This window comes from Paenibacillus algorifonticola (assembly GCF_050481745.1).
GTDB lineage: Bacteria > Bacillota > Bacilli > Paenibacillales > Paenibacillaceae > Pristimantibacillus > Pristimantibacillus algorifonticola_A.
Genome location: NZ_JBCNGR010000008.1, coordinates 113,999 through 229,341 on the forward strand (window position 1 = coordinate 113,999; position 115,343 = coordinate 229,341).

At 47.9% G+C, this 115,343-nt stretch carries 92 protein-coding genes, 1 tRNA gene, 1 other RNA gene and 1 pseudogene (2 of these 95 running past the window's edge); 18 read left to right on the plus strand and 77 right to left on the minus strand.

Annotation, left to right across the window (positions count from 1 at the left end; all coding sequences use genetic code 11):
• From ABEW34_RS08115 to ABEW34_RS08125, 3 genes are all read right to left on the minus strand, one after another.
• A protein-coding gene (locus tag ABEW34_RS08115; protein WP_430156890.1) for an ABC transporter ATP-binding protein crosses the window boundary here: on the minus strand, positions 1 to 104 show its 5' portion. The gene continues 1,738 nt to the left of window position 1, outside the view; the window shows 104 of its 1,842 coding nt (coding positions 1-104); the start codon lies at positions 102 to 104; its stop codon lies beyond the left edge, outside the window.
• A complete protein-coding gene (locus ABEW34_RS08120) occupies positions 88 to 1,842 on the minus strand; it encodes an ABC transporter ATP-binding protein (protein WP_430156892.1) in 1,755 nt (584 codons plus the stop codon). Before ABEW34_RS08120 ends, ABEW34_RS08115 begins: the two co-directional genes overlap by 17 nt.
• A 61-nt stretch (positions 1,843 to 1,903) precedes the next feature.
• On the minus strand, positions 1,904 to 2,425 hold the full coding sequence (locus tag ABEW34_RS08125; RefSeq protein WP_430156895.1) for a hypothetical protein: 522 nt from the start codon (positions 2,423 to 2,425) through the stop codon (positions 1,904 to 1,906).
• Between the two features lie 183 nt (positions 2,426 to 2,608).
• On the opposite strand from ABEW34_RS08125, the gene ABEW34_RS08130 reads away from it, so the two are divergent.
• Positions 2,609 to 3,226 (plus strand): SDR family NAD(P)-dependent oxidoreductase, encoded by a 618-nt coding sequence (locus ABEW34_RS08130; RefSeq protein ID WP_430156897.1) that lies wholly within the window; start codon positions 2,609 to 2,611, stop codon positions 3,224 to 3,226.
• Between the two features lie 326 nt (positions 3,227 to 3,552).
• Here the strand turns inward: ABEW34_RS08130 and ABEW34_RS08135 are convergent, their stop codons facing one another.
• From ABEW34_RS08135 to ABEW34_RS08145, 3 genes and pseudogenes are all read right to left on the minus strand, one after another.
• Positions 3,553 to 3,795, minus strand: coding sequence for a ferredoxin (locus tag ABEW34_RS08135; protein ID WP_099519796.1), 243 nt, complete (start codon positions 3,793 to 3,795; stop codon positions 3,553 to 3,555).
• Positions 3,796 to 4,071: 276 nt separating this feature from the next.
• Positions 4,072 to 4,263, minus strand: a pseudogene (locus ABEW34_RS08140) (ferredoxin--NADP(+) reductase); the annotation flags it as partial.
• Positions 4,264 to 4,288: 25 nt separating this feature from the next.
• A complete protein-coding gene (locus tag ABEW34_RS08145; RefSeq protein WP_430156899.1) occupies positions 4,289 to 5,503 on the minus strand; it encodes a cytochrome P450 family protein in 1,215 nt (404 codons plus the stop codon).
• A 541-nt stretch (positions 5,504 to 6,044) separates the two neighbouring features.
• Between ABEW34_RS08145 and ABEW34_RS08150 the strand changes: the two genes are divergently transcribed.
• Complete coding sequence (locus tag ABEW34_RS08150; protein WP_430156902.1) at positions 6,045 to 6,416, plus strand: iron chaperone; 372 nt, start codon at positions 6,045 to 6,047, stop codon at positions 6,414 to 6,416.
• A gap of 230 nt (positions 6,417 to 6,646) precedes the next feature.
• Here ABEW34_RS08150 and ABEW34_RS08155 read toward each other — a convergent pair whose 3' ends face one another.
• The 3 genes from ABEW34_RS08155 to ABEW34_RS08165 form a co-directional block, all read right to left on the minus strand.
• Positions 6,647 to 6,850 (minus strand): hypothetical protein, encoded by a 204-nt coding sequence (locus ABEW34_RS08155; protein WP_430156904.1) that lies wholly within the window; start codon positions 6,848 to 6,850, stop codon positions 6,647 to 6,649.
• 372 nt (positions 6,851 to 7,222) lie between these two features.
• Positions 7,223 to 7,912: a DUF4367 domain-containing protein gene (locus ABEW34_RS08160; RefSeq protein ID WP_430156906.1), complete on the minus strand. Its 690-nt coding sequence runs from the start codon at positions 7,910 to 7,912 to the stop codon at positions 7,223 to 7,225.
• Positions 7,893 to 8,456 (minus strand): RNA polymerase sigma factor, encoded by a 564-nt coding sequence (locus ABEW34_RS08165; RefSeq protein ID WP_430156908.1) that lies wholly within the window; start codon positions 8,454 to 8,456, stop codon positions 7,893 to 7,895. Before ABEW34_RS08165 ends, ABEW34_RS08160 begins: the two co-directional genes overlap by 20 nt.
• 616 nt (positions 8,457 to 9,072) lie before the next feature.
• Here ABEW34_RS08165 and ABEW34_RS08170 point away from each other — a divergent pair.
• Positions 9,073 to 11,040 carry a S8 family serine peptidase gene (locus ABEW34_RS08170; RefSeq protein ID WP_430156909.1) on the plus strand — a complete coding sequence of 656 codons (1,968 nt, stop codon included), beginning with the start codon at positions 9,073 to 9,075 and terminating at the stop codon, positions 11,038 to 11,040.
• Between the two features lie 463 nt (positions 11,041 to 11,503).
• On the opposite strand, the gene ABEW34_RS08175 is transcribed toward ABEW34_RS08170, so the two are convergent.
• A tRNA-Ala gene (locus tag ABEW34_RS08175) sits at positions 11,504 to 11,579 on the minus strand.
• A 32-nt stretch (positions 11,580 to 11,611) separates the two neighbouring features.
• Entirely contained in the window at positions 11,612 to 12,802 is a 1,191-nt protein-coding gene (locus ABEW34_RS08180; protein ID WP_430156912.1) for a CynX/NimT family MFS transporter, read from the minus strand.
• A 126-nt stretch (positions 12,803 to 12,928) separates the two neighbouring features.
• On the opposite strand from ABEW34_RS08180, the gene ABEW34_RS08185 reads away from it, so the two are divergent.
• The 3 genes from ABEW34_RS08185 to ABEW34_RS08195 all read left to right on the plus strand — a co-directional run bounded on the left by ABEW34_RS08185 (position 12,929) and on the right by ABEW34_RS08195 (position 17,079).
• The gene (locus ABEW34_RS08185; RefSeq protein WP_430156914.1) at positions 12,929 to 13,834 is read left to right on the plus strand and encodes a LysR family transcriptional regulator; all 906 of its coding nucleotides are present in this window, start codon (positions 12,929 to 12,931) and stop codon (positions 13,832 to 13,834) included.
• Positions 13,835 to 14,042: 208 nt separating this feature from the next.
• Complete coding sequence (locus ABEW34_RS08190) at positions 14,043 to 14,660, plus strand: TetR/AcrR family transcriptional regulator (RefSeq protein ID WP_430156915.1); 618 nt, start codon at positions 14,043 to 14,045, stop codon at positions 14,658 to 14,660.
• A 46-nt stretch (positions 14,661 to 14,706) separates the two neighbouring features.
• Entirely contained in the window at positions 14,707 to 17,079 is a 2,373-nt protein-coding gene (locus tag ABEW34_RS08195) for an MMPL family transporter (protein ID WP_430156917.1), read from the plus strand.
• Between the two features lie 132 nt (positions 17,080 to 17,211).
• Here ABEW34_RS08195 and ABEW34_RS08200 read toward each other — a convergent pair whose 3' ends face one another.
• From ABEW34_RS08200 to ABEW34_RS08250, 11 genes are all read right to left on the minus strand, one after another.
• Positions 17,212 to 19,650 carry a glycosyl hydrolase family 95 catalytic domain-containing protein gene (locus ABEW34_RS08200; protein ID WP_430156920.1) on the minus strand — a complete coding sequence of 813 codons (2,439 nt, stop codon included), beginning with the start codon at positions 19,648 to 19,650 and terminating at the stop codon, positions 17,212 to 17,214.
• A gap of 43 nt (positions 19,651 to 19,693) precedes the next feature.
• Positions 19,694 to 20,845, minus strand: coding sequence for a glycoside hydrolase family 88/105 protein (locus ABEW34_RS08205; protein WP_430156923.1), 1,152 nt, complete (start codon positions 20,843 to 20,845; stop codon positions 19,694 to 19,696).
• A 19-nt stretch (positions 20,846 to 20,864) separates the two neighbouring features.
• Positions 20,865 to 22,007 (minus strand): oligogalacturonate lyase family protein, encoded by a 1,143-nt coding sequence (locus ABEW34_RS08210; protein WP_430156925.1) that lies wholly within the window; start codon positions 22,005 to 22,007, stop codon positions 20,865 to 20,867.
• A 37-nt stretch (positions 22,008 to 22,044) separates the two neighbouring features.
• Positions 22,045 to 24,120 (minus strand): glycoside hydrolase family 65, encoded by a 2,076-nt coding sequence (locus ABEW34_RS08215; RefSeq protein ID WP_430156928.1) that lies wholly within the window; start codon positions 24,118 to 24,120, stop codon positions 22,045 to 22,047.
• 45 nt (positions 24,121 to 24,165) lie between these two features.
• Positions 24,166 to 26,445, minus strand: a complete 2,280-nt coding sequence (locus ABEW34_RS08220) for an AraC family transcriptional regulator (protein ID WP_430156930.1) — start codon at positions 26,443 to 26,445, stop codon at positions 24,166 to 24,168.
• Between the two features lie 98 nt (positions 26,446 to 26,543).
• Entirely contained in the window at positions 26,544 to 28,748 is a 2,205-nt protein-coding gene (locus ABEW34_RS08225) for a glycoside hydrolase family 88/105 protein (RefSeq protein WP_430156932.1), read from the minus strand.
• A complete protein-coding gene (locus ABEW34_RS08230) occupies positions 28,733 to 30,106 on the minus strand; it encodes a Gfo/Idh/MocA family protein (protein ID WP_430156934.1) in 1,374 nt (457 codons plus the stop codon). The genes ABEW34_RS08225 and ABEW34_RS08230 overlap by 16 nt, the downstream gene beginning before the upstream one ends.
• 53 nt (positions 30,107 to 30,159) lie before the next feature.
• Positions 30,160 to 31,704, minus strand: a complete 1,545-nt coding sequence (locus ABEW34_RS08235) for an extracellular solute-binding protein (RefSeq protein WP_430156936.1) — start codon at positions 31,702 to 31,704, stop codon at positions 30,160 to 30,162.
• 93 nt (positions 31,705 to 31,797) lie between these two features.
• Positions 31,798 to 32,667 (minus strand): carbohydrate ABC transporter permease, encoded by an 870-nt coding sequence (locus tag ABEW34_RS08240; RefSeq protein ID WP_430156939.1) that lies wholly within the window; start codon positions 32,665 to 32,667, stop codon positions 31,798 to 31,800.
• Positions 32,667 to 33,569: an ABC transporter permease gene (locus ABEW34_RS08245; protein ID WP_430158510.1), complete on the minus strand. Its 903-nt coding sequence runs from the start codon at positions 33,567 to 33,569 to the stop codon at positions 32,667 to 32,669. Before ABEW34_RS08245 ends, ABEW34_RS08240 begins: the two co-directional genes overlap by 1 nt.
• A gap of 188 nt (positions 33,570 to 33,757) precedes the next feature.
• Positions 33,758 to 33,964 (minus strand): hypothetical protein, encoded by a 207-nt coding sequence (locus ABEW34_RS08250; RefSeq protein ID WP_430156942.1) that lies wholly within the window; start codon positions 33,962 to 33,964, stop codon positions 33,758 to 33,760.
• Between the two features lie 264 nt (positions 33,965 to 34,228).
• Here ABEW34_RS08250 and ABEW34_RS08255 point away from each other — a divergent pair, with 264 nt between their 5' ends.
• Entirely contained in the window at positions 34,229 to 35,713 is a 1,485-nt protein-coding gene (locus ABEW34_RS08255; protein ID WP_430156946.1) for an Lsa family ABC-F type ribosomal protection protein, read from the plus strand.
• A 117-nt stretch (positions 35,714 to 35,830) separates the two neighbouring features.
• Here the strand turns inward: ABEW34_RS08255 and ABEW34_RS08260 are convergent, their stop codons facing one another.
• The 16 genes from ABEW34_RS08260 to ABEW34_RS08335 form a co-directional block, all read right to left on the minus strand.
• Positions 35,831 to 36,352, minus strand: a complete 522-nt coding sequence (locus ABEW34_RS08260) for a MarR family winged helix-turn-helix transcriptional regulator (protein WP_430156949.1) — start codon at positions 36,350 to 36,352, stop codon at positions 35,831 to 35,833.
• Between the two features lie 39 nt (positions 36,353 to 36,391).
• Entirely contained in the window at positions 36,392 to 37,201 is an 810-nt protein-coding gene (locus ABEW34_RS08265; protein ID WP_430156952.1) for a lysophospholipase, read from the minus strand.
• Positions 37,202 to 37,411: 210 nt separating this feature from the next.
• A complete protein-coding gene (locus ABEW34_RS08270) occupies positions 37,412 to 38,143 on the minus strand; it encodes a metallophosphoesterase family protein (RefSeq protein ID WP_430156955.1) in 732 nt (243 codons plus the stop codon).
• Between the two features lie 292 nt (positions 38,144 to 38,435).
• The gene (locus ABEW34_RS08275; RefSeq protein WP_430156958.1) at positions 38,436 to 39,794 is read right to left on the minus strand and encodes an FAD-binding oxidoreductase; all 1,359 of its coding nucleotides are present in this window, start codon (positions 39,792 to 39,794) and stop codon (positions 38,436 to 38,438) included.
• 138 nt (positions 39,795 to 39,932) lie between these two features.
• Positions 39,933 to 41,246 carry a serine hydrolase domain-containing protein gene (locus ABEW34_RS08280; protein WP_430156961.1) on the minus strand — a complete coding sequence of 438 codons (1,314 nt, stop codon included), beginning with the start codon at positions 41,244 to 41,246 and terminating at the stop codon, positions 39,933 to 39,935.
• Between the two features lie 182 nt (positions 41,247 to 41,428).
• A complete protein-coding gene (locus ABEW34_RS08285) occupies positions 41,429 to 42,538 on the minus strand; it encodes a sensor histidine kinase (RefSeq protein WP_430156964.1) in 1,110 nt (369 codons plus the stop codon).
• Positions 42,523 to 43,197, minus strand: coding sequence for a response regulator transcription factor (locus tag ABEW34_RS08290; protein ID WP_430156968.1), 675 nt, complete (start codon positions 43,195 to 43,197; stop codon positions 42,523 to 42,525). The genes ABEW34_RS08285 and ABEW34_RS08290 overlap by 16 nt, the downstream gene beginning before the upstream one ends.
• Before the next feature lie 173 nt (positions 43,198 to 43,370).
• Positions 43,371 to 44,312, minus strand: a complete 942-nt coding sequence (locus ABEW34_RS08295) for a carbohydrate ABC transporter permease (RefSeq protein ID WP_430158511.1) — start codon at positions 44,310 to 44,312, stop codon at positions 43,371 to 43,373.
• A 22-nt stretch (positions 44,313 to 44,334) separates the two neighbouring features.
• The gene (locus ABEW34_RS08300; protein WP_430156971.1) at positions 44,335 to 45,246 is read right to left on the minus strand and encodes a carbohydrate ABC transporter permease; all 912 of its coding nucleotides are present in this window, start codon (positions 45,244 to 45,246) and stop codon (positions 44,335 to 44,337) included.
• Positions 45,243 to 47,795 carry a DUF5696 domain-containing protein gene (locus ABEW34_RS08305; RefSeq protein ID WP_430156974.1) on the minus strand — a complete coding sequence of 851 codons (2,553 nt, stop codon included), beginning with the start codon at positions 47,793 to 47,795 and terminating at the stop codon, positions 45,243 to 45,245. Before ABEW34_RS08305 ends, ABEW34_RS08300 begins: the two co-directional genes overlap by 4 nt.
• 16 nt (positions 47,796 to 47,811) lie before the next feature.
• Positions 47,812 to 48,447: a YIP1 family protein gene (locus ABEW34_RS08310; RefSeq protein ID WP_430156977.1), complete on the minus strand. Its 636-nt coding sequence runs from the start codon at positions 48,445 to 48,447 to the stop codon at positions 47,812 to 47,814.
• Positions 48,428 to 49,891: a hypothetical protein gene (locus ABEW34_RS08315; protein ID WP_430156980.1), complete on the minus strand. Its 1,464-nt coding sequence runs from the start codon at positions 49,889 to 49,891 to the stop codon at positions 48,428 to 48,430. The genes ABEW34_RS08310 and ABEW34_RS08315 overlap by 20 nt, the downstream gene beginning before the upstream one ends.
• A gap of 16 nt (positions 49,892 to 49,907) precedes the next feature.
• Positions 49,908 to 50,777, minus strand: coding sequence for a carbohydrate ABC transporter permease (locus ABEW34_RS08320; RefSeq protein WP_430158514.1), 870 nt, complete (start codon positions 50,775 to 50,777; stop codon positions 49,908 to 49,910).
• Positions 50,778 to 50,785: 8 nt separating this feature from the next.
• Positions 50,786 to 51,745 (minus strand): carbohydrate ABC transporter permease, encoded by a 960-nt coding sequence (locus tag ABEW34_RS08325; protein WP_430156983.1) that lies wholly within the window; start codon positions 51,743 to 51,745, stop codon positions 50,786 to 50,788.
• 16 nt (positions 51,746 to 51,761) lie between these two features.
• A complete protein-coding gene (locus ABEW34_RS08330; RefSeq protein WP_430156986.1) occupies positions 51,762 to 54,545 on the minus strand; it encodes an extracellular solute-binding protein in 2,784 nt (927 codons plus the stop codon).
• A 210-nt stretch (positions 54,546 to 54,755) separates the two neighbouring features.
• Positions 54,756 to 56,186: an extracellular solute-binding protein gene (locus tag ABEW34_RS08335; protein WP_430156989.1), complete on the minus strand. Its 1,431-nt coding sequence runs from the start codon at positions 56,184 to 56,186 to the stop codon at positions 54,756 to 54,758.
• Between the two features lie 283 nt (positions 56,187 to 56,469).
• Here ABEW34_RS08335 and ABEW34_RS08340 point away from each other — a divergent pair, with 283 nt between their 5' ends.
• Positions 56,470 to 57,222 carry a response regulator transcription factor gene (locus ABEW34_RS08340; RefSeq protein WP_430156992.1) on the plus strand — a complete coding sequence of 251 codons (753 nt, stop codon included), beginning with the start codon at positions 56,470 to 56,472 and terminating at the stop codon, positions 57,220 to 57,222.
• A gap of 129 nt (positions 57,223 to 57,351) precedes the next feature.
• Here the strand turns inward: ABEW34_RS08340 and ABEW34_RS08345 are convergent, their stop codons facing one another.
• From ABEW34_RS08345 to ABEW34_RS08375, 7 genes are all read right to left on the minus strand, one after another.
• Positions 57,352 to 58,386 (minus strand): endo-1,4-beta-xylanase, encoded by a 1,035-nt coding sequence (locus ABEW34_RS08345; protein WP_430156996.1) that lies wholly within the window; start codon positions 58,384 to 58,386, stop codon positions 57,352 to 57,354.
• 34 nt (positions 58,387 to 58,420) lie between these two features.
• Positions 58,421 to 61,120, minus strand: a complete 2,700-nt coding sequence (locus ABEW34_RS08350) for an endo-1,4-beta-xylanase (protein WP_430156999.1) — start codon at positions 61,118 to 61,120, stop codon at positions 58,421 to 58,423.
• Between the two features lie 310 nt (positions 61,121 to 61,430).
• A complete protein-coding gene (locus tag ABEW34_RS08355) occupies positions 61,431 to 62,438 on the minus strand; it encodes a glycoside hydrolase family 43 protein (protein ID WP_430157001.1) in 1,008 nt (335 codons plus the stop codon).
• 145 nt (positions 62,439 to 62,583) lie between these two features.
• Complete coding sequence (locus ABEW34_RS08360; RefSeq protein WP_430157004.1) at positions 62,584 to 64,227, minus strand: response regulator transcription factor; 1,644 nt, start codon at positions 64,225 to 64,227, stop codon at positions 62,584 to 62,586.
• Entirely contained in the window at positions 64,220 to 65,962 is a 1,743-nt protein-coding gene (locus tag ABEW34_RS08365; protein ID WP_430157007.1) for a sensor histidine kinase, read from the minus strand. The genes ABEW34_RS08360 and ABEW34_RS08365 overlap by 8 nt, the downstream gene beginning before the upstream one ends.
• An 81-nt stretch (positions 65,963 to 66,043) precedes the next feature.
• Positions 66,044 to 67,717 (minus strand): extracellular solute-binding protein, encoded by a 1,674-nt coding sequence (locus ABEW34_RS08370; protein WP_430157010.1) that lies wholly within the window; start codon positions 67,715 to 67,717, stop codon positions 66,044 to 66,046.
• Positions 67,718 to 67,935: 218 nt separating this feature from the next.
• Complete coding sequence (locus ABEW34_RS08375) at positions 67,936 to 68,370, minus strand: Hsp20/alpha crystallin family protein (RefSeq protein WP_430157013.1); 435 nt, start codon at positions 68,368 to 68,370, stop codon at positions 67,936 to 67,938.
• Positions 68,371 to 68,560: 190 nt separating this feature from the next.
• Between ABEW34_RS08375 and ABEW34_RS08380 the strand changes: the two genes are divergently transcribed.
• The 6 genes from ABEW34_RS08380 to ABEW34_RS08405 all read left to right on the plus strand — a co-directional run bounded on the left by ABEW34_RS08380 (position 68,561) and on the right by ABEW34_RS08405 (position 70,677).
• Positions 68,561 to 68,800 carry a spore germination protein gene (locus tag ABEW34_RS08380; protein WP_046229873.1) on the plus strand — a complete coding sequence of 80 codons (240 nt, stop codon included), beginning with the start codon at positions 68,561 to 68,563 and terminating at the stop codon, positions 68,798 to 68,800.
• Entirely contained in the window at positions 68,797 to 69,000 is a 204-nt protein-coding gene (locus ABEW34_RS08385; RefSeq protein WP_430157016.1) for a spore germination protein GerPB, read from the plus strand. Before ABEW34_RS08380 ends, ABEW34_RS08385 begins: the two co-directional genes overlap by 4 nt.
• Positions 69,001 to 69,014: 14 nt before the next feature.
• Positions 69,015 to 69,677 carry a spore germination protein GerPC gene (gene gerPC / locus ABEW34_RS08390; protein WP_430157019.1) on the plus strand — a complete coding sequence of 221 codons (663 nt, stop codon included), beginning with the start codon at positions 69,015 to 69,017 and terminating at the stop codon, positions 69,675 to 69,677.
• Positions 69,670 to 69,885, plus strand: coding sequence for a hypothetical protein (locus ABEW34_RS08395; RefSeq protein ID WP_056029200.1), 216 nt, complete (start codon positions 69,670 to 69,672; stop codon positions 69,883 to 69,885). The genes gerPC and ABEW34_RS08395 overlap by 8 nt, the downstream gene beginning before the upstream one ends.
• Positions 69,882 to 70,340: a spore germination protein GerPE gene (locus tag ABEW34_RS08400; protein WP_430157022.1), complete on the plus strand. Its 459-nt coding sequence runs from the start codon at positions 69,882 to 69,884 to the stop codon at positions 70,338 to 70,340. Before ABEW34_RS08395 ends, ABEW34_RS08400 begins: the two co-directional genes overlap by 4 nt.
• A gap of 244 nt (positions 70,341 to 70,584) precedes the next feature.
• Entirely contained in the window at positions 70,585 to 70,677 is a 93-nt protein-coding gene (locus tag ABEW34_RS08405) for a dihydroorotate dehydrogenase (protein WP_099521728.1), read from the plus strand.
• 159 nt (positions 70,678 to 70,836) lie between these two features.
• On the opposite strand, the gene ABEW34_RS08410 is transcribed toward ABEW34_RS08405, so the two are convergent.
• The 17 genes from ABEW34_RS08410 to ABEW34_RS08490 all read right to left on the minus strand — a co-directional run bounded on the left by ABEW34_RS08410 (position 70,837) and on the right by ABEW34_RS08490 (position 93,470).
• On the minus strand, positions 70,837 to 72,513 hold the full coding sequence (locus ABEW34_RS08410) for an extracellular solute-binding protein (protein WP_430157024.1): 1,677 nt from the start codon (positions 72,511 to 72,513) through the stop codon (positions 70,837 to 70,839).
• Positions 72,514 to 72,580: 67 nt separating this feature from the next.
• Complete coding sequence (locus ABEW34_RS08415) at positions 72,581 to 73,999, minus strand: response regulator transcription factor (RefSeq protein ID WP_430157027.1); 1,419 nt, start codon at positions 73,997 to 73,999, stop codon at positions 72,581 to 72,583.
• Positions 73,992 to 75,746, minus strand: a complete 1,755-nt coding sequence (locus tag ABEW34_RS08420; RefSeq protein WP_430157031.1) for a sensor histidine kinase — start codon at positions 75,744 to 75,746, stop codon at positions 73,992 to 73,994. The genes ABEW34_RS08415 and ABEW34_RS08420 overlap by 8 nt, the downstream gene beginning before the upstream one ends.
• A gap of 313 nt (positions 75,747 to 76,059) precedes the next feature.
• The gene (locus ABEW34_RS08425; RefSeq protein WP_430157034.1) at positions 76,060 to 77,847 is read right to left on the minus strand and encodes an ABC transporter substrate-binding protein; all 1,788 of its coding nucleotides are present in this window, start codon (positions 77,845 to 77,847) and stop codon (positions 76,060 to 76,062) included.
• Positions 77,848 to 77,961: 114 nt separating this feature from the next.
• Positions 77,962 to 78,861 (minus strand): carbohydrate ABC transporter permease, encoded by a 900-nt coding sequence (locus tag ABEW34_RS08430; RefSeq protein WP_430157036.1) that lies wholly within the window; start codon positions 78,859 to 78,861, stop codon positions 77,962 to 77,964.
• Between the two features lie 27 nt (positions 78,862 to 78,888).
• Entirely contained in the window at positions 78,889 to 79,842 is a 954-nt protein-coding gene (locus tag ABEW34_RS08435) for an ABC transporter permease (protein ID WP_430157039.1), read from the minus strand.
• Positions 79,843 to 80,117: 275 nt separating this feature from the next.
• Positions 80,118 to 80,912 (minus strand): Cof-type HAD-IIB family hydrolase, encoded by a 795-nt coding sequence (locus ABEW34_RS08440; protein WP_430157042.1) that lies wholly within the window; start codon positions 80,910 to 80,912, stop codon positions 80,118 to 80,120.
• A gap of 131 nt (positions 80,913 to 81,043) precedes the next feature.
• Positions 81,044 to 82,234 carry an MFS transporter gene (locus ABEW34_RS08445; protein ID WP_430157045.1) on the minus strand — a complete coding sequence of 397 codons (1,191 nt, stop codon included), beginning with the start codon at positions 82,232 to 82,234 and terminating at the stop codon, positions 81,044 to 81,046.
• 183 nt (positions 82,235 to 82,417) lie between these two features.
• The gene (pyrE, locus tag ABEW34_RS08450; protein ID WP_430157048.1) at positions 82,418 to 83,065 is read right to left on the minus strand and encodes an orotate phosphoribosyltransferase; all 648 of its coding nucleotides are present in this window, start codon (positions 83,063 to 83,065) and stop codon (positions 82,418 to 82,420) included.
• Between the two features lie 28 nt (positions 83,066 to 83,093).
• Positions 83,094 to 84,113 (minus strand): PLP-dependent cysteine synthase family protein, encoded by a 1,020-nt coding sequence (locus tag ABEW34_RS08455; RefSeq protein ID WP_430157051.1) that lies wholly within the window; start codon positions 84,111 to 84,113, stop codon positions 83,094 to 83,096.
• Between the two features lie 4 nt (positions 84,114 to 84,117).
• A complete protein-coding gene (locus tag ABEW34_RS08460; protein WP_430157054.1) occupies positions 84,118 to 85,314 on the minus strand; it encodes a M24 family metallopeptidase in 1,197 nt (398 codons plus the stop codon).
• 15 nt (positions 85,315 to 85,329) lie between these two features.
• Positions 85,330 to 85,710, minus strand: a complete 381-nt coding sequence (locus ABEW34_RS08465) for an NUDIX hydrolase (protein ID WP_430157057.1) — start codon at positions 85,708 to 85,710, stop codon at positions 85,330 to 85,332.
• Positions 85,697 to 87,142, minus strand: a complete 1,446-nt coding sequence (locus tag ABEW34_RS08470) for a 4-hydroxyphenylacetate 3-hydroxylase family protein (protein WP_430157060.1) — start codon at positions 87,140 to 87,142, stop codon at positions 85,697 to 85,699. The genes ABEW34_RS08465 and ABEW34_RS08470 overlap by 14 nt, the downstream gene beginning before the upstream one ends.
• 529 nt (positions 87,143 to 87,671) lie before the next feature.
• Positions 87,672 to 89,651: a glycoside hydrolase family 15 protein gene (locus ABEW34_RS08475; RefSeq protein ID WP_430157063.1), complete on the minus strand. Its 1,980-nt coding sequence runs from the start codon at positions 89,649 to 89,651 to the stop codon at positions 87,672 to 87,674.
• Positions 89,633 to 91,090: a glycogen synthase GlgA gene (gene glgA, locus ABEW34_RS08480; protein WP_430157066.1), complete on the minus strand. Its 1,458-nt coding sequence runs from the start codon at positions 91,088 to 91,090 to the stop codon at positions 89,633 to 89,635. Before glgA ends, ABEW34_RS08475 begins: the two co-directional genes overlap by 19 nt.
• Positions 91,091 to 91,197: 107 nt before the next feature.
• On the minus strand, positions 91,198 to 92,307 hold the full coding sequence (glgD, locus tag ABEW34_RS08485) for a glucose-1-phosphate adenylyltransferase subunit GlgD (protein ID WP_430157069.1): 1,110 nt from the start codon (positions 92,305 to 92,307) through the stop codon (positions 91,198 to 91,200).
• Positions 92,304 to 93,470, minus strand: a complete 1,167-nt coding sequence (locus ABEW34_RS08490; RefSeq protein WP_430158517.1) for a glucose-1-phosphate adenylyltransferase — start codon at positions 93,468 to 93,470, stop codon at positions 92,304 to 92,306. The genes glgD and ABEW34_RS08490 overlap by 4 nt, the downstream gene beginning before the upstream one ends.
• A gap of 1,234 nt (positions 93,471 to 94,704) precedes the next feature.
• On the opposite strand from ABEW34_RS08490, the gene ABEW34_RS08495 reads away from it, so the two are divergent.
• Entirely contained in the window at positions 94,705 to 95,601 is an 897-nt protein-coding gene (locus ABEW34_RS08495; RefSeq protein WP_430157072.1) for a PAS domain-containing protein, read from the plus strand.
• A 40-nt stretch (positions 95,602 to 95,641) separates the two neighbouring features.
• Here the strand turns inward: ABEW34_RS08495 and helD are convergent, their stop codons facing one another.
• Positions 95,642 to 97,978: an RNA polymerase recycling motor HelD gene (gene helD, locus ABEW34_RS08500; protein WP_430158519.1), complete on the minus strand. Its 2,337-nt coding sequence runs from the start codon at positions 97,976 to 97,978 to the stop codon at positions 95,642 to 95,644.
• Between the two features lie 191 nt (positions 97,979 to 98,169).
• Between helD and ABEW34_RS08505 the strand changes: the two genes are divergently transcribed.
• On the plus strand, positions 98,170 to 98,871 hold the full coding sequence (locus tag ABEW34_RS08505) for a queuosine precursor transporter (RefSeq protein ID WP_099519731.1): 702 nt from the start codon (positions 98,170 to 98,172) through the stop codon (positions 98,869 to 98,871).
• Positions 98,872 to 99,072: 201 nt separating this feature from the next.
• On the opposite strand, the gene ABEW34_RS08510 is transcribed toward ABEW34_RS08505, so the two are convergent.
• Both ABEW34_RS08510 and ABEW34_RS08515 read right to left on the minus strand, forming a co-directional pair.
• A complete protein-coding gene (locus ABEW34_RS08510; protein ID WP_430157076.1) occupies positions 99,073 to 101,376 on the minus strand; it encodes a chlorophyllase/cutinase-like alpha/beta fold protein in 2,304 nt (767 codons plus the stop codon).
• Entirely contained in the window at positions 101,373 to 102,161 is a 789-nt protein-coding gene (locus ABEW34_RS08515; protein WP_430157080.1) for an ABC transporter ATP-binding protein, read from the minus strand. Before ABEW34_RS08515 ends, ABEW34_RS08510 begins: the two co-directional genes overlap by 4 nt.
• A 172-nt stretch (positions 102,162 to 102,333) precedes the next feature.
• Here ABEW34_RS08515 and ABEW34_RS08520 point away from each other — a divergent pair, with 172 nt between their 5' ends.
• Positions 102,334 to 102,963, plus strand: coding sequence for a GTP pyrophosphokinase (locus tag ABEW34_RS08520; RefSeq protein WP_341278386.1), 630 nt, complete (start codon positions 102,334 to 102,336; stop codon positions 102,961 to 102,963).
• Between the two features lie 100 nt (positions 102,964 to 103,063).
• Here ABEW34_RS08520 and ABEW34_RS08525 read toward each other — a convergent pair whose 3' ends face one another.
• From ABEW34_RS08525 to ABEW34_RS08535, 3 genes are all read right to left on the minus strand, one after another.
• Positions 103,064 to 103,513, minus strand: coding sequence for a hypothetical protein (locus ABEW34_RS08525; protein WP_430157084.1), 450 nt, complete (start codon positions 103,511 to 103,513; stop codon positions 103,064 to 103,066).
• A 90-nt stretch (positions 103,514 to 103,603) separates the two neighbouring features.
• Positions 103,604 to 103,813, minus strand: coding sequence for a DUF1540 domain-containing protein (locus ABEW34_RS08530; RefSeq protein WP_430157087.1), 210 nt, complete (start codon positions 103,811 to 103,813; stop codon positions 103,604 to 103,606).
• A 54-nt stretch (positions 103,814 to 103,867) separates the two neighbouring features.
• Positions 103,868 to 104,368, minus strand: coding sequence for a YpuI family protein (locus ABEW34_RS08535; RefSeq protein ID WP_338551943.1), 501 nt, complete (start codon positions 104,366 to 104,368; stop codon positions 103,868 to 103,870).
• A gap of 206 nt (positions 104,369 to 104,574) precedes the next feature.
• Here ABEW34_RS08535 and ABEW34_RS08540 point away from each other — a divergent pair, with 206 nt between their 5' ends.
• Entirely contained in the window at positions 104,575 to 106,446 is a 1,872-nt protein-coding gene (locus tag ABEW34_RS08540; RefSeq protein ID WP_430157091.1) for a S8 family peptidase, read from the plus strand.
• Positions 106,447 to 106,840: 394 nt separating this feature from the next.
• Here the strand turns inward: ABEW34_RS08540 and rnpB are convergent.
• From rnpB to glyS, 9 genes are all read right to left on the minus strand, one after another.
• Positions 106,841 to 107,247, minus strand: an RNA gene (gene rnpB, locus ABEW34_RS08545) — RNase P RNA component class A.
• 122 nt (positions 107,248 to 107,369) lie between these two features.
• Positions 107,370 to 108,491: a Nif3-like dinuclear metal center hexameric protein gene (locus ABEW34_RS08550; RefSeq protein WP_430157094.1), complete on the minus strand. Its 1,122-nt coding sequence runs from the start codon at positions 108,489 to 108,491 to the stop codon at positions 107,370 to 107,372.
• Entirely contained in the window at positions 108,458 to 109,246 is a 789-nt protein-coding gene (locus ABEW34_RS08555) for a tRNA (adenine(22)-N(1))-methyltransferase (protein WP_430157098.1), read from the minus strand. Before ABEW34_RS08555 ends, ABEW34_RS08550 begins: the two co-directional genes overlap by 34 nt.
• Positions 109,246 to 110,091, minus strand: a complete 846-nt coding sequence (locus tag ABEW34_RS08560; protein WP_430157101.1) for a hypothetical protein — start codon at positions 110,089 to 110,091, stop codon at positions 109,246 to 109,248. Before ABEW34_RS08560 ends, ABEW34_RS08555 begins: the two co-directional genes overlap by 1 nt.
• Positions 110,092 to 110,241: 150 nt before the next feature.
• The gene (rpoD, locus tag ABEW34_RS08565; RefSeq protein WP_046229898.1) at positions 110,242 to 111,378 is read right to left on the minus strand and encodes an RNA polymerase sigma factor RpoD; all 1,137 of its coding nucleotides are present in this window, start codon (positions 111,376 to 111,378) and stop codon (positions 110,242 to 110,244) included.
• Between the two features lie 34 nt (positions 111,379 to 111,412).
• Positions 111,413 to 113,248 (minus strand): DNA primase, encoded by a 1,836-nt coding sequence (gene dnaG, locus ABEW34_RS08570; protein WP_430157104.1) that lies wholly within the window; start codon positions 113,246 to 113,248, stop codon positions 111,413 to 111,415.
• A gap of 42 nt (positions 113,249 to 113,290) precedes the next feature.
• On the minus strand, positions 113,291 to 113,755 hold the full coding sequence (locus ABEW34_RS08575) for a YaiI/YqxD family protein (protein ID WP_430158520.1): 465 nt from the start codon (positions 113,753 to 113,755) through the stop codon (positions 113,291 to 113,293).
• A gap of 42 nt (positions 113,756 to 113,797) precedes the next feature.
• Entirely contained in the window at positions 113,798 to 114,613 is an 816-nt protein-coding gene (locus ABEW34_RS08580) for a pyruvate, water dikinase regulatory protein (protein ID WP_430157107.1), read from the minus strand.
• A gap of 84 nt (positions 114,614 to 114,697) precedes the next feature.
• Positions 114,698 to 115,343, minus strand: partial view of a glycine--tRNA ligase subunit beta gene (gene glyS, locus ABEW34_RS08585; RefSeq protein ID WP_430157109.1) — the 3' end only. 1,439 nt of this gene lie beyond the right edge of the window; 646 of the gene's 2,085 nt are visible here — the last part of the coding sequence; its start codon lies beyond the right edge, outside the window — the gene reads right to left on this strand; it ends in the stop codon at positions 114,698 to 114,700.

Sequence of the window (115,343 nt, forward strand, 5' to 3'; positions counted from 1 at the left end):
ACATAGGATCTAATAATGCCAAAGGCAGATCGATATTGGGGTTTCGGCTTCTTTCCAAGGTCAATCTTCTGATCCGTCTGCTTATGGTTATTGCCCTGCGGCATGCCTGCTTCCCTCCTCTTGGATGGCATGAAGCTCGGCGTACTGCCCCGGCTGCGCGAGCAGCTCCTCGTGCTTGCCACGCTGAACAATCCTGCCCTCGTCCATGACAATGATTAGATCAGCATGCTTCAAGGCGCTGATTCGGTGCGCGATAATAACAGTCGTCTTATTACGGCGCACTTCCTGGATCGTCTTCACAATCTCGGTTTCGGTTACCGCATCGACAGCACTGACGCTATCATCGAGAATCATTAGCGGAGCCTGTTTCATCAAACTTCGCGCGAGACTCGTTCGCTGGCGCTGCCCTCCAGACAAGGTGATTCCCTTCTCCCCAAGCTTCGTCTCGAAGCCATCGGGGAAATCGATAATATTGTCGTAAATGCGCGCCTGCTTGGCTGCCGTTTCAATCTCGTCCTTCCCCGCTTCGCGTTTGGCAAAGGCGATATTCTCGCCAATCGTCGTGCTGAACAGAAATCCGTCCTGCGGCACATAGGCGATCTGGCCGCGCAAGCTTTCCAGCTTAATGCCGCGAATACTCGTACCGCCGATCTGAATCACCCTCTCCGGCGCTTCATATGTGCGCAGGAGCAGTTTGACAAGAGTTGTTTTGCCGCTGCCTGTTCGCCCTACGATGCCGAGCGTCGTACCGGGTTCGATGACTAGTTCAATTTGCCGTAAAGCAGGCGATGACGCATCTGGATAGGTGAAGGTCAAATCTTGCAAATGTATTGCACTTTGTTCGAGCTCGATCGGCACCGCATTTTCTGCCTCGACGATGTCCGGCTGTATGGCGACCAATTCATTCAGACGCTGCAAGGATGCGCGCGAGCGCTGCAGCGTATTGATCACGTTGCCGATCTGCTGCAAAGGATTCATCAACATTCGGATGTACATAGTGAGCGCGACGAAATCGCCTAATGTGATTTTATCCGTAATGGTCAGGTAACCGCCAAGCGCGAGCGCCATAATCAAGGACATAGAACCGAGGAATGGCACAAGCGCCTGAAAAAGCGAGGATATCCTTACGAGCGACAGCTGATTATCGCGGATGCGATCGACATCCGAACCAAACCGCTCAATCATGATCTGCTCGACTGCAAACTTCTTCGTCACGCGTATACCGCTGATCTGCTCCTCAGCCGATTCTGTCATCGTGCCGAGCGCCTCCTGCACATGCAGAGAACGTTTGCGAATGACCGGGCCAAAACGCATCACGATCCAAGGAATCAAGAACAAAGGCCCGACAGATGCAGCGATGAGATAAAATGGAATATCGCTCAGCATCATTGCGCCAATGCAGGACAATAATAGCATCGAAGCCATCGCGAGCTGGTTAATCCCCATGGAGAGGGATTCCCTTACGCCGGTAACATCATTCATAAAGTAATTCAGCATTTTGCCCACGCCATTTTTAGAATAATAGTGCTCGCTTAGCTCCGAGAAGTGCGTATAAAGCCGACGACGAGTAATGTAGTCAAACAATCGGCCTACATACATGACAAGATATTGACCATACCCTCCGAGAAGCGCATAACCCATACCGATCACCAGCAGGAGCAGGCTGTAACGCACGACATCGTGCTGGACCAAATCCCCTGACTGCAGTCGGTCTGTAAAGTCGCCTAGCAATTTCGGAAAGTAGGCATATATGATGCTGGCGATTGCATGCAGTGCAATAGAAGAAATATACATGCGCCATGTTGCAGCGAAGTAGGGTTTTAATATGCCGTTCGGTTTCAAGTCGAATCACCACCTCCATTTTTATAGTGGCTCCATGGCCCCAAAATTAACTATTTTCGCGTTAGGGATTACTCTGATCGTCCCCAACGTTATCGTTAACGATATTGTCGCCGCTTGATTTCTCTTCAGTAATTGGAGAATCATTGGTTAGGTCATAAAGCTGAAACACATGGATAAACTCTTGGATGATCGTGTCTGTCGCTTTTAACTCGCCGCTAATAACCTGCTTAATCGACTCAAACTCAGGCTCGTCTAATTGCCGCTGCAAAGTTGACCGCTTCACATTAAGCGATTCCAGAAAGGCAAGAGCCCTGCCACGGCGAAACGTCTGCGCTTGCACCCCGTGCTTATGATGATGCCCATGCCCCCGGTGTTCCCCATGTTCTCCATGACCACGTTTGTCTTTATATCTATGCCCATCACGCATTTCAATTTCCCCTTTCGGTTTCTTGTATACAATCGTATACAAAATCGTTATGTATACAAATGTATACGATACCTTATTGTCTGTCAAGACTTGCTTTGGCCTAAAAGATGTAGCTTCCCTTTCTTTACTACGTTTCAGCCTATCGTTTCCAACCATCCAAATTGCCCTCCTATTCCACCATCTGGCTCATCTCGTTAAAATAAAAAAGCCCTTAATTCGCAAATAAGCGAAATTAAGGGCTTGCAGCTTCAATTATAAAGGTGAGGAGGAGTTAGACCTCCATCTCCTTCTTAGCGGGAAGGTGTTTTCATTAAACTATCACCAGAGCTCCAAAAACAAATGATTGGCAACCAGCAATTAATCGCTGACAGTACAACCATTTCGCACTTTCTTAAATCTACGGGTGAAAATGAAATAAATGATTTTCAGCATTTACAGCTAATGAATAAAGAAATGGGAATGATGGCTCATCATACGCCATTACATAACTCATGGACGGCTCAGTCTCATCAAATTTCGATTGTTGAAATGCTTGAAGTTCAATTAATCAACGTAACCGCTCCATTTTTGCTCAATACAAAATTGAAAGAAATGATGTTGAGAAGTCCCCATCAAAATCGTTTTATCGTAAATGTATCTGCTGCAGAAGGCAAATTTAATATGAAAAGAAAAGGCGGTTATCATATCCACACCAACATGGCAAAAGCCTCGCTTAATATGATGACCCTAACAATGTCAAAAGAATATAAAAAACAGCGAATATTCATAACCAGCGTAGATCCTGGATGGGTATCCAATCAGTTCCCAGAGCATGTACAGACCAGTCGAGAGATTATTTTGCCCTTGGACTTTAACGATGCAGCTGCTAGAATTTGCGATCCCATCTATGAAGGATCAGAGGCTGAGCGACCACTCACGGGTGTGTTTTTGAAAGATTATATGCAGGTGGATTGGTGATGGAAATGCCAAATACGAGTCCCTATGAACCCCGTAACCCTATAAATAAAAGGGATCATGCGCCTTCATTGAATGCGCATAATCCCTTTCACTGCAGATGAAGATGCATTGCCCAAAAGCACAACAGCATCCAATATGAATGCGAGCTGCTGCACATATTTATGAGAAATGCCGACCGCGTTCTGACCAAAAGAGATATTTATCAACATATCTAGAAAGCAGGAGAATTATGATAACAACAACCTCAGCGTGTTTATTAACTGGATCCGCGTCATAATCATACCGTGCGAGGCATCGGATATCGCTTTTCAGGAGATGGATTATAATTAGCTCAATGAGAATGGTTTATCCGCAGCTTTGATCGAATCGGTTGGACATCCGTCCTGCGCATCCTGAAAATCATTCATGAGTTCGTCATCTTCAATTGCAGTTACACCGCGATTTCCGTCTCCACCATAGAACACCTCAGCAAGCCCATCTCCGTCATAATCAAAAATATCTGGAGCCGCAGCACCGCAAGCGCCACAAGCTATACATGTCTCTTTATCCACCCATGTGTATATGGCCATGCTCAGTCCTCCTTTCTTCCTATTGGTTGAAGCTAAGATAGCTGTGGGATTTTCATATTGCTGCTATGTCCCAGGGACAACTTAGCATCTGGATCGATATAGGTCATGGCGTTGTTAACAGCCATCGGTGCCTCACCGAATCCGACGGCTTCCACTTCCATTTCCTCTACTATTCCTGAAGCGCAATGCTGAAGCTGTACATGCTCAATATAATCTATACCCTCTAGAGACGCAATTTCCCACGGTGTTCGAATATCGATTGCCGAATTTTTGAGCTTGTGCAGTCACTTTCGGAAAGCCGGCAACATCATAAATATATTTCTCCGGGTATAAGGCTGCAAGCTGCCCTCCCAGTTGTGGCATACTTTCAAGCAGCTTAACACTCGCATGACGCAAACCACCATAGAAGCAAGCAAACATGCCTACCGGACCTCCGCCAATGACGAGAAGATCAGTTATTTCGTCCATCTAAACTCTCCTTTCCATCCATCATCTAAAACACGAGCGGAATTTCTTTCAAGCCGCGAATAATGATGCCATGACGCCAATTCAGTGATTCGCGATTCGTTTTCAATCTAAGTTCAGGCATGCGCCGAAGCAATGTGCTAATGGCAATTTCCCCTTCTAATCTTGCCAAAGGAGCGCCCATGCAGAAATGAATCCCTTTGCCGAAAGCGAGATGGTCGTTCACTTTTCGTGTAATGTCGAACGTATTGGGATCCGTAAAATGATTGTCATCTCGATTCGCCGAAGCTAGCGCAACAAACACCATTTCCCCCTTGCGGATCTGCTTGCCTTGAAGCTCGACGTCTTCTGTCGCCAATCTCATATTGTTGACCTCAACGGGCCCGTCATAGCGCAAAATTTCTTCTATTGCCGAATGGATCAGCTCAGGCTCATTTTTCAGCTGCTCCAGCTGCTCCGGATGCTCCAATAATGACAGCACGCCGTTGCCGATTAAATTCACCGTCGTTTCATGACCCGCAATGATAAGCACGAATATCATCGCATACAGCTCATGCTCGCTAAGCATATCTCCATCTTCCTCGACACGAATGAGGTCGCTGATCAAATCCTGCTTAAGATCGCTTCGTCTTCTGGCAATTAAGTGCTGCAAATAATCGATGAATGCAATCAACGCTTGCTCGCTGCGTTCGGCATGCTTCGGATTATTAAATCCTTCCATGATGGCGCTCGACCAATCACTGAACTTATCCTGATCCTCAATCGGAACCCCTAGCATTTCGCAAATTACTTTGATGGGCAAAGGGAATGCAAAATCCTCAATCAAATTCATTTCTCCCTTTGCCTGAACTTGATCAAGAAGATCATTGGTCAGCTCCTCGATCCGCCCCCTAAGCTGATCCACCATTCTTGGGGTAAAGGCTTTTTGCACCAAACGCCTAAGTCTGCGGTGATCGGTTGCATCCACATTGCTTAGATTTCGGGAAATAATCTCCACATGGGACGGAAGCTCTACTCCTTCCTCTACCGGATGGTTGGTCACAAATCGCGAATCGCTTAATACTGCTGCAACGTCCTCATACGCCGTAACAAGCCACGCATAGTGGCCACTGGGCAAAAGAAAACGGGATACTGATTCTTGCTCGCGTACCTCTGCATAGATGGGATGCGGATTTCGAATAAACGCTTCGTTCAAATAATCGGTTTTCGACTGGGCGGGTTCCGTATGGTGATTTGTTGTCATTGGGAATCTCCTTTGGTATTTAGAATTTATTTACAATTTAATTTTATACTATACGTTCATTTTTTATCAATGATTCGCTAGAACTAATTGAAAAAACCTATTAAAAAGGGGATATTAAACTATACTACTAGTTCATTTTTATGAAGACCTCAAAGAATGATAATGAGAATTGAAAAAAGATGACTCCTGTTCAAAAGTTCAAAACAGGAATCATCACTTATTAACTGGCTAATATTTTAAATCACTTTTCCACAAAATTATTGACGCGGTTTCACTTCCTCCATTACGGACTCTCCTTCAATGTCCAAAGGACGGGTGGCCAGAAAGAATCTTTGGAAAACATTCCCTAATATCGCTACCATTGGCCCCGCCATAACAGGCCCATCTGGAAAAGTAGCATTGATTAGCGTCCTCCGCCTGTAAACCTGCTGCTCTGGAAAGTTGATTCTTTCATTGATATACTTAGTCTAAATTTGTTTAATCCTTTTGTTGTTTGGGAGGAGCTAGAACATTACAGGGGTTTGAGCCCGGAGGTAAAAACATGGAAGTTTTTGCAGATTATTTAGCGAATATAGATAACCCGATGCATCGGGCTAGAACCGAAGAGGTTTTGGCTTGGGTGGCTGCGACATTTCCAAATTTAATGCCAAAAATCGCGTGGAATCAGCCTATGTTTACCGATCACGACACCTATATTATCGGCTTTAGCATAGCTAAAGCGCATTTGGCTATTGCTCCTGAAAAGGTCGGCATTACTCATTTTTCTGATGAAATTGTACAGGCTGGCTATGATCACACCAATCTGTTGATGCGTATCAAATGGGATAGTCCGGTCGATTACTCATTACTTGAGAAAATGATTGAGTTTAATATTTGGGATAAGGCGGATTGTTCAACTTTTTGGCGGAAATGAAAAATAGGGTAACCTCTGATAAAGGTTCGTCTCAGGAACGTTTGCAAGCAAAATAAAACGGCCTCAGTCCCATGCAATTCAGGGCTGAGGCCGCTTAACAACTTTTATTTATTGTTCGGTATACTTGACGGAGTGCAGTTCACATTTCTGTTGTTGGATAGCCCTCTTTGAAAAACATGTATTAAATAAGATCAGATTATTGAAGCAGTCGTTGAACGATTAAGGCAACTTCAGCTCTTGTAATGTCCTGCTTCGGTGCAAGCCTTGCACCTGGGCATTCCAGTAACGATACCAGCCTGCAAGGAGTCTGCAATGCTGTTCAGTGCCCAATCGGAGGCTGCTGCATCTTTGTACGGATGAATGATCTCATTTGTCGACTTGGCAGCAAGTTGGTCTTTTAATTCAGTGATTTTCATCGCCTTGGCTATGGTCACTGGATCAAACCATCTAAGCGTGTTGCTTGGAGACGGCAATGGGGAATTTCAGATAGAAGATCATTCAGTTGATGATAATCGAATTTCCTCACCCAATTCCATCGTTTCAGGTCATTTTAATGATGATGACAAGATCGATCTGGCTATAGCTTTTTTAATGGGACGGCGAAACGCCTTCTGAAGACATTCAACTAACAAAGAGAAACTGCCCAAACCTGGCTGTGGCCGGGTCTGGGCAGTTTCTCTTTGTTATAGTTGAAAACGGCTAATCTCATCTGCACGTCTCCTATGGGGATATTACATTACCCCAATTTATCTAGCATTCGACGGGTGGGGCGTTCCATTCATTCACGATATACACGCATCAACTCATTAAGGCTCCACAGATTCGGCTACCTTCATGGCCTCGTCGCCCGAAATCGGACCGGACACGCCATACTGAATGCCGTCAACCACCCAGAACAGCTCCGTGAACTCGGCTTGCTCGAAAATAAAGCCGTCCGCTCCGCCCACTTTGGTCGGTGTGAACAGGTCTGTCGGGAACGCCGCCGGCATGCGGCTCGCGCTGAACGTCACCGTCTTATCATCCGAGCCGTATGTGAAGTTTAAATCTCTGAGCGGTTGGTCCTTCATTCCCACGCCGACGATCTCAGCCAGCTTGAAGCCTTCCGGGGCGACTTGAGGAACAAGCACACCGGAACCGAAAGCTGCTTTCGCTGCCTCCGTCGTTCCTAACGGAGTTGTCATCAATTGGGACAACTCCGAACCTGTGGCTCCTCCGTTTCCGGGCAGCACGATTCCGGGCGAATCCGTTGGCGTCGGGACTGCGGCGGGCTCTTGCAGCATCGGCAATGCCGTCACTATGACGACTGCCGCGACCAGCGCTGCCGATCCTGCAAGCCAGGCTTTCGGAAGAACGAATCGACGGCGGCTTCTCTGCTCCGCGGCGGCTTGTTTCCTGATCTTCTGTTTAACGCTATCGCTCAATTCCATTCTAGAAAACAACATATCATCCATCTCCTTTTGCAAATCTTGACGTAAATTACGCTCCATGTCCGTCATCGTCTGTCTCCTCCTTGCGCATCTCCCGAGCCAACGCCTCGCGCGCCCGGTGCAGTCTGTTTCTCACGGTACCCTCGGGCGACGACGTCGCTTTCGCAATTTCCCGTGTGTCCAAGTCCAAATAATAATATAAATACAAAGCCTCCTGATACGGCAGAGGCAGACGCAGCATATGCCGCAAAATCTCGCTTTTCTGCAATCTTTTAAGCGCTTCTTCTTCCACGTTGAATATCCGTCCCCGCTCCATCAGGCTCGGATCGGTCGGCTGTTCCGTAAACATCCGCACGCCCATCTTGTCCCGGCAAACGTTGATAGCGATCGTCGTCAACCAGGTTTTAACCGCGCTATCTCCACGAAACGAGTTCCAGTTGCGATAAGCGCGAAGAAATACCTCCTGACTGATATCCTCGGCAAAATGCCGATCGCCGGTATAAAAATAAGCGGTGCGCATGATCGTCGAGCCAAAGCTTTCCATCAGCTGCTCTAGAGCTTGAGTGGGATCTTTCGGGAAATTTTCCTTGTTATTCGAGCCGGCCGGCTTCACTGAATGATCACCTCCACCTATTAGACGGCCTGAGCGCATTTTTCGCTGCACTGCGCTTTAAATCTGACAGTCTAATAAAGATCTCGCGAATTTGAGCTTTAATACCCCATACTCCTTCAGCTTGAATTTCATACGATAAAAGCCACATGAACAGTATGCCTGTTGATGCGGCTTTTCGACTTTATCTTTGGTTTAAAAGATCCCCAATATCCGTTTATACTAACACTATTTTCTCTAGATGACCTCATCGCTGCCAGCGACGCGCTCTACCGGATTAGTCGGTTTCTTTTTGAAAATTAGGAGTTCAGAACCAGTTCATAACAATAAATTACATTAAAAGGGGAATTATTCGACATTATCTCCTACTGAACCTATGGGAAATAGAGTAAATAGAAGTTTTAACCTGATATCTGTATATTACTGTCTTTGTTTACGCTTACCTCAGCTTTGATCCAATATTCGCCTTAACTTATACTGTAAATTGTTAGCCTATTCATCCAGATAGAAACAGAAAAATCAATATATTGGATGGGAGGAAATGATAGACTTGTATTCGCATTTAATCAGAACGTAACCTATCGCACTCGGCTACTCTTTATTACTAGCGTTCAGCTTTTTGATTACTATTGATTTCTATACGGTAGTGCTTGGAACTAAAAAAAGAAACGATTACAAAGGAGAGATTACTATTATACATACTTATTCCCAATTTAAAAAAACGTTGTCCGTCGCTCTAGCCTCGACCTTGCTTTTATCATTAGGTACTTTGTCAAATGGAGCATACGCTTCAGAGAGTGGACAGTCCTTTCCGACGAGTACATCATTCTCAAACACTGCAACTTCAATATTCGAAGAGAAAATAGTTGTCAAACTTAAACAACAAGCCTTCCTTCCAAGTAAAGAAGGAACACTTCAATTGCAACAAGAAGTATCGCCGCTATCAGCTATCCCAGAATTATCGTTTGACCCGCTAATCTCGCAGCAATTCTTACCGTCAGCTAACAAGGGCATTACTGCTAGTCCGTTTGAATCCGTGTTTGATCGCTATTATTATTCCAAAATTCCTGCTGGCGCTGACGTCGAACAGTTGTTACAAAAGTTGCGAAGCTTGTCGCTCGTTGAGGAAGCCTATTTAAGCAAAAAACCAGAATTAGCCAATACACCTTTTCCGAACACAACAACTGTCCTTCCAGATAACGATCCACGCTTCTCATTACAAAGTTATGCGCAAGCTGATCCTCTAGGTATTAACGCTCCGTATGCTTGGCAATTTGAAGGTGGCGATGGAAAAGGCACCCAGTGGGCCGATATCGAGTGGAGTTGGGCATTAAATCATGAAGATCTAGCCGCTCATAACATACAGCTTTTGCCAGGTGGCATTAATGATGGAGATGGTAGTCACGGTACGGCTGTACTCGGGGTTGTATCCGCGGTTGACAATGCTATCGGCAATATCGGGCTAGCTAACAAAGCAACGCCCTTTGTATCCTCTTTAGTTCGTGAAGGTGGCGCAGCAGAAGCCATTTTAGCGGCCACACAAGTATTATCTCCGGGTGACGTTATTCTGCTCGAAATACAGATCGGTTTTGGCGGTCCTTGGTTACCTATCGAAACACAGCCAGCAGAGTTTGATGCCATCCAATATGCAACAAGCTTAGGTATTGTCGTTGTAGAAGCTGGAGCCAACGGTGGTGCTGATCTCGATCAGTACCAGCATTGGGATAATAAATACATCTACAATCGGGATCTTCCAGATTTCAAAGATTCTGGAGCAATACTTGTAGGAGCGGGATCATCAACTGCACCTCACTACAGACTCGACTTTAGTAGCCATGGCAATCGAATCGACGTTTTCGGTATTGGTGAGAACGTTGCTACCTTAAGTGCAACAAGTACTGCTTCGACAACTGGTTATACCGACTATTTCAATGGAACATCTTCCGCTTCACCTGTCGTTGTAGGTGCGATTCTACAACTGCAAGGGATCGCTAAGGCTAATTTCGGCGAGCCGTATTCGCCAGCTGAAATTCGTAGCATACTGAGATGGTTACCGTTCAATACCCCGACTTCCGATATGGCTAATGATAGAATCGGCACCCTACCCAATTTGAAACAAATTATATCAAATTTACCTACGCCAGGTGCCGTACCTAACGACACAGAAGCACCACTAGCACCAACCGATCTAGTTGTTAGTACTATCAGTGATACAGTTACCTTGAATTGGACAGCTTCTACGGACAATATTGGATTGATCGGTTATGACATTTATGTGAATAACGATCCATTTGCTAAAGCAAGAACGACTAGCAACTCCGCTACGATCAGTGGATTAACAAGTGGTTCATATACATTTACTGTCAAAGCTCGGGATGGCTTTAGTAATTTGTCTACGGAAAGTAACTCGGTGACGGTTCAAGTTGACGCTTCCTATACGCCATGGAGCGCTTCCTCCATTTATGATCAAGATGACATTGTTTCTTATAACGGAGTGAAGTATAAAGCCAAATGGTGGACGCAAAATCAACCTCCAGATCTGAATAGTAATCTCTACGATGTTTGGACTGTGCTCGGTCCTTACTAAAAAGATTAAAAACTTGATTAAATAATAGAGAGGTAGGGGCATATCCATTCCCAACCTCTCTATTATTATCTTCGATAACCCCCTACTTCTGCTCTGTAAGTAAACTCCTATTTTTAAAAAATCCGGTTTCACGACTTACGTCATACCTCTGCAACTTTACTTATAATCAAGGTGTTCATTCTAAAACGATTTCAAGCCGACTTGGGCATGCAAATATCCGTACTACAATGAATATTTACGGTCACGCTCTACAATCGATAGATCAGGCGGCTGCCAATACATTCAACACTATATTGTCTCCGAAAGCAGAAATTATCTCAAAAGAAAACGGTACGTAATGGCATACCATTTTTTCGTCCCCAATTCGTCTCCAAGATATATATTTTGATAATATGCCTTTATGGTATATCTCTAAAAAATCAAAAAAACCTTTGATTCCTCAAGGGTTTTGACCTTTATATTATGGTGGAACCTAGGGGGATCGACCCCCTGACCTCATCGCTGCCAGCGATGCGCTCTCCCAGCTGAGTTAAGGCCCCTTGATGAATGTTTATGCTGGTACTCAGTACCTTTATATACTCGCCTCCCCCTCACTCTTCCCCCCAGTAATAACCACCTGCACCCCAATCATCACCACAATAACAGCAACCATCGCAACAAGCGCAGCCATAAAGCTCCCACTACTATCATAAATCCCTCCAATTAATAATGGCCCCATTGCGCCTATGATGTAGCCGCCGCACTGAGACATCGCCGACCATGCTCCTGCTTCCTCCGGCGTGTCCGTCTCGACAATCGGCAGCATAAGCGCCAGTGGAAACAACCCTCCTGCCCCAATGCCTAGCAATATTACAGCAGGCAGCATTGGCAGATGGAAAAGCAGCATAACAATCCCGATTAGCTCAGACACACTGCAAAGGATCAGATAAAATCTCCGTTTCCCAGACCTAGCTACAAGAAAAGGAATCGTTAACGATACCGGAATTTGAATAATCGTAAAAACGGTAAGGAGCATAGCCGCGCTTGCTGCACTATATCCGAAGCTCAGGGCAATCGGTGAAATCCACGCCGTAACCGAATAAAACACACTGGCCATTAATCCGAAAAATAAGGTCAACAGAACCGCTTTTTTATTGCGAATTGGCAGCCTTGAAGGAAGTTTGGAACTAGATCGTACTAAGCTTTCCTTGTTCCCCTCATTCCCCTTACTCCCCCTGTTCCCAAGAAAAGCCGACCAAACGATTAAGGCCACCACGCCGAAAATAGCCCAGCATGACAAAGTCAGCGTTAAGCTGTGATTGCTGCGATTGTATAAAGGTATGGCAAAGGCAGAGGCAATAGCTGCCCCTACGGTCATCGAAGCGGAATAAACACTTACAATCCCGGGCTTTGTGGGGAAATACTTTTTAATAAAGCCAGACAGCAGCGGCCCTGCCAAGCTGATCCCGATTCCGCCAACTAGCGCAGTTATAACCAATATAAAGACAGAGCTCACGATCCCCCGCAAAGCGGTTGCCCCTGTAATGAGAAATAATGCTATAAAAATAGTTCGCTCAAGCCCTATTCGATCACGCAATGCCGTTGCCGCTGGAGCGAAAATCCCCATGCATAAGACAGGCAATGTCGTCAGCAGACTTGCGGTTAGCCCACTCATGGCCAGATCATTTTGCATCGTACGAAGCAAAGGGGCAACCGATGTAATAATCGGTCTTAGATTTAAAGCTGCAATAAATATAGCTAACAGTAAAAAATATTTTTTCATAGGTGCTGCCTCTCTCTATTTAGCTTTGTAACTCTTCATCAAGTATATGGCGCCACGTTTCATTGATCAATTCTATAATTTATATTATTATGATAGTAAAATACTATCATTCGAAGGAGCCTCTGCATGGACAATCGAAATATCCAGTATTTTATGGCCGTATTTGAGCTGCTTCATTTTACGAAGGCTGCCGAAAGGCTTGGCATCTCCCAGCCTACATTAAGCCAGCAAATTCGCATCCTTGAAGCCGAGCTCGGCACGCCGCTTTTTGACCGCATCGGTAAAAAGGTTGTGGCAACGGAAGCCGGCAAGCTCCTATCGCATTACGGAGTGAAGATGATGCAAGCAGAACGGGATGCCAAACTTGCGATAAAGGAGCTGCTATCTGGAGAAGGCGGCACCGTCCGTCTGGCCGTGCTGCCCTCGGATTTGGATTTTCAGCTCGTCCCGCTGTTCGTTGCATTTAAGGCGAAATATCCTCAGATCCAGCTGCAGGTATTTTCGACTATCCATGTACAAGAAGAAGTGCTTAATCATAAGGTCGATATCGGCATTGGCTTGCAAGGTCCATCGGATAAAAGATTAATCCAAGCACCGCTTGGCTCGGAGCCCTATCAGCTCTTCGTTCATGCTGCAAGCGAGCTTGCTAAACGAAAGGAGATTACCCTGCAAGAGCTGAAGCAGCATGCATTAGTGATGTATCCGAAAGGCTTTCTCGGCCGTGATTTAGTGGATGAGGTTTGCATCAAAGAAGGCTTCGAAATAGCTACCGTTATGGAAACCAGTTCGGCACATTCCTTGCTGCAATTAGTTTCTGCTGGGATAGGCGCTACTATCCAGCCGCAAGGCTTGCTGCGTCAATTTCCAGAACGGCTGGACATTGTAGCTATACCCTTTACAGGGCCTACGCCAGTACGCCATATGGAGCTGATATACTGTACAGATCGCTTTATTAGCCGCTCGCATCAACAATTAACGGATGGGCTGATTGATTTTTTTCACGGAAAAAATAATACATTAACCACCTCTTAACGATGCGGTCAGCAGCCTGCCGAGAAACCTGGTCATTTTCATGACCTCGGGTTTCTTTTTTTATTTTCATGCACACTCTGTAATGTAACGTTCACAATTCCGAAAAACTTGCCCATTGTGCATATTTGCATTTTGGGCAATAATATTTATAAGAGTTGTTCAAGATAAATTTTCCCATTTATATGAATTTACGAAGGAGGTATAGTCATTGATTGCTAAACAAACCTTGCGTGACAGGAAAAAAGAAGCTACAGCCTCTGCCCTGGCCGAAGCCGCCTTCGAGCTCGCGCTTGAAAAAGGTTTGGATGGCTTCGTAGTCGACGACATTGTGCAAAAGGCCGGATATTCCAGGCGAACGTTCGCCAACTATTTCTCCTGCAAAGAAGAAGCCGTTGCTGCCGTCGCTGTCCCCATTACGAGTGTAGAGGAATATGAGAATTTACTTGCGGGCTTGCCACCAGCAGCAACACCGCTTGATGTGCTGTACAGTCTGATGCAGATGCAGTTTACCGCTGAGTTTCTGCTTAAAATACGTAAATTCATCTTCCTTTCGAAGCAGTACCCTACACTTGAACCGTATATCCTGGGTATGTTCCGTCGTTTGCAAATGGCAGCTCAGGGAGCATTGGAGCCCTTCATCCTCGGACGTTATAAAGACGGGTATACCCAGCTTCTAGTTGGCGCCGTTTATGGAGCGTTTGTGCCGATACTTGACGGCAGTCTGAATGTCCTGCTTCCGGGGGAGACAGACGCTGAACTGACAGACGCGATTCCCTTCGATCAATATTTGAACGCGATGTTCGAGTATTTGCGAAAAGGCTTCTAGCTCGTTATCCCACCATTCATCATGATATAAAGGAGATTAACATCACATGTCAACCTTTTTGTACAAGTTAGGAAAATCCGCTTACGATAAGCCATGGCAGTTCCTCATCGGCTGGATCGCCATTCTTGGTGTCGTAATCGCTATGCTCGCAGTCAACGGCATCCATTCCAGCTCTGAAATGAAAATTGCCGGCACAGAATCGCAAAAGGTACTCGATCAGCTAACGAAAGAGCTTCCCGAAGCTTCTGGCGGACAAGCCAGCATTGCCTTTACGGTACCTGATGGTGAACGTTTGGATACGCCAGAACGGTTAGCTTTAATCCAGAAGGCTGTCAATGACGTTTATCATGTAGACTATGTCATTAATCCTGCCAAATTGGCTGCGGAAGCTGGCCTTACGGCTGCTGACAGCAGCCAAATGGGCGCCGCGGCTGCAGGGGCGGGCCAAGAAACACAAGCAGCCCAAGGAACACAAACGAATCAGCCAAGCACCGCTGAAATACCTCCTTATGGCCCTTTGATGGTAGATGGCGTTCCGGTTATAGGGGTCATGCTCTCGTCTGACGGCGGTCTCGCCCTGTTCCAGTTCCAATTCACCGAACAGCAGGCTTCACTGCCCAAATCCGTACCAGACGCTGTAATCAACGCCGTCACAGCCGTCGAGCAGAACAATTCCGGCATTACCGCTATCCCTAGCGATTCACTTAAGAGCACGCCGGCCATCGGCTCGACAGAAGCAATCGGGCTTCTCGTTGCAGCCGTTGTACTCATTATTACGCTTGGCTCTATTGTTGCTGCGGGTCTGCCGCTGCTTACCGCTCTTTTTGGCGTAGCGATCAGCATTGGAGGCGCGTTTGCCCTCTCGAAATTTATCGCGATCAATGACATTACGCCTATTTTGGCAATCATGATTGGACTGGCAGTCGGCATCGACTATTCCCTGTTTATTGTAAATCGTCAGCGCCGCATGATTTTAGACCAAGGCTTAAGTGCGCGTGAAGCTGCGAGCAGAGCTGTAGGCACAGCTGGCAGCGCGGTATTTTTTGCAGGGTTAACGGTTATTATTGCTTTGTTCGGCATGCTCGTTATTGGCATTGAGTTCTTGTCTACGATGGCAATGGTCGCTGGAGTGACGGTTTTCGTCACTGTGCTGCTGGCCCTGACTCTACTGCCTGCTCTGCTTGGATTCGTAGGTGAACGTATTTGCTCGCCTAAAGTCCGCATGAAAAACAGCAGCTCTAACCAGAAAGCTAAGCATGGATTCTCGATTCGTTGGGTTAAGGGAACGGTGAAATATCGCTGGCTGATTATTATCGGAGTGATCATCGTTCTAGGCACGGCAGCCATTCCGGTTACGAAAATGGAGCTCGGAATTCCCTCTGGCGCCTCGGCAAACCTGGATACGTCTGCAAGGCAGAGCTATGACGCGATTTCCAAAGGCTTCGGAGAAGGCTTCAACGGTCCCCTGCTTCTGGTGGGCGAGCCGCAAAATGCCTCCGATACATTTACTCCTGAAAAACTCGGCAATCTCGTTCAGGAGCTTCAGAAGCATGACAACGTTTCACTCGTCACACTGATGGGTGTGAACAAAACGGGCAATATGGCGATTATTAGCCTGATTCCCAAAACAGGCCCAACGGACTTGGCAACGAAGGATCTAGTAAACGATCTGCGTGCCCCAGAATCAAGCATTGCGCAAAATACGGATATTAAGCTGGGCGTGACCGGATTCACCGCTATTAATATTGATATGTCGTCAAAGCTGTCGGAGGCGTTCCCTCTGTATGTCGGCATCATTGTCATTCTGTCTATCATTATTCTGCTTCTTGTGTTTCGCTCGATCATCGTTCCCATTAAAGCGACGGTCGGATTTATTCTCAGCATACTTGCGACGTTCGGCCTTACTACAGCCGTTTACCAGTGGGGATGGATGCATTCACTCTTCGGCTTTGACACAGGCGGCCCGCTGCTCAGCTTTATGCCTATTCTTGTCACCGGTATTCTTTATGGATTGGCGATGGATTACCAGGTCTTCCTAGTAAGCTCTATGCGTGAGTCGTACGTGCATGGTCATAGAGGAACTGACAGTGTCGTTCACGGCTATGATTTAGCAAGCCGCATCGTTCTTGCCGCTGCTGTCATTATGGTATCCGTCTTTGCCGGATTCATTTTCGCACCTGATGCCATGATCAAACAGATCGGCTTCGCGCTGGCTATAGGCATCCTAATCGATGCATTCATTGTCCGTATGACGCTGGTTCCAGCCGTCATGGCTGTCTTCGGAGATAAAGCTTGGTGGCTGCCAAAATGGTTAGACCGTTTGCTGCCTAACCTCGATGTCGAGGGCGACAAGCTGATTACCGCACTGAATGCTCAGGGCAGCATCGACAGCAAGACGAAGGCGAATAAGCCCGCTTAACGTTCAACATTTTCACTCTAACTATATTGAAATTTCGTTTAAAAAGGGAGTGTGAAGCTTGCGCCATACCCTCCCCACGGCTTTCCGCCAATAAAGCAAAAGAACCACGTCCTAGGATGTGGTTCTTTTGCTTTATTGATTTGATGATTCGGATTCAATAACAACCGATGGCGCCCCACTCTTCATTCGCAACGTAAAGTACGCGGGACCCAGCGGCGAAGGCTGGACTTCTCCGCCGGTTATGCTGCAGGCTCCCGCCCAGTCCGGCAGCTTGACGATTATGTCGGTATCCCTATCTGCCGTCAACTCTGCTCTGAACGAACCCGTTTCTTGATTCCAAGATAACGCCACTTTGCCCGTGTAGAATCTCCAATCGGCCAGACGCCCCTGCTTCCAACGCTTCGGCAGCGCCGGCAGCAATTTAAGGAAATTTTCAGAAACCTGAAGCAGCTGCTCCTGCACAGCATTCACCCACCCCATATTGGCATCCAATTGCACTGGAGCCGTAGGCATTTGCATCGATACGCCCATTCCCCGCCAGTCGTTATGGAGCGTAAACAGATTAGGCAGCAGACTCGATCTGGAGAGGATATCCAGACAATTCAAGGAGCTGTCCCCATCTCCAAAACGAGCATAAATAGCAGCCATATGAGCTAGCGACCACCCGCTTTGGGCTCCAATCTCGCGCCGCTGCACAGCCTTTTCAAACGCGCCGAACAAGGTAGGGTCACTCTCTTGCGTTAATTCCTGCCCAGGGAAAACGGGGTAAAGATGCGATAAATGACGGTGTGCATACCGATCCTGAAAAGCAGGATGGAGCCACTCTCTGACCGCGCCATCCTTATTCAGCCGATACGCGGGCAATCGCGTCAGCATGCGGCTCCATGCCTTCTCTGCCTCCGGATCGCCGCCCATCTTCCGATTCGCTGCTATTAGGTGCTGCAAAAGCTCTTTCAGAATGGCGACATCCATCGTCGCATTGATCACGGTAGGCATCGGGTGCGCAAGCGGTTTGCCATCAGCCGGCATGAAGTTGAGCGGAGTATTCTCCGGCGATACGGAGGGATATATTTTGTAAAAGCCGTCCTTGTCCGTAACCAAGAAGTCCTCGTAAAAAAGCAACGCCTCAAGCATGAACGGCAGCGCTGTCTCCTGCAGAAATTGAACATCTCCGGTAAAACGGAAATGCTCATAATAGTGCCGGGCCAGCCAACCGGCCGCGCCAATCCAATTCAGAATGACAGGCACTATCTGATTAGGAACGCCAATGCCCGGCGTGGAGCCTGCCGGGATATAAATACCGCGGCAGCCGTACAGCTTGCTTGCATTTTCACGAAAGTCATCCATCAATCCCTCATAGTAACGGAATAAGGAAGGGACCAGTTCGCCCAGACCTCCAACATGCGCATGCCAATACATCATCTGGATGTTCTCGTTCGCCATGTTATGGCACCATACCAGCCTGTAATCGCCTCCCCACAGCCCATACAGGCCGAAAGGCTCCGCCTCTTCCGCAGATGAGGTACCGCTCAAAAACAAATAACGGCCATAGGCCCACATCTTGCGAACAAGTGCCGACGGCGCCTCCCCCTCATACGCATCCAGCAGCAGCCGCTCATTAGATCGCAAATCATCTTCCGCATCATTGAGCTCCAGCGAGGCTGAATGGTATAACGGCCGATGCAGGGCGATATGGCGCTCAAGCAGTATTTCGTAGGAGGAATCGACAACAAGCTCGGCCAGTTCCTGCTTCAGCCGCCCCCAGTCCTTGGAGCGCTCGCCCAGGACGAACAGCTTCACAAGCACCAGCAGCCGCCTCGCTCCCTCGAAGCGGATGACGCTTCCCGTCGCTTCAATGCTGCCGCCCTCCGGTATGACCAACATGACCGCTCCGAAATCTGTTCCATCGTCATTCGTTCCGGCAAACCAGACGTAAGCATCGCCTGCTCCCGTTTCAATCGATTGCTCGAGCTCCTTGAATTCCGGCGTATCCGCCCAGTGATCGCTCGGGTGAAGATCAAGACCGATCTCACCCGATACGCTGGCTTCCTCATAACCCCCAAGCTCATAGACAACCAAATCGTCAGCCCGCGAAACGAACAGCCTCCGACGATACTGGCTCGACCCGTCCGTCCAGCCTACCGTGATTTCTCCGGTGTCCATCTCAAGCATCCTGCTGTACCCGCGAAAGGCATTGCCGCAGGGCATGACAAGCCGGATCGCAGCCAGCGGAAATCTGGAAGCGAGCTTCGTCCCGTAACCGCGCTCCTTTAAAGCATCCGAAAGCTGCCAGCTTGCCTCTGCATATCGCTCTGCATCCATCAGCCTGCGGGTCTGGGCTAGGGTATCGCTTACATCCGGCAGCTCATCCTTGCGCCCCCAATGCCATAGTCGGGCATGGTTAAGCAGCACCGTCTCCTCCTGTACGCCGCCGAATACGGATGCGCCAATGACGCCGTTGCCCGAGGGAAGCGCTTCGCGCCACATATTCCGCCACCATGACGCGGGATAATTCATCAAAAGCTTATCGGCGCTTCGTTTGTCTTTTTGCTGCCGCATCCGCATCCGCATCCGTATCCTTCCTCCTTCGCTTGATCCTCTTCCTGCCATCTCGTTAAATAATGGCAGTATCCGACTGCCTGCGAAGCCGCTCCAGCTCAACGCTTGCCAGCAGAAGCGGGGCAACGCCCATCAGTACATCGCTGACAACCTGCTCGCTCATATAATATTCATAGGAGCCGTCGCGATACTTGCGCCCGCCCAAGCCAGCCCCGTTACAAATGCTGTGGAGATGAACGCCTTGCTCATCCTCGGTTACGAAGCGCTCAAGAATTCCATCATATGCGCGCTCCACTGCCTGCCTGTCAATCTCAGCCAAATAACCGAGCCGAATGCCCTTAGCCAGCGCATACGTCAACATACACGAGCCCGACGACTCCAAATAGTTTCCTTGGCGGCCGTTGCAGTCCAGCAACTGGTACCACACGCCGCTCTCCTGATCCTGCACGCGCAGCAAGGCATTCGCCATCCGCTCAAAAATCCCCATCAGCTGGCCGCGTTTCGGATGATGAACGGGAAAATGCTCAAGCGAGTCTACGAGCGCCATGGCGTACCAGCCCATCCCGCGTCCCCACACATGCCGGGAGCGTCCCGTGGCGGCATCGCACCAGCGCTGTTCCCTGCTCTCGTCCCATGCGTGATGCAGCAATCCCGTTTGGGGGTTGCGCGTGCGCTGTTCGATCAACAGCAGCTGATGCGCCGCTTCATCGAACCAGTCGTTCTCGCCAAAGGTTTTGGCAAATTCGGCCATGAACGGAGAAGACATGTATAGACCATCCAGCCACATTTGGAAGGGATAAATTTTTTTATGCCAAAATCCGCCTTCATCTGTACGGGGCTGCCCAATCAATTGGGTAATGAGAAGCCTCGCCGCCTGCTCATACTTAGAATCTCCTCCCTCTCTCCATAGTCTCAGCAGGTTTTTTCCTTTGTTAATATGGTCGAGATTGTAATCCTCCAGCGTATAGCCGCGAATGGAGCCGTCCTCTTGGATGAAAACATCCATATGACGCTTCACCGTTGCTTGGTATTCGGATTTTCCGGTCCAATCGCCGAGCCTCCCGATCGCCGTCAGCGCCATCCCGGCCACATAGCCCCACTTATTAGCAATATTCGGGTGATAGCCATCGTTGCTTTGGGACAGAATCGTTCTGGCGACCCGAACGGATATACGTTCTGCATTAAGGATTTCAGTTGCAGCGTTCATCAGCTTCTCCTCCTTTTGGTCACGTTGCCAGCAACGGTAAAGAACTAAAATCTTCTGGAATCTCGACTACATACAAATTGCCATATCCGTTCTTATCGCTTGTGAAGAGCAGCCTTTTTCCGTCCGCATTGAAACGCGGGTGGGCATGCACCTTCTGCGAATGAAAGCTGCAGCGCAACTCGCACAGGATTCGCGGGCCTTCGTACGCGCCGTCGATCTTTCGCCATAGGCTAAGCGTCTTGACCGCTCCCTTACCATCAACGATCGCTTGCCCCAATCCGTCCGCGTAGCCATGCCAGGTATCGAAGCCGAACTCCGTCTCTTCCATGCCTGTATTGTCATAACGAATACTGCCAAAAAAATTGGTACCGTCCACTCGGAATCCATGATAGCCAACCGTTACGCCATCCGGATAAAAAAATTCATGCCCAACCTTCTCGCCTTCCTCCAGACGCTCCCTGATCTTCCAAGCATGACCCGAGCGCAGGTCCAGCCCCCAGATACGATGGTCAACCAAATGCCATGGACCTTCGTGGCAAAAGGTCATCAGCCAAGGCTCCTTCGGGGATGTATTGATATGGGTAATGAACCGGTTCGCTTCATATACCTTCTCTCCGCCGCCGATCTGCGCATCAATACGTACGATCATGCTGTGGGGCGCGGCCTCCATCAACTCCCGATGGCCGACATAGCCGTTGCCTAGATCGAGCCGGATGCGAAACGACAGATCCTCCTGTACGCAGGTCATAATGAACCGGCCGTCGGCTGTCGCATTCGCATTGCCCAGCTGATAGCCCTCCGGTGCTTCGTAGATCAGCTTCTCTTCAAGCGATTCCAGATCCAGACGAATAAGGCTTCGGCCCATTTTAACGAACGCCGCGCTTCCGTCAGGCAGCAGGCAAGCATCCAATTGATCCACATCGTTGTAATCCGTCAGCTGGGTTATCAAACCGCTCTCCACATGCAAGCTGTACAGGTTCGCGCAATTTCCCCTATCCGAGATGAACAACAGCCGTTGTTCTCCGTCATACCAACCGTTTTCCGTAAAATATAAATGATAGCTATGCGCCTTATAATTGGTTAATTGCGTTACTTCAAGGCCTGTTAGCCGATCAGTCTCCGTCTTCCGTTCCGAGGGCCACACTGTTCCTTTTGCAGACATGCTCTCGCCTCCTGAATAATAAAAGCTTTAGATGCCTTTACAGCCAGGGCTTCAGCCCTTCCCATTTCACCGACCAGCTTCCATCCTGCGGGAAGCCCGGATTGAGGGCAGCCGGTTTAGCCGCCGATTGTCCGGCTTCATTCTCCTTCCAGCCAGCAGCCATCATGGCAACGGCGGTCAGCAGCCCGCCGTTGCCCGGCAGATAAGCGGATAAGCCAGGGCGCTGATAATTATGACCGTTGGTTAGGTACGTATTTTTGGACGCATCCATTAATAGGAAATCAACGGCGAGATCCGCTTCTCCGAGTCTGGCTGCCGTCATTGCACACATCGGGAAATCCCAGCCCCATGCCGATTCCCAGATCCATACTTCCTTCACCTTCAGCAGTGTATTCAGCATGACCTTGCGGTCGATTAACGCACCCGGCAAAACGCCGAGTGCCCCCAGCATGGACGGATGGTCGCGATTTTTGGTCTGAAATGTTTCAAGGCACTGCTCATGGGCAAGGTATACGCCCTCCGCCTGAGGGGGCTCAGCTAACGCACCGGCAACCTCTGCCCAAAGCGGGTTCACGGGCTGCTGCATGCGTTCCGCCCAACGAATCGCAATTTCCAAGCCATACTTCCAGTATTCCAGCTCGTAAGGCGGATTTTTGCTGTCCTGCATAGAATGGCATTCCTGTGCCGGAATAAGGGGCGGCCCTAGATCATAAACTCGCTTCTCTTCATTCCAGTGAGCGAAGGAAACCATGAAATCAGCCGCTTCGAACACAATGCTGCGGAACCGCTCCAGAGTATCGCTCGACGGATCCGCCTGATAGCAGAGCTCGGCAAGCGTCATTGGATGCGGCTGCTGCCAGATTAGCCCGTTTGCAACCGGCGATGGGCATGGCTTGCCGTCGAAGCCTACCATCTTGGGCCAACGCGCCCCTTCATAGCCTTGAGACTGTGCCAATTCGCGCGCAACCGGTAAGATTTGCTCGTACCAATCCATGCTGTTCAGCAAATAATTTTCTCTGCCCCACAATGGAAAATGAGCCGCATGCCACCAATGCATCTCCAGATGCGACTTGCCAAACCAGCTATTGTACATCAGGCCTGTTTCTTGCGGCGGCAGCGAGCCTCCGCTGTGCAGGGCAAGCAAGAATTGCGACAATACGACGCGTCTCTCCAGCTCATAGGCTCTTGGGTCCGCGCTTCCGGAGAAGTCGATTGCCGCGCCGCTCATCCAGAACGATTCCCAATGACGCGCGCTCGCGGACTTGATCGCTTCGACCTCTGCCGTCTGCGCCGACTCCTGCGCGAAGCCTATGGAGAATTCCAGCGATACTCCGCCCGGGTCCGGCAGCAGCGTAAATTCGTGCACACCGGTCCGCTTCAGGGCCCCGGCGCTCCAAGACCAGTTGACCTCATAGCGGTCCTCGTCCATGCTTCTCACGATATTTGCCCTATTCACGCCTAACTCGCCCAGTTCCGTAAGATGCCTGTCGTCATTGCCCAGATCCGGGAATACGGCCTTGGCCCATGTGGCAGATATCATATCAGGCGCTGGAAAACGGATGAAAACCTGCAGCCTTCCCTGTTCAATTAGCGGCGAATCCACGCTTACCCCAATGGCATCGATAGTAGGATGGCAAGCGGTCATAACATGAACCGGCACGCCGCTCACTGCGAATTCGCTTGTCAAAATGCCTGTCCATAGATTCATTTTTTGGGTCATATTCGTTATATCCTCGGCCTTTGCTTCTTCACCCGCATCTGATAAAAATCGAAACGAAATGCGGCCAAGCTGAAGGCGATGGGGGTTTTGTCGCAGCCAGTGGTACGCCTCTGGCTTGTCGCCCGGTTTCATCGCATACCCAACCGCCCTGTCGTACGTATCGTAGGCCTGGTAAGCGGCATCGCTCTCGGTGAATCGTCCCGGTCCGCCTGTATAATGCCATCCCCAATTGGACTGCGTGCCCAGCGGCACCTCATATTGATTCGGAAAAGTCTGCAGGCCGGTAATGTCGGTGCTGAAGGCAAACTCGCCATTGCCTACGGAAAACGGGGACACCGGGTCCCATTTATTCAACTCCGGTTGATGGCGTTCCACGATCTGTCGTCTGTCCATTGGCTCCTCCTATTTGCTAGAACCCAGAGGCTGCGCAGCCTATTATCATTCGAATGGGAAATCCATCCGGGTTCTCATCATATCCCGGTACTTTCCCGGGGTAATATCCTTGAATTTGCGAAAGCTGCGAATAAAGCTATTCTCATGTTGATAGCCGACCATCAGCCCGATATCCGAAATACGGTCATCCGTTTTCAGCAGCAGCTCACTTGCCCGCTCGATACGAAGACGAGTCAAATAGTTATAGATCGTCTCGCCCGTTTCTTGTTTGAACAGCTGGCTGGCAAGACTGCTGCTAATGCCAATCGCCTCAGCTACCTCCGGTATGCCTATTGGCTCGTTAAGATTCAGCTTCAAGTAGTCGATCATTCGTTGGCATATGATAAAATCCTTGCTCTCGGCCAACCGGCGGAAGCGCTGCGCCAGCACGGCAGCCCTGCTCTCCAGCTTAGCTTTAATATCCTCCAAGCGAAGGGTATCAAAACGAACATACGTTTGGTCATAGGAGCCGTCCGAGGCTGGTCGTATTTGCTCGATCCTCTCGATGGCCGACTGCAGGAAGGATATGGCCACCGATGGGTACCCATATTGACAGCGGATCTGATCGGTCATTCGAACGACTGCTTCCAGAGAACTCGGCTCATCGCCCATTTCTATAGCGCCAATCAATTCATCCAGCGCGCTTTCAAACTGCAGCGGTTCGTTCACTTCATGCCCGGACACCTCTTGGAATGTGATGACCTGGCCATAGCCTTGGTACAGCCGGTATGTAAGCGCATTCTCCGCTTCCAGCATCACTTGCTTTAATTTTGCAATATCCGTCTGCGTGTTGCTGACCCCTGCCGATATGCTGAATTTCAATAAGCGCGACACTACCTCTAGCGATTCAGCCAGCTTGCTCTCACATCGCTGCCCTTCTACACGCGGCTGCAGCAAAATGGCTGTCTTATCCGTTCCGAAATCGGCGCATACGATTCGCCATTGTGGCTCGAACAGTTCAGCCACAATATTGGCCAATGCGAACTTTAACAGGGAATGATCGCCGCCGGTAAATGTGCGAGACCATTCCTCATAACGGTCAATCGACAGAACGGCCACCGTCACCGGCGCATCCGTCCATTCGCCAAAATAACGGTTCCATTTCTCTTCAATGTCCCGCTTCCCGCTAAGATTGCCGGAATAAATATCAGTAAGCAGCTTCGAGGCAGCCTCCGACATCGACTCCCGGACAAGCTGAGCAAGATGCGCGTGATTGGTAAGCAATTCACCAGCAAGCTTCTCTAGATCCATGCCCTCCGATCCGCTCATTTTGCGGTCATACCTGCTGAACAGCTGCTTGAGCCTGCGCACGGGACGGAAAGCCGCCGCATTAATATAGAAAATGGTTACCCCACCAAGCCCGAGAGCCGCAATGGATACCAAAAGAACCACCTTCGCCACCCGCTTGGACTTAGCCAGCAGGCTGTCCTGCTCAACGATCGACACATAGCTCCATCCCGTTACAGGCGATTTGAGCTGATTAATAAGCAATTGGCGATTCTGAATGGTGATATCCCCGCCATCGTCCTCTTTCAGCGTCTCAATCGCATGGTTTACCGACTCTTGATTAAATTCATAGTTCGAAACGGAATAGAGCAGCTCGTCATGCTCGTCGATAATATAGCGCATCCGGTTCAAATTGTTCATGATTGGCGGATTCAGCTTCGCGAATAATTCTTCATTTTTAAGATTGACAGCTACGATTCCTTTGAACTCTCCTTGAAGCATGATCTTGCGGAACAGCGTAACGCTTGAGCCTTTAGCTCCCGCCCCTTCAGGCACCATCCTTTTCTTAATGAGCGTCGTCCTCTCTCCGAATTCAGAAGCTACGCCGGTCCAGTCGGAATCGTCGAATGTCAGCCTATTGGAGCTGAAGCCCTGCGGAATCGCCAGGAAGCTTTCCCGGGCAAGATCATAGACATAAATGCTTTTGATATATTTGGAGTTGCTGATTAATGTCGATAGAAACTGGTAGGCCTCCGTAATATTCGTATATGAGCCCTGTGTTTTGCTGGTCAAAAACTTGTAAACATTATCGTTCAAAGCAACTTGAATCGCGACCTTGTCGCTCTCGCTGACCAACTCGTCGATCACGTTCATATCGAGCTTCAGCATTTGGCGCTGCAATTCGCTGAGCTCTTCCTGCATGACTGACTTAGACGTGTTGTACGAGGTCAAGCTTACAGCCAGAATAATGAGAAAGACGGAAACGGTCAAAATGAGCACGAGCCTAACCTGGGTATGTGCCAGATTATATTTCAACCATTTCTTGATAGACTGCGTCACGATAAATCCCACCTTATGCCGAGGATCCTTCTATTATAACGTGATCCTGCTCTCGCAACATACTCAGCCCGATCTTCTTACTCACACTCCTCAGCCGCTCATGCCTTCTCTATCAACCAATCTTTCATTCGCTGCGTTTCAATGCCGGCAAGCAGTACGATGCCGATGCCATGCGTATCATTCAAATTCCAGCCTAAATCATGCTTATAGTAAGCATGGGAATAGGACCAGCTGGAGCCTTTGCATACCCCGTACAAATTCCCTCGTTTGTCGATGGCCCGCTCGCATAATCCCTGCCAGCCGATCAGCGCCGCCCTGATGTACGGCTCCGGATTCTCGAGCCAGCTATGGCGAATCCCGAGCGCAAAGCCGTAAATGAACATCGAGGTGCACGAGGATTCCTCATATGACTCCGCATCGACCAATACTTGATGCCATAGGCCATGCTTGCCCTGCAGCCTGCGGTATCCTTCGGCCAAATCCCGATAGAAAGCGAGTATGGACGGGTAGCTCCCATGCGTCCTTGGCAATACTTCGAGCAATACGGCCAGCGAGAAAAACACCCAGCCGTTGCCCCTGCCCCAGACCGTCCCAGACGGCTTGCTATTGCGAACATCATACACATGAGACATGACCTGCAAATCCGGCATGTACAAATACTTCTTATAAAGCAGAAGCTGCCCCGCGGCTTCATCCATATAGCTCGCATCGCCGGTAAGCTCGGCATACCTGCATAGGAAAGGAACGCTCATGTACATATCGTCGCACCACATCGTGTTATGCATACTCGGCGAGACGCCGACTTTGCGATATAGCGCTCCGTCTTCCATGCGGTCCTGCACGTTCATCATGTAATGGGCAATATCATCCGCCACCGCACGCGAGCCTTCAATGGAACGGTGTCGTTCTGCCATAATGGCTAGCGCCCCAAAGGAGCCGCAGTCATCAAGACTGTCGATATGCGACAACTGGTTGTTTAAGCCTGCTGCTCCGAAGCGCTCGCGGTCCCACAGCGAGTAGGCATAAGTCGATGTCGCGAACTCGACATGGCCCGCAACGTATTCCGCCAAATCTTCACGCTCAAGCAGCCGGCTTGAACCCAGCAGTCCGGACAGCGTAACGCCAAGCGGATAATTCCAACGGCCGTAAAGCTCATTTTCGAGAAATGGGCGTACATGCGCTCCCGGCTGATCTGTCGTCCAGAAAACGTTCGTGAAGCGGTCGGCCGACACCTTGCCCGGTGCCAGATAATCAGCCGGATCCATATTCGCTTCTGGCGAGAGCGGACCCCGCAGCAGCCATTTGCCTTTATAGCCATGCACGCGCCGCCCGAGAACCATTTCAACGTCAGGCGCTGCAATGTCAATGTCCCCAAGCTGAAAGCCCCATCCTTGCCCATCGCATCGGCAATGGGCGATTAGGTCGCCGCTCCCCGGGTCTGCACCCAATTCGAGGGAGAAGTCTCCCGATGCTTGAACCGCGTATACTTCTTTTCCCTGCCATAAAAACCGCAATGGGCCGTATGCGGTTCCTGAGATCGTGACTAGCTGCTTCGAGGCGGTACGGTTGGCGATCGTCGTCCATGCATAAGCGGAATAGCCAGGCTGCATGCCATATAAAAGATCAAACCGCCCGTTCCCCTCCTCCTCTCGTGCAGGCAGCCATTCCGCTCCAGTAGCTGCTTCCGTCTGATTCGTGCCCGGGATGCGTTTCAGCGGACGGGCCGACGGCGCCGTATAGATCCAGCCTTCCTCCCCGTCCCGCTCATCGGACGGAGCCAGAAAGTGAAAAGGCTTGTTCTTGCGGCTGCCTGTACCGAAGGCTGCTCCGCAGTTTCCTTCCTGTCCCATCCCCAGCTCCAGAACAAAGTGATTCCATCCCCGCAGCAGATTTATCTTTAGCTTTATCGGCAGCACGACTGAATTCGGATCCGCTTTGGATATCTCCTCCTCCGGTGACGAGCCAAAGCGCTGAACCCCATTGTGATGCAGCTTCACTTGCCCGTAGCAGCGAAGATGGAAGATGAACTCCTGCGCCTGATCGATCCAGAGCTTTGCCCAAGCGTAAACCCGCAGGCCTGCTCCCATTTCCTTAAACATGCTTCTCAGCGGAAATTCATATAAGTGGTCCGCTCCCTTGCGGACCGCGCTGGCCCGAGTCACTCGGTACACAGGACCATGAGGCGGATTATCGCCGACATACCGCTGCGCAATAACCTTGAGCACATGCGGGATGCTTCCGCCCTCCGTCTGCGCGGCCATGCTTTCCATCGAATCGACATACCCGCTTAGATTAGCTGCCAATACCCTCCTCCTCTCTGGCCGTTTAGACTCTTTGGACGCTCCTGCAATCCGCTGTCAGGGCTGCCGGTACCGCATTCCAGTACCTCCTCGATCGTAATCAGGCGATGCTCCTTGACCGAGCGCCAGACCGCTTCGCCCGTCGCCACCGAATAAGCGCCGTCAACCGCACCGGATAAGATGCGGAACGGCCGTCTACGGTCCTCGCCCATGAATAAGTCTTCCAGCAGCAGCGGATCGCCCCCGCCATGTCCGCCTTCCCGGTGCACGACATGTATCGTCTCCTTTGAGCCGAACAATGGAAAGTAGTCAATTGTTTGGACAGGCGTAGGGAATGGCGTTCTGCCAGGCATATGATATTCCACCGTCTCGAGCCTTCCTTTCGTCCCGTTAATGGCCAGCCGATAGCCTTCATAAGGCAGCGAGAAGTTGACGGAATAACTGAGCAGCGCGCCGCCGCTGTATTTCACGGTCGCGGCGTACGTATCTTCAATTTCTATTTCTGAATCGAAAATGCAGCGGTCTGGACGGTAATCCGAATAGGGAAACGCCGCTGTCTTCCCTGCATCAAGAGATCCAAGATGATCATCCGGCACTTTAAGACTCCGGCTGCGGGCATTCCACCGCGAGTAATACGAGCAGTCCTCGGTATGAGAGCAGGTGCTGCAAAATCTGCCGTCCTCCTTCCTTGGATTCGCCTCGCCTTCGGCGCCATAATAATTCAAAGCGCCGAAGGCGAACACTTCTACCGGCTTCTGATCAATCCACCAGTTGACCAAATCGAAATGATGCGTGCTCTTGTGCACGGACAAACCGCCCGACAGCTTGCGTTCCCGGTTCCACCTTTTGAAGTAGCTCGAGCCGTGATACGTATCCAAGTACCAGTTCAAGTCAATCGATGTTATTCTGCCAAGCTTCCCTTCCTGCACAATCTCCTTAATCTTCGTATGAATCGGGGCATAGCGGTAATTAAAGGTCACGATAACCGAGCCCTTGCTCGCCTTCTCTGCTTCGATAACGCGCCTGCTGTCTTCTCCCGTCGTCACCATTGGTTTCTCTGTAATGGCATCCAGATCATGCTTTAGAGCGGCAATCAGGTACTGCGCATGCGTGTCGTCGCGGCCAGCGACGATAATCACGTCAGGCTTCGTTTCAGCGACCATTCGATCAAACTCGTTCTCGGCGTAGGTTCTTATGCCGGCATGCTCCGGATATCTCGAACGGTACAGCTCAAAGCGCTTGGGATCTCGGTCAAGCAGGCCGACAAGCTCGCAGCCTCCAGCGAAAGTGGTCAGGATAGGCTTGGCGAACATGCCCAGCGCACGTCCGCTCACGCCGCAAATGGCGTATCGTTTTCTCATCTTATCCAGTCCTTTCTTGCATTTACGCAATCATGAAGAGTTCCGCATACCGCTTATTCCTTCACTTTGGCATACCATTCTTGGACGCGCTTGGTGACCGCCTCGCCTCCGGCTTTATTCCAACGCTCCACGAACTCTTCAAATTTTTCTATTGGCCATTCGCCAATGACGATTTTCGTCAGATATTCTTGAAAAAGCTTATGAGACTGGATATCCGGGAAGCCTTCGTACACCGTATTCGGCAATCCGTCGCCAGCGATTCGACGCGCATCGGACGTGCTGACCGCGAAGACATCCTGCACCATCTTCTGCATGTCTTCCGGTATCGTCTCCTTGATCCTTACATCCATGTCTTCCTTGGTCGTCAGATTGCGCATCCCAAGCGCGATAGGGCGGCTGTCCTCTGGCGGCAATATGACCTTCTTGCCGTTTACGACTTCATGCTGCTGGCCCTCGATGCCAAAGCGAATAAATTCATCGTTGCTTTGGTCATAGAAAAAATCGAGCAGCTTAAGAGAATATTCGGCTTTATCCTTTGCGGCAGTCGGAATCATCCACTCCGGCTCGCCCATGCTCTTCTGCGTCACAAAGCCTTCAAAACCTTCGGCCTTAGGTACCGGCATGCTGACTACGTAAGCATCCGGCGCTCCTTTGAGCATCGCCGTATAGCGTTCGCGGAGGTTGGCTGGAAGGTGATACCAGCTGCCGACCAGATTATTGTTGATTTTGGCCTGCCAAACATCGCCTTTGTTCAGAAACGTCTCATTGTCCAACAGCTTCTCTTCATATAACTCACGTATATATGCGATAGCAGCCTTCATATTTTTCGTAACGCCAGCGTATTGAATCTTTCCTTCATAGATATCCCATTCCGGTACGCCTTCCCACATCGCGACACCATACATGCCGAACAGGTGGTCCATCCACTTGCCAAACTCGCGTCCCGACGTAGGCAGCTCATCCGCTTTGCCATTGCCGTTCGGGTCCTTGTCCCGGAATGCCCGCAGAACCTCTTTATACTCCTCTGTTGTTTTCGGCAAAGACAATCCTACCTTGTCAAGCCAGTCCTGACGGATCATCGGCGCCCGCTCGGGTACCAGAAACACCTTAGGCACATAATAAATATGGCCGTCTGGGGAAGCTGATCGTACGATATCCCATGCTTCTTCCGGAATGTTCTTCCATACATTAGGTGCATACTTCGGCAGCAAATCATCGAGCGCTAGAGCGCCGCCCTGCTTGATTAACGTCTGCTCGATGCCCCCAATAGGACGGAGAATGTCCGGCAGATCATCGGATGCAATCATCAAATTCAGAAATTCCGTTGGCTCCGAGCCCGGTGCCGTCGTCAGCAGTTCGTATACAACCCCCGTCTTCTCCTCCACATATTTCACATGCTCATTATCTTTGCCTGGAATGGTTCCTACGCCCATATGGCTTTTGAATACTTTCACCGTAACGGACATATTCTTCTCCGCATCATTCACGGAAGCTGCAGGCTTCTCTCCATTATTGGAACAGCCCGAGAGAATCGAAACGACCAGCAGCATTGCCAAAGCGGATACTCTGGCCGACTTTCCAAAAACAGGTTTCATCATGTGTTCAGTTCCCCTTTTAATGAGATTAAAACTATATATCAAGCCAGAAATCCGGCTTCATACCTCATTTTCTTCCGTCCTAAAACCCATCCATTATTCTTTCAAGGAGCCCAGCATTGAGCCTTTCACAAAATATTTTTGCAAATAAGGATATACGAGCACAATCGGGATGGTAGCGAATAAAATTGTAGCCGCTTTCAATGTTGTCGTATTAAAATCGTAGTCACCCAAAACCAGATTGACTGCGGCAAGCTCCTCCGGAGAGGTCAAATAAGCGCGAAGCTTCGTTTGCAGCGGCCATTTCTCCGGATCGCGGATGAACAGCACCGCCCGCTGGAAGGTATTCCAATAGCCTACCGCATAAAACAGGCTTACGGTGGCAATCACCGGCTTCGAGAGCGGCAAATAAATTCGGAATAAGATGCCGGCCTCATTGCAGCCGTCGATCCGTGCGGAATCATCAAGCTCTTTCGGAATACCTGTAAAGAAGGTACGGATAATAATCATATTGAACGTACCGATCACCCCTGGTAAAATGAGCGACCATAGCGAGTTCATCATACCCAGCTCACGCACCGTTAGAAAGAACGGGATCATCGGCGCATTGAAGATCATGGTAATGATAATACCGAGCATGATCGGCTTGCGGATAAGAAATTGCTTGTGCGATAACGGGTAAGCCGTCAGCACCGAGAACAGCATGCTCAGCAAAGTTCCGGCCACCGTTATATAAACGGTGATACCGAACGACCTCCACAGTCCAGTGTTCTGCAAAATATGAGTCCAGGATGCCGTCGTGAATTCAACGGGGAACAGAAACACCTGCTTGGAATCCGCCGCGATCGGCGAGCTGAAGGAGACGGCCAGCAGTTGAAGGAGCGGAAGCAGCATCGTAGCAGCCGCAGCGATTAGAAACGCGTAATTGAAAAACTGGAATAGTTGATCTCCTGTAGTCTTTCTCATCACCACAACCCCTGTTCTGTTTTTCGAGCCATACGGTTAAATATCCACAATAGCATGAATCCGATGACCGACTGGAATAATCCGATCGCTGTCGTGACGCTGTACTGCCCTTGCAGCACGCCTGCCCGGTATACGTACGTCTCGATGATATCACCGACCGAATACGTCATCGGCGTCAGTAAATTATAAATCTGATCAAAGCCAAGCTCCAAAAAATTTCCAATATTCAATAGGAACAGTACCAGTATCGTCGGGAACATGGTAGGCAGCGTAATATGGATCGTCTGCTTCCATCGGTTTGCGCCGTCCATCACGGCCGCTTCATATAAGCTTGGATTAATGCCTGCGATCGCGGCCAAGTAGATAATCGTTCCCCAGCCCACATCCTTCCAAATGCCGGAGATAACGACGATAGCTCGAAAATATCGCTGCTCCTGCATGAACAGAATCGTTTCCTGCCCGAACCATCCGCGCAGCATATTGAAGACGCCCTGGCTTGACAGCAATTCGAATACGATGCCCCCAACGACGACCCAGGATAGAAAGTGCGGGAGATAAAATAAACTTTGCATGACCCGCTTGGCAAGCATCAGCCTGACTTCATTAAAGAGAAGAGCTAAAATAATCGGTGCCGGGAATCCAAAAACAAGTTGGTAAAGGGCGATTGTCGCCGTATTCCTTAATACTAAATAGAAGTCCTCATACGTGAAAATAAATTTGAAATTGTCGAGCCCTACCCACGAGCTGGACAGGATGCCTTTGAAAATCTGATAGTCTTGAAACGCGATCACGCTGCCGGCCAGCGGTAAATATTTAAATACGAGATAATAGATGATGCCAGGCAGTATCATGACGTAAAGCATCCAATACTTTCGCATATTAACGAGATAACGATTCCCCATCAAGTTGAATTTCCCAGTCGATACGCGAGTGGAGCCGGGCTCCAAATGATCCTGCGTATTTGCCATCGTGAACCTCCTTCGCTTCTTGTAACGCCATCTTACCTGTTCAAGTGCAGGATAAACAATTGATCAATTCAACAGGGCACACACAAATCCGCGATCTCGCCTAAACTGGACGAATAGCGCACTCAGACCGCGATAGGTTGATGAACAAGTGCGGCTGCCGCACCGTTCGGATGCATTTCTCTCGGCATGAAAAAAAGCCGCAGCAGCAAGGCTTCAGCGGATTTGTTGATGCTGTGGCGGATTGGTTTGTTGACGCCTTGCGGCATATCCTCATCGTCCCGATCGGCAAAGCGGTTACTCTTGGAGTTACCGCCAAGCTCCCGCCGCAAGGTTGCAACCCTACAAAGGGTATGTTAAAATTCACTAAACTTAACGATAGGAGTTGAAGAGGATAATGTAGACTTTTCTTGCTGAACGTTTGAAGAATGAAACATCGTGTTTTGTTCTTTGCGTGCAAGAAAGTTACTTATTCTTTTCACTCAAATATATAGGCTTTTTTGGCCCGCATTGGGCTGAATTTGCTGTATTTTTTGAGCTACAAGAAGGGTAACTTTCTTGTAGCTCTTTTTATTTTTTCTAAAGGGGGAATTTTCATGTCCTTAATTAAAGTGACGAACCTTACATTTGCCTATGAAGGCAGCTACGACAACATTTTTGATCAGGTTAGCTTTCAAATCGATACCGACTGGAAACTGGGCTTTACGGGAAGGAATGGCCGGGGAAAAACGACCTTTCTTAACCTCCTGCTCGGCAACTATGAATATAGTGGCACCATTTCCGCTGATGTCAGCTTTGAATATTTTCCATTCCCTATCGAAAATAAGGAACACAATACGCTGGATATCATCGATCACATATGCCCGGACTATCAGCATTGGGAGCTCCTGCGCGAGCTTTCCCTGTTAAAGGTGTCGGAGGACGTTTTATACAGGCCCTTCAATACTTTATCGAACGGTGAACAAACGAAAGTGCAGCTTGCTGCCTTGTTTCTTAAGGAAAACAGCTTTCTGCTCATCGATGAGCCGACGAACCATCTGGACATCCATGCCAGAAAGCTGGTCAGCGATTATTTGAAAGCCAAGAACGGCTTTATTCTCGTATCCCATGACCGGGCATTTCTAGACAACTGCGTGGACCATATTCTGTCGATCAACAAAACCAGCATTGAAATTCAGAGAGGTCATTTTTCCGATTGGTGGGAAGACAAACAACGTCAGGACCACTTTGAGATGGCCGAGAACGAGAAGCTGCGCAAGGACGTCAAGCGGCTGAACGAAGCGGCAAAACGAACGAGCGGCTGGTCGCATGAGGTGGAGAAAACGAAAAATGGCACCCGTAATTCGGGCTCCAAGGTCGACAAAGGGTACATCGGGCACAAGGCTGCGAAAATGATGAAGCGTTCCAAGTCGCTTGAGCACAGGCAGCAGTCGGCGATCGACGAAAAATCCCAGCTTCTGAAAAATGTTGAAAGCTCGGAAAGCCTCAAAATTTCGCAATTGGCTTATCATAAGACCCAGCTGGCAGAGCTGGATCACATCTCGATTCAGTACGGTGAGCAGTCCGTTTGCCGCGACGTCAGCTTCACAATCGAGCAAGGCGATCGCATTGCTCTTGCTGGCCCGAATGGCTCTGGAAAATCAAGTCTCCTTAAGCTGATTTATGGCGAGGAAATCCCTTTCTCCGGGACGTTCCGCAAAGGAAGCCAACTGAAAATTTCCTATGTATCGCAGGACACTGCGCATTTGCGAGGCCATTTGTCAGCTTACGCTGCAGAGAATGGAATCGACGAAAGCTTGTTCAAAGCGATTTTAAGGAAGCTTGATTTTTCTCGTGTCCAATTCGATAAGGACATAACCTCCTTCAGCGGCGGCCAGAAAAAGAAGGTATTGATCGCAAAAAGCCTTTGCGAGCCCGCCCACCTGCACATTTGGGATGAACCGCTCAATTTTATCGACGTCATTTCCCGGATGCAAATCGAAGAACTGCTGCTGGAGCATTCACCGACCATTCTCTTTGTGGAGCATGACAGCGAGTTTTGCAAGCATGTTGCGACAAAGGTTGTGGAATTGAAGGGCTAGAAATTTAGCTTCAATAAATATAAAAAAGGAATTCCCCTTCAAGCCATTTTGCAGCCTGAGGGGAAATTCCTTTTAAATAGGGGATGAGTCACGCCACTTTCACTGATAGTAGCGGATTTACTCATTTACAGCATCAATTTTTATTAGCTTGCGCGGCTCTTGTTCTTTTTCACCATACCATAGCAGCACATCAGCAAATAAATCTAAAATACGAATGAAGTTTTCCTTGTCCGCCTCTGACACTTGGTCAGCATACTGAAAAATATCATCAAAGCAAATTTGGCGGACAAATGCCGTGTATTTTGCATACACCTCGCGTCCTTCGGCAGAAGGTTTTACATATATATCCTTGCGGTTGCCGCTTAAATGATATTTCTCCAATAAGCCTTTTTCCTCTAAATTTTTAACGTTTTTGGAAAAGGTGCTGCGACTAACGCCAAGTCGTGCGGCCATTTCCGACATCTTCTCATCCTTGTCCTCCGCTTCCAGAATATATTCCAGCGTCTGAATTTGCGAGGCAGAGAACATCACATCTGTTCCATAGCTTCGCTGCAGCTTATAGGTGTTTGAGTAAGCATTCCCGTACTTAATGATCTTCTCAATAAGTGCTCGATGGTTGCCCATCCATTCTAATTTCATTGGGATCCCTTTCATCTTAAAATTCATCTTTTATAGAAATCAGATTCGTTGTTCCATCCAAGCAACGGCTTCTTCAATGACCTCGTCGCGACTTGGTTCGTTAAATATTTCATGCATGAGATGCGCATAAATTTTCAACGTTTTATCAGTAGAAGCAATATCTCCGTAAAAATCACGAGAGTCCTGTTCACTAACAAGCCCGTCATTAGCTCCATGTAGAACTAAAACCGGATCAACAAATTTCTTCGCGTGTTGTTTTAGCCACTCTACTCCATACCCCAGGCTATTGAATAGATCTACAGAAATTTGCTTTTCTACTAGCGGATCATTTGCGTAAGCGGATACAACCTCTGGATCACTGCATACTCCGCTGCCAAGCTCATTTGGAAAATACGTGCCCGATGGAAGCGCTAGCGGCAGTTCTCCGGCGACCTTCGTATGATAACGGGTTAGCGCTCCTGATAAAACAATCCCTTTTACTTTGCCTGGGTATTTGGTTCCAAAAGAAGAGGATGCAAAGCCTCCCATACTATGTCCGATCACAAAAAGAGGGGTATCGCCGCTCTCTTGTAATGCCGCCTCAACAATGACATTTACATCTTCAATCATTTGATGAAAATCGTTGTAGAAGGTACGCGGACCTTCTGACCTGGCATGGCCACGATGGTCAAAACGATATACATTAAAACCACGCCTATTTAATTTTTCCGTTAAATAATCGTAGCGTCCAGTATGCTCGCATAAACCATGAACGACTACAACTGCGGCCTTGGCATCACTGACCACATTTTTACTGAAATAAAGCTTTGTACCGTCAAAGGATGCGATAGTAGTTTCTATAATACTCATAATAACTCCCATTCCTTTCGCTACGCTCATGCACAAACAGATTGAAATCCACCAGCCCTGAGCGTTTTTAGTATGCTTAATGGTTGGCTGCCCAAAAATTTATATTCTTTTAAAATAATATTGTTTCTTGTAGAAACAATATTATCACCATCACAACCTTTTGTCCACGCAAAATTAAAGCGTTTTCAATATTCTGTTTCACAATTTTTCTTAAGCTTCCGTACATTTTGAATGGTTTACGTAAAATCGACCGACTTTGCCATGAACCAGCTCTAGGCAATTGAGCTGTCCTCCAAAGGAACAACCACCGTCAATACCTATCTTGTCTCCGCCCAGCCAGATCTCACACGAACCGTGAATATCCTTAGTAACCGTATGGCCAAAGACAACAACCTTTTCCATACGGGTTTTGTTCCTGTAAAACTCTTCCTTGATATAAAGCAAGTCATGAACATTCTGCTCAGATAATTGGGATACTAAAGGATTTAAACCTGCATGCACATAGATGTAATCGTTATCCTCGTAATAGCAAGGAAGATTTTTCAGAAAGTCCATATGAGAAGAAAGCTCCCCCATAATCACATCTCGTACTTCCTTCAAATGATCTAAACCATTGCTTTTGGTGGTCTTACAGTAACTTTGTAAAGTTTCGCTGCCGCCTTTTTCAAAAAATGTAATGATTTCTTTTTCACTCGCCCGATTCTCTACCACCCTAACAAAACGATGGTCATGGTTGCCTTGTAATGCAATTGCCCCCTGCTCTTGGACTAAATGCATGACTAGGTCAACAACCTCTTTACTTTCCGGCCCTCTACTTACATAATCCCCCAGAAGAATCAATCTATCTCTTACTGAACGATAATCGACTTTTTCCAAGAGTTCTATAAACTCCCGGTAACAACCATGGATATCGCTAATTACCAATGTTCGTTCCACATTCATACGTTTTCTCCCTTGCTATGAAAGGTTAGATTTCACCAAAGCGATCCATTTATATTTGAATATATTATCCTTTATAGGATACCACGCAAAACCTTTCTCAAAAACATCACTAAATATAGGGTTTACTTTGAAAATTGGAGAATTTATTAGGACACTGGCTGGCTCCCACAAGAGCTTGTGGGAGCCAGCCAGTGCACCCCTATATTTATTCTCCTTCGTTGTCTGCATGCCTACAACGAAGGAGTTTTTAACCATATAGAAAAATCACTGAACCAGCTAGCCGGAAAAATAGTTACTTAACCGTTGATCTACGAGCCGGAGTAATACTTTGGGGGTTTCTAAACACATTTTTAGGGTCATATTTAGCTTTTATTCTCCGCAGTCTAGGATAGTTCGCTCCATAGTATACCGGCCCGGAATTTTTTATTCCTTGGTCAGGAACGTTTATATAGGACCCCACGATATAAGGCTGCAGCTTCCGGCGTGTCCTGCGAACGATGGCGATATTTTTGGCAGCTTCCGATTGCTTGATCCATGAACTGTTCCACTCGACATAGAACTTCGCTTTACGCCAGTAGAATGCCGTTGATCGAGGCGCTTTACGGCTTACAGCCCCGCCCCAGTTGAGGAAAAAGAATCCCGCGAACTCCCCCTCTACGTTTTCCAAAAATTTACGCATGGACTTTATCGCCTTATCGGGGAACGGCTTTCTTCCGAAACCGGAGGAGAACTGGTTACTGAATCTTTGCGTCAGCACCGGATCGGGAGGCAATAGAAATTTCACGGCTTCCGTGTACGGCAACAACCGGATGATGGTGCTCGTTGGCGTTCCGACGCTCGTAACGGGCTTTAATAGGCGAATCGCCTCCGTTTTTGATCCGAGGAATAGCCCTTCCATGGACACATTGCCGCCCTTCTTCGGGCCGATCGATAATTCGCTGCCTAGCTTGTTATTGACGAAAGGCGCCCATTTTTGCCAGGCTTTGAGTACCGCTTCGAATTGATGCCATGGCCAGGTGATGCGATATACGGTCGCCTTGGCTGGCGCGCGATGTACTTTAAATTTATATTTGGTGTATACGCCAAAGTTGCCGCCCCCACCGCCGCGGGAAGCCCATAGCAGATCAGAATTGCACTTTTTGTTGGCACGAATAATTCTGCCCTTCGCGTCAACCATTTCGAGTTCGAGAAGATTGTCGCTGATGAGGCCAATCGACCGTTGGAGCGGCCCGATCCCTCCACCGAGGGTAATTCCGCCGATGCCAACAGAAGGGCTGTCGCCAAAAGGAGCTATAAAGCCTTGCCGTGCAAGCGTGTTTGCGATTCTCCCCACTCTATTGCCCGTCTGGACAACAGCTGTTCCGCATTTTTTATTTAATTTAATTTTCTTCATGTCACTTACATCAATGACAATTCCTCCGTTGACCTGTGAAAGGTTAACTTCGAGAGAATGTCTTCCGCTTCTTGGTCGAATCGGTACCTTATGGTCACGGGCCCATTTTATCGCGTTGGCCACATCTCGTGTTCTTTGGGCAAAAACAAACACTTTAGGAAATTTGTCCGTATGGGGATCCCAATTTTTACGTGCCGTTTCATAACCCGTATCGCCTTTAAAAATAACGCGCCCGGTAAGCTTCGTTGATGATCTCAATAACCGCATCTCCCTTTGAGTAGATGATTAACACTGTTATCCAACATAAGGCACCATATATCGTATGAAGGACATTCGCGTAGGGAATGGGCTAATGTAATGAAATAATTTCAATCTATAGGTGGCCTGCAATACCCCCTATCTAGTTCGGAAAAACAATCGGTAACGGCATACCAGATTCGTTATATTTACTAGCGATAATACAGCAAGCCATATGATTAGAGATGACATGGTGGTCCATAATCCAATCCAAGGCAGCACACGCCCCGCACCAATAAATGCGGCTAGCTGGGGCAGGGATAGAAGAATCAAGGCAGGCAGCAGCCTCCCGACCGATGAAATAATCAATTTCCCAGCTGTTATGCTCTTCTTGCTCCTATACATTCGGATGATTGCAATGCCTCCCCAAAGGACCGTTCCAATTACCAGCACTACCATAACCGTCTCCATGCTTCTGCTGTTAAAAACAGAAGTTTCAGCTTTCTCTCCCTTTAAAATCCGTGCAATCCCGTCGACAAAAGCGGAGTAGTTAACAAAAGCATTTAAACCCGAATCAAACATGATCGCGACGCCAAGCTGCTGATCCAAATCTATCGTTTCTTCCGCTTTATACGTCCAAAAAATTCCGCTATGGGAAATCGTTCGGCCCCCTTGCTCATCTTCTTCTGCAAGCCACCCCATTCCATAAGGACCCCTCTGCCCAGCTGTATGGAATTGCTCCATAAGCTCCGGTGCAAGAAGACGGGAATGATATTGAGCAAGCATCCATTTTGCCATGTCTTCTGCAGTTGAAACAATACCGGCAGGACCGTCAATAAACCAAGAGGGCTCAGCCTTGCTTACTGGATAGCCAAACCATAGATAATGCCCCCGCGGTATGGCAGGATTCTCAATGATTTGCTGTGTGCTGCTGACGTTGAAGGTATGTTTCATCCCCAAGGGGTCAAACACATTTTTTTTCAAATAAACAGAGAAGCTTTGTCCGCTTACTTTCTCCACAAGCAGAGCCAAATACTGATAATTAGGATTGTGGTAGCTATAGGCTTTTCCTGGATCGTTGGCAAGCTTAACCGCGATCAATGATCTATTCATCTCTTCCAACGACTGATATTGGGGGGAACGGGTCATGTCGGGCTCTACTTTGTCAGTAAGACCGCTTGTCTGATTTAGCAAATGCCGGATCGTAATGTCCCGGACACGCTCATCCTCTGGCAATAGGTCTGGAAAGTAGGATGCATATGGCGCGTCAAGCTCGACGAGGCCTTGTTCCACCAGCTGCAGAACGGCCAGCGCCGTAAAAGACTTGCTTAATGAGGCGATGGGAAAGGGGGTACTGCCGGTTATCGTCCGACCATCGGAAAATACACCATAACCTCGTGTATAAAACACATTTTCGTTAAGGGTTATGGCAAGCGATGCACCCGAAATATGATTGACTTTCATGTTATTCATAACATAGTCATCCATTTTCCGGAGTATTTCTTCCTTATTTCGGACTTCGAAAGCGGAAGCTGGTACAGCAAAGCTTGACAAGATCATTAGCAAGCAGCTCAAGCATAATAATAATTTTTTTCGCAAGACTATCATTTCAGCACTCCTTATTCCTTTGATAAGGTAATGCTAATGCATCATTTTCAACTATTTATCAACTCTGCAAAGAAACTTGCCGTTACTTTTCCGCCACCGTCTGATCCGTTTTCTACCTGCAGACCTCCCTCATGCTTCTCACACAATACTTTACAAATATATAGTCCCAATCCATGATGCGCATGAGCCTCCCCTACCTCTCCGCGATAAAAAGGAAGCTTGGCCTTCTGAAGTGCCTCATCGGAAAAGCCAGTGCCGTCATCCGTAACGGTGAACGTAAAAAAGCCTTTGCAGAAGCGATAATGCACATTTACACGGCTGGAAGCATAGCGCGCTCCATTAGCCAGCAAATTCTCAAAAACCTGCATGACCAAATGGCTATCGACAGCTATTTTGTTCGAATCCGCAGCGATGGACGAGTCGAACGACTTAGCATATTGTCCGGCAATTTGTCTGGCGCTCTCATTCAGCAAGGAGGTTAGATGATGCATATCTGTCTCACGGCCTAACACCTGCATATCCTCCAACTTCTGAATCGAATTCATCACTTCCGTGTAGTTTTCGAGACGCACAATATGAACCTTCATCGTTTGAACCATATCCAGAAGCTTTTCCTCGGATATCTTTTTTGCGGGCAAATAGGTGGTCAGAAAATCAGAATAGCCTTTTAGGACAGAAAGCGGTGTTCTCAGGTCATGGGCAAAAATAGCGTTGAGTTGTTGGCGTTCCTCTGCCGATCGCCAAAGAGCTTTATAATTTTTTTCCAATTGGCCGCGCATGTTTTCAAATACTCGACAGAGCTCGCCCATCTCATCCTTGCTATCATAAGAAAGATGAAACCCCAAATCGTTTGCCGAAATTTTCTCCGATGCCTTCATCAATATTCCAAGCGGCTCTTTCAGTTTCCATCTATAGAAGAGGAGAGCCATCAACACTATTCCGACGGCAACCGTTAGCAGGACCATCGTAACGAGTGAAGGCATCACCCAGCCGATTACAGAGGAATCGTCAGCATACCGCTGCCGGATTCTTTCCGCCCATTCAAACTCAAGGGTGATGACGGCCATCACCATGATTAACGTAAGGCAGCACAAAAAGATGAAGGACTGCAGCAAGGTCATATTTTTCAGCTGCAGCCAGCCTATGATTTTTGCCATTTGTAACCTACTCCCCAGACGGTAGCTATCGTGTTTTCACTGCCATGCTCTTTTAATTTGAAACGAATTCGCCGGATATGTTCTGCTATCACGCTGCTGTTGCCTTCATTGCCAAATCCCCATATTTTTTCAAAAATACGCTCTTTATCAAATACCATGCCGGGATTCATCGTTAAAAGCTCTATAATATCAAACTCTTTTTTGGCCAGGGAAATTTGTACCCCATGACAATAAAGCGCACGAGCCGAATAATCAATGACCAAATTTTCACTTAGCATAATCGATGTTTTATTTTGGTTTCGCATTTCCCTGCGTAGATGCGCCTCTACCCTTGCACCCAATTCATGGATGCTGAACGGCTTGACAATATAATCGTCTCCCCCGGCCTGGAAACCTGCTATTTTATCGGCCTCCTCGACGCGAGCGGTTAAAAATAAAATGGGACAGGACACAAAACTTCGGATTTTTCTGCATAATTCAAAACCATTCAGCTCAGGCATATTGATATCCAGCAAAACAAGGTCCGGTTGGCTTTCCATTCGCCGCAACGCCGCGGAGCCGTTCTCCGCAGTCATAACGAAATATCCATTCATTTCAAAATAATCCGTCAGCAGTTTTCGAAGATCGGCTTCATCATCGATTAACAGTATTTTTTTCATTGGTTTTCCCTACTTCCTCATTTCAAATCAGCTATATTGAGCATAGCAAAAAACGCTTGGAATCCCAAGCGTGATGAATGCACTATTGATCAATAGAGTAGAATAGCACCTAGCAGAATATCCAGCAATGAGCTGCTCTCACTAGGTGCTTGCCTGTCATTTGGATGTATCCCTTATCCAACAAGTCCTGTCCGCTCGATACTTTCGACAAAGTAGCGCTGCACAAACAAATAAAGAATAATTAGCGGCAAAATCGCGAGCAGTATTCCCGTATCCTGTACCATGCTCATGTAAAACGGGTCTGCTTTGGAGGATGCGCCGTCTTGGAGAAAGATAGATAAATTATAGGGCAAAGAGGCCAATTGGGTAGACATCACTTTGCTCGACGTCAGGTAGGTTGTCGTAAAGAAGCTGTCGTTCCACTGCCATACGAACGAGAACAGCAACACGGTAACGATTGCCGGCATCGCATTTGGCAGCATAATGCGTAGAAACGTCTGCCCGACACCCGCACCGTCCATATAAGCAGCCTCCTCGACCTCCTTGGGCACACCTCTAAAAAATTGGCGAAAAATAAAAATATACAGCCCTGCTCTCAAGGAATTGGCAGTTATGGACGTTAAAATAAACGGCCAATACGTGTTCAGCAAATTGATAGATTTCCCCGTCAATAAAGGAATCAAGCCCATCAGGGTAAAGTCCTTCAGGTTTAAATACACGGGAATAAGGATGGTCGTAGGCGGAACCATGATCGTTAGAATGACGCCGCCAAAAAGCAGCTTGCTCCCTTTAAACTTAAGTCTTGCAAAAGCATAGCCCGCAAGCGCACAGGAGGCAGCCGTCAGCAGGGTCGTTGTCGACGACAGCGCAAACGTGTTCAGCAGCGTCTGCCAATAATCCATAATGGCTATTGCCTGTTTCATATTATCCAGCGAATAATGTTGTGGAATCCATATTACAATCGGTGAGTATAAATCGGTCTTGGACTTTATCGCTGTAGAAATCTTTTGCAAAATGGGATAAAGGATTACGAAGGATAATCCTGCGATTAAAGTTAAGCGAACGAATGACCACAGCCACCGCTTCCAGCTTTCTAGTGATAATAATCGGTCCATTATCAAGGTATTCACGCTCCTTTTAGTCTTGGTAGAACACCCTTTTAGATACAAAATACGAGCTGATCAGCAAAATAATCATGATTGCCAGAAAATAGAGCCAGGCCATCGCTGAGCTGAGGCCAAAGTTAAAGGTGGTAAAGCCCGTCTCCCGAATCAATTCCGTCATATTATTCCTTGAGAACGAATCGATAATCGTATAGATCATATTGACGAGAATGAGCGGGCTGACCATCGGGAACGTAATTTTCCAAAATGCTTCATAGCCGGTAGCTCCCTCCATCTTGGACGCCTCATAGAGCTGCGGAGATATCGTCTGGATGCCCGCAAGGAAGATCAAAAGCTGTACGCCCGACTGACTAACAATTTGATAAATACGGTCGACTGCCCCCGTAAGATACATGACAATGTCTTCATTAACTCCCGCATCAAGCATTAAGCCGGCCAGCTCATAAGCGCCAAAAGCATTGATGATGCTGGAGCCCGCATTTTGATCATTGACAGCCTGGATCAAGCTTGTGCTCTCAAGCGTCATAATAATCCCCGAGGCCAAAATGACAGGCAGAAAAAAGATCGACCTTGCAATCGCTCTGCCGAAAAATTTCTGATTCAGCAGCACAGCTAAAAACAAACTGAATATAACGATCAACGGTACGTTTACGACCATGTCCACAATTGCTTCTGTCAATATGCGATTAAAGCTCGTATTGATCGTCAAAGCCTGCACAAAGTTTGAAAATCCGATAAATTGGATGCTCAAGCCCTCCGAGTTAGCTGATATAGAACTAAAGCTGTAGCGTAAGGAGGAGACCATCGGAATAAAGAAGAAAAAAACAAAGCCAAGCAGCCAGGGCAGTACAAAAATAAAACCTAAAAAAGCCTTCTGCTGCACATAGGTCCGCTGCTTCAACCCGAGCTTCATTATAAGCTTCAAGAGCGTTCACCACCCGTAATATAGCTCTCGGCTTCTACCGTCCTGCCTTCAACCGTCACTTGAGTCTGGTTATAGTTTACAATCACGTATATGCCATTCCCATAGACCGTCTTAAATACGCCTTCATCCAGCTTTTCATGCGCGGTAATCTGCTCGTTACGAACGCTCCTCAGAACGGCGTTCACTTCTTGATAAATCTCCGAGGCTTTATCGAGCCATAGCTTGTAATTCACAGCATAGAGATGATTGTATTCACTATCCTTGACCTTATAGTTCGGCTCGTAAATCCATTCGAAGTAAACGCCCGCTCCATATTCCAAGTTTTTCAGCACATATTGCTTTTCATTCGTATAAGTAGAAAGATTATATGGTGCCCCCGCGTATTCGATAAATCCACGAATGACCATCTGATAGAAAGGAATTTCTTCATCCTCAAGCTTAAATCCGCTGCCGGACAACGGTGCATTCGTAAGGTCGGACAAATACGGCAGCGCATAGGCATTTCCGCCGTTAGCCATTATCTTCAACTTTTCATCCCGAATTTTGTCCAATGCTTCGCCCGATATGGCTTCAGACATCGTTCGATCCATTTGCTTGTTTTTACGGAAATCGCTATTCAATTGATCAGCCAAATCCAGCAGTGAAAGGCCTCCAGGCTGGAAATCACGAATGCCATTGAGCATGGAATCCGTATAATCCACTACGAGCCGCGGGGATATGACATAGGACGGCGATTTGGTTATATCACGTCGATTGAGTGCCAGATCAAGCGGATAAAGCATGGCAGGAACCTCTCTTAGCGTTCTTGAAGCATCATCGGACTTATCGAAGCCTTCTCCTGTAAGCGCAGTTAAAATGGCAACCTCCGGGAACAGAGAAATCCCTTTGCTCTGGGCAAACGCAATAAATTCCTGCAATCCCTTGCTCCCCCCGATTGCCTTATCGACCTTAACATGGTTCGGGACTTTATGATCGAGACCTTCATTGAACCAGCCAGAATACTTGAGCTTAATATCTGTTATCTCACGCTGCTGCAGCTGCTCGACAATGGTCTGCGCTTGCTCGAATGTCGTAAGCGGTTCAAGTGCCTGATAGGGAATGCCCACGAAGTGCTTCTGTTTGGATATGCTTCCAACCAACTGCAAATAAAAGGGAGTATCCACTTTCGTATCGTCTGCTTCGTGCTTCAGCAATCCGTTATTTTTCTCCAAATATTGCTGATAATATCGAGCCATTCCTTGGTAAGAGGCTTGCTTGCCGCTTAGAAAAGCATAACGGATCGTATAGTCGCTTTTCATCGGGTTTTCTTGAAATCTGGGGAGTGAACGCTGCTGCCCATTCCCATCCAGGTATACAGTTCCCTTATTGATCACATAAAAATTCGGATAAACATAGTTGTAGCTGTTCAACCTGCCTCCGATGTCTGCATGGATGGTAGCAACAGATGCGCCCTCCTCAATGATTCCGAGAAAAGCTCCGCCCTCCCGAATGATTCCAAACACGGGGAGTCTCACCTTCTGTTCTCTAGCTGCATTCTCGGTTCTGTCTATCGTCTGATCCGCCCCGTAGACAAGCTGCTGATAGGCCGGATATTTGGTTTTTCCGTTGTTAAAATGGATCAGCGCGCCTGATCCGTCCGGAACGAACATCGAACCGTCCTCATCCGCCCCTCCGGCACCAAAAAAGCTGAGGAGTGAAATCGTGTTAACGGGATATTCATCGGGATAGCGGATGCTGGAAACGGGAATTTTGGCGACTAGGCTATCCGCATCCAGCGTATATTCAATCGATGCTTGAAAAATGCGCGCAGCGGGCTTCTCCTGCGTAAACCCAAGCTCGGCCATGTCCTCCTGCAGCTCCACTTCTGTATAACCCGATGCCTCCAACGCAGCGAGCGCCCGCTCCAATTGAAGCCCGTTCAATGCGCTGTCATTTCTTCTATATACCGCTTTTTCCGCATCCTCTTTATAAGCGATGAGTAATGCTCGTTTTCCTGATTTGTCCAGCTTGCCCGACAGCTCCTCGAAACGGGCCTTGCTTAGCATTTGGGGTAAATCTTCTGCTGTTTTTTCGCTCGTACCAAATTGATAAGACACGCTGATTCCACTCGGAATTTCTGTGACATTGATTTGTTTATGGGCCACACTGTCTGTGTATGAATTAATTGAGTTGAGCTGCCCAAAGCTGTTATAAAAATCAATCTTTATTTGAGAGGACAATAAATCCTTGTTTACTCCCGCAGCAAGCGAATCCGAGCCTCGATCAAGCGGGTTGCTGTTCCATATTTCACCCGTTTGTTTGATAAGAACGGCTATTGCCCCAGTCTGATCATCTACGAATAGCCGCAGTTGGTCGTTTTCAGCTGCTCCCTTCATACCGGCGACACGAGAATCCGTGAAGGCAGCGCTCAAGGCCTTCCCCTGCGCAACTACCGGCAAAGCCTGATCATCGTCCTCCCCATGATTGCCAGATGGCGTATCGGAGCAGCCTGCAATGATAATCCCGACTAGGAAGCATACGACCAACAGGGCATTTTTGGCTATATTCATCTCTATGCCTCCTCCCTTAGCTTCTCAAAACCAATTCTTGATAAATAACCGATATAAAAGCCAGCATTTGCTGAATTAAACTAAAGAACAATAAGCTTAAGAAGGCCATGAAACCCATTGCTGCAATCGTCAATATAATGGTCCCGATCGTTTTGGACGGGGTATATTGATGAACCGTCATATTACCGACAAAGAGCAGAAACACGCACCATATCATGGCAATGCTGCTGGAAAAATGATAAAAAGCCGTCTCCTGAAGCGAAATGAAATTACTCAACAAGATCCAAGGCAGCTGAATAATAACGAGCGGGATTAAGGCAAAGCATGTTGAAGTAAAAATGTCGACAAACTTCCCTTCCCCATCCATTAAGGTTGTCAGCGACCAATTAGCTACGCACCAAAACAATACGGGAACCACGACATACAAAATCTCCATAATGCTGTTCATTCCATTTGGATTAACGAGATTGACCACAAACCCGCTGTACTGGCTCTGCATAATATTGGTCACGGCCAGCAAAAACAGAATTACAAAAGAAATGACGATGCTCACCTTTTGATTGCGGTCATATTTCAGCTCCCAATAGCCATTAAAGGGATGCATAATGAGATAGAAAGGGTATTTATACAGCTCACTGTTCAATGGAGGCAACCTGACGTCCCCCTTTCTTTTTCCGATACTTTGTAATAAACAAGGCAACGATTACAAGTCCAAGCATACCCGTCATAATCGCAGTAAAATGTTCCCGCAGCACCTGCTTGCGATAAAGCAGGAACGCCTTCGAATAGCCTTTCTGATCCATGCTTTGTTTAAAATATTTCATCGCCTCGCCATAATCTCCCTGCCGAATTAGCGCTTTGCCAATGCCCGCGTAGGCGAATTCCAGATTTGCATTCATGTTGATCGTCTGTTGAAACAATAGGTTGGCCTGCTCTTCATCGCCTTTATAATAGCTCCTGACCGCTTCATTCAAGGTGCGGCCGTATTCCGTCGATTGAAATACCGTGATTTCGCCAAGCCGCTTATCCAAGATGAGGTAATCATCACCAATGCGCTCAATTGCCACTGGTGTATGGAATTCACCCAATTGATTGCCTATCCCACCGAAAACATACATGAAGTGTCCGTCACCATTGTAAGTGAAGATTCGGCCTTTATTGGCATCCAATATGGCGTATATCTCACTGTCCGTGACATCGATATCGACCAATCGGGTTGGACCATCAGCCGTCATGAAACGAATATCTCCTTCTGGAGGAAAATAACCTTCCTCCCTTAAAATATCGCCCCCCCGTGCATTCAATTTTCTGACGTTGTTTTGCATTTGACTATTTGTTGCGTAAAGGAAGCCTTCATCGTTAATATCCAAATTTGAAAATTCCGTCGGCGTGAACATGACCATCTGGCTCCGCTGCGCTTGGGTGGACAGCATTTTCCAGAAATGCTCGACTGGGCTGAAAAACACACGGTTGGCGCCGATAAACGAGGTGAATTCGCCATTCGCATTAAATTCCATAAATCCGTCAAAAACACCAGCTGCCATCACATAGATTCGCTGCGCCTTATCCACGACAAGTCTTATCGGCTCAAATTTAAAGGGGTCCTGCAGCAGCTCGGACTCGGGCGACTCGATAACCTTCACCAGCTTGTCGTCCTGATCGAGATGAACCACTCTTTGATTTCCTGTATCAGCAACGAACAGCTGCTTCTCATCCGTGACGAATAAACCTTGAGGGTTCTGGAACGTTTCCTCTTTGCCCTCATGGACGTATGAAGTAATCATTCGCACCAGCTCAAATTTCTGATTCAAAATGACGACACGATTGTTGCCTGTGTCAAGCAAATAAATCTGCTTATCAGCCGTAACGTGCAAATCGCTCGGTTCCTTTAAGGGCCCAATTCCCATGCTCTCGCCGTTCCATAAGCTTGTTGCTTTGTAAGCTGCAGGAGCGGCTACCGTGTTCCCCCAAAATGAATAATTATAAGAACCCGCATCGTCCGCCGCCTTGGCAATCGTTCCTCCGATGCCCATGCTTATCAGGCAACAAAGCGCAATGACAAGGTATACCTTTGCCTGTAATCTGCCTATCAACATCCTGCACGACTCCCTTCTACTCTTTCATTCCGGAAGTTGCCATCGTCTGAATGACGCTGCTCTGGGAAATGATAAAGAGTGTGATCGGAACCACCATCAAGATTAGCGCGACTGCCGCACCGACTCCTGCTCTGGCAATTCCCCCTTGCGTAATTTGACCCAAAGCATAATGCAGCGTCTTTAAATTCTCACTGTAGATAAAGCTGCCCCCATCGGTCCCCCATAACATCGGAAACTGTAAAATCATGAGCGTTAACCATGCAGGCTTCACATTCGGCATGACAATGCTCCAAAAAATCCGGTATTCATTAGCACCATCAATTTTTGCCGCCTCCAGCAAGGCATCCGGTATTTGCTCCATGAATTGCTTCATGAGAAACAGGCCTAACGGAAAGGCAAGGGACGGTACAATAATCGACGCATGCGTGTTAATCCATCCCAGCCAGGACATCACCATATAGTTGGGAATTGCCGTCACATGTCCAGAGAACATCAAGGACAGCACGACAATGGAGAAAAGCGTTTTGGATCCCAAAAATCGGTATTTGGCTAGCGGATATGCCGCGGCCGAGGCAAGCAAAATATGTCCGGCCGTACCGATAATGGTAATGATCACCGTATTTGCAATATAGCGCGTGAGCGGTACCCACGAATTGCCCATTATCGCCACCAGGTCAAAAAAGTTATCCAGCGTCGGGTTGTGCACAAATAGGCGTGGCGGGAAAATAAACAGCTCATCAAGCGGCTTAAAGGCATTGTTCACTGCATAAATCAAGGGCATTGCCATAAACGCGCCGAATAAGGCCAGGAACGCGAATAGCAAAAAGCTGACTAGAAAGGAACGATTGAGCCTTTTGGGCGTCCGAAGGACCGCGAGCATTTTCATGGCCAACGTCACTCACCGACCTTTCGCAGCATTTTCTGTGTCAGCATATTCGTTCCAATCATAATGACAAAAAGAACCGTCGCAATAGCCGACGCGTAGCCCATCTCAAAGCGAATCGAGCCATAGTCCATCAGGTGCGTAACTACCGTATGCGCAGCATAGTTGACACTTGGAAAGCCAGCCAGCGCAATGGAGATGTCCGCAACCGCAAATGCTCCCGTAATTTGCAGGACGGCCCCGAATAACAGCTGCGGCCTCATGGAAGGCAGCGTAATGAACCACAATTCCTGCCAGCGATTGTTAATGCCATCAACAGCGCCCGCTTCAATCAACGTCTGATCAATCGTTTGCAGGCCCGCGATAAAGGCGAGAAAGCTCGTGCCCAGGCTAAGCCATAGCTGGACGAGAATGACGATCGGCAAAATATATTTCTCATTGGTCAGCCATAAAATCGGTTCCAGCATAAATCCATATTTGATGAGAAATCCATTTAAATAGCCGTAGCTATCTCCGGAAAATACGATCAGCCAAATAAAAAACACATTTCCAGAAATCGATGGCGCATAAAAAATCAAGGTCATGACCGCACGAATCTTCGGTGACAGCTCATTGATGATCCATGCAAATAGAAAACAAGCGATATAGCTGATCGGGCCGGTAATGACCGCGAACATAAAAGTATTTTTCAAGGCAATCATGAATACATCGTCGTTAAGAAACAGTCTTGAATAGTTTTGCCAGCCAACAAAACGCGGAAATTCGAGCATATTAAAATAAAAGAAGCTCAGTCCTAAAGAGAATACGACTGGAATGACCGTAAATGAAAAGAAAATAAGCATATACGGACTCATCAAAATATAGTGATGCTTGTTTCTTTTCAACTCCTTTATCGTATGTGCCCATTTGGATGTTTTCGTTGGCTGGATGAGCTTAGGAATGGTTTTACCTGTTGCTGTTTTAGCCTGCATCGGCTTTCACCCCAATCTAGTACGGTAAGTTGAATTCCTTTCGTTTGATCGCAATTTCATCGTTAATGTACAAAAGATAATCGGATAATGCCTCACGAGGATTCTCATTTCCATTGACGACTTTTCGGAAGGCATTATCCAGATGCCTGCCCGTAAAATAGCCGCCTGGAACCTGCGGGATTCCTCGCACCCACTGCCACTGGCTTTCTAAATTTTGATAGTCCTTGATCGGCCAAGGCAATTGCCCAAGCGCCTCCATATTAGCTGTCGGATAACGTGCGGCTTCACCCATTAGCCCTTCCATCTCGCGGCCGTATGCCACTTGGGTTTCCTTGTCCGTCCACCATTTCATAAATTCCCATGCCGAGGCCTTGTCTTTCGCATTCTCAAGCATCATCACTGCGGTTGTATGGCTGGCAACCTCATGATTGATCGAGCCGTTCTGCTGCTCTATGCCGGGTACGATTGTAAAGTCCCAAAGACCTTTTATTTCTGGTGCCATGACCGTAAGTGCATTGTAGGTCGTATAATCCGCAATGCCCACTGGCATTTCACCTGTCCGAAAGCGATTAGGGAAATCCGCCTGCAGCGGAAACTTGTAGTTCGTATAGAACTGCGACCATGTCTTGAAGGCTTCCATCGATATCTCGGAATCCAAAGCGCTTTTTTTGTCCTCATCCCGATAGAACGCTCCGCCATTTTGGTACAGCAGCATTGCGAATGTCGCATTCGGAACGAGGTTCGCATTATTGGTTGCCGCCTCAATAGGCAAATAAAACTCCATATTATGCTTTTGAAGAACGGAAATCATGTTGTATACTTCTTGCCAGGTTTTAGGAGGCGTCAATTCCAGCTCCTCCAAAATATCCTTGCGATAAAACAGCATCGGGAATGTCTGCTGCTCCGGAAGGGCATATACCCCGTTGCTGTACGCATACGGTGCCAGTGCGCTGTCGCGGAATCGGGACGCTACCTCCTTGAAATCAGCAAAGCTCGATAGGTCAGCCGCGGCGTTTCGCATCGCATAGTTGACGGGTACCTCTTCGCCAATCTGCATAGCAACGTCCGGTCCCTCTTCGGCTAAAGTAGCCGGCAGAAGGATGTTGCCAGGGACGAGCCTAAGCTTCACCGAAATATTCGATGCCGATGTAAACGAATCGTCAATCAAGCTTTTCAACACTTGCGCTTGATCCCGACCTGTCGTTATCCAGACGGTTATCGAACGCTGATTTTCTCCTGTATTGCCAATGCTGTCATAGTCTTCGGTATAAGAAGCTATATAACCGCCAAGCTCGTGCTTGATCCGACCCAATGCCGTTGCCTCCGCCTGAGGGAGCTCCCGATCCGGCGAGGAGACAACCAAATAATCGAGTGTAAGCGGTTGTTCACGTACGGTCAGAATCCATGTTCCAAGACCGCCGACATTGATTTTGAATGCATTCAAGCGCCTTGCGACGGTTTCCGGTTTATCCACCATTTCTTCTAATTGACGAACCATCGTATGCAGAACAGCTACTTTGTCGCTGCGCTCCCCCGTCGCTTGCTCCAAATAGTCGGCCACACGTTGGATCGTTGCCGCTTGCTCCTTGAACACCTTCGTCATCTCCGGTATCCGCTTCTCCAATTGATAATCGCGATAGGGGTCCGGCGTATTCGAGGTTATGATCAATATTTTCCTGAACATTTCATTAAGCTGCAGCACGCTGGACTCAACTGTTCGCAGCAGCGGCGCAATTTCGCCAAGAGATACCGCCATCCGAATCCGATGTGTGCCTTTCGTCAGATGGAATAAATACGGCTGTGCTCCTCCGAGTACATTCATCTGCCAGTTCATATCGAATTTAAACGGGATTCTCTTCATTTCTGCAAACGGGTACTGCCCGTCAATCATCAGACTGCGCGTGCTGTAAACGCCTCGGAGCTGATCCTGCTTGCGCTTCAAGGCAATTTGATACAGGCCGTCCTCCTTCACCTCTACTTCCCACTCTATCCACTGCCCGGGCAGCTTCCAATTCAGTCCGCCAATCGTATTGATTCTGAGCTTGGAAACATCGTACGGAACAACCGACGGACTTGATCTGTCGATAAGCGGGCTTAAGGTTGGAGATGACTTCAGCACGGCCTCTTCCGCCTGAATCGTCACGTATTGATCTTTAACAGGTACTAAACCTGCGGCTTCGTATTCTTTTTGGATTTCCGCATAAGATTTTGCGGCTTTCTCCTGATACAGCTCGATATAATCGATAGCCATTGGCTCCCGTGATGACGTCAGCGACAAGGTTTGCTGCCCTTGGTCAAAATAGAATAAATACGGCTCGTCATAATAACCGCCGCTATCCGTTAAAGTCTTGAGCTGCCATGACGGCTTCTCAACCTGTCTCGGGCGCAGATCGTTTCCTCTATCGTCGCTTCGTATAGCATCCTCCAGATTACCCCACAGTCGGTTGAACAACAGCATTTCCGCACCCTTGAAGGGCACTTTCCCATTAATAGCAAGCTGCCTTTCGATCGCAGAGCTTTTTCCCTCTATTGGGTAATAATGAATTCTGACGTTGTAAAGCCCCGCTTCTTCCATCTCCATCTGCCAGCGAATGGTTCCAGCCTCCGGCGTAATCACCGCTTTTCCATCCAAGCCTTCAAACCGATCCGCTATTTCAAAGCCGTCTCCAACCGTTTTTGAAAAGCTTTCCCCTTCGATTCGGATCACCCCAGCCGGACGCTCGGCAGTCGAATAGCTGTTCAAATAGTCGTCATAGCCGCCCTTGGCATAGGAATGCTCGCCCATCTCAAAAGCACTCATGGCTTGAACTTTCCCCCTATCAGAGGGTGTCGGAGGGTTATAGCTCCAAATGGACAAAAAAAATAAAACTAAAGCAAGTATGGCGATAGCATATTTCTTCGCTTTGCTGTTCAATTCTTCTCCCCTCCTGCTGCTAGAGATAAAATATTCCGAACAGCCCCTATTAATTGAATGGCTCAATAGGGACTGTTCGAGATGCGAAAGTAATCGCTATTTTTTATACACTTCGTCAATGGCAGCTTGAACATTCGCTTTAAATTTGTTGATAACGGTAGAGACTGAGTTTCCAGAAGTAAGCTCGCCAATGATATCGTAATAAGGCAATTTCGGGAATGTATTGTGATCGAGGACGAGCATGCCTTTTCCGGAAATGATTGCGTTCTCAATATCATCCTCATTCGTAAAGTTGCTCTCCAGCGTAGCTTGGTCTGGATAATCATAAATCGAATCGACATCGTTTATTTTTTCCCAAATGTACATGAGCTGCTCTGGATTCTCGACTTTTTTTGGAATCGCCAGGGACTGGAAGAGAGCTTCGCCTGCATGATAGGCGGAAGCACTCGGGCCTTTAGGGAAGGGAACGAAGCCGATGTCAAAATCCTTCATATCCGTCTTGAGTCCTCCGATCTCCCAAATGGCGCCTGCATACATCAGGGTGTTGCCTTGACGGAAAAATTGGCCAGGCTCTGTCCAATCTCCGCCTTCCGTAGCTCTTGCCACCTTCTCGGTTGCCACACGGGAAATGAAATGAAAGGCTTCTACCGTTTTTGGATCTTCTAAATTTTGCTTATCTCCTAGAGTAAGACTTGCTTCATTGGAGTACAGCGCCTGATCCATCAGCGAGCCTTGTGAAAGCCCCCATCTATCCAGCTTTCCATCGTTATTCGTATCCTTGTTGGCCTCTTTGGCAACTTGAATGAACGTGTCCCAATTCCAATTATCTTCATCTACATATTCCTGAAGCGACTTAAGTCCTAGCTGATTCAGAAGCGTACGATTATAGAAAACGCCACCCATAAAATCAGACTGATTATCCGTAAAACCATAGCCTCTGCCCTCATACTGCATAAACTCATTTGTAACCTTCTGGTTGAATACCTTCGTATTTTTCGTATACTCATCAATCGGCCAAATTAAATCTTGCTTTACCAATGACGGGATCATATAGGCTTTACCCAGTCTGACGATATCGCCGAGCGGCTCGCCTGCCACCAGAGATGCGACAACCTTCTGCTGATACTCACCGTAGTCAACAGCGACGTATTCCACTTTAAAATTATGCTTCTTCATTAGATCATCCAGGTTTTTCTTGCGCTGAATATTGTCTGGATTGTCCTCGGGTATCGTCATATCCCACCATGATACGATTTTGATCACCCGTCCGCCCATGTCAAAATCCATCTCTGGCGTCGACTGTTCATCCCCAGCTGCCTCACCAGCATTATTAGCCTCAGCAGGATCAGTCGTTTCCGAGCCTTCGTTAACGCTTCCCTCTACCGGTTCCTTATTGCTGTTACCATTACTGCTTCCACTAGCATTACTGCTTCCACTGGCATTACTGCCTGCATTACCGCTGCATGCTGCTAATGTAAATATCAACATTAAACTTAATAAAAAGACTCCCAGTTTTCTCACTCTCATATGGATCCCCCCTGAAAATGGATTACATAAAAAGTGTAGCGCTTACATTTCTGAGTAACAACCTGCCTGTATTTAGATGAATCACCCTATAAGTTATAGATTTCAATGAAATCGCTTTCTTGCTGTGCTAGTCCCGTTTACAAATGGTAAACAAATGGTTGAGGGATAAAGAAATGCACGTTGTGGAGAAGGCGTACGTTGAACATAATGGAAACATAATTACTTCATTCGTACGGAAATTCTTCCGAAGCTTATTATTGAAAATGAAAGTGAGGTTATAACCGTGTATAAGGTATTGCTTGTTGATCCAATGATTCATTCGAGGGAAAAGACGCAGAACATGCTTGACTGGACACATTTAGGTTTTATCATACAAGCGTATGCGGACAATTCCTCGGAGGCTCTGTCTTTAATGGATCGGGAGCCCTTTTCCCTTGTTCTCATTAATATTAAAAACGCTCAAGCAGATGGCATGCTGCTTTGCGAGCATATCCGCCAGCAAAGCCGCGTTCCGATTATCCTCTTGGAAGGGGACGATGATTTCCAGTTGGCTAGGAAAGCTTTGTCCTTTCAAGTAAGCGATTACATTACGCAGCCTGTTCAAGCTAGCGATTTAACGGCAAGCTTGCTTGCTGTAAAAAAAGAACTGGCATCCATGGTTGATGATCAACAACTGTTACATGCATCGCCTGTCCCCTTTAAGCGGAGCGAGCAAGGCAACTCGATTATTGATATCGTAAAAAAATACGTGGAGGAAGAATTGCACCTTAACATTACGCTAAAAAAAATATCCACCTTATTGCATTTCAACTGCGCTTATCTGGGTCAAAAATTCAAGGACCACGAAAACATGTCGTTTAATGAATACCTCCTTCAGCAACGGATGGAAAAAGCAAAGCTGCTGCTCGAAAAAACGGATATGCGCATCTATGAAATTGCTAATGAGGTTGGTTACACGGAAATCGATTGGTTCTACAAAAAATTTAAAGCGTATACAGGAGCCAGTGCGAACGAATATCGAAAGCAAATCTCTTAAATTCATAGCTGTCATTGCGAGCACAAACGTACAGGCCAGCTTCCCTTGGATGAGGAAGCTGGCCTGCTGCATGCCTGTTAACCTTAAAGATTCATTGCCTGTAAAATGTACTGATGCCGCTCTACTGTTCTACTGCTCTGTTGCACTACTCGCAGACAAATGGACAACCTCGTAATAGGCACCTTTCGGCTGCTGCTCCGAATCAAACAATAACGGCCAATTTTTGCGGCCTCTTACCGGAAAATAATCCAGCCAAGTATAGTCGTCTGCCGCTCCCCAAAACGTAACACCTGTCAGCACATCCTTATATTCACGAAACAGCTCAAAAAACTGCTTGTAACGTTGTTCCTGCTGACGCAGCATTTCAGCTGTCGGTACTGCTATATCCGTACGTCGGTCTTCAAAGGCGAAGACTGACACATCCATCTCCGTAATTTGCAGCTTCAAGCCAAGCGATGCATAACGCTCGATTGCCGCGCGGATGTCATCCAGAGATGGATCTATTAAATTCCAGTGTGCCTGCAGCCCAATGCCGTGTACTGGAGCCCCCTGTTCAAGAAGCGACTTGACGAGCCGATAAATTTTCTCACGCTTCCCCGGATTGCATTCATTGTAGTCGTTGTAGAACAACAGTGCCGCCGGATCAGCTTCATGGGCCAATCGGAAGGCTTGCACCATATAGTCGTCACCAATGCCCTCCAGCCACCTTGAGGGTCGCAGCAACTCTTCCCCTTCGTCGGTGACCGCTTCGTTGACGACATCCCAGCAATAAATGGTATCGCGGTATCGCTGCATAACCGCCATGATGTGAGCCTTCATCCGGGCTAGCAGCGTTTCCCGAGCTGCTGTACCGCCGTTTCCATCGTCAAATACCCAATCTGGTGTCTGATTATGCCACACGAGCGTATGTCCGCGCAGCTTCATGCCATGCTCTCTGGCAAACTGGGCAATCTGATCAGCAGCCTCGAATGTATACGTATCCTCTGCCGGGTGAATGCACTCAAACTTCATTTCGTTTTCCGCGGTCAAGCTGTTGTAGTGCTTGATCAGCAATTCACGTTGGCTTACAATCGTGTGACTATTTACCGCAGCGCCGATCAGAAAATCATTTTTGAAGCTTCCCGCCAGACTATCCGCTGAATTCAAATGCTTCTTCTCTGTCATTTTTCTGCCGCCTTTCGCTTTTTCTATGACGATGCTACTTTCCCTTCGCGCCCGTCAGCTGCAATACCCCAAAGCCGAATGCGTTTTGGTACGACTGTCCTGACCGATCATTCCACATGGCCACACTATCGCGGCTTCCGTCGCCATCCTCGTCATTATTGATTTGTACGTCAAATCCGATCAGATCCCCGGCTTTTGGCGCCTTGCCAATCCATGCGATAGATGCTTCCACTACATAACCATTCGCCGTCCGCTTCGTAGCCGAGATTAGATTTTTGCTTAACGAAGCCGGGCTGACACTTTGTTCATTCTCGAAGTTGATCCGATACTGTCCGTCATCGGAGTCATAGCTGCTGCTCGCCGCATTATTCTGGTCGATGAAAATCTCCACCGAATCCTGCTCCCACACATTCGCACTCTGTTTCGACAGCAGCGAGTCAGTCACCTCGGCCAGCACATACAAACGGCGACCGTCCCATAACGTTCTGACCTTGGCCTTCGATCCGCTTGACCCATTGACCCAGCGGTCGGTCATGATTGATTTTGCATTTGCCCATACCGCATCAATGCTGCCATCAATGACTGGCGTACCTTTTACAGCTTTAGCATATTGAGGCCCTTCAACGAGCTTTAAAACACCGAATTTGGACGTATCCGTATCCTGTGAATTCGTCTTGTCATTCCAGGATGTCTTCGTCACTGTGCTGCCAGACTTATCCACCATTCCCACATCGAACCCAAGCTCTTTTCCTAGCAGCCCTTTCATAGGAACCGCAGCTTCAATGCGGTAGCCGCCTTCTGTCTTGACCGCTTTGTAATTCACGGTTTTATCCTTATTCGCTCCACTGCGCTGGAATGTATATTTTTTATCGTCCGCCTCGTAAGACGTTGTCTTGCCATTGTTGCCGTCTATATAAAGCTCGACCGCATCGCTGCCATTCGCCGTCTTATCCAGCACATCAACCGTTACATAAAGATGCTTCTTATCCCAAAGCGTCTTCACCTTGGCAATTGCACTGCCATCCTTCGAGATGGATACGAGCGGTGCTCTATTCCAAGCCTCCTCCAGCTTGCCGTCGATCTTCGCACTTCCCTCCGCTGCCGTTGCTTGCATCGTTTCGACTGGCACCTTGCTCGGATCGACGAGCGCCCAATACGCGAATTTCGCCTGAAGCCGCTCATCGAACAATAGCGGCCAATTATTGCGCGTGACAGGGAAAGTACGGAGCCATGTATTAAGGTCGTCCTTGCCCCAGAAGATTACTGCAGTGAGCTGATCCTTATGCTTTTTAAACACATCGAAAACTTCCTTGTACCGATTTGCCTGCTTAATTTGCAGCTCAAGCGGAAACGCATCATAGGAATCAGCGTCATTCGTATAGGCACTCATATCAAGCTCCGTGATTTGCTGCTCAATGCCAAGATCCCGGAAAGCCTGAAGCATATCATCAAGTGACTGAACGGACGGGGACGCAATGCCAATATGTGTCTGATGGCCGACGCCGTCCACAGGGATACCCTTGCCTTGTAGGCGCTTGATTAAATCATGCAAATCTTGTCGTTTTTGAGGAATATCCGTGTTGTAGTCGTTAATAAACAGCTTGGCCTGTGGATCTGCAGCATGTGCATATTCGAACGCCTTCTCGATAAATTCCTCGCCTGCGATTTGGTACCACAGGCTGTTGCGCAAACCATTCGGCTTCTGGTCACCGGAATCAAGAACCTCATTCACAACGTCCCAAGCATAGATTTTGCCCTTGTATCGGCCGACTACCGTCTCAATATGCCGCTTCATTCTTGCATACAGCAATTCCTTGCTGGCAAGATTGCCTTTCTCATCGTAGAACACCCAATTTGGCGTTTGGGAATGCCAGATTAGCGTATGGCCGCGAACAGCAATGTCATTGTTTACAGCAAAATCAACGATTTTATCCGAGCGTGTAAAATCAAATTGACCCTCCTTCGGCTCGGTAGCATCCCACTTCAGCTCATTGCCTGCGGTCAGACTGTTGAAATGCTTCTGTAGCAGCTGCGCATCCGGCCCGGTAGCATCTTCAATTTCATTCACGAGCAAGGAGGATCCAAGTAAAAAATCATCAGCAAATACATCTTTTAGAGAAGGAATATCCTTTTGAATTTCAATAGGTACCAAATCTGGCGTGCGCGCAATAACAACATCGTCCACATTGAATGCCAGTTTCGCATGATCTATGGATTCAAAGTAAACACCTAGAGTCTCAAACGGATGGAGCAAGCTGTAAGTTCCAGTTAGCTTCACCCAGCCGCTTTCCGTTACTGTTTTGGCAGCAACTGACTCATAAAACATGTCCCCATTCGTTTTCCGCTCGATCAGCATGGAGACGGACGAATCAGGCGTTCCCGCAGGCAGGCGAACCCAAGCTGAGAGCTCATAGGAATTGCCGACCTCCATAAACGAGGCTAGATTGAGCATGGGGCCGTTCCAGCCCTCCGTTCTTCCTGTAACCTGAAGACCAAATTTCCCCGAATGGGCAGCCGAAGCAGCAGCCGTCAGGCTTTCGTTGCCGCCGCGTCCATACCACCCTTGTGTAGTACCGTCCTCGAAATCCGTCGTGATTTGTTCAGCTTCGCTTGGCGGCTCTGTGCTGGCTTCCGCATGCGTCTGCTTTGGCAGCACGCTAAGCGATAAGGACGTTACCATCAAAATAGCAACCAGCAACAACGAAATAGAGCGTTTCAGTCGATTCTTCTTCATTTAATACACCTTGCCTTTCAACTTATATTCCATAAAGCTCCCTTTTGGGGCGTGTCATGGCAGCATTTTCTTTCTACCAAAATGAACCATAGATCATTCCCTCACTTAAAAGTGTAGCGGTTACATTTTTGAACAACAACCTGTCTATCTTGTGTTCAATTACCTGTCATATTATAGGTTTATGGATGTCCATCTGCTTCGAAAGCAGCTGTCTAATAACAAAAAGACCGCAATTCCCAACCAAATGGCAGGACCAAATGGCAGGGGTTGCGATCTTTGTGCTTTATCATACATATTTACGATTTGTTATTTAATCATTGCGCTCTAGCCTGCTCTCCATCGCATAAGGATCGATTGTTTGAATCGTTCCATCATCATTGTAGTGCAATTCCGTGAATTTAACACAGCGCTTGTGATTGACGCCTTCGGAGAGTGAGCTGTCGTGATAGAACAAATACCATTTGTCCTCAAACTGAACGATAGAATGATGGGTCGTCCAGCCAATTACCGGTGTAAGAATGGTGCCTTTGAACGTATAGGGACCCATTGGGCTGCGGCTAACCGCGTAAACCAGCTTGTGCGTAGTCCCTGTTGAATACGACAAATAGTACCAGCCGTTATATTTATGCACCCAAGGCCCCTCGAAATATCGTCGATCCTCATCACCAGCTAGAATCGGGCTTCCGTTTTCGTCGTGAATCGAAATCTCCTGTTGCTCACCTTGAAAAGACAGCATATTCTCGCTCAGCAATGCGGCCCGCGGCCCCAGCGCTGCCTCCTCCGCCTTCGGACCTGCTGCGTCCGGCTCAAAGACGCCGTTCTGCCATTTTTCCAGTTGTCCTCCCCAAAGACCTCCGAAGTAGATGTACGACTGATCGTCGTCATCCACGAATACAGCCGGATCAATACTGAAGCTGCCCGCCATGTAGTCAGGCTCTGCAGTAAAGGCACCCGCTGGTGACTTGCTTGTGGCTACGCCAATCCGAAATATTCCTTCATGATCCCGAGCAGGAAAAAACAAATAATACGTATGGTTCTTATAGGCGGCATCCGGCGCCCATAGCTGCTTGGAAGCCCAAGGAACATCCTTTAGATGCAATACCTCGCCATGGTCTACGACAGCCGCTTCAAAACTGTCTAGAGACAGTACATGATAATCCTCCATCGCGTATTGATCCCCATTATCGTTGTCAGGACCATCATGGTCGAGATCATGGGACGGGTAAATATAGATTTTCCCTTCAAATACGTGTGCAGAAGGATCTGCCGTAAAAATATGGGTAACAAGCGGTTGATTAGGTACTGGTGCATTAGACATATGAATTCTCCTCCAATTCAGGGTCATTTAAAGCTTCATGCAACCGGAAAATGGCATGATGGTTGCTTCCTTCAATACCGTCCCGCTTGCATGGTTGGCAATGTAATGGGACTTCGAATGCGGCGAAGGAGCGCATGCATCAAGTTCACCGGTTTCCTCCGTTTACAAGAAAACGGTCTCGATATTCTTGCGGCGTTATTCCCGTCGCCTTCTTGAAAAAGCGTGTAAATGAATGTGCCGCTTCGTAGCCGACGGCGGAGGATACTTCTCGAATTTTAAGCTCCCCGTTTCTTAGCAGCTCTCTGGCTTTTTTCAAGCGGCAGCTATCTATATATTCGGATAAATTCACCCCTTGCTCCTGCTTAAAAAACCGGGATAAGTACGATGGATTAAAATAATTGATTTCCGCCAGCCGCACTAAGGATAAGTCCTCGCTTAAATGTTCTTCAATATATCGGCATATACGGTCGATTACACTGGTCGTCCGCTCTAGCTCGCCGTTATGCTTAACTTTGAACAGGCGGTCGGCAATGACATGCAAATAGGCAATCCCCTCCTTCATGGATGAATGCTCATCAAGACGCATCAGTTTTCCATAATCACCAATCTGGTGGTAAAGCCCCCAGCGATTAATGGAAGAAAGCAGCACAAGCGCGATAGAATAATAGCTCTCTATCGCTCGGTGAACATTGCCCGTTGGATGCAGCATGCCCGTCGTCATTTCCTCCACTACCTCATAAAACTTCTCCCTTTTCCCAGCCTCAAGATAGGCTTGCATTAATTCCGTTCTTTGAGCAATCATACTGTCTTCTTTCCTGTTTGAAGGCTCAAGCTGCTCCGTGCGATCCGTTAAAATAATGGATAACCCGTCAGCAATGGTCATTTGATGCAGCTGACGCAGTCTTTCATATTGCTGCGATACCGCTGCCCATTCACAAGAGGCGCCACTTATAGTAAAGGCAATCGTTAAGCCTAGCGATTCCAAACATGTCTCCTGAATGAGCTCAAGCGTTCCTTCCAAATAGCGAATTAAATGACTATAAAACCTTTCCTCGACATGTTCAGATGGCTGAAGCAGCCATAACAAATTGCCGTGCGTATCAACAATTCCAATATGCCGCGTCTGCTCTGACAAATAGGAATGCCCGATCATTCTGGCGGAATTAATCATCTCGCTTCTATCGGAGTAAGGGGTCTCAGCTGGATAGGACAAATGACCAACTACCATTACAACCGGAATCAAAGGACTCAGATCGATGTTCAGTTTGCCAAATTCCTTGACCAACACCTCTTGATCCTGGCAAAGAAGATGGCTTTTTTGCAAAAGATGTCTAATATACTCTCCTTGTGCCATAAATTCTAGCATATACATCTGTTCACGGGATCGCTCGACTAATGCGCTCAATTGATTGTTTTGATGGATCTCTTGCATCACTTCTTGTACAACTTCCGTTATTTTTGCATAGCCTTCCGTCTTCAATAAATACCGGACATCCGACATTTGAATCGCCTTATAGGCATACTGAAACTCGCTATAGCCCGTTAGGAAAATGATTTTGCACCGTGGCCAATACATCTGGATTTCATCAGACAATTCCAAGCCGCTCATGCCTGGCATGCTAATGTCAGTGATAACGATATCAATTCGGGTACGTTGCAGCCAATTGAGCGCTTCTTTACCAGAGTATGCTTTACAGACATCCAGCTTGTCTGGCATCCAGCGCTGAAATACTTCATATAACCCATCCGTAATGATGTCTTCATCATCCACGACTAACAGTCTAAGCAATCTCATTCTCCTCCTTCAGCTTAATGCGAATGACGACCTTGAGACTATTCAGCTCGCCTCTAGACAGAAGCAAACCGCTATTTCTTCCATACGTTAAAATAATGCGCCTGTGAATGTTCATCATGCCCGTCATTTCATAAGACTCTGTAGTACTGTCCAGGCGTTTCTGCAAGGCTTCAATCTCGGTATCGCTCAGTCGATTCCCATTATTCACCACTATAATTCGAGCCTCAGTCTGATCCAGCTCAAAAGCAACGCGAAGCAGTCCATCTTCCGTCATTTTCTCCAGACTATGCTCGTATGCGTTTTCGATAATAGGCTGAATGATCAGCCTGGGCACACGGATATTCTCCATTTCCTTTGGCAAGTCATCAAATTCCACGCGAATCCGTCTTGAAAACCGGAGCTTCTGAATTTCGGTATACATGCGAGAGTGCCTCGTTTCCTCAGCCAGCAGCACATTATCCTCCCCATTACGGGTAATGAACCTAAAATATTCTCCCAGCATATTCGTAAATTCTTCAATGCGCTCCGTATCTCCGGTTCTGGCCAATGAATTAAGGATGAAAAAGCTGTTATAAAGAAAATGGGGATTTATTTGAGATTGAAGCTGCTTGAGCTCCGCCCGCTGCATCATCAGCTTTTGCTTAAAATCCTGATCAATAAGTGCCTGCAATTTATTCAGCATTTGGTTGAACCGATTATACAGATAGCCGAATTCATCCTTCTCCTCGTGCTCAATATGAATATCCAATGCACCTCCTTCCATTCTCCTAAAGCTCTGAACGAGAAGCAGCAAAGGTTTATGAACGAATTTATAAGTTGAATAAGAATAGATAGCGATGGCAATGAAGGTCATGATTGCGAATAGCCATGCCCAGATTACGAACTTGCCCAGCGGTTTGCGTACCGTTTCCTCAGGCAAATACGAAGCAACGGTAACACCCAATTTCTCGGAATGCGCTTTGTCAATGTGATATTTTTTGTCATCAATAATCAGCTTGGTCGTACTGGCCGCCTCTACTTCTCTTATATCGCCTTGAAGCCTTCCACTTAGCTCCTCGTCGCTCATCAATACAAATCCCGTCGTATCCGAAATCAGAAAAGATCCGCTTTCTGGATAAATATTGACTTGGTCCAGCGCATATCTCAGCTTTTCCCTATCCAACTCGATTTGTATGACGAATAGCGGCTCTTCTCCCTTCTTGCCGCTATACTTGGAGGTGCTAAGATGAAGGGTGTTCTCCCACTTTACAAGTCGCTGCTCGCTCCTTCCAATACTGAAGCGAAAGTAATTGTACTTATCCACGTCAAGATCAGTGATCGCATTGCTGAACGAGATTGTTTTGTTAACAGGACGGATATGCACATAAACATCCTTAATATATACACTGCTATTCTTAAAGGAAGTTAAGCGACGGATCAAGTAATTTAAGCTCGCTCTTTTTTCAACATTGTCCATCATCTCCCAAGTGACAACGAGCCTATTCAATTCAGTATCCTCCAACAAGTCGAACTCCTGCAGCTCCATCCATTCGATTTCCCGATTAAGGGCTTCCAAATAATTGGTCAATTGCGCTTCAGAAGTTCTCGACAGGCCTTCGCTGGCATTTTTATAGCTCCAATTATACAAATATACGCCTAGCAGGATAATAGGCAGAATCACGATGAGATAAATAATGACCTGTCGCATGAATATCGTGTTACGCCAAGAATGCGCGGGAAATTTAAGCAAACAAAATCCTCCGATGCTGCTTTTATAAGTCGTGAGCAAGTATTGTGTCTTCCAGCAGACAAAAGTCGAAGAAACCTCTCCCTACTTCAGATTACCGCCTCTTGCTGCATACCACTGATTTACCTCCGCTGTTGTGCTGCTCCCGCCGAGCCTATTCCAATCGTCTACAAATCGGTCGAATTCGTCGATGGAACTGCCAAGTATAATATTAACGAAGGTGTCGATTTGAAGATTATACAAAATCGCTTGCTTCACAAGCATCGTTTCCGTTGGTGGTCCTACAAAGCTTTCGTATAGCAGCTGGTCATTCTTCATATATTGGTCAAGGACGGAAAAAGCACCAGATGGCCCATAGGTTCGCTCCCAGCCCCAGCCTGACTCTTTATTCGCATTTCCGGAACGGGAGATTTCGATATTTTTATAGATGAAACTGGCTTCATCCTTTAAGACCGAATGATCGTCATTTCCGCCAGCCTCTGCTATTTGGCGATACGCCTCCAGATTCTTCATTGCCGGGAACGGCGTCACCGGAGAAAGCTTCCAGACCGGAAACGGAGAGCTGTAATAGGTTTCATATTCCGCTGTCCCACCCCAGTTCTTCTCCAGATGCAAATTAAAAAGCTTAACGATGGCTTCAGGATGCGGATACCCTTTTCTGACGGCAAAAAAATGGCTGGTGTTAAACCGCAGCGGTACCTTTGGCGCTTCTCCTGACACAGAAACGATCGGAAATGCCTGCCACTCCGCATTTGGATCAGCAGCACGGCTTGATTGAACTGTAAAGGACCCCCATTGCTCGCCATAAAGCATGCCAACTTTCCCCTCAGCAATTAGCTTTTCTTCTTTCAAGCCATCCTTAAGAGCAAATTCGCTATCAATTTGACCATCCCGATACATATTTTGCAGAACCTTTAGCGCGTCTTTCACTTCTGGTTGAATCCCGCCATATAAGAGCTTTCCCGACGCGTCCTTCATCCATATATTAGGATAAGCCTTGTAGCCAGCCATAAAGCCCGTCAATCCCATAACGGGATCAAATAAATACTGCGTCACTGCTAGGCCAAACGTATCATGAATGCCATTTTGGTCAGGGTCATTTTCTGTAAACGCTTTCGAAATAGCTAATACGTCGTCCATGGTTTTCGGCGGCTCTAATCCTATTTTGTATAACCAATCTGTACGCAGCCATATGAACATCGCCCCTTCAATAGAAGAGCTGGTCTCTGGTATGCCCATCAGCTTCCCTTCAACCGTTGCTGCTTCAAAAGGCCCCGTCCCCTCTTGGCTTAAAATTTTCTTCGTAAACGATGAGCCATATTGCTCATAAGCTTCAGACAGATCCTGAATCAGTCCGGCATTGCTGAGCATCCTCAGCTGCTGCGCATTGACTTTGACGACATCGGGAATATTTCCTGAAGCAAAGGCCCCGCTCAGCTTTTGATGATAAAGGTCACCTTTGGCAATCCATTCATATTTGATTTTTATGCCAAGCACCTGTTCATATAGACGAATCCACCTATTATTCTCGAATGTTTCTCCTGGCAGTTGGCTGATTAAATTCTCTAAGCTATCGTCGCTTTCTCTTGCAAAGGTTAATTCAATAGCTGGATTATATGGGCTTAGCGCAGGCTCTTGATAGATAGTCCCTCCTTCAAGCCTGTTCGAGCTTTCTTTATTAGTGCCGCTGCTATAATCGCATGACGTTAGGAGTTGAACAGACAATAATGCAGCAAGCAAAAGCTTGACCTTGTTCATTATTGGTATCCTCAACAGGTGTGCCCCATTTCACATTAGAAAATATCGACCCAGTCTATTACTCTAATTATCCAAATTATGAGAAGAAACACAATACACATCTCTTTATTTTGTTACCCGTCCTTTACTATTGCCCGCATTCCTTCGCTTCTTGAGCTTCAGGATAGCCACAAGGAAGCAATAGCAAGAAGTAAACAGGCTCTCCTTATTCTTTTTCATTATTCCCGCCATCGAATATCCGCCTCATAATACTTCCGGCTCACCGGCCGCTTGCGCAGCTTCACTCTAAGCTCGCCATCCTTCACCATCGCCCTGCACACACGGGGGCGCACACCAACAGGCAGCTTTATCATTTCCTTCCGATTGCCGGGCAGCCCTTCCACTCGCAGGCGGTCTTCCTTTACCCATAAACGAAGCTCTTCCGAGCGCACATGTGCGGGAAGCGGATATTTAACGATGATAAATTGCTCGCTCTGGGAAAAAGAGTACGGCGAAGCTTGCTCCGCAATTGCTCCGGCAGCTTCAGGCAGCGCTTTGGTCATCATTTTTCGCACAAATTGCTCCACCCAGTCCGGCTCGCGCAGCACATCAAACCCTTTAGGCAGCTTCTGCCCTTCAACCCAGCGTTCCAGCTCATCCCATTTGGATTCCATCGTTTACCTCCCACCTCCCGGCCTATCTTCACTATATGCGCCGCCGAGTTGGGCGGTGCGGCTGCAATAGGATCGCTGCCTATATGAAAAGCAAGGCAGCGGCCAGCCTGCTGCTCAAAGCAGGGAACCTCTGGGCGAATGCCGCATACGATATTACAACCATACGCTTAGCAGCAAGGAGGTCTTTGCTATGCCCGCTATAGTCGGCTTCGTAAAAATCGTAAGCGTCGGCTCCAGCTCCATCGTCCAGTTTGGCGACGCCGTGCAAATGTCGCCCTCTAGCACTTCCAAAACCTACGCTGGCTCAGGCTCCTTCCTTACCGGCAGCCTGACGAATTCCAACAACGCCGTAAGCGCCACGAATACGCTGGATCCAGACGTGCAGGACGGTACGCAAAATGAAGTAGCAAACGGGGTCAATATCGTATGAATTGGACCGTTCATCAGACGATTACGATACATCAGCTCCGCGTGGACAACGTCTCGAACAGCTCTGTCCTGCAAATTGGCAGCGCAGGCTCCATTCGCTCCTTGTCCCAGCTGTATAATACGGGCGGCTTCACGGGACCAGCCGCTCAGCTGGGGGGCGAAAATCCGCTCTCCTTCGTTCCGCTGCCCAATCCGACCTAAGACAGGAGGTTTCAATGATGCAGCAGCAGCCGAATCAGCTGTCGCCATGGCAGGCCTGGTCGCTTGACGTCGCAAAGCAGCTCCAATGCCAGCAGGAAAGCATCACTGCGTTGGAGCAGCAGCTTGCGGCCATCTGCGAGCAGCTCAAAAGGCTTGAAGCGAAACCTACTTATAATGTGGAAAATTTGCAGTACCATTTTGACCAATTGAAGGTAGAAAAGCTTGAAGGTACGCTCAATATCGGCATGACTCCACAGGGATCTCCGGATATGAAAGGCGATATTGAGCAGATGGCCATATCCAAGCCGCTCGTCTATCCCGCTCCGCCTAATGGTGCCGCTCAGCCATCGGATCCCTATGCCCCGATTCAAAATGATTTGAACCAGTATATCGACAATGAAGGCGCACAGAAGCTGATGCAGATGGAAAAGCAATTTTGCATGCCGCTCGATCCCCATCACCGCAGACTCATTTTGTCCGATATCCGCAGCCAAATGCCTGCGCGCATCCAATATTACGCAAGGTCAGTGCCCCGCCAGGATGGGGTTAGCGAGGAAACCGCGGCCCAGCAAAACCGAGCCGAGGTGTTCGCCAAAACGGCTCGCGATGCCGACGCAGCAATGCTTCAATATATGCAGCAATTACAGAATGGAGGCGTAAGGGAAGCCCATGATTAAATTTGTCGTACACAATGATTGCCTAAGCGTTGGTAAAGTTGACATTCTCGGTATATCCAGCGCATCGCATTTTCAGATCGGAGACAGCGACTATGTTACGCTTTATTCGATTTTTGATACACCGCCCGAATCCGTAATCGTTGGCCCACTCGCACCTTTTCCAGAGCCAGGTGGCGCCAGCAGCGCAGAAGGGGAGGGCTCGGAATGAGCTTTCCTCTCGACTACCCGATTCGTACGGCTGAGGTTGGCGTTTTGACGATTATCAGCGCATCAGGTTCGGCCATCGTACAGCTCGGAGATCGCGGGCTATCGACGCCAAAGCTTCGCGCGCTTGCCCTCCAGCGGGAAATAAGCCATGACCAGGCAGGCGATGTTTATTTTGAATCGTATGATCTATTCACCCAGTCGTTTCCGAGCTTTGATGATTTTGATGGCCCGGCTAAAGACATGGTCCATATTAAGCGCACCAATCATTGTCCACGCATCGTAGTTGGCTGCGTTTATATTATTGCAATGGGCTCATCCTCGAGCGTACAAGCGGGAAATGCGATGGAAACGATCGCCGAATCGCGGATTAAGCATATTCGCCAGTTCAAGCGTCCTATTCCAGTACCCGGCATCGGCTGCCCGCTTCCCTCGGTCAAGCCTGCTCTGTATAGGTGAATGTCATTATAGATAACCGATATACTGTACGAATAACCCGCAGGGCAACAGGCCCTTGCCAAGCTTCCGCTTTTTCAACTAGGCATTAGCTGAAATGCGGATGTGACGGTACAAACGTCCAATTTTTTCATACGCCTCCGGCATACATTAACCATGTGAACAAAAGCTTCACACTTACAAATCATTCAGGAGGTTGTTAATCGTGGGATACCCTGTAGGAGGCGCTAACGTAGGTTGTGGTCCAATCGCGGGTGCCAACAGTTGTTGGACAAATACGGGCACAATTCTCGTTCTCTTTATTTTGCTAGTTATCATCTTGCGTACCTTCTGCTTCTAAGCTTATTCACACCATTGCATGTAGCGCATAGGGATACGGCTTGCTCTAAAGCCAGCTTCATCTAAGCAGCATTTGCAGTAAAGGGGTAGACGGATACTGACACAGCAATAACCGGCAGAGGGAAGGGCTCCCTGCCGGTTATTGCCTGAGCCAGCCTAGCTATTGCCCGGAAGCACGCTCCGCTATCTCCTTCGTAATCTCATCCCCGCCCTGAAGGCGCCACTGCTTGACGAATTCATCAAAGCTGTCCAAGCTTTGGTCGCCAACGATGATTTTCAAATAAGTCTCGTTCTCCAGCTGCTCCAGCGCGTCCCATTTTGTGCCCATCGCTGGGGTAGCACCGTAGAAAACACTATTTACTTTAATCATGGGTGATTTTCGAATGGCACCGACGCCATATTCGTAAGCTGCTGCGGGCTTCCACGCATCCAAATTTTTCTTCGGGTTCTGATGCTCGGTCTCCGTCATTTCATACAGCAGGTAAGAGTCAGGATCAAGCGTCGATGGGTCAAGCTTGCCTTCCAGCACGCCTTGCAAATTATCATAACGATTGTCTACCGCATCCGAATAATCAAGCAGCAGGTCGAACGGATAATAATGGCGCAGCTGCACGCCGGACTGGGATGCATATTCATCCAGCCATTGGGTTTCCTGAATGTTCGGGTCCAGCCGCCGCTCCAGGCGGGTAAATACATTGAGCAGCTTAACGACCGCCTCAGGATGCTCATAGCCTTTACGCACAACGAGATAACGATCCGTTACTGGTGCGGTATGTGTCACATACTCCCCGTTCGCATCAACCGGAGCCGCATAAGCGCGCCACTCTGCTTTCGTATCCTGAGCTACTGCTTCTGATAGCGGCCAATAAGGCATCCACCACGGCCCAAAAAACATCCCGGCTCTGCCTTCCACAATCGGCTCCTCCGACTCCCGATACAGTACAAACTGTTTGTCGATCAGCCCCTCCTTGTACCAGTCGGCCAGCTGGCCGAGCGCAGCTTTGCTCTCCGGAGTAATCGAGCCGTATACGACATTGCCATCTGTATCCCTTATCCAATTTTTCGGAAACGCATGGAACGAATGAAAAATCGAATCAAATCCGCTTGGATTCGGCTTCTGTCCGAATACAACAATTTTATCACCAGCGATACCAACGGTATTCGCCTTGCCGTCGCCATCAGGGTCACGCTGTACGAAGGCTCGGGCGATCTCCTCAATATCACGTAGCGTCTTCGGCGGCTCCAGCCCCAAACGATCCAGCCAATCCTGGCGCACCCATAGCAGGGTGACCGCATCCATCTCAATGGCCACATTAGGCAGACCGTAAAGCTTGCCATCACGCGAAGCCTCCTCCAGCGCCTTCCCGCTTGATGAAGCATAAATATCTCGTACCAGCTTGGAGCTGTATGCCGCATACGTACCCGTTAAATCCTGAATCATATCATTGTCGATAAGCTTCCTCAGCTGGGCGCGGTCAACAACCATTGCATCAGGCATATCGTTGCTCGCAATGGCAAAGCTGATTTTTTGCTCAAAGGCATCGTCGCCCTTCGCTTCCCAGGCATGAACCACCTTTATATTGGTCAATTGATCCAAGTAGCGGGAAATGGGGTTGTTATCATTGGTGTCGCTGCCGGATAAGCGGGATTCGGGAATTTTGAACCCTACCCGAACGCTGACCCGCTCTGGCATGCTTCCATAAGCGAGTGGCTCCGCGCTGCTATCTGCCCGTTCATCCCCTTGCAAGCCGCTCGTCTGCGCTGGGCTATTATTGCCTGTACAAGCGCTGGTCAGCAGCAGCACAGCCATTATAAGCAAAGCTAATCTCGCTTTCATTGCTCCCCCTCCATTTCCCCTTGGATTGTCACCATCCCAACCGCCGCTTCCTCTTTTTACGCCAATTCTAATAACCGCCTATACGCACTCGCTCGGCACGGAACTCGCTAGGCAGGCTGCCTACCAGCTCACGGAACAGCTTGCTGAAATATTTATCATCCTCAAAGCCTACAGAACAAGCAATTTCGTAGACGGGCATTTCTGTCGTGAGCAGCAGTTCTTTCGCACGCTCCATTCTTATGCCGCGAAGCATTACGCCAAAGGGCATCCCGGCAAAACGGGCGAAGCAGCCGCTAAAATAGCTCCGGCTCATTTTCACATAATCCGCCACATCAACCTGATTAAGCTTGCCGGCCGCTTCACGGCGAATATAGACCGTAGCCCGCAGCATGCAATGAAACACCTCTTTGGAAAGCGACAGCGCAAGCATTCTGCGCTGGGCATAATCCGAGAAGCGGCGCAGCCAGCTTTTATAGTCCTGCCAGCAGCGCGAACGAATGAGCTCTGCGCGAAGCCCTTCCGCCTCACTTGGCTGCATCAGCAGTGCAGACCAGCTCTGTAATAAGTTTTGGCCAAATAGCATGAGCTGCTCCTTGCTCGCCCGAAGCTGCTCCAAACGGCATATGAGTGTTTCCCAAGCAGCTGGGTAAAGCGCCCAGCGCAAATCAGCCATATCAGCGTCAAGCAGCAGAAGCTGCCCCTCCTGATCAGTGGATGCCGTAAGCTGCTGAAGCTCGCCAAAGCTCATTTGTATGCTGTCATGCTGGCCGGAAGACTTATAAAACATCACGGTAGCAAAGCGCTCCTCCAGCAAACGCTTCACATCAGCCAGCTCCTTCTCTTGCAGCCCCGTAACGATAGCATAATGAAAACGGCCCTTTAACAGCTGAGCCAGCTCCCGCTGCCATTCGGACTCTGGGGTAAGATGCGGCAGCGGGATCAGCCATAGCCCTTTCAGCTCTAGCAGCGTAAAATTTTTCAAGACCGGCAGCCGGCACAGCTCGTCTTTCCCTGCCCCTTCCTCTAGCGGGTAACACACCAGCGCGGCATCCGCCTTCATCCGCTCCGCTGCGGCGCTCAGCTCCGCCCCCGCGCGAAAGCTGTTTTCCCACCGAAAGCGCTGAACGATTCTTTGCATCACTTCATCCGCTTTATCGGGCTCAAGCAGCGTCTTCACAATATAATCAATCGCTCCTAGCCGCAGCGCCTCCTGGACATAATCAAACTCATGATGACAGGTCAGCACGACGCTGCGAATAGTGGGAAAGCGCTGCTTAATTTGCTCGATTAGCTCAAAGCCGGATAACTGCGGCATCGTAATATCGGTGAATACGAGATCCACCTCCGTATGCGTGAGTAGCTCAAGCGCTGCTTTTCCATCCCCCGCCTCGCCAACGATCGAAATGCCGAACATCGACCAGTCGAACAACGAAATAAAGCCTTTGCGCACCAGCCGCTCATCATCGACTACAATCGCTTTAATCATCGAACTCCTCCTTCGCTTTACGTGGAATCACGATGGTCACTACCGTTCCCTGCCCCAGCTCGCTCTCAATGCGAAACTGCATCTGCCCATTGTAAAATTGCCGCAGCATCCGGTTCACATAGGACAGCCCAATCCCAAGTCCGCGCTTCGCCTTGCTGTCGTCACCGGACAGCAGCTTTGCAATCGTCTCCGGCTCAATGCCGGAGCCATTGTCCTCTACCCGCAGCAGCATCTCCGCGAGGCCAACAGGCTCAATCGTAATCACGATGCGCCCTGTACGGTCACTCATCCCGTGGTAAATAGCATTTTCGACGAGCGGCTGCAGCAGAAAACGCGGAACCGCAACCTGCAGCACCTCACCTGCAACATTGAGCTGAAATTCGAATTCATAATCATAACGAATGCGCTGCAGCTCCATATAATTCGTCATTGCTTCAATCTCTTCTTCAACGGTTACGATTAAGCTTTGCTTGCCCAAATTATAATGCAGCACCTTGACGAGCAGCGTGACCAGCTTATCAATTTCCTTCTGCCCGTTCATCCGAGCCAGCCACTGCACCGAATTGAGCGTATTATGCAAAAAATGCGGATTAATTTGGCTCAGCAGCTTTTCAATTTCAAATTGGCCTTTTTGCTTTTCCTTGTTGGCAACCTCAGCAATCAAATCATTAATCGTCGTTTTCATATTTTGAAAATTATTAAGCACAAAGTCGAACTCCTCGACATTGGTAAAAGAAACCGGGCTTGTGCGATTTTCCGCCATGCGCACAATTTCTACATTGACCTTGCGCAGCGGCCGATAAATTTGCTTCCAAATGAACAGCGCCAGCAGCAGCGCAAAGACGAGCGTGGAGCAAGCCAGCACGAGCATTTTGCTCAGCCAGGCATACATTTCACTATTAAAGGCCGATTTGCTGACGACGGCTATAAGCTGCCAGCCTTGGGCGCTCGGATAGCGGAACAAATGATAATCCGCCACCTCCTTATGCAGCTCGGGAAAACCAGCATCTACCGCCTCCCGCACCTGCATCGGCATGCTCTCGTCCTCCATATACGTCATGCTGCCCTGCTCATTGACTAGCACATGAGTAACCTTCATGCCATAGGTCTGCTGCTGCAAAATGCTGCGAAATAAATTGTAATTCGTTTCCAAATAAATATACAGCTTATGCTCGCTTCCTACCCGAACGATGCGCTGCTCGGAGAATACCATATTGCTGCTGGAGCTGTACTGCGTTGGATGAGGCCCATAATAATCCGCGCCATTATAATGAATAAACAAGGGTAGCGCTTTGCTGTCAAAGTTCGGGTTCATTGCCAAATTGGAAAACAGCACCGGGTTTTCTTCATCTGGCATAATGTAAGCGGTCAACCCCAAATAAGGATTCGTGAAATTAACGAGATTGATTTTCTGATCAATGGCGGTCATCATTTGAGATTTGCGCGAAATTTGCCGCTCCTGCAAAAATTCAGAAACCTCGTCTACGATTTGGCCATCGAGCGCAAATTGCTTGGAGGCAAAATCAAGATTGTTGATAGCGTTTTCAAGATTTACCGCCTCTTGGCCCAGGCTGGCGCTAATTCCGCTTTGAATTTTGTTGGAGAAGATCGCATAGATGGAGGAATACGTCAGAAAGCCGACCAGAACGAGCGGCAGCAGGCAGCCCAGCATCACATAAAAAATTAATGTGCGCCGCAAGGAACGGGCCGCAAAGCGGTTGTGATACACCGGCTGTTGTGCTGACATCGCTGGCTGATCCCTCTCTTTCGGACATGTCGCTGACAGAGCTATATTATTTACGTTCATTTACTAGAGTTAGAAAATCTTGTTATTATCTTACGATTGGCCTGCCATTTATGCAAGGGGGGAATGGACGCTTTTCGCGATTTTCTTTGCCTCCGGATGTAGTCATAGTCTCATTCGATCATGGAGCGTCCAAGCCCGCGTTTGCCGCAGGACGTAATTAGCCCCGCCAGTTGGCGGGGCTATTAATTATTTACTGTCTAGATCCTATGCCCCTATTGCCTTCTGCCACTGCCTATTGCCTTCTGCTCTCTGCCTATTGCTTGCGATAGCCGAATACTTTCTTATTTTGCTCGACATTCCACGCGAGCACCTCATCATACCCAAGCCCCTTCGCCTTTTCAAGCATTTCCTGGCGCAGCTTATCGAACTCGGCTTCATTTTTCGCATAAACCATTTTCCACGAAAACTGCTTGATTACCTGTGCCACTTGGCCGCGCTTCTGCTCCAGCTCATCGCTGATGACAGAAGGTGGCGTGCCTGTGAACAGCGGACGCATAATAGCCAGCTGATTATTTTTCTCCAAATAATCCTTAGCCGTCAGTGCGCCGCCCATCGCTGCTCGCCAGTCTTGATCAAGCTTCGATGGCGATTTTTCAAGCGTCGACTGCCATAGATTATAATCGTACGGCTCGCCGTTGTCGGGGTTAATATTCGTGTTTTTGAAGGTAGAATTGTTCAGCTGACTCATGCCGTCCTTCCACGTGCCGCCACCAAACTCCTCCGGCACCGCTGTATCATTTGCTGGAAGCGCCTGCTCGCCAAATGCAGTCAATACCGGCTTGCCATCCTTCAGCTCCCAGTTAAGACCTTCCGGCCCATTGGAAGAAATCATATTGCCTTCTGGGCTGTACAGCCAATCAATGAGCTCCAGCACGCGATCGGGGTGCTTCGTTTTTGAACCAATGGCCCAAACGCGGTTGCCTCCGTAAGGATCATAGCCATAAGAGAATGTCCGCTCTTCCTTGAACGGAACGAGTGCAAAGCCTTTTCCTTCTGCCATATGCTCAGCCGTATTGTACGTATCATCGAGCCACGGGAAGAACGTGAACAGCAGCTGGCCGTCCTTCATTTTATTTACAACATCCTCAAACTTTTGCGTCATGGAATCTGGATCGACAAGTCCCATTTGATTCGCGTCAAAATAAAGCTTCAGTCCGCGCATATAATAGCCGTCTTCGTCCAGCACGCCTTGGTATTCGTCCTTGTCGGCCGAAACGAGTGAGAAGCCGCCAGGGTTAAAGCCGTCGCCTTCGTCAAAGCCGTGAATGCCTGCCCATGCTTTCGTCAGCACCATCATATTGCCATCCCAGTCCGCCCACATTGAGAATGCATAGGTCGGACGACCAGATTCGCTTTTCGGCTCCAGCTCCTGCATTTGCTTGAGCACCGGCAAATAATCCTCCATCGTGTTGATTTCCGGTCTGCCCAACTTCTCATACAAGTCCCAGCGCAAATTCGGGTTGTAGGTCAAGTCCTTCGCTTCGGACGCACCTGGCTTGTCGTCGCCAACATCGAAGCCGATGCCGTAGACGCTTGAACCGCCGCCAAAGTTTGCTTTATTTTTCTCGATCGCCTTCGATGCATATTTCAACATATTTTGACCTTTGCTGTCCAGCAGGCCGTCCTTCGTCCAGTCCACAAGCATGCCTGCTTTTATCGAATCCAAATACTTCTGGCCGTCATCGCCGAAAATAACTAAATCGCCGAGGTTGCCTGCTGCCATCATCGTAGCAAATTTGACGTCGCCGCCGCCTTCGAGGTTCGAAGCAATAATATTCAAATTAATATTGAATTTATCTTTAATGACTTTGGCAAACCAGCCTGTCTGCTCGCCCGAGAAATTGGACAGCATCGAGAACACATCCAGTGTGATTTCTTCTCGCTGGCCGCTGCCTGCCGTCTCGGTTGCTCCACCCGCAGATGGAGCTGTGCTGGCCGTATTGCCCGGCCCGTTGTTTGTGTTCGATGTACAGGCTGCTGTCGATACGATCAGCATCGCCGCCATTAACAGCAAGGAAAATGTTTTACGAAATGATTTCAATGCAGTTGCCTCCCTTTTTTTATTATGCTTATGCTCGACCTCCGACTTCGGCAGGCCACCCCCTTTCAATGCAATCACATAACGGATGACTGATAGCTAAGAGCCATCTCGCCCTTACCCTTTAACAGCGCCAATCATAATGCCTTTGACAAAATAGCGCTGGAAAAACGGATAAACGAACAAAATCGGAAGGATGACAATCATTGAAACCGTCGTTCTTATGGAGGTAGCCGTCTGCTTGTTCGTCAGGTCGATATTGCCTACCGCGCCTTGGGAATTGCGAATAATTGCAGCGAGCGATGTCGACTCATTCAAATACTTGTAGAGCACAAATTGCAGCGTAAACAGCTTGCTGTTCGTCATCAGGAACACGGTATCGATAAAGGAGTTCCACTGGCTGACTGCCGAAAAAATCGCAATCGTCGCCGCAATTGGCGTAATGAGCGGCATAATGATTTTGCTGAAAATAACGATGTAGCCCGCCCCGTCCATTTCCGCCGACTCCTCCAGCACATCCGGTATTGATTCCACGAACGTTTTGACGAGAATGACATAAAACGGCGAGACGACTGCTGGCAAAATATACGCCCAAAAGTTGTTCGTCATATTCAGCTTCATCATAATGATGTACCACGGAATGATGCCCGCATTAAAATACATCGTGATGATGACAAAACGGTACCAGAAGCTTCTGGCCCACATTTTGCGCTTCGTAAATAAATAACCGAGAAAGGCCGATGCCGCGACGGTGAGCAGCGTGCCAATAATCGTTCTGCCGCCCGAGACAAGCGCCGCTTGCGCCAGTCCCTTTAATTGCAGCACCTGAATGTAGTTGTCAAAATGAATCATTTTCGGGTACAAGGTAACGAGTCCTCTGGCGCTGAGATCATTGCTGCTGATCGTATTAATAAACAGATAATAAAAGGGAAACAGGCAAAGCAGCGTAAACAAGGTGAAAAATCCATAGTTGCAAATATGGAACAGCCAGTCCCCAAGCCGGCGTTGCGTGTGCATGCGCCTCCTCCTTTCCTCTCGCTTAAGTTAGATGATCGATTCCCCGCGGACGATCTTGGACAGCTGATTCGCGAAAAATAACAATACAATGCTTATAATCGATTTGAGCATGCTGATCGCCGTTGCAAACGAGAAGTTGAAGCCAAGCATTCCCGTGTTGTACACATACAGGTCAAGCACCTCGATATGATCTTTGTTAATCGCATTTTGGAAGACGAAAAATTGCTCCATGCCATTGTTAATGAAATTAGCGATGGAAAGCAGCAGCAGGACAAAATACGTCGGCATCAGCCCCGGAACGGTAATATGCCAGATCATCCGGAAACGGCCCGCGCCATCTACCTTGGCCGCATCGTATTGCTCCTGGTCAATGGAGGAAATCGCCGCGATATACATAATGGCGCCCCAGCCAAGCCCCTTCCACAAGCCCCACAGCGTCATCGCCAGCCAAGTATGGTTGTCCTGAGCCAAATAGTTTACGCCCATCTCCTGAAATCCAAGGGCAATCATCCATTTATTGACGACGCCGCTATCTACCGAAAACATCATGAAGGCTATCGAATAAACAAGCACCCAGCTGATGAAATTGGGCAGCGTCGTGAGCACCTGTACCGTTTTCTTATACCAGGTCGTGCGAATTTCAGTAAGCATAATGGCAAAAATAACGGGGAACACCGACGTTAAAATACCGAGCGAGCTCATCGCAAGCGTATTGCGCATCACCCGCATGACCTCTTGCGTCTGAGTCGGATTGGAGAAAATCGCCTTAAACCACTGCAAACCGACGAATGGCGTCTCCGATAGCGGAAACCCTGGCCGATAATTGTAGAAGGAATATAACCAGCCGTACAGCGGAAAGTAGCTAAACAATAAAATCAGCACAAGGAACGGAGAAGCAAATAAAAACAAACGGAATTTGTCTGGTATTAAGCTGCCGCTGCGCCGAGACATCGAGCTTTGCGGACGGATAGCCGCCTTCATGTAATCCCTCCTGTAAAGATGTCGCAACCGCCTGCCAGGCTTTTCGTTTTCAGTAAGCGCTTACTAAAAATGAGCTCACCAGCACCCAGCGGTTGATCTTGCCTTTAGTTTAGCCTGAATAGCCCTTCAGCAGAGAGTGACAGCTGTTTCAGCTCGAAAGAATGTCGTTTGGGATATGTGAACCAAATTCTACCTGCAGTGAACCAAATTCCTACCTTGCCTATAGACAAAATAAAAACCACATGGCGATTACACCCCCATGTGGCTTGGATAATTTAAAAACAATATTTTTGCAAGGCGTGGTACACACCATCCTCATTATTTGACAACGTAATATCGTCTGCCAAACGCTTTAACTCCTCCGGAGAATTATCCATCGCGATGCCAAGACCGGCAGACTCCAGCATCGTTATATCATTATAGTAGTTGCCAATTGCTAATATTTCCGCTTTCTTTACCCCTCTCTGCTCAGCTAGGTTTTTCAAGGCATTTCCCTTATCAGCTTGAATATTCAAAACATCAATAAAGGTATCCGCCGATCTTGTAATATTCAGCTCCTGGCTCAAGAGGCTCAAATCGATTTGCAATTGATTTAATTGTTCACTTGTACCAATACAGGTAAATTTTATTAACGGATCTTCTAAACGATTAAATTGCGGGAGCGATTTGGGATGAATATAAAAACTGGCGTATATATCGCCTATTTCTTTACTCATCTGCTCCACCTTATCCACATAAAGATCAAACGGCGTGTTAATATCAAAATGAATCTGGTGTTTTCGGCAATAGCTCATAAAGCTTTCAAGTTGAGGGGCATTTATCGCATATTGGTTCATAATCTGGTTATTTTCAAAATCAATCGTAATCGCTCCATTGAACGTAATGCCCACACCATTTATGCCAATGATATCCGTATAAAATTTGGTGCTTGTCGGCCCTCTGCCGGTACATAATACGACTTCTGAGCCTGACGAGGAAAGCTCCTTAATGATGTTTATACTTTTTTCAGAAATAATATGATGATCATTTAATAAGGTGCCGTCCATATCAATTGCGATTAACTTATACATGCTGAAAAATTCCCTCCAGTTAGTCCTTATTTCTAGTATGTGCATGTTCGGCTTCCAAAAGTGGCCGCAAATTTCCATTTATGCTTGAACCATTATATATAAAAGTTTCATAAATTTCCACTATTATTAAATCAGCCCGCATATTTCTTCTTCCCCTCTACTTCTGAGTTTACGGCAGCCGAAGCCGCTTGTTTTCTTAAAGCGATAAATCCAACCAAAGCGATAAACACGGACCATGCGGCAAACACATACATATAACTTCCGCCATAATTTTGCTGAACCGCGCCGCCTATCGATCCTCCCAAAATGCCCGATACACCTAAAAATATCATAGCCAGCAGCGATTGGGATGTGGTTCTAAACTGCTTTGGCACCACTATTACCATATAATTTACAGCTGATGCCCAAAACAGGCTGTAGGTTATCGCTTGAAACAACTGTAAAACTAATAGGATATAAGGCTCGGCCGTATACACATAACAAACCCATCGAATGATATAAAACAAAGTCGCCGCAATAATCAGCTTTAAGGGGTGAAAGCCTTTCAATAATTTAGCCGACATATAAAAACCAATAATCTCACTCAAGCCAATGATGGCCCATGCCCATGAAATCATAGAATCGTTTGCGCCCAGTTCTTTAAAATATATGGAGAATAAAGCATCATTCATGCGATGGGGAACCGCTAAAAATAATAAAAAAATCAAAAAGATAAATATTCGTTTATCTCCTATTAACTGCACAAGGTCTCGCCAATTAAAGCGACTGCTTTCTTTGCTCGTAAATTCCTTTAGATTAAATAAGATCAATAACGCGGCAAGCCAAATGGGAAAATAGATTTTTATTAAAGCATCCAATCCTCCGATACGTTCGAAATAAGCGCCTAGAAAGACAGCGACTATACAGAAGCCAATGGAGCCCCACAATCGGATTGTACTGTATGTACTTTTAAAATTTTCGGCCATTTTTACAGTCAGCGTGTCTACCAATGGAATGGCAGAAAGGAAAAACATAAACAAAGAAACGACAAAAATAACCGAGAAGAGCTTGCTGTTTATATAAAACAAGCCAACTGCACTCAATCCTGTCAAGCACCACAAAAGCAATAAAATCCGCTTTACTGCATGCCATTTATCGCTAATGAAGCCTACAATTGGCTGGAGAAAAATCGCAAAGAAGGGACCTACCATCAGCAGTAGCCCAATTTGAGCTATGCTGAAGCCTCTCTCCGCAAGCAGTAACGGAAGGTAGGGAAGCAGAATGGCAAATGTCGAAAATACTAAAAAGTTTAAAGCTTTGATTTGAATCATTACTTTACTCATGGCCATCCTCTATCCTATGCTAGTTTGTCGAACGGCACACACGTAAACGGCTTTGCCGTCCTCTGGCGGCAAAGCTTTCGTTTCGAGTGTGAAATATAGAGAAAGGATAACGAAATGATATACTTTCCTATATTAAAAAAAGAGCCAATCTTATGCTGAAATGACTTCTTTTCATTTGATTCCTTATTTCCCATACACCTTTAGGTATTCCTTGATTTTTTCCACATTTTGCTCTTTATCGGCAGTATCGGACATATAGGCTGCAACATCGGTTATACGAGCCACGACATATATTTTCACATCGTAGGCTTTGCTCGCCTCCTCTAGGGCGGATAATGCCGTTTCAGAGCCTTTTTCTTCTCTATCTAATGCCACTAGAAATGCAGTTAATATGCCGCCCTCATTTTCCACTAACTGCTTCGTCTCTTTAATAGTTCTGCCTGATGTAAGCACATCATCTACCGCAAGAATCTTTTTACCCGCAAGCGAAGCCCCGATTATATTTCCGCCCTCTCCATATTGCTTCTGATGCTTGCGGTTGAAGGCAAAACCAACATTGCCCATATCGTTGTTATGCAGGGCTAGTGCCGTAGTTAACGCTATCGGTATCCCTTTATAGGCAGGCCCAAAAATGATATCGAATTCAATCTTTTCCTTCACAATCGTGTCTGCATAAAAGCTTCCCAGACGCGCTAACATCGCAGAGTCATTGAAGGAGCCAAAATTAAAAAAATAGGGACTTACTCTTCCTGATTTCAATGTGAATTCACCAAATTTAATGATGCCATCATCAACTATAAATTTTGCAAAGTCTTCACTAATATTTCGCATCTCATTCACCTTCCATTTCTATAAACGTTTAGGATAAAACATTCGATTTCATCAGTAATGAATCAAACGCTCTATTTTGAATCGTGTTTTGCAGCTCGGAACGGTCAAGCAGGGTTATATTTTTTTCAATAAGCCATTTGTCATCGTAAAACTGATCCAAATAATTGATCCCTGTATCCGGTATAATTGCAACAGCCGATTTTGAATCACTATGATTCAGCCAAGCTAGAGCCGCTACTACCGTCAAGCCACCAGATCCCCCCATTAAAATGCCATGATGTCGGGCTAATAAACGACACATCGAAATCGCTTCCTGGTCACTTGCAATGCACACCTGATCCAGTACTGAAATATCTGTATTATCGCTTCTCCAGCTTAGCCCTACACCATTAATCAAATAAGGAGAAAATTTTTCTCGAAACACAGCCGAACCCGCTACATCGCAAGCAACGATTTTCACATCCGGCCTTTGCGCCTTCACATATTTCCCAATTCCACAAAGATGCCCGCCTGTGCTGACTGCGCCAATAATAGAATCTACTGGCAAGTCTACGATTTCCAATGCTGTTGTTTGCGAATGGTATTGCGGATTTTGTGGATTATCATATTGATTGGTCCAGTAAGCATTGGGAAACTTTTGGAGCAGCTCCTGAACGCGGTTTAGCCGGGCCCGTTGAAAGCCTCCGTCCGCTGCTGGTGAAGTCACCATGCTGATTTCTGCCCCATAAGCCTGATACCACTTCAGCAAGCTTTCGCTTACTTTGGGATCAACCACAATAATGACACGAAACCCATAAACGGCGCCTAGCATAGCGAGGGATTTCCCAAGATTGCCCGAGGTTGATTCTACCAATATACTGTCATGATTTAATTGCCCTGAAGCAAGTGCCGCTTTTACTAAACCAAGAGCCGTTCGATCCTTGATGCTAAAGTTAGGATTAAAGTAATCCAGCTTTAAATATAGGCTTTTGCCCCTAGGAACTAAATCGTCATTTAGAGCTAAAACCGGCGTATTTCCAATACATTCCGTAATATTGTTGTATATCATTGCCTCACCCCACAATTTTAATTAAGCTATCTCCCGTGGTCAGTACTTTATTGCCGCTCTGCAAAACGACGATAGGATCTTCTACATGCAAGGCTCCAAGACCAAATTCATAATAAGGGGTCTCTATGGAAAGGATCATTCCTTCTTCAATCACATCTTCACTCGCTGGAGATAAAATAGGCAGTTCATAAGGCTCTAAACCAATGCCATGTCCAACATGATGCCTTCTATAATTTTCAAAGCCTGCTTCATGAACCGCATTCATCGTCAGATGGAACACATCCTTGCCCTTCATACCCGGCTTAACCCTTTTTATCGCCTCTTGTTGGCCTTTATGCAGCGCATTGTATTTCAAGTATTCGGCTTTAAGCTCCTTATAGGCGAAAACTCTGGCAATATCCGCCCAATAACCATCACATACAATGTCGCAATCAAACCAGAGAATATCCCCTGGCATTAAACGGTTGTCAGCACTAGGCTTTCTTTGCCCGCCAACTGCATGCCTGCCCACTTTAATCATCGGCAACGTGGGTATAGCACCTTGCTCGGCAATGGAACAAGCGAAAATTTTGACAATTTCCTGTTCGTTTATGCCCTCATATAGCTGATCTATAACGGTTTTTATCGCATTCTCGATACAAATGGAGGAATGAGCAAGCGCATCGATTTCAAAGCTTGTTTTGACCGCTCTAACACTGCGGATAACCGCCGAACTTTCAACAAACTCAACATGCGGGAGCTTGCTTTTAATCATCGATAAGCGGCTCCCTCTCATACCATCCTCATCCATTCCCACTCGCTCATTAGTGAGATTAAGCTTATTTAATAACGCCACAAGACCTTCCTCGGCATTTGAATTTCCATTATCATTATTAGATAAATCGTTCAAACGCTGCTCTTCTTCCGTTAAGGGGGCGTTCGCTGCATATTCCCGATAAAAGGTTCCATAGGTTACGACATGTCCAATTGGCGAGCGGGCATCCAAAATCTGATCAATTTCTCCTACGGAATGCACAACATGAACCTTATCGGGAGAACAGCTTGTGACGACTGCAAAGCATTGTCCAAAATAAGGATTCAACGTTTTGACTACAGGCTCAAATCCGGTAAAATATTTTATATTTTCTTTCGTAGCCGCAACGATGGCCGACAGATTATGTTCTTTCATTTTTGCTATTAAGCGCTTCGTATTAAACAGCATCATTCACCTCTTGTTTTATTCGAACTCCAATTGCTCAACTAGCTTGATAACAGCAGGGGCGAGCAAGCTGTAATGACTTGAATCCACCCAATCCACTTCGCTAATTTCGGAACATGGCACTATATCTCCGGCCCAGTCTGCCGTATAACAGATTAATTCAACATTGGCATTCTCTTTATAGGCAGGCCCGATTACCGTTCGCAAATGTTGAATGCTATCCCTCTGAACGTCTATGTTCAGCTCTTCTTTCAATTCCCTGACTAAAGCTTCTTGCGGGTCTTCGCCTGGCTCTATCTTCCCCCCTGGCAAATACCAAAGCTCATTATCCCTAACCCTTACCAGAAGCAGCTTTTTGTTGTCCTGTTTCACAAGGCAGGCACAGCTAATCGTTGTCATGTAACAACACCCTATCTACCATATTTATCATATTGCGCTTGTCATAATTCAAAAAATGTCCAGCGGCAATTCTCATTGGGTCTCCGGCATGAAAAAATTCATAGACTAACTGTCTTTGGCCAAAGCCATCGCCCGATGCATCCCAAGCGAGATTTAATAATTTTGTGCGGGATAAAGCGTCCGTTTCACCTGTAGAAAGAGAACTCGCCAAGTCGCTTAAATCCGAATGAAGAAAATCCTGATAATGCGGGGTAGACAGCATGGAACCCGCCGCAAGCGATTGTAATGTCTTAACCATCGTTTCATACATTTTCGGAAAATGATATCGAATCGCTTGAATAGCGCTGATGCTTGGGGTTATGACCCCTTCTTCGCTTAGCGTTGCATCTGCCTCACTCCATGCAATACTTGCTTTTACTAGCTCGACATAGGAGGTCAGCTCTCCTAATTTTTCCTGGATATTTATAAACCCGTCGAGCTTCAGCATTTTCGCCAGTTGAATGGAAATGCCTGTGAGGAGCTCCGCTTTAGATAATCCTCTTACAATGCCCTGATGCCCCGTGTGATTCCGAGCAAAGGTTTTATCGTAGAACAAATTCGATTTCGCAACATCTCTGAATACGAATACCTTTTCCCAAGGAATAATCACTTCATTTAAAATCAAATAGGCATCGATTTCATCAAAAGCATTAGCCAGTGGATGATCAAATGAATGATAGGCTGGCTTCACCATCGGTTTTCTGCATATTATTTTCACGCCTGGATAATCGACAGGCAAAGCAAAAGAAACCGCGTAATCCTCGTCACCCGGCTTTAACCCTGGCATATTAAATATGAGCAATTCATCTGCAATGGGTGCCAATGTTACAATCATTTTGGCCCCTGTAACGACAATTCCTTTTTGATCATGGCTTACGACTCTCACAGCTGCATATTCATTAACTTGGGAGCCTAGAGGCAAAGACCGGTCAATTTGCGGATTAATCGCTCCGTGGCCTACAAATAAGTTATTCTCTTTCACATAGTTATAATAAGCTTTCATATTCTCAGAGAAATCAGCATAGAGATGGCTGCCGAGCTGCTTGGAATGAGCATATAACGTAGCTAAAGCGGCATTAATAAAATCTGGCGTTCTGCCCAGCATGCCGAAAGAAATATCCGCTACAGCTTTATAGGATTCTCTTTTCCGCCGCAAATCCTCGACTGTTGAAGGGACTAGCAGACTCATTGCGGTATTTTGATTGCCATCTTTAAAACAATGAATATCTGATTGTGCTTCCTGCAAATCATAGTATTTTTCAATACATTCAATTGCTCCTGAAAATGCCGGGCTAGTCGCTACGTCAACTTGAACTCCGTTTAAATAAACAGAATTTCTGCCTTTCATTCTTTTCAAATAGGCACTTTTAGCTGAAAATTCATAGGTTTGCACGTTGTTCAACACCTCTTACATTATTTTTTACCATAAAATCCCTGATAACCAAATTATAAGACATTTAAATCAAACGAAATAAAATATAGATAAATTTTAGTAAATTACATATGTAATGGTAAAATACTTCTATTAAAAAGTCTGTCGAAATTAGCTGTCGAATATAAACTTTTTTTGTCGGAAATAGCATTTAAATCGTTTCAATATCATAAAAAGCAGCAGTTCCCTCCTTGGAAACTGCTGCTTTTTAGCTAATTACCGCGAAAACGAAAGCCAAAAAAATTTATGTAAGCGTTTTATTTTTTTGTAAATATACGACATTTTTAATTATGATACAGACTAATTCTCCTGTATATAACAGCAGCGTATTCCGCCTGCTTTTTTCGTAATCACCTTCCCCTTTTGGAAGCTATTTTTGGCAGAGCATGCTGCGATTAACGCAAAAAAACAGCAGGAAAAAGAACGCTTGCTGCGTTCTTTTTCCTGCTGGAGCTTCTTTATGAATGATACTTCATACTGCCTTTTTCATTCAAATAAATGATAAATTTAGCCCCTTTAGCTGCTTATACTTCTCCGCGTATTTGCTCACGCTCTGAATAAATGTCGCATGCGACCAAGTGAGCGGTGCGACCGAGAGCGGGCTGCCGTCGAACGGATTGAGCTGCTCCGCCAGCAATCCGCTGGATAAAGCATGATCCACGACCCATTGCAGCGTCTGCTTCGGCCCTTCCAGATCGTCCAGCTTCTGTGCAGAAGCAATTTGGTAATTGGCGACCCATAGCGTACAAATAATCCATGGATTGCCCGGAATTTTATCAATATCGCCGGTTTGCTGGAAATAATAATCGTTCATATACCGGGCATGTCCGCCGACATCTGTCTGGATTTTCAGCCCATCTCTGATCGCATTCATCGTCCGAATGACTTTATCATCATCGACTGGCAGCACGCCAAATTCCCAAATGCCGAATACGCTGCTCTCCATCGTCATATCCTTCACCCAGCCATTGTCCTTCTGAATGAGACCGCGCGCGAATCGTCCACTCTCCTCATCCCACAGCTGCGTCAGCATGCCGTGCTTGATTGTCTGGGCTGTATTACGGTAATGGTCGCTGCGCTCATAATCGCCGAACAGCTCGGTGAAGAAGGCTGCCGCCATTAAGCCTCCATAGACAGAAGCGACGGTATAGGTCCAGATGCCATAACGCTCTTCCCACAGGTCATAGCTCGGTTTAGGCAGCGACAGCTCAGGCTCTATATAGCTGCTGAGGAACGTAGCTGCCTTGCGGATCAAGTTGCTGTACAAGGACTGAGGCAGCTCAATGACTTGATTGCGCAAATAATCCTGCCATAATGCGAACAGGACGAGCGCCGTCTCGTCTTCCTGAATTGGAAGGCGCTGGCTGCCCTGTACGATATACGGATGCCAGCTGGAGCCAACCGTTCCGTCCGGATTGTATTTGTGGTATAAATAGCCGTCTGGTGAAAGCGCTGCTGCGCAAAAATTGAAAAATGGCGCAATAACGCTCTGGTAGCCGGCAAGCGACATCGATTCGGCAATCAAGGCGCCGTCACGCGGCCACATGTAGCTGTAATGGTCACGATTGTATTGCAATATATCCGTATCATTCGCCGCCAAAATCGCACCGCGTTCATCCACCTGCGTGCGCACGATGAGCAGGCTGTGACGGAACATGCGGCTGATGCTCTCATTCAAATCGCCCAAATCGCTCTCTGCTCTTCTCAGCCAATGATTCCAATAGATGACGACGCGGCTAAGCAGCTTTTCCGGGCTATTATCAAGGACGTATTGATTAAGCTCCTTGACCTCCTCCAGGTTTTTGCCAATCGACATCCAATAATAAAAGGTTTTTTCGCCGCCCCCCGGCACATTGGCACTCAGGCCAATCGTACTGTCTACGGAGCCTTGGGCAATTGTATTTCCCATTAGCACGCCATCCTCTGCATCACGCCATGTGCCTTCCGCGGAGTGGAATCGCTTAATACCCGTCGAATATTGCATCAAGCCGCCTTCATCGCTTGAGCCGCTGAACATAAAATAATTCGAGCGCTTGTAATGAAACAGCGTATTATTTTCCGGGTAATACGCAGCTGTATCGCCTACCTCCGAGCCGTCAATCATCAAATCCTGATGAAAAAACAGCCTTGCCTCGCGGCCATCATTGCGTAAATTTCGTACGACGACCCGCTTAATATAAATGCATTCACGCTGATGAATGCCGTCATTCATTTGCAGCTCAACACCAAGACCAGCGTGTCTGGCTACGATGTTCGTAACGAGCGAATCGTCAATATACCCAAGCTCAATGTTCCACTCGGGTTCATCCAGCCAGGAGAAGATGCCGCCAATCCAAAAGCCGAAGCGGCAAAAGTGGCCGCCCACATGATTGAGCTGTCCCACATAAGGATAATAAATATCGCGGATGTAACAGGTTTGATCCAAATTCACTAACAGCTTGCCATTGCCAATTACAAGGTGACGGGGCATGGTTTGTTCTCCTCTCGCTGTAACAAAAGTTGATGATATACGGCTACGTAGGCTTTGGCCGAGCGATTCCAGCTATAGTTCTCCTTGGAGACATTGTCTATAATTTGCTTCCAGGCCTCTGGATTGCGGTATACGCGCAGTGCTCTGCTAACCGTACTCCAATATTCATCGGCATCATAGCCCACAAAGCTGAAGCCATTTCCTTCACCAGTATATTCATCAAAAGACTGGACGGTATCCTTTAATCCCCCGGTCTCCCTAACGATCGGGACAGCACGGTAGCGCAGCGCAAGGAGCTGGCTGATTCCGCAAGGCTCGAAGCGTGAAGGCAGCAAATATAAATCAGCTCCTGCGTAGATGCGGCGAGCAAGCCTCTCGTTATAGCCAAGCTTTACCGCAATTTTGTCAGGATAACGCAGCGCGAACTGCTGCAGCAGCTGCTCATAATGCCGCTCGCCCGAACCAAGAATGACGAGCTGGATATCCTCCTGCAGCAGCAGCTCAAGCCTTGCTGTGATGAGGTCCAGCCCTTTCTGCTCTACAAGTCGGTTGACCATGCCAATGAGCGGAATTTCCTCCGATTCCGGCAGCCTTAGCTCCTGCTGCAAATCGAGCTTGTTTTTCCGTTTTCGGCTAATGGAATTACGGTATGGCGTATGCAGCGAAGAATCCTTCATCGGATCATAGGACTCATCATCAATGCCGTTTACAATGCCCAGAAGATCGCCTTCGCGATGCCGCAGCAGCTCCTCCAGACGCTCGCCATATTCATGTCCCTTGATTTCTTCCGCATAAGTATGGCTGACTGTCGTCAGCTTGTCTGCATACACGAGGCCGCCCTTCAAACAGCTGGCTGCACCATGAAACTCCAGCCCGTCCGGGCCAAAAGCCTCATCCCCCGCCCCCGTTAAATCCTGAAGCTGCTTGATGCCTAGTACGCCCTGATATTTCAGGTTATGGATAGTGAACACGGTGCGGATATCCACCCATTGTGCCGCATATTGCGTCTTGAGCAGAAACGGAATGAGCGCGGTTTGCCAATCATGGCAATGGATGACATCTGGAAGCACATCAATAAAGCTTAGCGCCTCCAGCACAGCAAAGCTAAAAAACACAAAGCGCTCAGGATCGTCTCCATATCCATATAACCCTCTACGCTTAAAATAAAACTCATTGTCGATCAAATAATAGCATACGCCTTCGATTTCTCCACGGAATAGCCCGCAATATTGATTGCGCCAGCTAAAGGAAACGTTGAAGGAAGCGATTTGTTCGAAATATTCCAAATATTCTGCTGGAATATCCTCATATTTTGGCAAAATTACGCTTGTGCCGATTTGACGTTTAACCAATGCTTTGGGAAGAGCGCCTGCAACGTCGCCCAAGCCGCCGGTTTTTGCGAGTGGCGCGGCCTCCGAAGTTGCAAACAAAATATTCATTTTTTCTCCTCCTGTTTCGCTCAAAAATGTAGCTTGCAGAGGCTGCGACAAGCTGTAGAATAGTCCCAGCTTAGCACCCAGCCTCATGCCTGCCTATTTCCTTTAAGTTAGATCGTCTTCCGCTTGCCTGCCAGGAAGGGCAGCTTCTCCGCTCCTCTTATATCCCGGTTGCAATCGACTCGTACATCCTTATCCAAAATGCTATGCTGAATCAGGCTATTTTCGCCAATGATGCCATTTTGCATAATGATGCTATTGCGAATGACTGCCCCTTTGCCAATATGGACACCCCGGAACAAAATGCTGTTCTCCACAGTCCCTTCAATACGGCAGCCATTGGCGATTAATGAGTTATTCACTTTGGAAGATTCCAAATAACGTGCCGGCGGCTCATCCTTAACCTTCGTAAAGATCGTGCCCGGCTGAAAAAACAGCTCCTTCCACACTTCAGGACAAAGCAGATTCATGCTATTGGTAAAATAGCTTTCAAGCGTATTGACTACGCCCAAATATCCATCGTATAAATGTCCATAAACCCGCAGCTTGTTCAAGCGGGAAAATATCGCATGGCGTACGAGATGATCCTGCCCTTGGGCGAGCGAGGTTTCTACGATTTCCATAAGCAAATCCTTCCTCATCACATACATTTCCATAGAGGAAATATCGCTCAGCATGCGCCCATAGTTTTCCTGAATCGATGTAATTCGGCCATCGCTGCTCATCTTGACTTTGCGCGCCTTGCCGACCAAATCATGCTGCTTCTTGCACACGATTGTAATATCCGCCCCACGTGCCTCATGCTCATCAATAATCGGATTGAAATCAATATTGCAAACCATATGGCTGCGCGTAATGACAACATACTCCGTCGTTGAGCGGTTGAAATAGTCGCGATTTTGATAAAAATGGTATAAATCGCCGCGGCTGATTTCCTGCAAATCATCCGTAGCCGGCGGCAAAATAAACAACCCGCTCTGACGATTGTTTAAATCCCAGTACTTACCTGATCCCAGATGATCCATCAGCGAGCGATATTTCGTATGCGCAAACACTGCTACCTTGCTAATGCCAGAGTTCACCATGCTGGACAAAATAAAATCAATGAGCCTGTAGCGTGCTCCAAACGGCACGGTCGCAAGGCAGCGGCTTTGCGTTAAATGCTCCAACTCGTCCGACTCGTGGATTAAATTGATAACGCCCATTATCCGGTTGCTCATGATGGCTCCACCTCCAGCAATACGTGATCATTCGCAACAAACTGTCCGACAGCTACGACGGTAATCGCATCATCCTCCGGATCGCCAATCTGCACGCCGTCTTCGATTACAGCGCCTTCGCCGATGATTGCCCTGTAAACGCGCGCCCCTTCGCCAATCCGCACATTTGGCATAATGACGGACTCGCTAACCTCACTGCCCTTCTCCATCTGGACGCCATAGAAGAGAACCGAGCGATCTACCCGCCCTTCCACAACGCAGCCCTCCGTCACCATAGATGATATCACCTCGGCGCCCGCCGCTACGTATTGCGCCGGCCGATTGGGATTGACAGAATAGATGCGCCAATCTTGATCCGATAGATCTAGCGAAGGCTCCTCTGCGAGCAAATCCATATTCGCCTCCCATAGGCTTTCAATCGTGCCGACATCCTTCCAGTAGCCGCGGAATGAATAAGCGCTGACGATGAGGCCATCCCGCAACATAGCCGGAATAACGTCTTTGCCAAAATCATTGCTGGACTGGCGGTTCGCCTCGTCATAAATCAAATATTTTTGCAATACCGACCATGTAAAAATGTAGACGCCCATCGAGGCGATATTGCTGGTAGGCTTCGCAGGCTTTTCCTCAAATGCAGTTATACGGTCTTCATCATCGACATGCATGACACCGAAGCGGCTGGCTTCCTTCCAATCTACTTCTATACCTGCTATCGTTACATCCGCCCCGCACCGCTTATGATGCTGAAGCATCAGATCATAGTCCATCGTATAAATATGATCGCCGGAAATGACCAAGACATAGCTTGGATTATATCGCTCAATAAACTCCATATTCTGATAGATTGCGTTGGCCGTGCCCTTGTACCAGACGCCGCCCTTCTGTTTCACATGCGGGGGAAGTATAGCCATGCCGCCATCGCTGCGATCCAGACCCCAAGGCGTTCCAATGCCCAAATAACGATTGAGCTCAAACGGCTGATACTGCGTCAATACACCTACTGTATCGATACCTGAATGCGTGCAATTGCTTAATGTAAAATCAATAATCCGATATTTCCCGCCGAAATAAACGGCAGGCTTGGCCAAATCCTTCGTCAGTACTCCAAGACGTTTTCCTTCACCCCCTGCAAGCAGCATTGCCAACATTTCTTTACGAGCCATGGACACCAACTCCTTATTCATGAGTGTCCCCCAGAACCTGGATGAGAGAGCAAGTCATAGCGGGGGAAAATGTGATGAGATGCAACATTTGCAGCCGTGCCCAGCCATTGTATCGCTGACGAAATAAGGCTTTCCCTTATCCCCGAGTCCCGGGCTTAAATGACTTGCCGTCTATGAAAGAGCGGTTGCAACCCGGCTCTGGCACTCCGATTTGATAGTTGGAGCAGCATTTTGGAGTAGTTGGCTTTAACAACAAACCCTTGCCACATCATAATCATGATATGACAGATTGTCCGGCAATATGAATATATGCCAGAATAGAACTGAAAAAGAGCTTCCGTCCATAAGCAGACAAACTATGGAGTTTAAGTGAATAGGGGCATCGTGCAGCTTAGCTGTGATAAATTCGTATGCAAGAGTTCTAAATTTGCGGTGGCCTTGCCATTGAGTGTAAAAAGCTGTAGTGGGGATAATCATCCTGTTATTTGGAAAGCTGCGATTGACAAGGTCTGCTCCTTCCTTTTAAATTGGACAAAAGCGACGGTTGCCTGATTATTTGCGAGGTAAATGGGGCCAAGGGCCCCATCTTGCAGCTAGTTATATTATACATCTTTCATAACCAATTGAAACCTTAAATTGCTGATTTACTGGCTGATAGAAGATGAATATGTATTATTTTATACTGTACGGGTTACGCGATGAATGTAATAATGTTTAGAGCAGTATCCCTTCGTACTCGCGCTTTTGTTACAGTTAATCCATTTACAATTCGTTACAATTTTCGTTCTGCGAGGCCGGATCGTGAGAGGGTCGCCATGACGCATAAGACGCTGATGGTGCATGGAGCATAATTCCCTGGCTTTGACGGGTTTGGTGCAATTCTCAATGATGCATTCATAATTCATGATGTATCTCCTCCGGAATCAAGCCTTTTAAATTATTTCCCTATTTATTGATTATTTTAACAAGGAAAGCGACAAGTTATAAAGCGCGCTGAGCGCCCAATAAGCTGCAATAATCGGACAGATATCCTTCTATCCGCTAGCTATATGCCTGCCAGGCTTGCGAGTTTAATTAATTAAACACTAAATCAAGGTGAAACGGTTGTCGCTGTCATCTGGCGGCAAAGCTACCGTTTCGCGATGTAATATAATTAGTGTGAACTTATAAATTGTTATATTTTAAAAATACCTTACATAAATGCCGAACTGCTGGCTCAAAGGAGCGAAAACGATTGACGGTTTTTGAAAGAGTGTTTCAAATGATGGACAGTCCTGCCGCTATTATCCGATCTGTAAAGCATTATGGCTTCATCATGGATGCCAATGAAGCTTTCATTCGCCTAACAGGTCTGGAATATGAATCATTGATTGACAAGCCGGTAGGCGAGCTGGTAGAGAACTGGTCGCTCAAGCATTTCAAGACCAGCACAAAACGGGAAGGACTGCTCCACACCTGCAAGCCGGGAGGAACGCCTGTCATGGTCGAGCATAACAACCTGAATATGCTTAACAAAGAACGCCAGGCATTATCACTCATTATACTGACTGATTTGAGCTCCCATCATTGGATTGAACGTCAATTCGAGACGAATACGGTGCTGTTTAGCGGCATTCTCGACGCGAACTATCAGGTACAATTTTTGAAAGACCCCTTCCCCGCCTATTTGATAGCCGACGGCCATTTGAATGGAGAATCTTTTCTGGAAATTGTGGCCGAAAGCGAGCATCTGCGCCTGCTGCATATTTTGGAGGAAACGCGGAAATTCAAAAAAACAAACCATATTACTGTAAAAACAACCAAAGTCAATGGCGTAGAGCTTGAAGTAAAAATTACATTCACACCCATCTTTGATGGGTTTGGACGAATTAAGGAATACGCCTTTATTGTGCTTGATTTGCAGCCTATTAACACGCATGAGTATATTGATTCCAGCATGCGGCTGAAAATTTGGATGGCAAAACGCGACATAAGCGCAGGCCAGCTCGCAGCTGCCACCGGTATTTCCATCCAGACGATTTCCAAGCTGCGCAATGGAAAAATAAAGATGCCCCAGCGGCTTACGGCTGAATTGATTGCCTCCGAGCTGAAGGTGGACTGTTTAGAGATTTGGCAAAAAATACGCAAATAAGGGATGATCTCCTTCAGGACCATCCCTTATTTGTACACTATTAGTTTTTAAGCGGCTCGGCTAGCTGCGCTTTATCCAGAAAGGCGGTCGGCTCGCCCATATAATACAGGTGCAGCTCATGCATCGCTCGCGTACAAGCCGTATAAAACAGCTTGCGCTCGTCTTCCCGTCCATAGACCAAGCTTGAAGCATTATACAAAATTACAGCATCAAACTCCACGCCTTTAGCCAAATAGGAAGGAATAACGACTATTCCCTGCTCGAACGTCGACGTTTCTTTGGCGATTAAATTGATATCTGGCACGATGGCGGACAACGCTTCAAAAGCAAGCCTGCTTTCCTCCGCAGTCTTGCCAATAACGGCAATCGAGCTGTTGCCTTGTTTCTTGAGCGCTTCGATCCGCTGGGCAATTTGCCTTGTCAGCTCTTCCTCGCCAGCAATAGCGGTAATCGTTGGCCATGGACCGCTGCGATTGAACGGAATAATCCGCTCCCCGCCCGCAATAAAGCTGCTAGTAAACTCAGAAATTTGGCGGGTGGAGCGATAGCTCCTCTCCAATACGACGCGCTCGGTTTCCTGCTCCTCATACATGCCTGACAAGGCATGGAAGCTGTCGCCGACAACAGCATGGGCGAAAATCGACTGGTTCAAATCGCCCAGCGCCGTGATTTTGCTGCTCGGGAATATTTTCTTTAAATAATGAAATTGGAAAGGCGAATAGTCCTGCGCTTCATCGACGAACAAATGCTTAACCGACGTATTCGTCTGGAAGCCCTCAAGCAGCTCCTTCAAATATAAATAAGGCGTGGCATCCTCATAAAATAACTCCTTACGCGCCAGCTTCTCCGCCGTGCCTTCGCAGATTGCAGCCCAAAGCTGCGGATATTCGCCCTCATGATCGTTTGTTTCATGAAACAGCTGGCGATACACCTTCGGCATATCCAGAAACTTAAGCCGTTTAACCCTGCTGCGCAGGCGCTTAAAGCGCTCCTGTACAATGATCGCCGCCAGACGGTCGCTCTCCCGCTTATGATCATCGAAGGAATTTTGCGTAAACCCTTCCTTATCCAGAAGCTCGCTGTAAACCGTATTATACGTCTCGTTATCGAGCAGCTCCATCTCTTCTTCTACCCAGCGCTTACCCCGCTCCTCGCGCCCGAGACGGGTCAGCTCCTTGAGCAGCCACTCGGCTGTCATGCGCAGACGGTTCGGAATCGGATGAGAACGATTTTGGCTGTAAAAATGCTCATGTATGGCCTCGGCTGTAATTAAGGTGCGGCCGCGGAACTTCATCGCCCGAAAGAGCAATCCCTTCTCGCCAAGTGAAGCGGCATAACGGTCAATCAGCCCAATAAACGAGAGGCTTGATTTGTAGCGAATCCCTTCAACGCGTGCATCATATTCGCTGCCATGAGCGGCAGAGAGCGTATACTCCAATTGGGAGAAGGGGTCCTCCAGATCAAAGGTTTGAACAAGACGATGCTCCAAATACTGCTGATACGTCGTCTGCTGCATATTTTGCTCGCCCAGCTCCGGCAGTACGGTTGCGACGTAGCTGTTAAACATTGGATTTGGCGAAAAAAGGACGATTTGATCGGCATTCAATGTACCGCGATAGCGATAGAGCAAATACGCCACCCGCTGCAGGGCAGCTGAAGTTTTACCACTTCCCGCCGCACCCTGGACGAGCAGCAGGCGAGCCCGCTCATTGCGGATAATTTGATTTTGCTCGCGCTGAATCGTCGCCACAATGCTTTTCATTTGCGAATCCGACTGTTTGCCTAGCACCGCTTGCAATATTTCATCGCCAATCGTTACGCCCGTGTCGAACATGCCTTCAATTTCGCCCTGACGAATAATATACTGGCGCTTTAGCGTCATTTCTCCGGAAATTTGCCCACCTGGCGTCTCATATTTTGCAGGTCCCGGCGAATAATCGTAATAGAGGCCGGATATAGGCGCACGCCAGTCATAAATTAAGTAGTTGGCTCCGCTTTCGTCGAGCAGGGAACCCACTCCTAAATAAATCGGTTCCATTGCCTCACGGCTCTCGCCATCCTCTACAAAATCAATACGACCGAAATACGGCGACTGTGCCAGCTTCTTCAGCAGTCCCAGTTGTTCCATCGCCACGCGGCGAGTCCGTTCCCGTTCCGACAGCAATTCCGCCTGCTGCTTCAAGCTGGCGTGCGTCTCCGCAGATTCTGCGGAATCCTCAAAGTTGACCGTTACGTCATCCCAGAAATTTTTACGAATATCTACAATATCCTCGCGCAGGTCTCCAGCCTGATCCTGCAAGCCGTCGATTTGCTCCTTGACCCACTTCGTTACCCGATTGACTCGCAGCTGTTCCTGTTCAAGCTCATAATTCGGCATCATAGGTCACGCTCCTTTATATATAAAAGTAGTACTTCCGCATTTGTATAAATAAGAAATAAACATTGCCTGCCCTAAAACAAGCGATTATAATGGCAAAGGCAGAAATATAATCATACATGCTGCATCGCAGCAAAGCAAGCCGCGGTTCGTAAACTCCCGCGTTATCAAAACTAGGAGGTTTTTTTCACATGTTCAACTTGTGGTTCGGCGTTCTTTTTATGCTCGCCCATTTCACGCTTTTTCTCATTTCCTACCGATTATTCGGCAAAGTCGGCATCTTTGCCTGGATTGGCATGGCGACCGTTGTCGCCAATATTCAAGTCGTCAAAACCGTTGATTTGCAATTCGGTACGCTGGCCATCGTCATTACGCTCGGCAATACGATGTATGGCACCATCTATTTGGCATCTGACCTGCTCAACGAGAAATATGGCGAAGCCGATGCCAAAAAAGCGGTCTGGTTCGGATTCTTCACCTTAATCGCCTCAACCATTATTATGCAGATGGCGCTGCTGTTTAATCCAGCCGAGCCCGGTGTGGAAGCGCAAGCAGCGCTTCAGACCATATTCGGCATGCTGCCGCAAATTGCCCTTGGCAGCCTATGCGCCTATTTTGTCAGCCAATTCCTTGATGTGAAAATTTATTCGCTGCTCAAGCGGCTGTTCCCAGCTCGCAATCAGCTGTGGATACGCAATAACGGCAGTACGATTATTAGCCAATTCGTCGATTCGCTCATCTTTTGTACGATTGCCTTTGCAACTGAATATGAATTCGATGTATGGATGTCGATCTTCCTGTCCACCTATGTCATTAAGTTTCTGGTGTCCGTCTGCTCGACGCCGTTTCTATATGCAGCGCGAAGCTTCACGTTCAAGAAAGAATCGATTTAAGTCCATAGTTGCAAGGTGAAACGGCTGTCGCCGTCCTCTGGTGGCGCGGCGCGTTTCATTCCGAGAAATATAGAGAAAGGATCGCGCTAGGATTTCCTTTCCTATATTTCAAGGTGAAACGGCTGTCGCCGTCCTCTGGTGGCGCGGCTATAGACAAATAACCTCCCTTCTGCCGGGAGGTTATTTGTCTATAGCCGCATTTCACCTATAAAAGCCGATGTCATCCAGCATCACCCGACCAGGCGCACCAGAAAAATAAAACGTTATCCGCTTAACTTCCGTCCCGTATGGCCAGCCGCCTGCTTCGGCAAACCGTGCCACCGGCAAGCTGTAGGTTTGAAACACTGATTCCATGCTCGATTTATATTTCCCCTCTTTCATTCGCTTCTCCAGCCAAGGGTTAATTGTAAACTGCGTTTCAAAGGGCTGCGCAATATCGTTAAAGCTGGATAGTGGCAAGCGCACCGCCTGCCCAAGAGCAGGCACAAGCTCCAGCTCGATTTGAGGTACAGCTGCTGCATCACCCGCATTTTCCAAGCCCATATTTTCCATTGAAAAGCTGAACGTATCCAGCCCTTTGGAAACGACAGCCTCGCTATACGTCGCTGCAAGCTCCAACGTATAAGTGGCAGCTGCGTTCCATTCCAGCACAGCGCCGCGCGAGCCCTTGTTGCGGTTGTCGCGGTCCTTCGCTTCCGACTCCTCCCATACGTTGAAGCCTTCGGCGCTCAGCTTGCCTCCGCTCGGGAGCGTCAGCTTGTCCACATCCTCTTCATAACGCGCTGCCGCGAGGAAGGAAGCATCCTCGTATCTGCTCACATAGTCGCTGGAGGAAGGGAGCCAGTCCCGCGCCGCTTTGTTATTTTCGAACAATGGCTTATAAGCCACGTTGCCGTGCAGCGTCGCTTCCAGAAAAGCCGCGACATACACTTTAGCTGCCTGCTGCTGCTCCGCCTGCGTCATCATGTTGTGCTGATTGAGAAACAGGCCGCCGGGAACCCGCTCATCCATCATGCCCCAATCGGAATTAAAGCGGCTGTGGTTCGCCTCGGACATATACAGCGACGCTTTAAAATATGGCGAGCCCAGCGTAAAGCTGGTGCGAATATACTGCCTGTCCCCGTAAAAGCTGTTGACGTCGCCGTCCCTTGCGCCTTGCAGCGTCAAATAGCTGACATCTTTAAGCCGCGCCGATGCCTTGTCTACCTCCTTATCCGTCGGGGCCAAAGCGACAACCGAAGCAAAATTGACCTGGGCAATGCTTGCAAGCCCTTCATCCTTGGCAAACCATCGCTTGTAATCCACTGCCATCGCTACCGCTTGGCCGCCGCGTGAATGCCCAATGAAAGAGACCTTGGAAAAATCCACTTTGCTATAAAAGGGATTATCCGTCAGCGTGCTGAACGACTGAATTTGCTGAATATGCTTGAGCATAATCCATGCCCGCATTTTCATATCCTGCTCGGGGATGCCCGACCAGACCGAATAATTAAGAAAGTTTTCATCTACCGATATCGCGATAAAGCCCCGGCTCGCAAGCAGCTCGCCCAAATAGGCATAGCCTGCATCCGAAAACTCCTCCATTAAATGGTTGCCATGCACCATGAGCACAAGCGGGAATGCTCCATCCCCTTCCGGCATCCACACTCTCGCATTTAAAGGAAGCCCCCTTTGGTCAAAGCCCCAAAACTGCTGCTTGAGCCACGTCCACTTTTTAATGTAAGCCGATGCATCGACGGAAGTCGTTACCAGCTCCGTCAGCGCGCCATACTCGCTGCGCTGCTTGTCGCTTCCGCTGCCGTAGGTAAAGGTGCGATAGCTGAAATCGCCTGGCAATGCCGGATTTTCCGCGTCAATGAATGCAACCGGTGGCTCGTCTTCCAGGCTCATATCCATGGCCCCATCCGCAGATGAATCATATGCCCCCATGTCTGCGGCAGGCTCTGCATCATCAGAAGCTCCACGTAATTGATTCGCTGCCATATTTACAAATAGTGCTCCCGCTACAACAATGCCTGCAATGGCGAGCCCTCTGCCGCGCAGCTTGAGTATTTGCCCGAGCAGCATGCCTGCAAGCGCGCCACAAATGGCATACGCTGCTGCAAACCATACTGACATGAGCAAGCCAAATTCAGAATAATAAAAAATGAAATAAGCTTCTAACCCTACATATAAGAAATACCCGGCAAACAAGCGAGGAACTGGTATAAAAACAAGCGTTAGCAGTACCGAGCATAGCTGCGCAGCCGCATACAAGGCCACCGTATTGATCAACACAAAACCGCCGATATCCACAAGCGCCCCAAATCCCGTCGGCATGCCCAGCGCAACCAGCACCATCGCAAGCGTTCCGAATATCACCAGACCCGCCGAGCCATGGTAGAACAGCGGAATGTCATAGGCGAGCCGCTGCTGCATTCGCGCCTTTAACCACTGGGCTAACCGCTCCCGTCTCGGAAGCTTCGGTGGCGGCACAATGCCTAACGGCCCCAATGCCGTATTCACTTGAGATCAGCTGCCTTTATAAAAAGCCAATTGCGGTTTTCGCGCTGTTCAATCTCTACAGGCACACCAAAAAAGTCGCTCATGCGAGCCGATGAAAGCACCTTGCTCGTATCCCCAGCTTCAAAAACCCGTCCGTCCTTGATCAGCAGCGTCTGATTGAAGCAAGGCAAAATCTCCTCCACATGATGCGTCACATAAATAATAGTCGGCGCGTCCGGCTGCTGTGCCACCTGATTGATCATCTCCAGCAGCTGTTCTCTCGCAAACACATCAAGCCCGGTACATGGCTCGTCCAAAATAAGCAGCTTAGGCGCAGCCATCAGCGCCCTTGCAATGAGCACTCGCTGGCGCTCGCCCTGCGAGAGCGTGCTGTATGTGCGATTCATCAAAACTTCACAGCCGAGATTGCGCATCAGGGAAATCGCCTGCTTTTCATCCTCCTGCAGCGCTTGATCATACAGCCCAATCGTCGCAAATTTTCCGCTTAAGACGATTTTGAAGGCGGTATCCTGACCATACAGCTTTTGCTGAAGCGATGTGCTGACCCAGCCTATGCTTTTGCGCAGCTCACGCAAATCGTATTCGCCAAATTTATGCCCCAGTACTGCTACAGAACCTGTCGTTGGCCAAATATAGCCGTTAATCATATTTAAAAGCGTCGTCTTCCCAGAGCCGTTAAGCCCTAGCAAACACCAGTGCTGACCCGCTTCAACCTGCCAATCCATTCCCTGAAGGACGACTTTTTCTTCCCGTTCCCAGGTTACATTATGAATGTCTATGATCAATGTTCTCATCCTCCCATGTAGTCTAAATTATATGTAAATTGGCTCTAACATTCAATCCTTTCCCATTACCCGCCTGCTGGGATGTCCTTCTGCCTCCCCCCGAAATGAGCAATGTGGACGGGAACATGGTACAATAATAGCAGCAAGAATGATATTAGGAGTGATGGATCGCATGCAGCGAGATATGATGAAGCAATGGGCGCACTTTTTTTTAACGTATAAATTCGCCTTGGATGAAGTAGAGACGAAGCTGAATATTTTAAACGAGGAATTTCAATTTATTCATGACTACAATCCGATTGAGCATGTCAAAACACGGATTAAAAATCCCGAAAGCGTCATGGACAAGCTCCGCCGCAAAAATATGGATATTAATTTGGAAAATGCGAAAGAGCACATTCGCGATATTGCCGGCGTGCGGGTCATCTGTTCTTTCTCCACTGACATTTATCAAATATTGGAAATGATCAGCCAGCAAACCGACGTTAAAGTAATTGAAGTGAAAGATTATGTGCTCAATCCGAAGCCAAATGGCTATAAGAGCCTGCATCTTATTGTAGAAATCCCCGTCTTCCTGACGAACCGCATTGAAAATGTACTTGTAGAAATTCAAATCCGCACGAGCGCGATGGATTTCTGGGCCAGTCTGGAGCACAAAATTTATTACAAATATAATGAAGGCATCCCACCAGAAATTCAACAGCAGCTGAAAGAATCTGCCGACATGATCAATTTACTCGATAAACGCATGCTCGCTCTGAATCAAGAGGTACTTAAGCACCGCGAATTTGCGATAGAATAGTCGCAAAAAAAGCCTCCGGCACCGCTGTATAAGCGGAAAGCCGGAGGCTTTTTTTTCAAGAAGATACGGTTGGTGAATCATTCGGTTGAATCATTTAAGGTCAGGTTACGGCCCGGTACAATGGAATAATAACAACAGCGAGCACAAAGGCGATTAAGCCAATTGTGACTGCCCATGAGCCAAGTCCCTTCGCCCCTTGACGGTACGCGAAAAAGCCGAGTACTGCTGCGGCTGCACCCATAAGCGCAGGCCATAAAAACCAGGAAGCGATCGCAAACACCAATCCGACCCAGCCCAGTGCAGTGCCTCCGGCACTGTCCCTCACCGAATCCTCGCCTTCACTTTTGTTTTCGCTGCGTGGGACATAAGATACGGGAACGGGTACTCCAGCGGCAAATTCTCCCGCCATTTCTTCATTAATATTACGGCTTTCATGGTTTATTTCTTCATCGGATAACAATGCTCTATGATGACGCTCTTCCAACGCTGCTTCGTGGTTTTGCTCCTTCTCCCCATGACTGCTGCTTTCCGTTTCATCCCAGCGTTCCATTTGGGATCACCTCCACTTTTTAAGCTTTGTCTTTCGCTTCAGACCAATTTCAGCCCAGCCTTTTGTAGCTGACAGCCATCCTCCTGCTGCTTAGCGCGCTTTAAAGGTATGGCAGCATGTTGCAGACGACTGCGCCGCCTGATCCTGATGCTGCAAGCCAAGCTCTTCAGCGGCAAATTCAGATCCATAATCGCTACTTGCATGCTGGTCAATATCAATCGCAATGGAATCGGCGGCACAGTTATTTCCTTCTGACCAAAATGTGCAATTCGATACGCTGCATGATACGCCCTTTGGCATAAAAAAATCACCTCCGCTATCAAGTTTCCCTGAACGGAGGTGATTCATTCTGCCTTATTTTTGCCCCTGCATTCGGCGCTGGGTCATGTAGTCTGTTTCGTAGTAGGCAAGCTCATCACGCAGCTCTTCGTAAATTTTGGATAAAGACAATACGATGTCGCGTGCTTCACGAACTGGCTTGAACAAGAAGCGAATCGCGTCTTGCCCTGTGTACGCGTAGCGGCCATCTTCGGAATAACATTCATTTTTAGGATAGAAGAAGGCATTTACACATTGATGGTACACTTCGTACAAGGCGCGTTCTGCAAAATCGTTATCAAAATTGGGGCGTCTGAGCAATACTCCCAGCTTTTCAACCGAGACTTCAGAAAACACCAACAAATGTCTCAAATCGGATAGCAGGCCTTTGTAAAAATTTTGCGCCTCGTCACTGCTTTGCTCCCCATTCAATTGTACGAGCGAATAGTGATTCAAAAATGGCTCCAATTGATTCACGGCTTCTTTTAGTTTAATACGGGTTGTCTCACTAAGTGGTTTGACATTAGTCGCTGGCATAGGTAGTTCCCCTTTCTTCAATCCAAACAAGCTTAAACGTTGCATGATCATAAAACTCTAGGCATCAACATAGTACCACAAATTACTTGCAGATGGTACTGGAGAAACGCCGATAATGCCGCATATTTTCTGGATTTTAAAGCGAACCTATACATCAAACAGGCTCATGCTGTTATTCCAGCTTTATTTAATGGAGGTTAGCGCAAATGAAAAAGAAATGGATCGGCGTCTTTACCGTGCTTGTAGCGGCGACGCTGCTCATTCCAACTGCACCTTTGTTTCTACCCCAAGGCAAGAAACCCGCTGCACCGGTCAAGAGCTTGTCTGCCGATCAGGAAAAGCAGCATAAGCTGCGCACGCTCAATCGGGATATGGAGGCCACTTCTTTTCTGTGCGTCTCTGAATGCACCAAAGAATTTTATAAGCTAATGGACACGAGCCATGCCGGCCAAACCGGAAAAAACGTGTCAACCAAGCACGTCACCAGCATGATGGACATGCATAAGCATATGTCCTACATCCGCTTAATGAACGGCGACCGGAGCGTGCAGCGCGGCGCCATTCCATCAGATTCCGGCAAAAACGAAGTTGAAGCGGCCACGGCCGCTGTCAAGCAGGGCAAATCCTACGAATCCAAGCCGTTTGTCAATAAAAGCGGCAGCCGCTTCATCGTGCTCGGCGTTCCCCATAAGAAATACCGCGGTATGGGTGTCGTCGGCGTCATCAAACAGGATATTGTCACCCAGGTGGAGCGCCATCAGAAGCGCAATTTGCGGCTCGTCCCTTATCCAAACGAAGGCAATTACCGCATTGAGTCGGTTATTCCGAACACAAACCGTGATACAACGGTACGAACCGGGGAAGACAATGGCAATGCCAGCCATTACCATGTGAAGGATGTTGTGGTCCATTTTGCCGAGAAGGTAACCGAGGAGCAGCTTGAAAAAATGAAGCAATCCGTTAACGCGGTGTCCGTCAACCAAATTAATCAGATTGATAATACCTATGTGTTCCGTTCCAAAAATATGGAAGCAAAGCAAATGAAGGAATATTTCAGCCGCTCCTGGAAAACGGAATATGTGGAGCCCCACTATTTATATATGACGAATGAAACAAATAATGACGGCGACAGCGGGGACGTCATTCCCAATGATGCGCTGTATGCCAAATACCAATGGAATTTGCCCTCCATCGAAACGGAGAAAGGCTGGAAGCTGTCCAAGGGTAATGATCAAGTCATTGTTGCGGTGCTGGACACCGGCGTTCAATTGGATCATCCCGATTTGCAGGGCAAGCTGCTTGACGGCACTAACATTGTCGACAGCGAGGCTGCACCAGATGATGATGTCGGTCACGGTACGCATGTAGCTGGCATCATCAGTGCGTCCGTCAACAATGGCGAGGGTGTAGCTGGCTTATCCTGGTACAACAAGGTGATGCCGGTTAAGGTGCTTGACAGCAGCGGCGCTGGCTCGACCTACTCAGTCGCTCAAGGACTGATCTGGGCAACTGACCATGGCGCCAAGGTCATTAATATGAGCCTTGGCAACTATGCGCAGGCTGATTTTCTGCATGATGCGATTAAATATGCGTACGATCATGACGTTGTGCTGATTGCAGCCAGCGGCAATGACAATACCGATCGACCGGGCTATCCGGCTGCTTACCCGGAAGTATTCGCTGTTGCAGCAACGGATTCCGCACAGAAAAAAGCTTCTTTCTCCAACTATGGCGATTATATTGATGTAGCTGCGCCAGGAGACAGCATTGCCAGCACTTATCCTGGCGGCCAATATGCGGCACTCTCCGGCACCTCGATGGCAAGTCCGCACGTAGCGGCACTAGCCGGGCTCATTCGCTCCGTCAATCCGGATTTGACGAATGAGGAAGTAATGGAAATTATGCGCAAATCGGCCGTTGATTTAGGCGACCCTGGAAAGGATGTTTATTTTGGCTACGGGGAAATTGACATTGACCGTGCGCTCAAAGCCGCAATGAACTTTAATACTGCGCTTCAGACGTACCCGGACAAGACAAAAAACCGTCTGAATTCCATTATGCGCAAGTATGAGAAATAAGCTGCCGGGAGGCTGAGTCGGCATGGGCATGGCAATGCCGCATTGGCTGCTTGTCTGCGGGCCGGCATAAAAGATTAAAAGCATGGCATTGAAGCAGCTCGTCCGCTTCCAGCCATGCTTTTTTTATCGTATTCCTATGCGTAACGTTTGGTGCTAACTTGGCGAAGCGCCTCCAGTTTCCGATCAAGTTTCAGCTCCGCTGCAAAACGCTCTTCTTGCGGAATTTATTTTTTTCAAGCCATTTAAATTGCTCGTATACAACTTGCCTGAAGGCAGCATGTGAATCAACATCCTATGAAAATGCAAAAAAGAGATGCAGGGCGGTTAGCTCCCGAAGGAACGTCCACTGACATCTCTATAATCGCAAATGATGATTTGTTCATTTAAGTTCGTTGCGGAAAGTTTGCCGTAAGCCGGGTTCTGTACTTTCAGTGGTCCAAACGGTGACGACCCTCCCACTAAGAAAGCGACAATCATCTATCTACGCCGCCTATTGCTAAGCGGCTCCAGCAACCAACCCGGACGTGCCTCAGGCTAAGGCCGCAGCTCGAAGCTGCAACGTCCTCTCGGTCTTGCTCCAGATGGGGTTTACCAGGAATACAGTCACCTGTACTCCTCGTGGTCTCTTACACCACGGTTCCACCCTTGCCTGTGCTGGCACGAAGCCAGCCATCGGCGGTCCATTTCTGTGGCACTATCCTTCAGCTCGCGCTGACTGGACGTTATCCAGCATCCTGCCTTGTGGAGCCCGGACTTTCCTCTCGCGGCAACAAGGCCGCCAGCGATTGTCTGTCAAACTTTCCGGTGCATCAATCAGTATACAAGGTATTGGCGCAAAGCTCAAGCTTGAATTGCTTATTAATAAATGGAACGCTGTATATATACTGGAGCTTTGCTGCAAAAAAAAGCAATTTTACTCCCTTTTAAACAAATTGGAAGGGCTCGGTATCGATTACAGAGGCGAGCGCCTTCGTGTCCGATTTGCGCGACTGCAGCTGCACATTCAGCCAATCGGCTGTGCGTTGCTTCATAATTTTTTCTACATTATGGCCGGGGTCAATAATAGCGATGCCCGCAGCAAGTGCATCATGAGCGGTATGATAGTCAATATCGCCTGTAATAAGTACATCGGCACCGGCAAAAATCGCATGGCGTACGTAGCGCGCACCTGATCCACCCAGCACAGCCACCTTGCGCACTTCACGGTCTGCATCCCCTACTACGCGAACAAAGGGCACCTCGAATGCCTGCTTCACGCGCTCTGTAAGCTCTGCCAGCGTTACAGGCTCGCTCAGCTTGCCTGCTCTGCCAAGCCCAACTGAACGCCCGGTTAAGTCGATTTCGTGCAAATCATAAGCTACCTCATCGTAAGGATGGGCTTTCAGCATCGCCTGTACAGCCTTGCGCTTCAGGCTGTCTGGGACAACGACCTCAAGACGGACCTCTGCTGTTTTTTCCAGCTTGCCAAGAGTCCCAATATACGGCGTCGTTCCTTCCCCAGGCAAAAACGTTCCCGTCCCTTCAATCATAAAGCTGCAGCGGCTGTAATCGCCAATCTGGCCGCCTCCGGCGCTCCAGATCGCTTCCAGCACCTTTTCCTCATGTCCTTTAGGCACAAACACAACGAGCTTGTTCCATTGGTCTGTATGCACTTCCTCCAGGCATATGCGCCCTTCCGGCTTAATGCCGACCAAATCAGCCATCCAATCGTTAATGCCGCCATCTGTTACGTCCAGATTGGTGTGTGAAATGTAGACGGCAATATCATTTTTGATCAGCTTCTCATACAGCTTTCCTGCTGGCGTAGACGTGTCAAGCTTGGATAGCGGGCGAAAAATAATCGCATGATGGGCAATAATCAGCTCTGCCCCCGCAGCAATCGCTTCGTCCACGACCTCATCCGTCACGTCAAGAGCAACGAGAATATGGCTAATGGGCTTAGCCAGCGTTCCTAGCTGCAGCCCGATTTTATCATTTTCTACCGCATAATGCTTTGGAGCCAGCTGCTCCATTATTTGCACGACGGTGTGTCCATTGGCAAGCATGCGAGCACCTCCTTCATAGTCTTCATTTCATAGCGCAGCTGCGCCAGCTTTCCGGCTGCTTCCGGCTGCTCAGAAAGGGAAAGGCTTTGGCAGACGCGGTCCAGCTTTTCAAGCTCCGCCTGCCATTTTTGATGAAAAACAGGAATCGGCTTGCGCAGCAAAAAAGGCCCCAGCTTCACAAGCAGAGCAAAACGAATCTCCTCAGGCAAGGAGTCTGGCAATAAGGAGATATCATAAATGTCAGCGTTATGCTCCTTGCTCTCCAAAACGCTTTGCTTCTGCGCATGGAGAACCTCGTAAATCTTTCCGTCTTCCTCCATAATCGTTTCGGCAAGCAGCGACCAGCCATGCTCAAGCAGCCAGCCTCTGACCCGGTCCTCGCCCACATTAGGCTGCAGCACCAGTTCTTTTACGCCTTCGAGCTTGCCGGCCTGATAGCCAGCCTCCAAAATATCACTCATTAAGGCGCCGCCCATGCCCGCAATCGTAACTGTGTCAACTTCCAGCGGCTCGATTACGGACAAGCCGTCACCTTGGCGTACATCGAGCTTGTGAAGCAGCCCAACAGCTGCTCCCTGCCTGCGAGCCGCATCAAATGGTCCTTTATTCAGCTCTCCGGCAATCGCCGAAGGCACAATTCCTGCTTGCAGCAAATAAACCGGCAGCTGCGCATGATCTGACCCTATATCAGCTAAACGCGAGCCCACTGTTACATAACCCGCAATCGTTTGTAATCGGTTAGAAAGTTTCAACATTAAGCAACCCACACTATCCATTTTTTTCTCATCGCGAACAATAATACGCCGCCTAAGGCGATTTTAATAAGCAGCTGCAATTGAAGCCAATCCGTTTCCATCGTAAACAGCATCGCATACAACTCCGGCATAAACCATACCAAAGCGCATGTTACGAACAATACAGCCGACACCGGCTTCGACCATTGATGCACAAACCAGCTGGCCCAGCCGAACAAGCCTGACAGCGGCAGCCAATAAAGCTGAATGCCATACCATGCCGGAGAGTCAGTCAAACGTGACAGCAGCCATGCATATACGAGCAGGGAAGCAACCCAGCCGCATAAATGCAAAATATGAATGCGAGCGCTGATGCCATAGATGATCCAGAATACAGCACAGAAGCCAAGCAGGCTAGCCTGCCAGTACCAGTCCTCGATGCCATGGAATTTTAGTATGTACATTCCTGCTCCAAGCATAAGCAGCATGCCTAAACCGCCAATTACAAGGCCAGTAGCTTCATTTCGTTTGCGTACCCGCTGCGAAACAATGAGAGAAATAACGACCGCCGCAGCGACGACCCCTATTTGCAATAGAGGATGAAAAGCGTTAAAATAAAGCACAACCAAGGAAATTAAGGTAAAAAACCCAAAAGTAAGGAGCCATTGTTTCCCTGATGCCTGCGAAGCGGCCATGACCGCCTTACCTATTCCCCGTGAAGAAGCTTGCCTTTTTTTAGGATCTTCCTCTTGATCGGGATCCACATATAAATTAAGCAGGAAATCACAATACTGCTGCGGCAGAAGCTTGCTTCTGCTCCAATAATCGATCTCTTTAACAATGGTCTGCCGACGCTCTTCATTCATCCCGGGCTTATTCCTTTCAAGGGAACTTTATACCAATTTGTATTTTGAAAAAAAAGACCTCGCTGCTCGTTCATGCAGAAAGGTCCGATCTGGTAAAACATTATAGCTTGAATCGTATTGTCAAACCTGCTTACCGTTCCAGGACACGATTTATTCGAGAAAATCCTTTAAGCGTTTGCTGCGGCTCGGATGACGCAATTTACGAAGAGCCTTCGCCTCAATTTGCCGTATCCGCTCGCGAGTTACGCCAAACACTTTGCCCACTTCTTCCAGCGTTCTTGTACGTCCGTCATCAAGACCGAAACGCAGACGCAATACGTTCTCTTCACGCTCGGTAAGCGTATCGAGCACATCCTCAAGCTGTTCCTTCAGCAGCTCATAAGCAGCTGCATCCGCAGGAGCAAGCGCCTCCTGATCTTCAATGAAATCACCAAGATGCGAATCGTCCTCTTCGCCAATCGGCGTCTCAAGCGATACAGGCTCCTGTGCGATCTTCATAATTTCCCGAACTTTTTCCGTGCTCAGCTCCATCTCGGCAGCAATTTCTTCCGGTGATGGCTCGCGGCCCAGCTCTTGCAGCAATTGACGCGATACACGGATCAACTTATTGATGGTTTCCACCATATGGACTGGAATCCGAATCGTCCGCGCCTGATCGGCAATCGCCCGTGTAATCGCTTGGCGAATCCACCATGTCGCATACGTACTGAATTTAAAGCCCTTCAAGTGGTCAAACTTCTCAACCGCTTTAATCAGACCCATATTGCCCTCTTGAATCAAATCAAGGAACAGCATGCCGCGCCCAACATAGCGCTTGGCAATACTGACCACGAGACGAAGATTCGCTTCAGCCAGTCTGCGCTTAGCTTCTTCGTCGCCGTTCTCGATTCTGCGTGCGAGTTCAATTTCATCATCAGCAGAAAGCAGCGGCACGCGTCCGATTTCTTTTAAGTACATGCGGACAGGGTCATTAATCTTGATGCCCGGCGGAAGCGCCAAATCATCATCAAAATTAAAGTCGTCCTGTTCTCTTTCCTGCTCTTCCCCACGATTATCAAGCGGATTATGACGCTCCTCATCATTTTCGTTGAGAACCTCAATCCCCTGATCATCCAGCTGCTCGAAAAACTCGTCTATCTGCTCCGGATCCTGGTCGAAAGGCGATAATTTCTCCATAATCTCTTTATAAGTTAGGGAGGATCTCTTCTTACCCTGTTCAATCAGCTGGTCTTTGACCTGATCCAGCTTTTGTTCAGCTTCCAATCCAGTATGCTGATCATTCGCCATATTCCGACTCCCTCCTCCCTAGAAACCCAGGCCTCTATCGTCCTTTAAGCTGTCTCTCTAGGGCATTAATCTCAGTGTGCATTTGCGCGGCTAACATATAATCCCCGGCACGTTCTGCCTGTACCGCTTCTTCTTTCTTAAGCTCAAGTTCCCTGAATGCGGGCACCTTGCTAATATCCTCGATATCAGCGGCTAATATGTCCTCGTCAAAAGGAATATCTTCCATCATTGAGATGGCTGCCGCTGCTCTCTCCAGGCGTTCATCCTGAAGCGAACCAATAAAGCGTCCGACATCTGGATCATGATCCTGCGCATAAAATGCGTACAAATAAGCAGCAAGCGCTGCATGATCCTCCACATTGAACGCTTCGCCAAGCCTGTCGTGCACCGCAAGCGCCGCTTCCCGGTCACGCATCATGACATGGAGCAGACGCCGTTCCGCCTTGATGTATGCGGGCAGCAAGGATGGAGGGCCCGAACTACGGCGATTTTCATTCCTACCATTATTCCACGAATTATCGTTATTATCCCCTTGCGGCTTCTTTTTTTGCAGCTCCAGCACTTTAGCTTGGCAGTCCTGCTTCAAAACGTCAAGTGGGAAATTAAACTCGCGAGATAACTCCTGTAAGTAAACTTCGCGTTCAATAGCGGAATCAAGATCTGCAACAATGCCAGCCGCTTCGAGCAAATAGTTTTTCCGGCCCTCTTCTGTTAGCAGTATATGGTTTTTCCTTGAATATATAAGCTTAAATTTTGTGGTGGTTGCCGCTCCGTCGATTGCTTCCCTAAGGAATGTATCAGGGCCGTATTCCTCAATATACTCATCGGGATCCTTGCCCTTCGGCAGGATGGACACTTTGACTCTAAGCTTGGCCTTCTCGAGCATCGGAATGGATTTCAAAGCAGCTGCTTGTCCGGCATCATCGCCGTCATAGCACAGGATAATCTCCTCCGCCTGCCGTCCGAGTATGGCACAATGCTCCTCAGTCAATGCGGTACCCATCGTGGCAACACCATTATTTACGCCTGCACTCCAGGATTTTATAACATCCATATACCCTTCAAACAGAACAACCTGTTTGCTCTTGCGAATAGCTGGCCTTGCATGGTGCAGATTGTAAAAAATCCGGCTCTTCGTGAACAGCATCGTCTCCGGGGAATTCAAATACTTAGGCTGACCGTCACCGATTATCCTTCCGCCGAAAGCGATCACCTTGCCATCACGATCCCATATCGGGAACATGATTCGGCTCCTGAAACGGTCGACATGACCGCTGCCGTCATTTTTAGCCGATAACAAACCGCCCTTTTCCATTAAAACTGGGTCAAAATTTCTTGCGGTTAAAAATCGGTTAAGCGTGTCCCATTGGTCCGGCGCATACCCTATCATAAAGTGGTCGATCTGCTTTTCCCTGAGACCTCTATCAAGCAAATAGTCTTTAGCGATTTTGCCATGCTGTGTGTTATTCAATAGATAGTTATACAATTTCGCTGTCAACTGATGAGCTTCTATAATGGCTAAGCGGTCTAAGTCAACTTCTTCGCGCTGACTGCCCTCGGTGCCCGTCCAGGTTACAGGCATTCCTGCTTCCTCGGCAAGCACTCTGACCGCCTCTGGAAAAGAGTAGCCTTCGATCTCTTCCACGAATCGTATGACATGTCCGGTCTTACCGCAACCGTAACAATGGAAAATTTGCAGCTCTGGCGTGACCGTAAACGATGGGGTCTTCTCAGAGTGGAAAGGGCATAACCCTTTCATATATTTGCCGTGCTTCGTGAGATGAACATACTTCCCGACTGTCTCTACGATGTCATAATGACGGCGTACCGCATCTATGACCTCCTCCGGTATTTTATTACCGTATGTCATCGTTCATCACCTTCATCCTAAGTAACACGTAAATAATATTCGCTAAATGTCATGTTTCTCCTGCTCGCTTTGCAAAACTTTTGTCATCTTTTGTTGAAATCGATCTCGATCTTCCGTTGTCATCGCTTTCGGGCCCTTGGATTTACCTCCGCTGCGCCTGCGTTTAGCTTGTTCATGACGGCGCTCCATCAAATAATCGATGTTATCATCCGTGTATTGCTCGCCGCGCGGCGAAAGGACAAGAGCCCCCTTGCCAAGCGCAATGCAAGCCAGACCGAAATCCTGTGTAACAACGACATCGCCTTTCAGCAAATGATTGACGATATACATGTCTACGGAATCTTTCCCCGCCTCCACCTGTATAACCGAAACGCCTTCTTCGGCATCAAGGTGGTGATCATAGGAGGAGACCATCAGCACAGGCAGCGAAAAGCTTCGGGCAATTTGCTTAATTTCCGCTTTGACCGGACAAGCATCGCCATCAACGATAATGGTAGGCTTTGTTATAGGAATAACGAATCACCACTCGTTTCTTCTCTAGAATAGCGCTTAGGTGAAGCGAATATGCTCCATAATCAAGCTTGCTGTTTCTTCGACCGCACGATGGGATACATCAATAATGACACAGCCCAGCTGCTTCATGATGGATTCCGCATAAAGCAGCTCCTTCTCGATGCGATCCGTCGCCGCATATGATGCACTGTTCGGCAGCCCAAGCGCCTTGAGCCGTTCTTTGCGAATAATGTTTAGATAGGGAACGCCTATCGTCAGACCAACAATTTTCGCCTTCGGAACATGAAACAGCTCCGCGGGCGGCTTTAGCTCCGGCACGAGCGGGATGTTCGCCACCTTGTATTTCTGATGAGCCAAATACATCGATAGCGGCGTCTTAGAAGTCCGAGATACGCCGATGAGCACAATATCGGCTTTCAGCACACCCGAAGGATCTTTCGCATCATCGTAACGCACTGCAAATTCAACAGCATCCACTTTGCGGAAGTAGTTTTCATCCAGCACATGGTTTAGCCCCGGTTCTTGCCGTGATTGTTGTCCCGTCTTCACTTCAAGACTTTGGATAAGCGGTCCGAGCAGATCGATAGACACCGTGTCATACTGCTCTGCCAGCCTGCCCATCGCCTCGCGCAAATGCGGGATGACGAGCGTAAACAACACGATTGCGCCAGCTTCCTGAGCCTGGCGGACTACCCGTTCAAGCGCTGGTACATCCGTAATGAATGGCGCTCTCCGGATATCCGTCTGAATCGGATGAAACTGTGCGACGGCGGCCCTTACAACGAGTTCGCCCGTATCGCCAGCTGCATCCGATACGACATAAATAATGACATCTGTCATCGATTTTGTCATGTTTTATCATCCTCCCCTTCTTAGTTAGAAGTTATTTCGAAGATGAACGATTCATTGATTGCTGCGGTAATTCTCTACGCCCGTTTATGACCAGACAAGCTTTGAATAATCCGCCACAACCGCTATATCTTCTGCAATTAAAGAGAGAGTCGCCAAACGGTTAGCACGTACCTTCTCATCTTCCGCCATAACCATTACAGCATCGAAATACGTATTGATTGGTGTTTTCAATGCAGCAAGCTTTGCTGCAGCATCAGCAATTTCTCCTCCGACAACTGCTTGCTGGAACAATATATGAACGGCCTGCCATTCCTTATACAGCGTGGATTCCGCTGGTTCCGCAAACAAAGCTTCGTCTACAACTTTAGTCGTTGCTTTGGCAGCCAAATTGCTGACGCGATTGAAAGCATCCACAACCAGCTTGAATGCTGCGCGGTCCTCGCCCGAAGCTTGCGCATTCAACAGAGCTGCGCGCTCCACGGTCAGGAGCAGATTGTTAAAGCCTGCACCCATTACAGCATCTACAACGTCATAACGAATCGCTTGCTCGGACAACACATTTTTCACACGAAGCGCAAAAAATTCCGTTAAATCCTTGCGTACTTCATCCGCAATGCGCTTCATGCCTCTAGCCTCATGAACCTCAAGCGCCGCATCAAACAAGTCGCTAAGCTGCAAATTCAAACGCTGTGCCAAAATAATTTGCACGACGCCAGCCGCTTGACGGCGA

Excerpts from the sequence above, each read along its gene's own strand:
- ABEW34_RS08245 (WP_430158510.1), bottom strand. The coding sequence starts at position 33,569 with ATGGGGAATCGTTATCTCGTTAATATGCGAAAGTATTGGATGCTTTAC.
- ABEW34_RS08385 (WP_430157016.1), top strand. The coding sequence starts at position 68,797 with ATGAATTGGACCGTTCATCAGACGATTACGATACATCAGCTCCGCGTG.
- ABEW34_RS08240 (WP_430156939.1), bottom strand. The coding sequence starts at position 32,667 with ATGAGAAAGACTACAGGAGATCAACTATTCCAGTTTTTCAATTACGCG.
- ABEW34_RS08160 (WP_430156906.1), bottom strand. The coding sequence starts at position 7,912 with ATGACGGACATGGAGCGTAATTTACGTCAAGATTTGCAAAAGGAGATG.
- ABEW34_RS08455 (WP_430157051.1), bottom strand. The coding sequence starts at position 84,113 with ATGATATACAACAATATTACGGAATGTATTGGAAATACGCCGGTTTTA.
- ABEW34_RS08335 (WP_430156989.1), bottom strand. The coding sequence starts at position 56,186 with ATGAGAGTGAGAAAACTGGGAGTCTTTTTATTAAGTTTAATGTTGATA.
- ABEW34_RS08525 (WP_430157084.1), bottom strand. The coding sequence starts at position 103,513 with ATGGAACGCTGGGATGAAACGGAAAGCAGCAGTCATGGGGAGAAGGAG.
- ABEW34_RS08505 (WP_099519731.1), top strand. The coding sequence starts at position 98,170 with ATGTTCAACTTGTGGTTCGGCGTTCTTTTTATGCTCGCCCATTTCACG.
- ABEW34_RS08235 (WP_430156936.1), bottom strand. The coding sequence starts at position 31,704 with ATGATGAAACCTGTTTTTGGAAAGTCGGCCAGAGTATCCGCTTTGGCA.
- ABEW34_RS08325 (WP_430156983.1), bottom strand. The coding sequence starts at position 51,745 with ATGCAGGCTAAAACAGCAACAGGTAAAACCATTCCTAAGCTCATCCAG.
- ABEW34_RS08260 (WP_430156949.1), bottom strand. The coding sequence starts at position 36,352 with ATGAAATTAGAATGGATGGGCAACCATCGAGCACTTATTGAGAAGATC.
- ABEW34_RS08125 (WP_430156895.1), bottom strand. The coding sequence starts at position 2,425 with ATGGTTGGAAACGATAGGCTGAAACGTAGTAAAGAAAGGGAAGCTACA.
- ABEW34_RS08555 (WP_430157098.1), bottom strand. The coding sequence starts at position 109,246 with ATGTTGAAACTTTCTAACCGATTACAAACGATTGCGGGTTATGTAACA.
- ABEW34_RS08145 (WP_430156899.1), bottom strand. The coding sequence starts at position 5,503 with ATGACAACAAATCACCATACGGAACCCGCCCAGTCGAAAACCGATTAT.
- ABEW34_RS08520 (WP_341278386.1), top strand. The coding sequence starts at position 102,334 with ATGCAGCGAGATATGATGAAGCAATGGGCGCACTTTTTTTTAACGTAT.
- ABEW34_RS08350 (WP_430156999.1), bottom strand. The coding sequence starts at position 61,120 with ATGAAGAAGAATCGACTGAAACGCTCTATTTCGTTGTTGCTGGTTGCT.
- ABEW34_RS08490 (WP_430158517.1), bottom strand. The coding sequence starts at position 93,470 with ATGGCTCGTAAAGAAATGTTGGCAATGCTGCTTGCAGGGGGTGAAGGA.
- ABEW34_RS08265 (WP_430156952.1), bottom strand. The coding sequence starts at position 37,201 with ATGAGTATTATAGAAACTACTATCGCATCCTTTGACGGTACAAAGCTT.
- ABEW34_RS08295 (WP_430158511.1), bottom strand. The coding sequence starts at position 44,312 with ATGGACCGATTATTATCACTAGAAAGCTGGAAGCGGTGGCTGTGGTCA.
- ABEW34_RS08535 (WP_338551943.1), bottom strand. The coding sequence starts at position 104,368 with ATGCCAGCGACTAATGTCAAACCACTTAGTGAGACAACCCGTATTAAA.
- ABEW34_RS08330 (WP_430156986.1), bottom strand. The coding sequence starts at position 54,545 with ATGAGTGCTTTTGAGATGGGCGAGCATTCCTATGCCAAGGGCGGCTAT.
- helD (WP_430158519.1), bottom strand. The coding sequence starts at position 97,978 with ATGCCGAATTATGAGCTTGAACAGGAACAGCTGCGAGTCAATCGGGTA.
- ABEW34_RS08465 (WP_430157057.1), bottom strand. The coding sequence starts at position 85,710 with ATGACAACGATTAGCTGTGCCTGCCTTGTGAAACAGGACAACAAAAAG.
- ABEW34_RS08200 (WP_430156920.1), bottom strand. The coding sequence starts at position 19,650 with ATGCGGATGCGGATGCGGCAGCAAAAAGACAAACGAAGCGCCGATAAG.
- ABEW34_RS08255 (WP_430156946.1), top strand. The coding sequence starts at position 34,229 with ATGTCCTTAATTAAAGTGACGAACCTTACATTTGCCTATGAAGGCAGC.
- ABEW34_RS08475 (WP_430157063.1), bottom strand. The coding sequence starts at position 89,651 with ATGCCCCGTCACCTTGTAATTGGCAATGGCAAGCTGTTAGTGAATTTG.
- ABEW34_RS08150 (WP_430156902.1), top strand. The coding sequence starts at position 6,045 with ATGGAAGTTTTTGCAGATTATTTAGCGAATATAGATAACCCGATGCAT.
- ABEW34_RS08400 (WP_430157022.1), top strand. The coding sequence starts at position 69,882 with ATGAGCTTTCCTCTCGACTACCCGATTCGTACGGCTGAGGTTGGCGTT.
- ABEW34_RS08230 (WP_430156934.1), bottom strand. The coding sequence starts at position 30,106 with ATGAGAAAACGATACGCCATTTGCGGCGTGAGCGGACGTGCGCTGGGC.
- ABEW34_RS08315 (WP_430156980.1), bottom strand. The coding sequence starts at position 49,891 with ATGTTGATAGGCAGATTACAGGCAAAGGTATACCTTGTCATTGCGCTT.
- ABEW34_RS08395 (WP_056029200.1), top strand. The coding sequence starts at position 69,670 with ATGATTAAATTTGTCGTACACAATGATTGCCTAAGCGTTGGTAAAGTT.
- ABEW34_RS08355 (WP_430157001.1), bottom strand. The coding sequence starts at position 62,438 with ATGTCTAATGCACCAGTACCTAATCAACCGCTTGTTACCCATATTTTT.
- ABEW34_RS08130 (WP_430156897.1), top strand. The coding sequence starts at position 2,609 with ATGATTGGCAACCAGCAATTAATCGCTGACAGTACAACCATTTCGCAC.
- ABEW34_RS08285 (WP_430156964.1), bottom strand. The coding sequence starts at position 42,538 with ATGGCAAAAATCATAGGCTGGCTGCAGCTGAAAAATATGACCTTGCTG.
- ABEW34_RS08460 (WP_430157054.1), bottom strand. The coding sequence starts at position 85,314 with ATGCTGTTTAATACGAAGCGCTTAATAGCAAAAATGAAAGAACATAAT.
- rpoD (WP_046229898.1), bottom strand. The coding sequence starts at position 111,378 with ATGGCGAATGATCAGCATACTGGATTGGAAGCTGAACAAAAGCTGGAT.
- ABEW34_RS08215 (WP_430156928.1), bottom strand. The coding sequence starts at position 24,120 with ATGGACAGACGACAGATCGTGGAACGCCATCAACCGGAGTTGAATAAA.
- ABEW34_RS08280 (WP_430156961.1), bottom strand. The coding sequence starts at position 41,246 with ATGAATAACATGAAAGTCAATCATATTTCGGGTGCATCGCTTGCCATA.
- ABEW34_RS08195 (WP_430156917.1), top strand. The coding sequence starts at position 14,707 with ATGTCAACCTTTTTGTACAAGTTAGGAAAATCCGCTTACGATAAGCCA.
- ABEW34_RS08375 (WP_430157013.1), bottom strand. The coding sequence starts at position 68,370 with ATGGAATCCAAATGGGATGAGCTGGAACGCTGGGTTGAAGGGCAGAAG.
- ABEW34_RS08210 (WP_430156925.1), bottom strand. The coding sequence starts at position 22,007 with ATGTCTGCAAAAGGAACAGTGTGGCCCTCGGAACGGAAGACGGAGACT.
- glgA (WP_430157066.1), bottom strand. The coding sequence starts at position 91,090 with ATGAATATTTTGTTTGCAACTTCGGAGGCCGCGCCACTCGCAAAAACC.
- ABEW34_RS08440 (WP_430157042.1), bottom strand. The coding sequence starts at position 80,912 with ATGTATAAGTTAATCGCAATTGATATGGACGGCACCTTATTAAATGAT.
- ABEW34_RS08290 (WP_430156968.1), bottom strand. The coding sequence starts at position 43,197 with ATGAAAAAAATACTGTTAATCGATGATGAAGCCGATCTTCGAAAACTG.
- gerPC (WP_430157019.1), top strand. The coding sequence starts at position 69,015 with ATGATGCAGCAGCAGCCGAATCAGCTGTCGCCATGGCAGGCCTGGTCG.
- pyrE (WP_430157048.1), bottom strand. The coding sequence starts at position 83,065 with ATGCGAAATATTAGTGAAGACTTTGCAAAATTTATAGTTGATGATGGC.
- ABEW34_RS08430 (WP_430157036.1), bottom strand. The coding sequence starts at position 78,861 with ATGCACACGCAACGCCGGCTTGGGGACTGGCTGTTCCATATTTGCAAC.
- ABEW34_RS08415 (WP_430157027.1), bottom strand. The coding sequence starts at position 73,999 with ATGATTAAAGCGATTGTAGTCGATGATGAGCGGCTGGTGCGCAAAGGC.
- ABEW34_RS08530 (WP_430157087.1), bottom strand. The coding sequence starts at position 103,813 with ATGCCAAAGGGCGTATCATGCAGCGTATCGAATTGCACATTTTGGTCA.
- ABEW34_RS08435 (WP_430157039.1), bottom strand. The coding sequence starts at position 79,842 with ATGAAGGCGGCTATCCGTCCGCAAAGCTCGATGTCTCGGCGCAGCGGC.
- ABEW34_RS08560 (WP_430157101.1), bottom strand. The coding sequence starts at position 110,091 with ATGAATGAAGAGCGTCGGCAGACCATTGTTAAAGAGATCGATTATTGG.
- ABEW34_RS08305 (WP_430156974.1), bottom strand. The coding sequence starts at position 47,795 with ATGAATATAGCCAAAAATGCCCTGTTGGTCGTATGCTTCCTAGTCGGG.
- ABEW34_RS08205 (WP_430156923.1), bottom strand. The coding sequence starts at position 20,845 with ATGAACGCTGCAACTGAAATCCTTAATGCAGAACGTATATCCGTTCGG.
- ABEW34_RS08410 (WP_430157024.1), bottom strand. The coding sequence starts at position 72,513 with ATGAAAGCGAGATTAGCTTTGCTTATAATGGCTGTGCTGCTGCTGACC.
- ABEW34_RS08135 (WP_099519796.1), bottom strand. The coding sequence starts at position 3,795 with ATGGCCATATACACATGGGTGGATAAAGAGACATGTATAGCTTGTGGC.
- ABEW34_RS08445 (WP_430157045.1), bottom strand. The coding sequence starts at position 82,234 with ATGAGTAAAGTAATGATTCAAATCAAAGCTTTAAACTTTTTAGTATTT.
- ABEW34_RS08185 (WP_430156914.1), top strand. The coding sequence starts at position 12,929 with ATGGACAATCGAAATATCCAGTATTTTATGGCCGTATTTGAGCTGCTT.
- ABEW34_RS08320 (WP_430158514.1), bottom strand. The coding sequence starts at position 50,777 with ATGAAAATGCTCGCGGTCCTTCGGACGCCCAAAAGGCTCAATCGTTCC.
- dnaG (WP_430157104.1), bottom strand. The coding sequence starts at position 113,248 with ATGACATACGGTAATAAAATACCGGAGGAGGTCATAGATGCGGTACGC.
- ABEW34_RS08580 (WP_430157107.1), bottom strand. The coding sequence starts at position 114,613 with ATGACAAAATCGATGACAGATGTCATTATTTATGTCGTATCGGATGCA.
- ABEW34_RS08380 (WP_046229873.1), top strand. The coding sequence starts at position 68,561 with ATGCCCGCTATAGTCGGCTTCGTAAAAATCGTAAGCGTCGGCTCCAGC.
- glgD (WP_430157069.1), bottom strand. The coding sequence starts at position 92,307 with ATGAGCAACCGGATAATGGGCGTTATCAATTTAATCCACGAGTCGGAC.
- ABEW34_RS08550 (WP_430157094.1), bottom strand. The coding sequence starts at position 108,491 with ATGCTTGCCAATGGACACACCGTCGTGCAAATAATGGAGCAGCTGGCT.
- ABEW34_RS08540 (WP_430157091.1), top strand. The coding sequence starts at position 104,575 with ATGAAAAAGAAATGGATCGGCGTCTTTACCGTGCTTGTAGCGGCGACG.
- ABEW34_RS08370 (WP_430157010.1), bottom strand. The coding sequence starts at position 67,717 with ATGAACAAGGTCAAGCTTTTGCTTGCTGCATTATTGTCTGTTCAACTC.
- ABEW34_RS08345 (WP_430156996.1), bottom strand. The coding sequence starts at position 58,386 with ATGACAGAGAAGAAGCATTTGAATTCAGCGGATAGTCTGGCGGGAAGC.
- ABEW34_RS08180 (WP_430156912.1), bottom strand. The coding sequence starts at position 12,802 with ATGAAAAAATATTTTTTACTGTTAGCTATATTTATTGCAGCTTTAAAT.
- ABEW34_RS08270 (WP_430156955.1), bottom strand. The coding sequence starts at position 38,143 with ATGAATGTGGAACGAACATTGGTAATTAGCGATATCCATGGTTGTTAC.
- ABEW34_RS08420 (WP_430157031.1), bottom strand. The coding sequence starts at position 75,746 with ATGTCAGCACAACAGCCGGTGTATCACAACCGCTTTGCGGCCCGTTCC.